A 105420-nucleotide genomic window follows, 5' to 3' on the forward strand; every position below is an offset into this window, starting at 1 on the left:
ATGATCCAGATGAAGTGCTGTCTACCATTTCACTCGATGATGCTGAATCCCGGCAAATCGCTGCTATTATCGGCGGTATGGTGTATAAACCGCAGGCACTAGAAACCATTGAAATGGCATTCAATGACTTGATCATTGAATGGTTTAAGGTGGAAAAAGGTGCAAAAGCGGTGGGACATACACTCGGTGATTTAGATGTGAGACAAAATTATGAAGTCACCGTGATTGCGATCATTAAACATACAAATGAAAAATTACTCAACCCTGGTGCCGATTCGATTATTCAAGCAAATGATACGATGGTCATTTCGGGCGAAAGAAAACACTTGAAGCGATTGGTACGTGATTTTCTTTCTAGAGGGGGAGAGTGATGAATGGATCATTTAGTCTTTGAAGTTGGGACGGCGCTTATTCTTATCGCCATTGCCAGCTTAATCGCCAATAAAATTAAATTTTCTATCATCCCTTTTCTCATTGTCCTCGGAATGATTGTTGGGCCGCATGCTCCAACTATCGGGATTATTGATTTAAAATTTATCGAAAGCACCGAGATTATTTCGTTTTTTGGCAGAATGGGCGTCCTGTTCCTGCTTTTCTATCTTGGACTTGAGTTCTCTGTCGGAAAACTCATTAAATCGGGTAAATCCATTGCAGTCGGCGGATCTATTTATATTTTGATCAACTTCAGCTTAGGACTGCTCTACGGTTTTATCACAGGGTTTGGATTCCTTGAGGTTCTCATTATGGCAGGGGTTATCACCATTTCATCCAGCGCCATTGTAGCCAAAGTCCTTGTCGATTTGAAACGGACGGCAAATCCTGAAACAGAGTTAATTCTAGGGATTATTATGTTTGAGGATATTTTCCTTGCTGTTTATTTATCCGTCGTATCAGGTCTTGTCCTAGGAGATGCCACTACTGTTGGCGGTGCCTTATTATCTATTTTAATTGCTTTTGGTTATATGATGCTTTTCTTTATTATTGCGCGAAAGCTGCCAAAACTATTAAACAAGTTGTTTGATATCCGTTCGAACGAAGTGTTCATCATTGTGATATTTGCGGCTTTGTTCTTTGTCGCTGGTTTCTCAGAAACGATTCATGTAGCAGAGGCTATTGGGGCTCTCTTACTTGGTCTTGTTTTCTCAGAAACAGAGCACTCTGACCGCATCGAGCATCTCGTGGTTCCGTTTAGAGATTTCTTTGGAGCAATGTTCTTTTTCAGCTTTGGTCTCAGTATTGATCCATTTACATTGGGTGATGCCTTCTGGCTTGCGATCGGCGCTGTGATGCTTACCCTAATTGGAAACTTCACTGCCGGAATGTTTGCTGGACGGAGAGCTGGATTTTCTCATAAAGCCTCTTCTAATATTGGATTAACCATCGTATCGAGAGGAGAGTTTTCAATCATTGTTGCCGAGCTTGGCATTGCGGGCGGACTTGCCGCTACTTTGAAGCCCTTCGCTGCATTGTATGTCTTAATTCTTGCGATTTTAGGACCGCTCGTAACGAAAGAATCTAAGAAAATCTATCAAATCCTCAACAAAATCTTCAAATGGAAACCTGAAAAACCAAAAGTAAAAAAAGAAACGACGATCTAATAAAAAAGGGCCCTATGCTTGGGCCCTTTTTTATGTCTTATTCAAATTGCTGAAATGCAGTTTTTTGCTTGACTGGCGCTTCCTCGCCCCCACGAATGGTTTGAATCACTTTCTGGTTGCGGTAAATCGATAGTTTTAAATTGGTCGCCGCTGTTCCATGAGAATGATCAAGATTCGTGAATGTAAAGAAATGATTTGAGCGCTTGTCTTTGAACACAAGCCTGAAGTCGTCTGTCACTTTAAAATGCGCATCACTTTCCCATTCAATCAAAGGTTCATATGCGTCAAACCATTTAGGGATATTCGGTGTGTACCCTGTAGCTAATACGGCATGTTCTGCTGTTATGCTTTTTTCTTTCTTCAGCTGCCACTGTCTGAGGTGCAGCTCTAAGGGCTGCTGCTTTCCTATTTGAATCGCTTCAAGCTCGGTCATTGGCTGAATGATCACAGATGGCTCTTCACCTGAAACAGAGCGATGATACAATTCCTGATAAATGCGCGAAAGCGTCGATGCATCGATGCCATTTCTTAATCCTGTCAGCCTAGGCAATGTGTTCATACGTTCTTCATAAGGAAGCGAATGAAAATACTCGACATACTTTGGTGTAAAAAGCTCTTGGCCAAGCTCAGCCGTCTCCAGCTCTCTAAATTCACTAGAACGCGTAAACCACGAAAGCTGCTGGCCTTTCTTTTGATGCTGAAGCAGGTCTAAGAAAATTTCGGCTGCACTCTGCCCTGAACCGATCACCGCCACCGACTCAGCTTCGTGAAGTGATTTCTGCTGTTCTAAATAACGGCTGCTATGGGTCACATATGGGTATGCTGCTTCAGGCACATCGACCGGAATCATCGGTTTACTTCCTGTTCCAAGCACGACATGCTTTGCACGATACTCAGATAGTGAACCATCTTTCAATCGTCTGACTTTCACAAGGTAGCCTTCTTGGCAGTCCGTCACTTCTTCTACCTTCATCCCAAACTGACAGCTATCTAACTCTCCTGCAACCCATGATAAATACTCATTGAATTCTCTCCGCGGGATATCAAACTGTTCAAATGTATAGAAGCGGTGAAGTCTATTTGATTCATGTAAATAATTTAAAAAGGTATACCTGCTCCTTGGATTCGCCATTGTGACAAGGTCTGCTAAAAAGGAAACTTGTAAATCCGTTCCTTTGATCAGCATACCGGGATGCCAAGCAAACTCAGACTCCTGTTCAAAAAAACAGCATGAGACATCCTCATACTCCTCTAACAAAGCGGCCATTCCTAAATTGGCAGGCCCAATCCCAATTCCGATCACATCTATCATATGTACACCTGCTTTAACTTTTTATCACTTATATACCCTTTTACAAATGAAAAAAACACTGCGTCATCGCAGTGTTTAAACGTGAGAAACAAATAATGATTCAAGGAATTGAATTTTCTCTTCTGTATAGTGTTCATAGCGGTCATTATACGATTTTGGATCTTTTGGATTGGCATACTGCGTAATTTTCCCTGACCGTGGATCAATGAATTTACTTGCTGCACCGCACCCAATGCCAATGATTGTCTGTACTTCTTCCATGATGATGATATTATACAAGCTTTCCTGTCCATCTAATGAATACCCGACATTTTCGAGATTTCCCAAAATATTTTTTTGTCTATATAAATAATATGGGTGATAATGATGTGCTTTCGTCCAAGTGACTGCTTCATCCATCATACGTGTGATTTCTTCTCGGTCTGCTACTTGGTATTTCTCCTTATTGCGCGTCATTTCAGATGCTCTTTTAAAGGAAAGTGTATGCACAGTTAAAGATTCAGGCTTGAGTTCCTCAGTCTGCTGCAAGGAGTGCTGGAATTCTTTGAGCCCTTCTCCCGGCAATCCAATGATTAAGTCCATATTGATATTATTCATGCCGTACTGTCTTGATAAATGATACTTTTCAATCGTTTCTTCCACACTATGATGCCGGCCAATAGCCTTTAATGTTTCATTCTCATACGATTGCGGGTTGATACTAATCCGGTCAATATTGTAGCGGTTTAGCACCTCTAGCTTATCAGGGGAAATCGTATCCGGACGCCCTGCTTCGACAGTTACTTCCCGTATATGCTTCACATCAGGGAACGAGCGATACATTTCTTCATACAGCAAATCCATTTCTTCGGCTGTGATGCTCGTTGGCGTGCCTCCGCCAAAGTAAACGGTCGTCACTTTGATCCCATGTTCTTTTAGCCATTCGCCCATTTTTTGCATTTCATAATGCAGACCAAACAAAAACGTTCCCACTCTACCAGCTTGTCCTTTAATGGCGTAAGCAGGGAACGTACAATAAGCACATTTTGTGGGACAGAAAGGAATGCCAATATAAATACTCACTTCCTGCTGAAGGTCATACAGATCTGGAATGGCTTTAAGCTGACGGTCGACAATCTCCTGCATCAAATTGATTTTTTCATCATGAATCAAGTAATCACGCTTTAATGCCGCATGTGCATCTTCCTTTGACATGCCCTCTCTCAGCATCTTATGAAGCAATTTCGTAGGACGTATTCCTGTGAGAATCCCCCACTTTTGTGTCATTCCCGTGTGCTCCTGAAGCAAGTGTAAATAAACAGACAGCACTGTGTTTTTGATTTGCTTCCAGCGCTCCTTATCGTTCAAGTTCTTTGGGAGATCCCGTGAAAAACGACTGGTGATATCTGACCCATCGATATGGCCAGACGCTTCCACCATGCCATTTTCTTCCTTACAACTAAATTCAATGACCAAACCATCATCAAATTCACTTGTTTCAAATATCACTTCACTATCTTCTTCAAATAAATTGGCTATATTGACAAGCGGGCGATGAAATCGTTCATCTGACAGCCCTTTAATTAAAATTCGCATCATATCACCTTTATCTTCAAACTTGTTTCATTTTACAAAATTCATGTAGGAAAAGCAATGAAGGGAACAGACGAAGGCCCTGCCATTTCTTGATTGACAGGGCCTTCACTGTATTATCTTTTAATATCAAATTGATGTAAAAATCCTTCTCTTTGCTGCATTCTAAAGTATTCCTTGATCATATAAGCCACACCCTGTTCATCGTGCGAGCGGGTCACCCAATCGGCTTTGCGCTTGACATCGTTGGGGGCATTTCCCATAGCAACGCCTAAACCAGCCAATTCAAGCATTGGAATATCATCTATTCCATGTCCAATAACGACCGTATCTTCTAAAGTAAAACCGAGTGCAGAAGTTAAGAGAGAAAGTCCCGCTTCTTTCGAAACCCCTTTGCAGACAATATTCATTTTCTCATCACTGATCCTAATAAGATCAACAGATGGGAATGCTTGTTGAATGGTCCTGTGAATCTCAGGCTGAAGCTCCGCTGTCGAATATACTTCAATCACTGGTGTACTGACCGGTTCATCCATCAGCATATCACTTAACGATTCAACAAACTGAACGGGATAGAAAATTGGATCAGACGGATGAATGAGCGTCTTTCCCATCAGCTGAGACTGCGTTTTTTTCCGGTTGCCGATCGAGAATTTTTCATGCAGCAAGCGGACATTACAATCGAAGCTTTCAAGGATTTGCACAATATTAAATGTCTTTTCTTCCGTTAATTTTTTCACATGAAGCGGCTCATCGAGTTTATCCGCGATAAATGCACCACTATGCGTCACAAGGGTTGATGTTGGAATCTTCAACGCCTTGGCAATTTTTTGAGCGGAACGAAAATGCCGGTTGGTGACAATCGTCACGTAAACCCCTTTTTTCTTTACATATTCCACAGCTTCTTTTGTAGCGGAATGGATTTTACCATTGGAACGAAGTAACGTCCCATCTATATTGAGTGCAAGTAGTTTTTTTGACACTGAGGCATCCCCCTTCTTGATGACTGTACTTACGATGAGGATATGCCCTAGCTTGGCGCTTTAGAACATGCAGTTGAAAGAGCCCCAGGTTATGAATAGATGGATAAATAAAAAAAGCCTACCCCTAGGCTTTTTTTTATGTATGGTTTGGATGCGTTACAATGGAGTGATGAAGCTCCCCATGATCCCCTTATCTTTCACACACCAAAGCATTGCTTATATCAGATCCCCTTATGCTTTGCGTTTCTCCCAGAAGCGCTTCTCTCTCGTTTGGCTCACTGCCTTAAATCCCAAGTGAAACGCACCCAATTGTCCCTTGAGAGCGCCTTTTTGAAAGCACTTTCAATATAAGTATTATCGCAGAATTTATGTGCTTCGACAACCTTTTTTTAAAAGATATTGAGGAGAAAAGATAAAACAAAAAAGGGCGAATGACATCGCCCTTTCCATTAGTTTTCTTCTGGATTCCCATAAAGCTCTTCAAGTGGCTTCATGATAATTTTATTTAATTCACCGATAAGAACACTCACACGTTGTTCCGCTTCCATCAACTGAGAGATTTTGTCGTGCTGCTGAACAAGCGCAACTGTTTTTTGAGCTTGCTCCACTTCTTCTTGTGTGATCTCTTGACCAGTCATTTGTTTTTGTTGAAGGTTTACTTGAATGTCACGGAAGTTCTCAAACATTCTTTTAGAGGACTCATCCGCGTTTACCTCATCATAAAGATTTCTTAAAGTTGAATATTCTTCGCTATGACGCAATGCTTTTTCAAGGTCATATGCAACATCGTAAAGATTTACAGACATGTTATGTCTCCTTTCTATCCGTTATCACCGATATGATCGGCGGACACCACTCCACTATAACAAACTATGGCTTTCGTTTCACATATATACAATGAATTCATTAAAATTTCTCTAGCTTGTCTTAGAATAGAGCCACAAAAACAGCCTGGATAGCACCAATCATCCCGCCTAAAAGACCGCCTAGAAATGTAATCATTTTCAGCTCCTTATTGGAGATGCTGACTACTAGCTCTTCCATTTTTTCAAGCGGGAAAAGTTCAATTTGTTCACGAATGATATCTTCAAATTGCAGCTTAGCAAGCAGACCCTCTAAAGCATTTGAAGCCGCTCCGATCCCCTTATCAATCAACACTGGCGCAAAGTGTGTTTTAAGATCATCCGCGACAGCACTGACGTATATCCCAACAGGTTTGTCTAATATCAGCTTTGTAGAGAAATGAGAAAGCAATTGATTTTTCACACTAAAAATAAGTTCCTTCACATTCCATTTTTCATCAAGCTCATGAAGAGAAAATTGCTTCACCTTGTCCCATTCTTGAACAAGCAAATCTGATAAAAATCTTTTTGTTTCTGCGTTTCTTAAAAACTTGATGATTTCGGGATGTACACGATCAATTAAGCTTGAATTCCCTAGAAACATTTGGACCATACTGCCAAGCATTCCCCGTTCTTTTAAGAAATCATCAATCATATTGCCAAGCCTTGCTTTGCCTTCATCACTTTCAAAATAATGAATGCCTCTCTTTAAAATATAATCTGCTGCATCTGGAATTTTCGATGATATTTTGTTTTCCACTTCTACAGGGAGCAATTCAGATAAAGTTTGCTGGTTATATGTTTCAAGCAGTGATTTGAGCTTCTGATCAGACCACTGATGGAGCCATTTATCTGCTTTGACATCAGCCTCTGTCACGCCGAATCTTTCTAGCAGGGAGAATACGGTTATCTCCATATTTGCGCCTTTGTCAATATATCGATGGACTGTACGCAGGATCTCCTGCTTTGCCTCGGATGATTCAAATCGCTTTTGAATACCTTCTGGCGTGAGCAAATGCTCCATAACCATGACACCAACCTGCTTGGCTACTTCGTCTCTTCTTTTAGGGATAAGCCCTGGTGTAAATGGAAGCTGTTTTCCGAATAAGTAATATGGCTTATAAGGCCGAAAAAGCATTTTAATTGCAAGATGGTTTGTCGCTGCTCCTATGACTGCGCCGATAACAATCATAAAGATAAACGTTGTGAATATATTCAAAGTCGTCATCTACCTTTCAAACAACACCCGATGTTTATTGTTTTGATCTATACGTATTATAGTTGTTGTCAAGTTTCCAAGCAAATGAAGTATGCAGCGAGACATATGATCAAGCGATCTGTCGTAATGATAAAGGAGCGCAAGCTTTAAGTAAAATCATAAAAAAACGTTTTTGTGATGGTAAAAAAAGAAGTTGAAAAGAAGGTGTTTTTTAATGACAACATTAGGTATTGTAACCCTTTCTCCGCAGTATGAAGAGGCATTTACACGTCAGCTCGCCAAAGCTGCCTCTTCTTATCATTTAAAGGTTGTTCGTTTTACACCACTTGATTTAAAGCCGGCTTCAAATTTGATACAAGGTCAAACATATATGAATGACCAAGGGTTTGCCGACGCACAGTTTCCGATTCCCGATTTGATATACGATCGATGTCTTTACCGGCATGACGCACAATCTAAAAAAGCAAAACCCATCATGGAATGGCTAAAAAAGTATCCAAAAACAGATTTTTTGAATACCGGCATTTCAAATAAAATGGTGCTATTTGAACAGCTCCGCCTCCTCTCTGCTTTACAGCCATATTTACCTGGCTGCTCTTTATTAAAAGAGCCCTCAGATCTGATCAATATGGTAAGGGAGTGCGGGGCTGGCGGTTATTATAGAATGCAGCCTCTCTCCCAGCAGCATGCAGCATCTACTTACTTCATTTCCTTTGATGGCAAGTCAACATTCACCGTTCAGCTAAGTTCCAATCAAACCATTACATTTTCTCGGGCGTCAGAGATGGAGCGCTGGTGCAAAAAATATGCAGGCCGGTATTTCCTTCAATTTTTCAACACGAGTGATCAAAAAGAACCTTTATTTAATGAAATCAGGATTTTTCTTATGAAAGATTCACAAAATCAATGGAAACGCATGGGGATTCACACAAAATCACCTGCAGAAAATAGTCTTTTAAGTTATACACAAAAATCGGATCCTGTGATAGGCTTTGAACACTATCTACATACATTGCAGCCACACATCAAGGAGCTCCTTTTAGATGATATTGCATCCATTCAGGCATCAATTCCAGCTTATATAGATAAAACGTACTCTCCTTGCTTTGAATTCGCAGTAGACTTACTTCATACAAGTGAAGGCAGGCTGTTCATATCAAATGTCAGATCAAAGCCAGGACGGTCCGCTTTTTTAAAAGTTTACCCTGAAAAGGAACATCAATTGATTCGTACCATTCTTGAACATGCGCAATCGATGATGTCTCAACCGAAGGAGGTTTCTTATGAACAAAAATCGCTGCATCATCGCCCCACACCTCACAAGTGAAAAAACAATTCATCTTCCAGACCATTATAAACAGAAAGAGGCCATCTATTCTCTTGCTCTAGGGTCTCGTTTAGTTGATGGCTTCAACATTTCCTATCATCAGCATCCAAAGAAAATATTATTATCTGAAGATCTATACAGAGATTTACTGATTCCTTACCAATCAAAAGCTGATGTGATCATCATTGACCATACACTTTTTATAGGGCCGTTGATGGGCATTTTCACTGCAGGTTTTGAGCAAAGCACGCAGCCATTAGGAACAAGATCACAATTCTTTATCAAACTGCTGAATTCTTTCAGACAGCATGCTGGTTTTGCCTATCTTTTTGGGTCACATTCTATTGATTGGGAAAAAGGAATTGTAGAAGGATTGTTGTACCAGCAAGGTTCATGGGTTAAAAAACAGCTTCCCCTGCCGTCAGTCATTTATGACCGTCTTCCAAATAGAAAAGCTGCTCAGTCAGCACTCATTCAAGAAACGAAGCGAAAACTCACCCAAGACTATAATATCCCTTGGTTCAACCCTTACTTTTTTAATAAATGGGAGATTCATGAACAGCTATTAACAGATGAAAAAACATGGTCCTTTCTCCCACATTCTGTACAATTAGATCCCATGGACGCTCTAAGTAAAATTGAAACACTTCTCCACCTGCATCAAGTTATATACTTAAAACCGACGAATGGAAGTCATGGAGACGGTATTTATCGGTTAAAAAAGGAAAATCACGGAATCACTGTATGCTCAAATTTTGGAAGGGCTATTCCATATGATTCAATAGATCAGTTTGTTCAAAGGCTGCGAAAAGATCATGCAATTCATGATTTTATTGCACAACAAGGCATTGAGCTTCTTCAAATAGATAATCAGCCGATGGATTTCAGAGTTCATACGAATAAAAATAAAGACGGTGATTGGACAGTCACAGCAGCAGCAGCAAAAATTTCTGGAGATCACACCATCACAACTCACCAGTTACACGGCGGAACGGTGAAAACACTTTATGCTGTCTTTCCAGAAGAAAAGAAACGTTTGCAGATTTTACATCAGCTTTCTCATACTGCCATCACGCTTAGCCAAGTAATAGATAAAAAAATGACCGGGCATATTGGTGAAATCGGTTTTGACTTAGGCATTGATCAAACAGGCGCCATTTGGATGTTTGAGGCCAATTCTCGCCCTGGCCGAGAGATTTTCCAGCATGGCTCTTTGAAAAAATCAGAATGGCTGATTGGGAAAAGAATCATGGGTTACGCATCTTACCTTTCAGAAACGGCACTCACCACTTCAAATCACGCGAACGTCTACTGACTACATTTTTGCCACATGTCGTGCCCTTAAATTTATGCTTTTTCTATGCTCTTTTCATGAGATGAGATACAATAAAATCAAGTTCAAGGTTGTTTCCGTGTTGTCGTGTTTGTTTATTGTTTCATCAATAAAAGCAAGGAGGCAATGATGATATGATTTCTCATTTTCAATGGAAACCTCTTTTTAAGAAAGCACAATTGCCAGGCTGGAAAATATCCTTTTTCCACAATGGTGCGCATTATGAAGGCATCTACCACAAAACAGGTGACATTGAATGGGGCTCTCAGCTTCCGCCCCATGAAGTTGAACCAACCTTAAAAGAAGAAATCCACGAATTAATGCTATTCCATGTCTATGATTAAACTGTTTAAGGAGCCCCGCCATGTTAGAAAAATTAAAACTTGTTTACGGAGACCATATCATCAGTACACCTACTCATGACAAACAAATTCTTTGGTATCAAACAGACGAAGGCGAAATATTTGGAGTAGACAAATCGGAGATTACAGCAAGAGAAACACTACTTCTCAACTCTTTTCTTACACCGATTGATCTATTTCAAAAAGCGCATACCGAGGGTGAACAAAGATGGTTCAGCTATCTTTTTGAAAACAAACCACTAACTGTCCAACATCCCGTCCGTGTTTATTATTTTCAAATGATCCATCAAGAGGAACAAAGACAGCAAATAAAAGAGGCTGTGAATAACAGCCTCGAACATACTCATTTCATATGGACAGGCCCTGAAACAGCTATGCTGATTCAACCAAACGCTACATCAGAAAATAGTCAATTAGATCAATTAAATGATTTGTCTCTGGCCATTACAAGTGATTTTTTAACAGACTCAGTCTTTATACAAGGGCAGCTGCATTTGCCAAATGACCATTTACAGATGAGATTATTAAATGAACAACAGCTCTTTGTATGCCACATGCAGCGAGAAAAGCTTAGATCAGGGGTTGCCACATTTTATCAATGCCTACCATCGTTCATTTGTTATGATGCATCTGTCCTCTCTCATGCTATATCAGATGCTTTTAAAGAAGCGATTGTTGACCGAGATGTTTACCGCACTCTCATGACCTATATGCAATGTAATTTAAACGCATCCAAAGCAGCAAAAGCATTATATGTTCACAGAAACAGTCTTCAATATCGAATTGATAAATTTATTGAGCGCACTGGGCTAGATATACGACATTTTTCAGAAGCATCGGCTGCTTATTTAATGATGACTCTACTCGATCTTTCATAAAAAACGAAGGTATGAGCATCCTGCCCAAAAATGAAAATAGGATGTTGTGCACGTTGTCCATTTACAGACTCTTCCCCATTTTATACACTTTATTCAACAATAAAGCGCTTTCAAAAAAGAGAAACTGGGGAGGCTGACATCAAATGGCTGAAATAATGCTGAATCAAATTTATAAAGTGTATGATAACAAGGTAACAGCAGTAGACAACTTTAATCTACATATAGAAGATAAAGAATTTATTGTGTTTGTTGGTCCATCAGGCTGCGGAAAATCAACAACCCTTCGCATGATTGCAGGTCTAGAAGAAATTTCACAAGGAGACTTTCTGTTAGATGGAAAACGGATGAATGATGTAGCACCGAAAGACCGGGATATCGCAATGGTTTTCCAAAACTATGCATTATATCCTCATATGAATGTGTACGATAATATGGCTTTTGGATTAAAGCTTCGGAAGTTTCCGAAAGCAGAGATTGATGAGCGTGTTCGAAATGCGGCTAAAATATTGGGGCTTGAGCAATATTTAGACAGAAAACCAAAAGCACTGTCTGGCGGTCAAAGACAGCGTGTTGCCCTTGGCAGAGCGATTGTACGTGATGCAAAGGTTTTCCTTTTGGATGAGCCGCTTTCTAATTTAGATGCAAAACTCCGTGTTCAGATGCGTGCTGAAATTTCTAAACTTCATCAGCGTCTGCAAACGACATTTATCTATGTGACACATGATCAGACTGAAGCCATGACAATGGCAACCCGCCTTGTTGTGATGAAAGATGGTTTTATTCAGCAGGTTGGAGCACCGAAAGATGTATATGAAAACCCAGAGAATGTGTTTGTAGGTGGATTTATCGGCTCACCTGCAATGAACTTTTTTACAGGAAAGCTCTCTGACGGCGCCATCGCGGTTGGAAAAACTCACATTCGTGTACCAGAGGGAAAAATGAAAGTATTACGCAGCCAAGGCTATATTGGAAAGGATGTCATACTAGGCATCAGACCAGAAGATTTTCACGATGAACCAGTATTTATAGAGGCGTCTGAAGGCACAAAAATTAATGCTAACGTAGAGGTAGCTGAATTAATGGGAGCAGAAACGATGCTTTACTCTTCTATCGATGATCAATCGTTTATTGCACGTGTTGATTCTCGTACCGATGTACAGGCCGGACAGTCTATCCCTCTTGCGATTAATATGAACAAAGCCCATTTCTTTGATTCAGATACAGAGCTGCGCATCCGCTCTGCTGAATAAAAAGAGATATAAGCAGCGCCATCACTCATTATTGGGTGATGGTTTTTTGTATGTTCACACAACATTTACCATGTTCTTTTCTCGTATGTTTTTTTCGGAAATAACCATAATACTTAGTACAAAGCAGTTACTGCATTGGGTTTCGCCAAGTGGCAAATGACTTGATCATTTCGCTGGTGCGATTCCAGCAAACCCAACCAAAAAAATAAATCATATACAAAAAGGAGAATCACATCATGGCAAATTCTAATAGTTCAAACCAATTACTAGTTCCTGGAGCAGAGCAAGCGATCGATCAAATGAAATACGAAATCGCTTCTGAATTTGGTGTAAACCTTGGAGCAGAAACAACATCTCGTGCTAACGGTTCAGTTGGTGGAGAAATTACAAAACGTCTTGTGTCTTTCGCTCAACAAAACCTTGGCGGAACAAAAGCTTAATTTCATACCTGGATCATAGAAGGCACCTCTTATGGTGTCTTCTTTTTTTGTTTTTATCCCTCACCAAACTCCTTTCAGCTCATATCATGTAGTAGAAAGGGGCGGATCTTCATGGACATTATTTCCGGTATGAACTTTGAACTTCTACAATTTGTAGGGATCTCTCTATTATGTGAATATGGTCATAGTATTCGGTCCTTTCACCTTTATAAAAAAAGCATCACATAAAAGTTGTACCATTTTGGGTTCTTTTCACTTATAGTATGTAGTGGAGGGATCGAACAGATGAAAATAGCTCTTTTCGGTGCTCATGGACGTGTAGGACAAGCATTTCTTCGTTTCGTTCAAGTAGATGATCGTTACATGGTTCGTTCATTGATTCGGACAAACCGAGAAGAAATGCTTGCGGGTATGTTTCAAGTCACCGGCAATTCAAGAAATCGAGAAGATGTGCTTGAGACAATGAAAGGAGCAGATATTGTTGTGAGCTGTCTATCAACAGATGGTGATGATACATTATCTGTTTCAATGGAGCATATCGTACAAGCCATGAAGCAAACAAATACATCTAGAATTATTACAATTGGTACAGCAGGTATTTTAAAAGCAAGGCAGCAGCCGGAGCTTTACCGTTTTGAAACAAATGAATCAAAGCGGACTACTTCCCGAGCAGCTAAAGAGCATGCGAAAGCGTTTGAAATCCTTCAATCAACTGATCTAGATTGGACCATTATTTGTCCAACCTATTTACCAGATGGAGAAGTGACACGGTCATATCGCTATGAGAAAGATTTTCTCCCTATAGATGGAAAGAAAATTTCAGTTGAAGATACCGCACACTTTTTATATCAGCAGTTAAATTCGAAGGAATTTGTGCATCAACGCGTCGGCATCGCTTATTGATGTTGCAGCCTGTCCAAACGATATAACTTGTAAAAGTCGTCGACTTTTTCATGCAAAGGAAAAGAGCCTCATTCAATTTGAAGAGGCTCTTTTTTCTACTATTCATCAACTGTTTGCAACAGCGCCTTTTTGCAGTTCATACATTTGCGCATACAGCCCTTCTTGCTGCATGAGTTGTTCATGACTGCCACGCTCGACGATTTCACCTTTTTCTAACACCAAGATCATATCGGCTTTCTTAATCGTGGATAATCGGTGAGCAATCACAAAAGTCGTTCGTCCTTCTTTGACTACATCAAGCGCCCGCTGAATGATCGCTTCTGTTTCTGTATCAATGTTGGCGGTGGCTTCATCTAAAATTAAAATCGCTGGATCGTACGCTAATGCGCGCGCAAATGAAATCAACTGACGTTCCCCTGAGGAAAGGGTGCTTCCCTTTTCAACGACTGGTTCATCAAAGCCTTGCGGCAGATGCTTCAATAACTCTGCTGCGCCTACTTGCTTTAATGAGGATTCAATGGTTTCTCTTTTGATGTCTTCATTTCCTAAGCTGACATTGGAGGCAATCGTTCCCGAAAATAAATACGGATCTTGCAGCACAATGCCCATTTGTTTACGCAGCGTTTGACGCGACTGATCATAAATGCTTTCGCCATCTATGAGAATGTCTCCTTGCTGAATGTCATAAAAACGCAGCAGCAAGTTCATGATCGAGCTTTTCCCAGAACCAGTATGCCCCACAAGTGCAACCGTTTGACCTTTCTTAGCTTCAAACGTAATGTTCTTTAAGACATTTTTCCCTTCATTATAAGCAAAGGTGACATCTTTGAACTGAACGTGTCCCTCCAGCTTCTTCTGAACAGGTTCTTCCACCTCTGTACCGGGTTCATCTAATAATCGGAAAACCCTTTCCGATGAAACTCTTGCTAACTCCAACCTAGAGAATTGATTCACAATACCTGTGATCGGCTGAAACAATCGATTTAAATAATCGACAAACGCATAGAGCACACCAATGGACACAATGCCTGTCGCACTTAATGACGCACCGCCAAAATACCAAATGAGCGCCACATATGCTAAATTTCGCAGCAGGTTAACCAAGTTATGTGAAAGAAGTGAATTTAAATGCAGCATCTTTCGCTGATACCGAAAGTGATTGTTGTTCAGCTCATCAAATTCCTCTTTCGTCGCTTTTTCATGACGAAACGCTTGAATAATGGTCATCCCTTGAATGGCTTCATTTAACTTGGCATTGATTTCACTGATGATCGAACGAATTCGGTGATTGTACACGGATGCAAACTTTCTGTAAGTCATCGACCATAGGAATATAATCGGTACTGCTACCAAACAAATGAGTGCCAGCTTCACATTTAATAAAAACATGGCAATGTAAATCCCAATCATGTAAATGGCACTCGTCACAAAATTAGCAAGGACTGTGACATATAGGTCACGAATGGTTTCCGTGTCATTGGTGATTCTCGCGACAACCTTTCCAGCCGGTAAATTATCAAAATATCGGATCGGCAGCGTTTGGATGTGCTCAAAGACGTCTACCCTCATTTTTTGAATAATTCGATTTGCAATCCTCTGGAGCAAATAATGCTGCCCATACTGAAAGAAAATCGCAACGATGAGCAGCCCTAGATAAAATAGAACAAGCTGCACCAAACCACTGATTTCTGGCTGATAAAAAGCAAAAATCTCTTCTTTTGATAAGCGCTGTACCTCATAGGTCTCACGCTCGTTCCCATTATCAATGGTGAGCTGATCTCCCGATATCTTTCTGTTTCCATCAAAACGAATCGGCTCATTCACAAAGTAGTAACCGAACCCGACTTGCACCACATTGATTTGCTTTCCAGAATCCAGTCCATTGTTTAATCGATCGCTTCGTATATAGTTATTTCCCTGGTAATAAACGGTTTTGTCTGTCTTTTCATTGACCTCGACATACGGTTTTTCTACACCTAAAATATGATCATCAATCATTTTCTTCCCAATAAACGGTCCTGTCAGCTCAGCACCAACTGCAATCATTAGAAAGATTAAGGCAACAGACAGTACTTTCTTATATAGGAGTGCGTAGGCAAGGAGTCTTCGTCCTGTTGTCATGCCTCATCCCCTCCTTCCAGCTGATTTGTCAGCTGCTGACGCAAAAATTGTTCTTTATACCACCCATCCTGCTGGATGAGCTCGTTGTGAGTGCCCTTTTGGACAATGCGTCCTTCTTCCATGACAAGAATGAGATCCGCATGTTCAACAGCTGATAGGCGATGAGTCGTAATAAACGTCGTTTTGCCATGACGGTTTTGTCTTAGATTTTCTAGGATAGCGGTTTCTGTTTTTGCATCTACCGCAGACAATGAATCATCCAAAATTAAAATGTCTGGATCAATTAATAAAGCACGTGCAATGGATATTCGCTGTTTTTGTCCGCCTGACAGCGCAACACCTTTTTCCCCAACCATGGTCTCCAAACCCTCTGGCAGAAGACGTAGATCCTTTTCAAAGTAAGCATCTTTGATTGCTTGTGCTAACTCATCTTGTTTCGCGTCCCGATGACCAAAGCGCATATTCTGTTCGACACTTTTTGAGAAAAGAATATGATCCTGCGGTACGTATCCGATCCATTGAAATAACTGATCTAATTCAATGTCTTGGATTGGAACACCTGATAGCAATAGTTGCCCATCACCTGCCGGGTACTGGCGCAGAAGCTGTTTGACAATGGTCGTTTTGCCGCTTCCCGTTTTGCCTGTAATCCCAATCGTCTGCCCTTTTCGAACGTTAAAGGACACATCAATGAGATTATCTTTAGGTGAAGTTGGATACCTGAATGTCACGTGATCAAACTCAATATCTCCAGGCTCTTGTAACGTTTTCGGCTGAGCAGCGTCTGTTACGTCCGGCTTGTAGCTGAGTGTATGATTCAACCGGTCTAACGACGCATTTCCTCTTTGCATAATATTAATCAATTCGCCGATCGCAAACATTGGCCAGATCATCATGCCAAGATAGACGTTAAATGCAACAAGCTCCCCAATGGTTAAATCACTTTGAAATACGAGATAGGCTCCGTAGCCGATTCCGATTAAGTAGCTGATCCCCACAAGTAATTTCACTGTCGGTTCAAACAAGGAATCAATGATCGCCACTCGCATGTTTTTTTGGAATACATCATCTGTCATTTCGCGAAAGCGTTTGACGTCTTGTTTCTCCTGTACAAAAGACCGAATGACTCGAACGCCTGCCACTGATTCAAGAACACGATCGTTCATATCACCAAATGCATCCTGAGCGACAGTAAAGCGCTCATGGATTTTGCTGCCATAAAACGCAATTAAGAGCGCCATCAGCGGCATAGGGATAATCGCCATTAAGGTTAATTTCCAGCTAATTGTCAGACCCATCGTAAAGAAGATCATCAGCATATAAGCAGTGGAATCAACCAAGGTCAGAACGCCAAAGCCTGTCGTTAAGGCTACAGCATTTAAATCGTTTGTTCCTAATGCCATTAAGTTACCGGTTTTTTTCTTTTCATAAAAGGTCGGTGTCATCTTCAGCAAGTGGCGCATCAGTTTCCCGCGCATCACACGCTCCATGACATTTGCGCCGCCAAATAACTGATACATCCAAAAATATGTAAGTGTATAGACGACGACACCTAGTAAGCAAAAAATGGTCACATAAAACAAAATACTGGATGTTGTAAATTGACCAGAACGAATGTCATCCACTGCCTGGCCAAGGTATCTTGGCGGCAGCATTTCAAGCACATTCACAATGAGCAAAAGCGTAATAGCGATTGTATAACGCCTCCACTCTTGTTTAAAGAACCAGCCTAATTTCGCAAATACTGAAAACATGTTTGTCTCTCCTTTTCAAGCTAGCCGCTTTCTAAATTTTCCTGCAAGTCACCTTGTTTCGTTTTTTGGGCTTTTATCATTTGTCTTGATTTTGGCATGTTCACATGCTTTCACTCCTCTTCATTTACTTGTTGTTTTCCATCCCTTTATTTCGGAATGCGAAATGAATACAACAAAAAAAGAGGCCACCAGCTGGCTGGTACGCCTCTTTTCGTCATGTAAAAAGGCGCATGTTGACAAATACGCAACATACGCCTTGATTCATCCGATCAATTGGAACATACGAGTTCCTTTTCAATGACCAATGAAGGTGTAATTGTCACGTGAATCAACCCATTCATGCAGTTTGATTTCATTCTTCCAATGTTGCACATGACATTTCCTCCTTTTGGCTCTTGAATCTTTTTTTATCTTATAGTGGCTGTCACCATTTTGTCAATAAATATTTTTCAATAAATGAAATTTTCTAACAAAAATCAATCTCCCTTATGTGTATCTTTTTCTAATAACGGGTATACCATGAGTGTAAAGACTCCTTTTGAAAGGAATGAGGACATTGTTTCAAGCTGATCGGATGGTCGTTGCGTTTGATGGACATGAAGACAGTAAGAAAGCATTAAAAAAGGCAATCGCTTTAGCCAAAACCTTGCATGCCAAGCTGACCGTTGCCTATGCCCATGATGGTAAAACAGGCAGACAGGTGTTTGATGCACCGCGCCCAATGACTGGCGGAGCTTATATCGGCGGCGGTACGGCAGATCTTCAAACACCCCCTGTGTATGTGCCTCATGATGAACAGCAAAGTCCCTTGATTTTTGAAGACCATACAGAAGAGGTCGTCGCAGAAGCAAGAATGCTTTTAAATGAGGAGCAGTTTGAGGCTACCATTGAAATTGTGGAGGGAGAACCAGCAGAAGCGATTATCGAATATGCTGAGGAAATATCAGCAGACCTCATCGTCATGGGAGCACGTGACCAAAGCAGATTAAAAAAAATGCTATTTGGCAGTGTGAGTGAAAAGTTATCAGCAAAATCAGATATACCTGTGCTTATTGTGAAATAAATGCATCACAAAAGGCTGTAAACGAATGTTTACAGCCTTTTTTATTTATGAAGAGATCGATGCTTCACTTTCATGTTTAATTTTTTGCTGGAAGCCTTCCTGTACGCGCTTTGTCAGCTCGCCTGGAACGCCTTTCCCTACTGGCTCGCCATCTATTTCAACAATCGGAATGACTTCAGCCGTCGTCGAGCTGATGAAGATTTCCTGAGCGCGCAGCAGTTCTTCTTTGCTTATTCGATTTTCTTCAACAGTACATCCTTCTGCCTCACATACCTCCAGCAGCTTTCTACGGGTAATGCCGTTTAAAATGAGATTGTTTGCAGGGTGAGTGCGAATCACGCCATCAATCACGGCATATACATTCGAGGAGGTTCCCTCGGTCACAAAGCCGTCTCTTATCAGGATTGCTTCAAACGCACCAGCTTCAGATGCTTTCTGCTTTTCCATGATGTTATATAAAAGGTTTAAGCTTTTGATATCACATCTTAACCAGCGAAGATCCTCAGATAATATGGCCTTTGCACCAGCTGTCTGCTCTTGAACAGGCTTTTTCACCTGGAACGTATATGCCGTGATTTGAGGAGTGAGAGAATCGCTATATTGATGCTTACGAGGAGCGACTCCCCGCGTGACTTGAATATACACACCGCCATCTGTTAATTGATTGTGAGCGACGAGCTGTTTTAACTTTTCTTCCATATCAGATACTGTACCTTGCAGATGAATACCAATTTCCTTTGCACTCTTGAACAGACGCTCTGTATGCTCCTTTAACGTAAACAAAGTACCATTGTATACTCGGATGACCTCATAGACTCCGTCACCAAATTGATAGCCTCTGTCCTCAATATCAACATGTGCATCTTTTTTTTCAATGAAATCTCCATTGTACAATACTTTCATATGGAATCTCCCCTTCGCTTTGCAATAATGGTTGAATCTGATGCTATCTTAGCGGATAAATGAGTACGTTTCAATGATTATTCAGAATTATTTCACATCATATGAAATGGATAACTTTCTATTGTAACAAATATAGATTCATAACCAAAAAGATTCCAATTTTTTAGCATCTTCTATATTCATAGGCTCTTTTTTCCTGTATACTGACACCATATAAACATGACAAAAAACAGCGGAAAAAGACAGAATCTACTACATGATTCGACACAAATTTTTGATTTATTGGAGCGATTGTAATGCAACGGGTTAAAAAAAAACAGACACCTTCAAACACAATGCTGCTCTCAAAGGCGATTGGTTTTGTCATTCTAACACTGATCCTCTTTTTTATTTGGGATATGTCCAAAACCAATATGCAGGCAGCAGATCAGCCGGCGAAATTGTCTGCGAGCAGTCAATTTAGGGACACAAGCACTAGTATGAAAGCAAAAGATGCTTCTAGGAAAACATTAGATGCACATTTTAAGATCGATTCTAATAAACATGTAACGGATCAAACAATCTTTTTAACCTTTGATGATGGTCCATCAGCGACTTCAAATCAGCTGTTAGATGTGCTAAAAGCGCAAAAAGTGAAGGCTACATTCTTTATGCTCGGGCCGCAGATTAAAGAACACCCGGCAGCTGTGAAAAGACTCCATCAAGAAGGACATCAATTAGGGCTTCATGGTATTACCCATGATGTGAAACGCTTTTATCAAAAAAGTGATTCTCCTGTTAACGAGATGAAGGAAGATCAGCGCATTTTGGCTTCTGTCACAGGTGAGTATACCCATCTTGTAAGAACACCTTATGGCAGCACCCCCAATTTAACCGATCAGCAAAAAGCACGTTTAAAACAAAAAGGCTTTGTCTACTGGGACTGGACCATTGACAGTCTGGACTGGAAATATAAAAGCTCAAAATATGTACCAGAGGTATTAAATCAGCTACAAGTGCTGGAAACAAAATATCCAAAAGAACCAAAAATCATCTTAATGCATGATCAGCCGGCAACAGCAAAATACTTAAGCAGCTTAATCACGCAGCTAAAGGCAAAGGGCTATACATTTGAAGTTCTTGATGAAACAATGAAGCCGCTGCAGCAATAAAGAAAAACCCGCACCTTTAGGTTGCGGGTTTTTTAATGATTTATAAAGCTTTCACGAGATCGCCAATTCGCTCATGAAAGACAAGATCAAAAAGCGGATCGAATTCTGTTTCACTCAAATTCATCATCACCATGAAGATGGAAGGATCATGAGCTGCGTCTTCTGGAATATATCTTGCTGGCGCTACTTCTAGGGAAGTCCCCATGACAAGGAGCATGTCCGTTTTCTGAAGTGATGCCTCCACTTGGTCTAAATGTTTGACCATATCTCCAAAAAGAACAACATCTGTTTTTAGCACACGTCCGCACGTACTGCCATCAGAGGAAACCCTTTGACAGACAGGCACCTCTTCTTTTAACAAATAAGGCAAATCATATACCGCCTGGCAGGATGGACAAGTAGCCGTTTGAATGGAACCATGGAGTTCATATACGTGCTGGCTTCCCGCCTTTTTATGAAGACCATCAATATTTTGGGTAAAAATATCCACACGCTTCCCTTGTTGCTCAAGGCTGGCTAAAAAGATGTGCCCGCTATTTGGCTCGTATTCCCCGCTCATTTTCATCTGAAACAATTCCTTAAATTTCGGCCAAAATTGATGAGGATTTGATAAAAAGTAGGACCGGCTCATCGCCTCCATGCGAGAAGTATCTTCCGTCCACAATCCACCCGTTGATCTAAAATCAGGAATACCCGATTCTGTACTCATACCTGCACCTGAGAGTACTGTGATATGTGAAGCCTGCGATATTCTCTCTCTTAGCGCTTCCACCTTTTTTTGATCCACGTACCATTCCTCCTTTATTCACCCAGCTGTTTCTCGCCTTTTTGTTTCATATAAATGGTCTGTCCAGGGAAAGCAAATTCTACACCTTCTTCGTGGAAAATATCTATGATGCGATAGTTAATGTCCTGCTTAATATCAAGGTTTTCAGACCAAGCTGTCGTGTTTGTATAAAAGTTGAAAAACAAGTTCAAATAGCTGTCTGCCAGTACATCGAGATTCACCATAATCGTCTCCTTATGCACACCATCATGCTCGTGAAGCATCTGTTTGAGACGCTTAATACACTGATCAATGTTTTCCTTTGGTGTATTGTAGGAAACGCGAACAGAAAACGTAATCTGACGTTTATTCATTCTCGTCCAGTTTGTGATCGGCTCCTTAGAAAGCGTAGAATTCGGAACGGTCACAACGGCTTCAGCAGGTGTTCGAAACTTTGTGCTTCGAAATGTAATATCTTCAACAGTCCCAAGAACACTTGGTGTCTCCACAAAGTCGCCCATCGTAAAAGGCTTCTCTGTAATGATGACAATCCCTCCAAAAAAGTTAGCCACTGTATCCTGCGCAGCCAGCGCAAAGGCTAGACCACCTAAACCAAGACCTGCCACAAGTCCATTGACATCATAATTAAATTCTTGTGCAATGATACTAATACTTAGTGCGATAATAATGAAACGAAGTACCTTTGATAAAAACGGTGCTAAAATATCATCCATTTCTAATTCAAATTTCGAATTGACCTTTTGAAATAAGAAGGAAGATGCTGCGGTTAAATTACAAAGTCCCCACGTCAGCATCAAAATAATGGAGGATCTATACAATTTAATGATGACATCCATATGATGCTCAAAGTATGGCGCCTGTCTTAACGCAAAATATAAACCAAGTGCCACGAAAAACAGCCTGGCTGGTTTTTCAAATGCCACAACAATTTGGTTAATGACCTCCGTCTTCGACCGATTTGTCAGCCTAAACAGAAGTTGAAATAAATACTTCGTAAATACTTTCCGAAGCAATAAAAACAGCAATAAAATACAAAGGCTGATTCCAATTTGGATCGCAATATCTACTGTAAAATATGTATCCATCCATTTTTGTGTAAACATGTCTGTCTCTCTCCTTTAAAACAATCCTCTCTAGTTTATAATATAACCTTCGTTCATGTCCTCTCTTAAATGTCTGACCTCTACATAAAAAGCCTCGGGAATAATCCCGAGGCATGATGTTCAAATATGAAATTTTGGCTAGAGACATATCGACGGGCAGCAAACTACTTTTTCTTCTGAGCCTGATCAAGGAGAGTCGCTTTAAACATTTCAGCATCCGTTTCGGCCTTAATACGTTCTTCCACTCTAATTCTCCCTTTACCCAATCATCTCGCCTCCTTTTCATCATTATAAAACATCAGAATTTTCAGTCAACATGACGAAAGCACTAATATTTTGACGAACGCTGACGATTTGGACAAAATTGATCGAAGAAAAAATGATGTAGTTCAGATTTACTCAATAAGAGCTTGGGATATTCCTGCAACTTTTCACCTTTTATACACGATGCTTTCTCACCACAAGCCATGTTCCATTACATACAGCTCTCCCTCGTTCCATATAGTAAAGAAGGAAAAACAGCAAAAATTTGATATGATAAGACCAGAACTTATGTCAGGAGCTGGAGCATGTGTATATTATCTCACATAGAGGGTCATCAAGCGCTGCCCCAGAAAATACAATCGCCGCATTTGATTTAGCTGTTCAGCAGGGTGCGGATTATATTGAGTTAGACGTCCAGCTGACAATGGATCAGCACGTAGCCGTTATCCATGATGATACCGTTGATCGAACGAGTAACGGAAGCGGATTAGTGAAAAGTTATACACTTGATCGGCTGAAGAAACTGGATGCAGGAAGCTGGTTTGATTCTCAGTACGCCAACGAACGAATTCCCACCTTACAGGAAATCCTTCAAAGGTACAGTCAGCGTGTCGGGATACTGATTGAGATCAAGCATCCAAAACGGCAGATTGGGATTGAAAAAGCAGTTGTCGACATCATCAACCGGTTTGCCTATTCCCGTCACATCATGGTTCAATCTTTTGATGCCAATGCTCTTCAAAGAGTCAAAGCTTACGCCCCTTCTCTTCGAACGGCTTTTATTATAAAACCCTCTGCCTTCAAACTGACGAAAAGGAAATTAGCGGAGTACAGCTCCTTTGCGGATTGCCTTAATATGAAGAAAACGCTGATCAACAGATGGTGGATTGATCGCATCCACTCATTTGGAATGGATGTCTTTGTATGGACAGTGAATGACCAAAAAACAGCCGACAGGATCAAAACATATCCCATTGATGGAGTGGTGACGGATCACCCGCCATTTTTTCTAAAGGAGAAATGATGTAAATGAAAGCATATCTCGCCGTATTTATCGGTGGACTGGTTGGTACCCTTTGTAGATATGAACTTAGCCAGTCCGTTGTCAGCCACACATTCCCCTATGCAACGCTGATTGAAAACATTATAGGCAGTCTGCTTCTTGGCTTTTCAACAGGGTATTTTATGTTTCGGAAGGGAAAAAAATATCTTGCTGCTTTAATCGGAACAGGATTTTGTGGTGGTTTTACGACAATGTCCACTTTTTCTAAAGAAACAGTTCTCTTATTACAGGATGGACTGTTCACATCAAGTGTCATGTACATTCTACTCTCAGTGATTGCTGGAGTGGGCGCTGCCTTATGTGGACTGATCACCGCTCAGCACCTCTTTCAACAAAATGAGCAGCCGAAAGGAAGCAGATAAATGATTGTATTGTATACAGCTGTTGCTGGCGGGATAGGCAGTGCCTTTCGTTTTTTCCTCAGTCAATCGATTCAGAAAACCAAGTTTCATACTCGTTTTCCGTTTAGTATTATTCTCATCAACTTACTCGGCGCAGCCGGTTTAGGTTTACTGACAGGTGCAGTGACTAACAATGATCCGCTGCTTATGATCATTGGGACTGGTTTTTTCGGTGGTTTTACAACATTCTCTACATTTAGTGTAGAGGCTGCGTCCATGCTGCATGAGCGGCAAATTGGACAGCTTGCTGTCTACTTATTGGTCACCATCATCGGGTCTTTATGTCTGTTTGCTGCATTTTATCAAATAGGACAGCATCTTTTTTAAATATTGGTGATGGCGGCTAAGCTGATGAGCAACTGATCCATGAGCTGGCGCTTCATCAAAAAGAGTGTTTTTTCACTATAGCCGATTTCCATTGCACATTTTGCCATCCGCCAATCTCGAAAATATTTATAATCGATGAGCTGCTGCTCTATTTCATCCAACTCTTTTAATGCCGTTTCAATACAAGCAACGATGAGTTCATATTGACCTTTTTGCTCTTCTAACTTTTTCCGTGTCATGTGGTCGAGATGATGCGGGCTTCTTTTTTCAAGCTGCCTTTCGATATTTAAGATCGCTGCTTGATAATTTTTGAAATTCTTTAAATGAAACTCAATTCGTTTCATTGAGGTTTTTTTCTCCGTGATACTTGCTGTTTCGTACCAAAGCATGTCCATCCCCCTTAATCGAACGTTTGTTCTTATTATATACCGAACGTATATTTGTTTAAAAGAGACTAAATACCTAAAAAAACCTTGAGCTTATTTTTCGCTCAAGGTCATTTCGTTTACTAGCAGCGGCTCCTTTATATCAAGCCCAGTGCGTGCACTGCCTTTTTCTGCCGATGTGACGCCTTTTTTCAAATCAATCTTTTTAACGTAACGTCCATCCATTTCCAGCACTTTCATTCGAATATCATCAAGATAGATGGATTGTCCTTCTCTAATATCAATATTCTCTTTTAAGATGAGCCCGCCGATTGTATCAATTTCCTCATCATGATATGAAATCTCGATCAAATCTTGAACTTCATCCAATCTCACTTTGCCATCTAAAACATAATGATGATCGGCTCTTTTTTGAATAACTGGCTGCTCATCTTCATCGAATTCATCTCGAATATCTCCGACAATCTCTTCTAAAATATCTTCCGTTGTGACAAGCCCAGACGTTCCACCATATTCGTCAGTTAAGATCGCCATATGCATTCGATCACGCTGCATCTTGACGAGAAGCTCTTGAATAGGAATCGTGTCGATGACCTCAATCACTGGATATATATAATCTTGAATTTTCAGTTGATCTTTTTCCCCTTGATACACAAGATCTGCAAAGAGCTGCTTTTTGTTCAGCATGCCGATAACATGGTCTTTATCTCCTGAAAACACAGGGAAACGTGTATACTTTTCCTGCGTCATGATGGCGAGGATATCATCTAACGGCATATCTTCTGGAATCGCACAAATTTCTCTGCGCGGTATCATGATCTCTCTGGCAATTCGATTATCGAAATCGAAAATCTTGTTCATATAATTATATTCTGATGGGTTGATTTCCCCATTTTTTAAGCTCTCAGATAATAAAATCTTCAATTCCTCTTCAGAATGGGAATGTTCTTTTTCAGACCCCATATCGATGCCCATCATTTTAGTTAACAAACGGGCTGACCCGTTTAACACATAAATGAAAGGGAACATAAGGATATAAAATGCATGCAGCGGGCCTGACAGCCATAGCGTCATTTTTTCCGCCTTTTGAATGGCAAGCGTTTTTGGTGCAAGCTCACCTACAACTACATGCAAAAAGGTAATAATAGAGAACGCAAGTGTTGCTGAGATCAGGCTGATTGCTGAATCAGGAATGTTTGTCAAACCAAAACCTCGAACCAAAAGTTCTTTCACAGCCGGCTTACCAATCCACCCTAAACCAAGGGATGTCACTGTAATACCGAGCTGACAGGCTGACAAATATTCATCTAGCCTTGATGTCACCTTTTTCGCCATGATGGCCTTTTTGGACCCTTCGGCAACAAGCTGATTAATTCTTGAACTTCTCACCTTTACTATGGCAAATTCAGATGCAACAAAGAAAGCTGTTAAAGCAATCAAAACACCGACTATACTCAGATTAACAATATCGTCCATTTAACCTTGCTCTTTCTTTGAAGAACAAGGAGTCACCTCCTGATTGATGATGTTATGTTTTGCAAAACGGTTAACTGATTAAATAAGACGACTTTGAGGGCCCCACTTAACCACCTCCGGTTCACGTAAAATTCCGCCTCTCTACATATATATGAAACGGTATTCATTTTATCTTACCATAAATAATCTGAAAATTCCTGTATCATCATGCTGTTTTTGACATGACTGACTAAATTGAGGGAAATCCTCCTCTGTTTCTTCTTATTGGCAGGAAATATGAACAATTAACTTGTGTTTCAGACTAGAATTATATTAAACTATTTTCATAAACTATAACGTGACGGTTAGGAGGAGATGTTCAGATGGGGCTGAGAAAAAGTATCGTATTGGTGAACTAGCACAGATTGCACAGGTAACGAAACGAACTGTAGATTATTATACAAATCTAGGTTTGCTTGCGCCTGTTAGATCTTGCTCAAATTATCGTTATTACGATGAATATGCTTTAAAACGATTACAATTAATCGTTCTTTGCAAACAGCAGAGATTGGCTCTTTCTGACATCAAATCCAGATTAGATGAACAATTTCCTTCTCAAAAGGAAGATCAAGATGAACTTGTCCATTTAACCTCTGATATCGATCGGATGAATGAGCATATGGACCGCATTTTGGCACGTTGTAAGCAGCTTCAGCCAGAACAACGTGAAAAACTAAAAGAACAGCTTACTCCTGAAAAAATGACGGCTGTCCAATCATTTTTACTGCTGTTAAGTTAAAATTTTTACTAAACAGGAGGTGTTACCTTCGTTCTCAAAGTCAGAACGAAGGCCTTAATTGGACATAGTTAATTTACTCATAGTTGCTTTACTTATAGCTTTAACCGCGTTTTTCGTTGCATCAGAGTTTGCGATCATTCGCTTAAGAAGCTCAAGAATTGATCAGTTAATCGCAGAAGGTAATAAAACAGCAGTTGCTGTCAAGCATGTAACGACTCACCTTGATGAGTACCTATCAGCCTGTCAGCTTGGTATTACCATTACCGCCCTTGGTATTGGTTGGTTAGGGGAAGAAACAATTGCACATATGCTTGCTCCACTATTTGTAGAGCTGTCCATTCCTCAATCAGCTAGTTCTATTGTCACTTTTATTATTGCGTTTAGTATCATGACGTTTTTACACGTTGTCGTTGGAGAGCTTGCACCAAAAACGCTTGCCATTCAAAAGGCGGAGCAAGTATCCCTTCTATTTGCTAGACCACTGATGATCTTTTACAAAGTGATGTTCCCGTTCATTTGGGTATTAAATGGTTCTGCTCGTTTGTTAACAAAAGCGTTTGGTCTTCAGCAAGTATCTGAGCATGACATGGCGCACTCTGAAGAAGAATTGCGGATTATTTTATCAGAGAGCTATAAGAGCGGCGAGATTAACCAGTCTGAATTCAAATATGTAAATAAAATTTTCGAATTTGATGACCGTCTGGCGAAAGAAATTATGATTCCTCGTACTGAAGTTGTCAGCTTCCCTCATGATATTACCATTGAGGAAATGTTGAAGGTAACAAAGGTAGAAAAATATACACGTTATCCAATTGAAGATGGCGACAAAGACAACATTATCGGTGTTCTAAATATTAAAGAGGTTCTCACTGCCTGCATTAGCGGTGAGTGTTCTACAAGTGATACGATCGAAAAGTTTGTGAATCCGATTATTCATGTGATTGAAACGGTTCCTGTTCATGATTTATTGCTCAAAATGCAGCGTGAACGTGTACACATGGCCATTTTATCTGATGAATATGGCGGTACAGCAGGTCTTGTCACTGTTGAAGACATTCTTGAAGAAATCGTCGGTGAAATTCGTGATGAGTTCGACATTGATGAAATCAACGAAGTGCGTAAACTTGGAGAAGACCATTACATCTTTGATGGCAAGGTCCTTGTTGATCAAGTCAACCTGCTATTAGGTATACAGCTTGATAATGAAGAGGTCGACACAATCGGCGGCTGGTTCCTTACTCAGAAATATGAAGTAGAGAAAAATGACGCCATTCGTGAACAAGGCTATGAATTTATCATTAATGAAGTCGATGGACACCATGTGGCATACATCGAAGTAAAAAAGTTAAATGAACAATTATTAGAAGCAGCTGAAGAAGGCGCTTCTTAATAAAAAAACGACCCTTGCCTAAGCAAGCGGTCGTTTTTCTTATGACTTTTCAATTAATTGAGCTTCTAGCTCTTTGATTCTCGTGTTTAATACTTCCGTCATGGCACCTAATCTTTCTTTTGGCGGGAGATGGTCAAATTCAGACAGTTCAATCGGTTCACCGATGATTAAGCGCATTTTCCCTTTTTTGAAAAGACTTTTCGCATTTGAAGGTCCTTTATATGCAGCTGGAACAATTGGCGCTTTACCGAGCTGCGCAATGGTCACTGCCCCTCTTTTTAAAGGAACATCCTCTGTTGTACGTGTTCCGCTTGGAAAAATCCCAACGATCTTTCCCTCTTTTAATAATTTAATGGGCGTTTTAATACTGCTTGGCCCAGGGTTCTCTCGATCAACTGGAAAGGCATGAATCTTTTTTAAAAATCCACCGATCCATTTATTCGCAAACAATTCTTTTTTCGCCATGTAATGGATCTCAAACGGAAGAATTCCTGCGCCTAATGCAAGAACATCCACAAAACCCTCATGTGTACAAGCAATGACAAACCCCCGATCAGTTGGCAGATTCTCTTTTTGATATACTTTGATTCCACCTCGGAGACCAAATATTAATTTGACGGTATAGCCTGAAAATTTATACATAGTGCACTTCCTTTGTTTGAAAAATGAAGGATTTGTCTCTATTATAACAAATTTTTTATTACCTGGTACTAAAAATTTATGAGCAGCCCAATCCTCCCTGTCTTTTTCGTTTAAAATGAACGTTCTGACTGTATTCAAGCACATGGTTTTAGGGGAGAATAGAATAGGAATTGTGTCCAATTTTGTCGTTTTTCGATGTTTTTTCCTGATTTGTTCTATTGAAAATACTTTATAAATGATGCAAATTTCGCTATGATAAGGAGAAATGATTTTGATTCGGCGAAAGAAATGAGTAATGTACGGTAATGAGAAGTTTCGTGCAACTTTATGCCTTTCTTATGCGTGTATAACATAGAGGGGAGAAAAATCAGTGACGATCGATGAAATTTATCAAATGTATATGAACGATGTTTACAGGTTTCTGCTCTCCATGACAAAAGACAAACATTTGGCAGAGGACTTATTGCAGGAAACCTTTATGCGTGCTTATATACATATTCATTCCTACGACCATAGCAAAGTGAAACCTTGGTTATTTCAGGTGGCACGAAATGCTTTTATTGATTATGTCAGGAAACATAAAAAAGAAGTGACCATATCGGATGACCTTATTGGCGGTCTTTTACAAACGTCTGTACAAAGCCCTGCTGAACAGGTTGAAATAAAGGAAGTACTCACCATGTATTTGGAGCAGCTTCCAGATAACTACAAGGAAGCGTTGACATTGTATTATTTAAAAGAACTAAATTACAAGGAAGCATCCAAGGTCATGAATATTACTGAAGCAAATTTTAAAAGTGTTTTATTTCGTGCAAGGCAGCGCCTAAAAGCACTTTACAACAGAGGTGTTAATGATGAATGAAGAGTTTAACAAGCGATGGGAAAAATATAATAATGGTGAGATGAATGAGGAAGAAATGATAGCGTTTGAGGAAGAGCTTGAAGAAAACGAAAAACGCTTAAGCCAGGAACTGAACGACTCGGATTGGACAGATTTTTCCATCAGTCCTGAGAAGCAAAAAGCCATTTTACAATACGGAAAAAGAAAGTCATATTTACGTATTTCCGTACTTGCTGTCATATCAACACTCATTATTTTACCGCTTTGTACATTAGGAAGTTATCTATACTACGGCGTTGGCGGAGCCGAGAGCAAAGGCAATCACTTCATGGAAACAGCCGCTGTCACCGTCGCTTTGACCAAACCAAACGTGGCTATAGATATGAAGGATTTAAAAGGTCAGGTCAAACTTTTTGGGATGAACACCGAATTGAAGCTGCAAAAACAAATTGGCAATAAAACAGAAGCCATTGGCAGTGAACAAATCGAGATGTTTTTCGATAAATTAAAGCAGCCTACTATCTCTTATTATGGTGACAGTGCACGCGAAACAGAAGGTTTCTTTACTCATCCTTCGGCGCAGGCAGATGCCTCAAAAAAACAAACACTCACTACGTTAGACAAGCTTCCTGAAGGAACAGTAAGTGAAGTGTATGTATCCTATGACAAAGCTTACACACCAAAGGACGTTTATTCCTTTGCTAAAAAATACGATATGAAAGTGCTGTGGAATGCGATTAAAACAGAGGATTCATTAAGTGGAAATCAGCGGCCAATCGGCTTTCCTGGGAAAGACTCTGAATTTTTAAAAGAGCTTCAGCACACATCCAAAACTGAGGTAGATCAATTCAAAGATGCCCTTGCTTATGTCAATCAGCACCCGACCTGGGCAACAACGATCTCCGGCAGACCTGATCTTGACCTGTCTAATCGTATACGCTATATCGATCAAAATGGCGTCACGGTTTATGGCTCTGTGGTCACTGGACCTTCTAAAGAAATTGAGAAATTTGTGAAGACAAAACGTATTAAAACGGCAAAAGTGAGCGAGGTGGAATTATGGAATTGGTAAGAATCTTTAAAGAGCATAATGTATTTGGCTGGATTTCTGTCGGCACAGCAATATTATCCCTGCTCATGCTAAACCTCGCCATTATCAGCAACGTGACATTTTATTCTTTTCAAATGCTTCCTTTTGCAATGGCCGCAGTTCCATTTGGTATTATTGAACTGATCATTAAAAAAGGCCGTACGGGTCCAGGTTTCCTCGGTGTCGTACTGAATATCTTTGTCATTGTTTGTGTCTATGCCATCGTATCAATCGATGTCGATCTTCAGTTAGGTTTTTAGTCAGCAATCAAAAGCAAAAGCCCGTGTTACTTGACTGCACCAAGAAGCACGGGCTTTTTTAAGTTATTTTTTATTCAATTCTGAGTGCTTTCTTGAATATAAGAAATACACAACCAGCCCAATGGCAAGCCAGATTAAGAAACGAACAAAGGTGATTGCACCAAGCTTATAAATGAGCAATCCGCAAGATAGAATAGCCAAGATCGGAATAAGCGGAACTGCTGGGCATCTGAATGCTCTCGGTAAGTCCGGCTGCGTTTTTCTCATCACAATGACCGCCACTGAAATCAAAATGAATGCTGAAAGTGTCCCGATGTTCACTAGGCTTGCCAGCTCATCAAGTGGAATAAATCCACCCATTAATGCTGACAATGTACCGAAGAACAGTGTATTGATGTAAGGTGTTTTATGCTTTGGATGAACCTTTGATAGAACCTTCGGCACCAAACCATCACGAGACATAGCAAACATCACGCGTGTCTGGCCGTACAGCATGACAAGCATCACGGTTGTCATCCCTAGGATCGCACCGACATCCACAATACCCGCCACCCAGTTTTGTCCGGCTACTTGTAAAACGAGAGACACTGGATGTGATACTCCCTCAAAATTCATGAAAGGAACGATGCCCGTCATAATCGCACTAACAACAACATAAAGCAGCGTACAAATCAATAAGGAAGTTATAATCCCTCTAGGCAGGTTGCGTGATGGATTTTTTGTCTCCTCTGCCGCAGAAGCTACTGCATCAAACCCGATAAATGCAAAGAATACTAGGGCTGCTGCACTTAAGACCCCTGATGTCCCAAATGGAACGAATGGTGTCCAGTTTTCAGGTTTTACATATTTCACAGCGACTAAAATAAAGAGCAGAATCACAGCAATTTTCATAATAACCATGATGTTATTTACTCGTTTTGATTCTTTAATACCAAAGTACAACAGGAAAGTGATGACCATTAAAATAATAAATGCTGGAAGATTAAAATATGTCACTTGCCCCTTTAAACCACCTGGTGCTGCTGTTAATTCAACTGGTATATGAATCCCTATCCCATTTAAAAATGACACAAAATAGCCTGACCAGCCCGCTGAAACGGCACTAGCGGCCAGCATATATTCTAATATTAAATCCCAGCCAATGATAAACGCTAGAAATTCCCCCATTGATGCGTACGTAAATGTATACACAGACCCTGATACAGGCACTGTGGAAGCAAATTCCGCATATGACAGTGCTGCAAACAAACAAGCAAGACCTGCGATGACAAATGATAGAACAAGTCCTGGCCCTGCTGTGACGGCTCCTGTACCTGTCAGAACAAATATCCCTGTCCCGATTATGGCTCCAATGCCAAGCATGGTTAAATCAAATGAACCCAATTCCTTTTTTAATGCTTTTTCCCCTTGTGTTGCCGCAATGAGCTCTGAAATGCTCTTTTTTCTAAACAACGAATTGCTCATACCATCACTCCCAAAACTTAGTATCAGTCTAAAGACGCCACATTCATATAATTCACAATATTTTCTGAATATTTAGATTAAATTTAGCGCAATAAATTGGTGGCGTAAAATTATTATATATGAAAATTAAAAAATGAAAACACTTTTTTTAAAAATAGAGTGAAAATTCTTATATATCAACTAAATGTTTGTCAATAAGTGGGTTAGATTTTCTCCATTCCTTATTCAATTGATAGCTTGTCTTTCTCTATTTATTATACAACATAGAAGATTATATTTTTTTAGAATACTTATTATGCAACAAAAATTAGACCTTTTTTAAAAAGCGGGTCCACAATTATGTTATTTTAAAGCCTTTAGACTGATAGTGATCTATGAGAAAAGACCAGTTTCGCGGCACAAATGATATATGAAAAAAGAGACTGCTTCATAGCAGTCTCTTAAAATGAATTAGTTTACAAATGTTTTCGCTCCAAGATAAATCGGCTTCCAATAGCTTGATGTCATATCACTGATCGTTACTCCGTCAGAAGCAGCATGGATAAACTTGTTGTTCCCAAGGTAGACACCCATGTGAGATGGACCCGATTTATACGTTGTAAAGAAGACAAAATCTCCAACTTTTGGTTTGGATACACTTTTCATCGATCCCCAGAAGCCTTCAGTGGTTTGTCTTGAAATCTTTTTTTGTTTGTTAATGATATACCACATAAATCCGCTGCAATCAAAGCCCTTCGGTGTCGTTCCACCCCATCTATATGGTGTACCGTTCTGCGCTTTAGCATCTGCTATGAGCTTAGACGTGTTTAAGGAAGAAGTAGAGACTGTTTTTTCTTTTACAGGTTTCGTCTTTACTTTAGACGTCTTTTTCACCTTTAGCTTTTGTCCGATTTTGATGAGGTCTGTTTTAAGCTTATTTAACGATTTCAGCTCTTTCACAGTCATCCCGTATTTTTTGCCAATCTTCGATAATGTATCGCCTTTGACAACTTTATGAGTGGCAGTTGCTGAAGCCGTTTTTACTTTTGTTGTTGTTTTTGATGTTTTCACTGCTTTTTTCAAAGAAGTGCCATTCACTTTTAAGGTTTGTCCAACATAAATTACGTTAGATTTCAGCTTATTGTCTGATTTAATTTTGCTCACGCTTGTTTTGTATCTTTTCGCTAGAACAGAAAGAGAGTCACCTTTTTGAACTTTTACTGATTGTGCTGAGGCAGCTCCGGCAAATAATGTCGTCCCAAGTAGAACTGCACTTGCAGCTGTGATCAATTGTTTTTTCATTTGTTCCTCCTGTATGTATCTATCTGATCCGATTTTTTATCTACTCCCTATTATAAGGATCAAATACCAGAAGAAATAGTCTTGACTTCCTACGACATTATGCTTATTAATTCGGCAAAATTTATTTTTTTTTAGGGTTCTTTTTATTTCATTTTCATTACACAATCATGACAAAATAATCGCATCTTGTCATGGATAAATGATACATTCATTTCTCTTTTTGGTTCATTCTATGTAAAGTGGACCTTTACAATTTTAAAGTGAACTTTACGATGCTGTAAAAAGGAATCCACACTTCTGCTCTACCATTGTAAACGTAAGAGCGATACATAAACAATGAGGAGGCAAAATGAATGAGTGTGTTGAAAAACTCGAAAACGAAAATCGCTGCAGTGGCAGCAGCATCTGTGCTATCGATTGGCATTTTTTCAGGGATTGAATTTGGACAAGCTGACAAAGCTGAGGCTAAAAAGAAGCCGAAAAATGATGTGCAAAATGTGATCGTGCTGATTGGAGATGGCATGGGAACACCTTATCTTTCAACTTACCGCTCATTTAAACACAACGGTGACCTTTCAAAGCAAACAGCGTTTGACCCTTACCTCACTGGCATGCATAAAACATACCCTGACGACTCTAAAAGTAACATTACCGATTCAGCAGCGGCTGGTACAGCCATGGCCACTGGTAAAAAGACATACAACAATGCCATTGGTGTAAATAAAAACGGCAAAAAATTAAAAACCGTTTTAGAAGAAGCCAAACGCAAAGGAAAGTCAACGGGTCTTGTCGTGACATCTGAATTAACGAATGCCACGCCTGCTGCGTATGCCACTCACGATGTGTCTAGGAAAAACACAGCAGCCATCGCTGATGATTTCTTCGATGAGAAAATCGGTAAACAGCATACAGTCGACGTCATGCTTGGCGGTGGACTTGTCGATTTTGTGCGAAAGGATCGTGATCTGACGAAAGAATTCAAACAAGCCGGTTATGATTATGTCACCAATAAAGCCGCCTTACAAAAAAACAAAAATGAAAAAGTGTTAGGCATTTTTGCTGATGGAGGTCTAGATAAAGCCATCGATCGTGATAAAACGACTCCTTCCCTGCAAGATATGACATCCTCAGCCATCAAACAGCTGTCTAAAAACAAAAAAGGATTTTTCCTTATGGTTGAAGGCAGTCAAATTGACTGGGCTGGACACGATCATGATATTGTCAGTGCGATGAGCGAAATGAAGGATTTTGAGAAAGCATTTGAAGAAGCGATTCGTTTTGCGAAAAAGGATAAAAACACGTTAGTCATCACGACAGCAGATCATTCAACTGGCGGACTTTCCTTTGGAGCAGACGGTTCGGGCAGCTGGGATTACAAGCCTGTCAAAGCAGCGAAAAAGACGCCTGACTTTATCGCAAACAAAATTGTCAGCGGCATGCCTGTTGAGTCAGCGCTGAAACAATATATCAATCTTGATTTCACAAAAGAGGAAACAGCCGCCATTCAAAAGGCAGCTGAAACAAAGGATGCTGTTAAAATTGATGATGCGATTGAAGAAGTGATCAACACGAGATCACATACAGGCTGGACCACATCAGGTCATACCGGTGATGAAGTTCCATTCTATGCATATGGTCCAACAAGTGAGCAGCTAAAAGGTCTGATGGAAAACACCGATCAAGCAAAGCACATTTTCAAACTGCTGAAAAACCAATAAAACGAGCAAAAAAGATGTCTGCTAAGAGACATCTTTTTTCGTCTTTTTTATGCGAGATATTTCCTATGAACCCCTTTTCCATCATAAGAAAACATGACTTCTTTTCCTTCAAGAACGGACTCGATATGCACACTTCTTCCCCATAGCTGATATAAATACGGCAGGACTTTTTCTAAGTATTTCAGATCAAGTTCAATGCCTTCATACCAATGCTTGATATAAAGTTCATTATTTTTTAAATAGTCGCCATCAATCACGGTCAAATACGGAAAGCCGCCATTGACTCTCATGCTAACTAACTGATCACGTACCGCCTTCCATTCTTTATCAATGACTTTATAATCTCTCCCCTGCTTTTGAAACAAGTACAAGTCTTCTCTCATCACAAGGTCTTTCGTTAAGTAGTTTCGAATAAAGGAAATATCCGATTCAATTTCCCTGACTTCAAACATTTTGCTGCGGCCAGATCCTTCTGTGACCCCAGCTTTTTTTAATTCTTCACATGGATTGTCATAGCGCTCTTCGATATCTTCAAAAATCTTCAGCCCTAAATAGTAAGGATTGATGCCTGTTTTAGATGGCTGCACCACACCTGCATTTAATTTTGCGAACTCTATCGATTCACTTGAATCCAAATCAAGCTCCCGCATTATCCGTTGGTGCCAATACGATGCCCAGCCTTCATTCATAATCTTTGTTTCCAGCTGCGGCCAAAAATAGAGCATTTCTTCTCTCAGCATAGTAAGAACATCCCGCTGCCATGGCTCCAGTTCCCGGGAATGCGCTTCAATAAAGAGTAAAAGATCCTTTTCCGGCTTCGGCGGAAATTGCTTGACGGTTTTCTTTTTCTCACGCGTCTTCGGCTCATCCATTCCCCACAAATCATCATAAGGCGTTTGACGTTTTGGTTTATCATCTTCATCTTCTTCTTCATCGTCCATACTCCAGCTTAATTTTGATCGAACAAGAGACGGATCAATATGCTCTTGGATAGCCAATACCGCGTCTAAAAAGGATTCGACTTCTTTTGTCCCGTGAATATGCTCATATTCTTTGATCCGCTCTGCCGCTGCTGACATGCTTTCGACCATATCTCGTTTTGTGTTTTGGAAACGGCAATTATTTTTGAAGAAATCACAGTGTGCCAGTACATGAGCCACAATTAATTTATTTTGAACAAGCGTATTGTTATCAAGTAGAAAGGCGTAGCAAGGATTTGAATTGATCACCAGCTCATAAATTTTACTTAACCCTAAATCATAATGAAGCTTCATTTTATGAAATTGCTTCCCAAAGCTCCAGTGGCTGAATCGTGTTGGCATTCCGTATGCACCGAACGTATAAATAATTTCCGCGGGACAGATTTCATATCTCATCGGATAAAAATCTAGACCAAATCCTTCTGCAATTTCTGTAATTTCATCAATCGCTCTTTGTAAAAGACGTTTTTCAGATACGCTCAAGGAAACCATCCCTCCTCATCGGACTTATCCCTACTATATGAGCGTATGTAAAAAAACATGATGTTCCGCCAACCGTTTAGACGACTTCCATTTCTTTCGTGGATTGCCCGCCGAATGCTTCGAAATGAATATGGTCTGCTGGAATTCCCAGCTCTTTTAAAATATGAATGATCTCCTGTGTAAACACCGGGGAACCGCATAGATAAAATTGGCCTTTCCCTTCTCCGATCACCGATTGAAGAAATGGACGATCAATGCGGGAAGCTGCTTTCTCAACAAGCTCACCCTTTACAGACTGCGCAAATTGTTCATTACATAGAATGATGCGCCCATGGGCAACTGAAGCTAAAACGCGTTCAAACTCATTTTCAAAAGCGGTGACATCCTCTAATCGATCAGCATGAATCATCGTAAATGTCTGGCTGTTTTGTGCTGCAGTTTTCACTAAACCAATCATTGGTGTGACACCAGATCCAGCACTGATAAAATAAACAGGCTCATTTATGTCATCTTGCAAGCAGAACATTCCCTGCGGCATACTCACTTGAAGAACGTCCCCTTCTTCCATTTCATCATGCAAAAATGTGGACACATGACCATCACGCTTCACTGTAATACGGTAATAAGATGGATGATGCCCGTCTGATAAGCTGTATTGTCTGCTGCACATATAGGCTTCTCCTGGCATATCTGTCTGAACCGTAATGTATTGGCCTGTTTTATACATTGGCAGCTCTGATTCATCTTCTGGTACTAAATAAAAGGAGATAAGCGACGGAGATTCTTGCTTCTTTTTCTTTATCACAAACGGCTTCACATCTGCCCATCCGCCTGTTTGCTTCACATTTTCATCCATCATTTCTGCTTCAATGGTAATGAAAATATTCGCAATGATGTCATATGCAGCTTTCCACGCTAATAAAGTGTCATCTTCTTCTCTTAAACCAAACACATCTTTCATCGCTTCAATCAGGTGATATCCGACAATTGGGTACTGCTCTTTTTTGACCATGACACTGACATGCTTATGGGCAATTTGTTTGACCGCAGGAAGTAATTCCTCTAATCGATCAATGTGCAGTGCAGCCTGATATAATGTCGCAGCAAGTGCCTCTGGCTGACTTCCGTTCATAAGATTTGTTTTATTAAATTGATTGAGCAGCTCCGGGTGCTGGCGAATCATATTTTGATAAAAAACAGTGACAAGTTTGGTTCCCTCGGCTTTTAGTAGAGGAGCTGATTGCTTTATTGCATTCATTTGATCTGTAGATAACATCGTCATTCCTTCTTTCAAAAGAAGTATTTTAAATACATCTTTATCGTAATGGATGACAGTCTCTAAAAGCAATATTTATAATACATGTTTTAAATGTTGTCACATTTCTCACTTTCTCGAACAGTTTTTGTCTAAAATGTGTTACGATGATACAAAACTCTATTAGGTTTAGAGGTCGTCAAAATGAAACTTACGAATTACACAGATTTCTCATTAAGGGTACTCATTTATTTAGCATCAAGAGAAAACAATGAACTGTCAAATATTCAGCAGATTGCCGATGTTTATGGCATTTCTAAAAATCATCTGACGAAGGTGATTTATCATCTTGGAAAACGCGGGTATGTAGACACGATTCGCGGAAGAAATGGCGGGATCAGGCTTGGAAAAAGCCCAGAAAGCATTAACATTGGAGAGGTTGTCCGTTATACAGAGGATGATTTAGTCATGGTTGAATGCTTTGATCCAAAGAAAAATGGCTGCATCATCTCCCCGATTTGTTCATTAAAGCATGTACTTCATGAAGCACTCACTGCTTATTTAAGCGTTCTTGACCGATACACACTAAAAGATTTAACACAAAACAAAGATGCTCTCAGGGAGCTCCTGCTTTAAGGCGAAAGAATTTTATTCTTTCGTCTTTTTCTTTACCTTCTTGTAATAATAATTTATTTAAAATTATTATAAATAAATATTGACTATCATGTTTGATTCAATATAATTAGGGTATATAGATTGCTAGAAAACACTTTTTTGTTTACAGGAGGAGAAAAGAATGACAAATTCAAATCATAAAAATTTGACAACGAACCAAGGCGTTCCTGTTGGCGATAACCAAAACTCAAGAACAGCTGGTCACCGCGGACCTACCTTTCTTGATGATTACCATTTGATTGAAAAACTCGCACACTTTGATCGTGAACGTATTCCAGAACGTGTCGTTCATGCTAGAGGCGCCGGCGCTTACGGTGTGTTTGAAGTAGAAAACAGCATGGAGAAACATACAAAAGCAGCCTTCTTAAGTGAAGAAGGAAAACAAACAGACGTTTTCGTTCGCTTCTCTACCGTTATTCATCCAAAAGGTTCACCTGAAACCTTACGTGACCCGCGCGGCTTTGCTGTCAAATTTTATACAGAAGAAGGCAACTATGATCTCGTTGGTAACAACTTGCCGATCTTCTTTATTCGTGATGCATTGAAATTCCCTGATATGGTTCACTCTCTCAAGCCAGATCCTGTAACCAATATTCAAGATCCTGACCGTTATTGGGATTTTATGACCTTAACACCTGAATCCACTCATATGCTCACATGGCTCTTCTCTGACGAAGGAATCCCTGCAAGCTACGCTGAAATGCGCGGTTCTGGTGTGCATACATTTAGATGGGTGAACAAATACGGTGAAGCAAAATATGTGAAATATCACTGGAGACCTTCTGAAGGTATTCACAACTTATCTATGGAAGAAGCAGCAGAAATTCAAGCGAACGACTTCCAGCATGCGACAAGAGATTTATATGACCGCATTGAAAAAGGCAACTTCCCAGCATGGGACTTATATGTTCAGCTTATGCCGCTTAGCGATTATGATGAACTTGATTATGATCCATGTGACCCAACAAAAACGTGGAGCGAGGAAGATTACCCACTTCAAAAAGTTGGACGCATGACACTCAACCGCAATCCTGAAAACTTCTTTGCTGAAACAGAACAGTCTGCTTTCACGCCAAGTGCATTTGTTCCAGGAATTGAGGCATCTGAAGATAAACTGCTTCAAGGCCGTCTGTTCTCATATCCTGATACGCAGCGTCACCGTCTTGGTGCGAACTACATGCGCATTCCGGTTAACTGCCCTTATGCACCTGTACACAATAACCAGCAGGATGGCTTTATGACAACGACTCGTCCAAGCGGTCATATTAACTATGAACCAAACCGTTATGACGATCAGCCAAAAGAAAACCCTCACTACAAAGAAAGTGAGCCAGTTCTTCACGGTGACCGTATGGTGAGACAAAAAATTGAAAAACCGAACGATTTCAAACAAGCTGGGGAAAGATATAGAAGCTACTCTGAGGAAGAGAAACAAGCATTGATTAAAAACCTAACGGCTGATTTGAAAGATGTAAATGACAAAACAAAATTACTTGCAATCTGCAATTTCTATCGTGCCGATGAAGATTACGGCCAGCGATTAGCAGATTCACTTGGTGTGGATATTCGCGCTTATCTTCAAGGAAGCATGAAGTAAATCCATCTCGAAATAAATTGTTGGACAAAGGGCTAAAATGATCTTTATTTTAGCCCTTTGTCTTTTTTTGAGCGTGCTAGTAAAGGCAGTTATTGAGGGTTTGTCAGAACGCCTCGAGCACCTTTTACAAAAAATGTGCTTCTTTATAGTCGAAACACGTTAATACTAATCAAATGACCGGTCACCGGATGAAAATAAATTTCTGCATGTGCTGCAAAGCGAGTTGTGCCTTCCTTAACAGTTACGCGAAACACATCTTTTGTCTGCTCATCATTTACTTCTGTCCGGCCAATGTAATGATAATCGTTTAAAGCGGCACCTTTATATTCATCTTTCAACGCTGTGTACGCGAGTCTTTCCCAATTTTCAAACGGCTGCACCGCTGCTTTTGATGCAGGATGAATCATCAAACTGCCAAGCAAAACGATTCCTGCTGCAATAAGCATCCACCATTTCGGCTGCATGATATCATTGATCTCACTTTCATATATGTTTTGTTTAGGTTTAGCAGGCTGGTCCTTTTTCATACATGAAGCATTTATTCAGCCTATAATTCCCGGTACGCAATTCATGCGGACACCAACTTTTCCCCTGAAAAAGTCGATATGATCCGAGCAAACTAATGAGGACTTCTCAAGGGAAAGGAGAAGGTTTAATGAATGTGGCGGATTATGATAAAGCACTTTATTATACGCATCGCTCGCAATGGGATAATTTACTTATTCTTATGGTACGTACGCAAGATGATTTGCTCTCGAAACGTATTGAGCATTTCTTACATGCGTATCAATTTAACCGGAACGATGCAGATGTTGAAAAATGTTTATATGGGCTCCTGCAGTACATTGACCACGCTTCAGAGGCTGCTGCTTCTGAAGTTTATTCACAACCGATGTACACATAAAGAAAAAGGGCTAAAATGAAGTTTATTTTAGCCCTCCCTTTTACATACAATTAGCAGTGCGCTGTGATGGGAAACATAAAGTGGCCTTTTGCCCAGTGTTCCTTTGTGTAAATAAACAATGCATCCTCGTCATTTGGCTTTGTAACCGCGTGTAAACCTTCAATTGTCGTATCAGGCGTGAAATAAAAGATCACTTTTTCCGTTGTTTCCTTCACAATGCTTTCTACAACTTCTTGTACATTTGGCGTTTGAAGCGAGATGATATCAAACATATGCATCGTTTCATTTTCTTCATTCATCAGCACAATGGTATCTAATGCTTCAATATAAAAAATGTCATCCGGCCATACTAATGTAAAATAAAACATCAATAAGCTGCTGTGATGCTGAGCATCCAGCTTCATTGAGTGAGTTTGCCGCTTTTCTGCGAAACGTTCAAGTAATGAGAGGTCTTGCTCCAATGTCAGCTTTTTAACATCTACACCTTTTTTTATTTGAATAGCGCTTTTATTGATATTTAAGCTAAATTCACTTTCGTGATGACGGGTAAAACCAAATCTCGGATAAAAATCTAACACAGTTTCATTAGCAAAAAGAAAGATGACATCACACTCATTTTTGTATTCATCCATGATATGCTGCATTAACTTTGCCGCTAATCCTTTACGCTGATAGGCTTGATCTGTCATAACAGTGCCGATTTGAACTGCTCGATACGTTTGCCCATCAATGATCACTGACATAAGATAGACAGAAGCGTTAGAGATTACCTTCCCGTTATGTACAAAGGAATAAGGTATATATTTTTCATCCCAATAGCCTCTTTCGTACCAGTCACTAAAATCCAAATCAAATGTATCGATCGCAAGCTTATTAAAGCTCTCTTTTAATTTGACATCATGGCGATAATCACTTACTAATTCATATTTTCCCACTTTGATTCCCTCCCATTTTAAATTCACCTGTGATTGACCAGTTCATCACCTCCTATAAAATAAAAAAAGACTTGATGAGCATCCACTCGTCAAGTCTTTTACGTTTTTCTATTAGAAATTAGACTATACATGCCTCTCTTTTTACACAAAAGCGCACATCAAATAACCAACATCTGTGCTCTTTTTTATTCAATTCATTGAATTGAATGTGCGCTTAAAAGTTTTAGCATAACGACTAAGATCCTTTCTGTCATAGCAGCTCTTTTGGCTGATTTTTTTGATAATCCACTGCATACAGAGCCGCCTGGGTTCGATCTGCCAGCTCTAGCTTTGATAATACATGAGATACGTGCGTTTTGACAGTCTTTTCAGAAATAAACAGAGATGAGGCAATTTCTTTGTTGCTTTTGCCCTTTGCAATCTCAAATAAAACATCTCGCTCTCTATTGGTCAGCTCTTTCATCAATGCCCATTTCTGCTCTTTTGGCTCTGTCAGATGCTGCACAAGAAAGGTCGTGATATGACCATCTAACTGATAGGTGCCATTTTGTACTTCAATCATGGTCGAAAGCAGCTTTTCTGGTGCTACATCCTTTAATTGATAGGCTTTCGCCCCTGCTTGAATAGCGGGAATCACATAATCTTTATCCGCATAGCTTGTCAGGATCACAATGCGGGTGTCCGGCATTTCCAGCATCATTTGTTTCGTTGCCTCAATGCCATTCATGACAGGCATAGACAAATCCATTAAGACAATGTCAGGCTGAGTATCTCTGACAACCTCTAATGCCTCTTGCCCATTGGACGCCTCACCAACGATGTCCACATCAGGCTGTGTCTGTAAGAAAAACACCAGGCCTTTTCTCACAATATGATGATCATCTGCAATGACAACTCTCATGACGATCCCTTCCTTTCTTGTGAAAATGGCACTTTTACATGAATCGTTGTTCCTTTCCCTAACTCTGAATGGATACAAAATGTACCACCTGCTCTTCGGATGCGGTCGGACATCCCTTTCAGCCCAAGTGAAGGAAGGCTCATCTGCTCGTCATATTGAAAACCTTTTCCGAGGTCAATGATTTTCATCTCAAACGTGTCTTTTGATTGCTCAAGTTTGACCTCGACTTCTTCTACTTCCGCATGTTTTTGACAGTTATTCAGCGCTTCTTGACATACCCGAAACAAAGTTTCATTGTGAGAATGATCCATTTCTATACAGCCTGATAAAGATAAATTGCAGCGTAATCCTAAAAGCTGAGCATACTCTTCAATTGCTGTCGTAAACCCTTTTTCAAGGCCTCTTGGTCTCAGCTGCCAAATGAGTGACCGCATTTCAATCAGAGCGTCTTGTGACAAATGCTGAATAAAATCAATCATTTCCCCTAGATTCTGATCGCTTGTCATTTGCCGTGCAGCCTTAGCAGTCAGACTCACAGAGAATAGCATTTGGTTGACAGAATCATGTAAATCCTGTGCCAGCCGGTTTCTTTCTTGTAAAAGGGCGTGCTGCTGTTCATTTTGCACAAGCTTCATCCGCTGAATCGCTGTACCAATTTGAAGCGCAATGCTTTCAAGCAAATTCAGCTCTTCTTGTGTAAATGTGACTTTTCCCTTTGCCGCCACATTTAATAAGCCGAACGTACGCTTACATGCTTGTAGAGGCACCGTCGCATGATGTGTAATCCCCTCTGTATCCCCAAGCTTTTGTTCAATCGCCGTTTCAATCCGTTTGCAGTTCATAATATTGGTGGCTGATTGCAGTGAGCCTTTTGTGTATCGGTTGATGCAATAACAATCATTTTGACACATGAGCTGTTTTTGATGCTTTGCGAGTGCTTCAGGTAAAGAAACCTCTGCCATCAGCTCATATGACCCGTCTTTTTCTATAAAATAAATCCATGCTGAATGAAAGCCTGTGACATCCATCAGCATATGGAGCACTTCATGGAGCGTTTCTTTCATTTCCATGCCTTCATTTAGCTTTTCAGCAATTTCTTTTAACGTTTTTAATGTTTCAACCTTCTCTTGGTATTCTCCCATACTGTTTACCCCCGGCATTTGCAGCCTTCACTTATCATTACGCTCATTATACCATGAGTCCCCACGCGGATCTTTCTCCAAAAGAATGATTTTTTCTCATCCTTTTGACTGAGAAAAAAGCCATCATGCATTCATACATGATGGCCTTGTCTTTCGTTATTTCGCTGTTTCTTCCACAATATCATAAACGACTTTCATCACTTCTTCTGACAGATGCTTTAGCTTTTCTTCACTATCTGTTAAAGATGTGCCTTTGACTGCAATATAAAATTTCACTTTAGGCTCAGTGCCGGAAGGTCTTAAGCAGAACCACGAACCATCCTCAAGGAAATATTTCAGCACGTTTGATGCTGGCAGATGAATGGTTTCCTCTTTCTTTTCAGCCACAAGATGTCTTTGACTTGATTGGTAATCCTCGATCACTGTGATGCGCTGCCCTGCGATGGCAGCTGGCGGATTTGTTCTAAAGGTATGAAGGATCGCTGAAATCTGCTCTGCTCCCTCTTTTCCTTTTAAGGTTAATGACTTTAATCCTTCACGGTAAAATCCAAACTGCTTGAAAATATCGACAAGCGCGTCGTACAAGGACTTGCCCTGTTTTTTATAGAAGGCAGCGACTTCAACGGCTAATAGTGCCGCTTGCACCGCATCTTTATCCCGGGCAAAGTCACCGATCAAATAGCCATAGCTCTCTTCATAACCGAATTGAAACGTGTATTCTCCGCTCTTTTCAAACTGCTTAATTTTTTCTCCAATAAATTTAAAGCCTGTAAGTGTGTCTATCGTGTCGGCACCAAAAGCTGATGCTACAGCACGCCCAAGCTCACTTGTGACAATGGTTTTCATCACAACAGGACGAGGCGGCAGCTGACCCAGCTTTTGTTTTTCAGACAATAAATAATGGAGCAGCAGGGCGCCTGTTTGGTTGCCTGTTAAGACGGTAAATTCTCCTTCGTGATCTCTGACTGCAATGCCTAACCTGTCAGCATCTGGGTCTGTTGCAATGAGGATATCGGCATTTTGTTTTTCGCCAAGCTTGATGGCATACTCAAATGCTGCATGCTCCTCTGGGTTCGGCGAGGTTACTGTTGAGAACTGTGGATCTGGTTTTTCCTGTTCAGGCACAACCGTTACATGCTGATAACCTAGAGTCTGAAGTCCGTTTCTGACAGGGTGATTGGCTGTCCCATGAAGCGGAGTAAACACGACTTTGACATCGACCTCATGTGCCAGCTCAGGGTGCACACTTATGGTTTTTAATTTTTCAATATAAGCCTGGTCGATTTCTTCTCCGATCATTTTGATCAGCCCTTGCTGTTTCAACGTTTCTTCAGAATCAACTGAAATCGACAGTTCATTTTCAATTGCATCTACTTCTTGAATGACTTGATCTGCTTCAAATGGAGGCAGCTGCCCGCCATCTTCACCATACACTTTATAGCCATTATATTCTGGTGGATTATGACTTGCTGTCACAACGATTCCAGCAAATGCATGCAGCTCACGAACCGCAAAGGAGAGCTCTGGTGTCGGACGCAATTCATCGAATACGTACGTTTGAATGCCTTGTGAAGCAAGTGTTTTGGCTGCTTCCATCGCAAATTCAGGCGATTTATGACGTGAATCATATGCAATGGCGACGCCTCTTTTTTTTGCATCCTCTCCATGTTTCGCAATATACGCAGCAAGACCTGCTGAAGCTTTACGAACAGTATACACATTCATTCGGTTCGTGCCTGCACCAATCTCACCGCGCATTCCTCCAGTGCCGAACTCAAGGTTTTTGTAGAAACAGTCTTCAAGTGCTTGATGATCATCTTGATGCGTCTCCAGCCATTCCCTTAGTTCAGTATCCAGGTGCTTCTCATTGATCCATCGCTCATAACTCGTCTTCCAACTCATGGTCGTCCTCCCCAGCTCTTATCATCAATATAATAACATCTACAGTTATTTTATATGGAATCATCCTTTATGTCATGCTATATCATTGGCAGTTGGAAAAAATGCAGAATAAATAAAAAAAGCCGATACATGATCGGCTTTTCCTTTTATTCAGCATCAAGCGGTACGACTGCTTCATGGAATAATTGATCTAATTCTGTTTGATGTTTCTGTTTTGCTGCTTCATCCCAGCCAAAACGCTCTGCCATGTAATCAACAACAGGCTGTGCGTATTTTTTTGCCCAATTGATATTAAATAATAGGCTTCCTGTTCTTCTTAAAAAGAAATCGACAGGTGTTACAGCTAATTCTTCTTCGATCGCATAGACAAGCTCTGCCAGCACATATGCTGGAATGTTTCGTTTGTCTGCTTCCCCTTGAAGCTGCTCTACTCGTTTGTAGACACTGCTGACGTTTGAACCATATTTTTCAGCTAATTTTTGTGCAATCGGTTCTGTTAAACCAACAGATGCTCCTTCTGCTGTTTTCGCTTGAACAAAAGCTGCCATGTTTTTAGATCCGCCTACATGACCGCCTGAGATTGGCATATGTTTTGTTTTACATGGACCATAATCTTTGCCAGTCTCTTGTTTCAATCCATCACGTACGAGATCGACAATATGCTCAGCCATTTTGCGATAGCCTGTTAATTTACCACCAGCAATGGTGATTAAGCCTGAAGATGATGTCCACACTTCATCCTTACGAGAAATTTCTGAAGGATCTTTGCCCTCTTCATGAATAAGCGGACGAAGACCGGCCCAGTTGGACTCCACATCTTTTTCTGTAATATTGAGATCAGGGAACATGTACTGAATCGCTTGAATGACATAGTCACGATCGGCTTTTGTCATACGCGGATGCTCCAGCTGTTTTTTGTACACTGTATCTGTTGTTCCAACGTACGTTTTGCCTTCTCTTGGAATGGCAAAGACCATACGTTTATCAGGTGTGTCAAAGTAGATTGCTTGTTTTAATGGGAAGACCGATTGGTCGAATACTAAGTGAATTCCTTTTGTGTGCTGTAAGTGTTTTCCTTCTTTTGAGTGGTCCTTGTCTCTAAGCTGATCTACCCATGGACCTGTCGCATTGACGATCTTCTTCGCATACACATCGTATGTTTTCTTCGTCATAACATCTTCAATGACAACACCAACCACTTTGCCTTTATCATAAATAAATTCTTTTACTTTCGCATAGTTGACCGCTTCCGCTCCGAATTTCACAGCCTCTTTCATCACTTCGATTGTGAGGCGTGCATCATCTGTACGATATTCAACATAGTAGCCGCCGCCTTTTAAGCCGTCCTTTTTGACAAGCGGTTCTTTTGCAAGCGTTTCTTTCGCACTTAGCATGCTTCTGCGTTCGCTATGCTTTACGCCAGCTAAAAAATCATACACTCTAAGTCCAATAGAGGTTGAAAACTTCCCAAATGTCCCGCCTTTATGCATCGGAAGAAGCATCCATTCTGGCGTCGTGACATGAGGACCATTTTCGTATACGATGGCACGCTCTTTACCGACCTCTGCGACCATTTTCACTTCAAATTGTTTTAAATAACGAAGTCCGCCGTGCACTAGTTTCGTTGAGCGGCTAGACGTACCTGCTGCGAAATCCTGCATTTCTGCAAGACCGACACGCATTCCGCGTGAAGCCGCGTCAAGTGCTGTACCAGCGCCTGTAATACCCCCACCAATGATAAACACATCATATGGTTTTTTTGTCATTTCCTGCAGCATTTGTTCTCTTTCTAAGCTAGAAAAAGTCATCTCTTGTTCCTCCCATGTTGTACGGTAAAGAAAAAGAGACCGCAAACACCCAAAGCGTATTTCTACACTTCGGTGCCTGCGGTCTCTCCAGTTCTCCAACCGTTCTATTAACTTACTTGAAGTATACCATACTTTTGGTTTATTTGAAAGCTTGAGCTGCTTTTACAGCCTTTTTCCACCCGCTGTATAACGAGTCACGGCTGTCCTCTTCCATTTTAGGGTCAAAGCGCTTGTCAAGATTCCATTGTTTTGCAATGTCTGAACGGTCGTTCCAGAAGCCAACTGCTATTCCCGCAAGATAGGCCGCACCGAGTGCCGTCGTTTCATTAATTTCTGGACGCTCTACTGGTACATCCAGCAAATCACTTTGGAAGCCCATTAAGAAATCATTCTTTACAGCTCCGCCATCTACACGCAAAGTTTTTAATGAGATGTTTGAATCCTTTTCCATCGCATCTAAAACATCCTTCGTTTGATAAGCAAGTGATTCTAACGTTGCACGGACAAAGTGCTCCTTAGAAGTACCGCGTGTTAATCCGAATACAGCGCCTCTGACATCACTGTCCCAGTATGGTGTGCCTAGACCAACGAATGCTGGAACGACATATACGCCCTCTGTTGACTCAACGCGCTCCGCATAGGCTTCGCTGTCTTTTGAGTCTTTAAACATTCTCAGCCCGTCGCGCAGCCACTGAATTGCTGAACCAGCTACGAAAATACTTCCTTCTAAAGCATATTCAACTTTACCGTCAATGCCCCATGCAATTGTCGTTAATAAACCATGATCCGACTTAATTGCTTTTTCCCCTGTATTCATCAACATGAAACATCCTGTACCATACGTGTTCTTTGCCATTCCTTCTTCAAAGCAAGCCTGACCGAATAGTGCAGACTGCTGGTCTCCCGCCGCTCCTGCAATCGGGATATTTCTGCCGAAGAAGTGATAGTCTGTTGTTTCACCATAGATGTGTGAAGATGGTTTTACCTCCGGAAGCATAGAAGCAGGTACGCCAAGGATATCAAGTAGTTCTTCATCCCATTTCAGATCGTAAATGTTGAACATTAACGTTCTTGACGCGTTGGAGTAATCTGTGACGTGTGATTGACCGCCTGTCATCTTCCAAATGAGCCATGTATCGATTGTGCCAAACAGCAAGTCGCCATTTTCTGCTTTCTCACGAGCACCTTCTACATTGTCTAAAATCCATTTTACTTTTGTCCCTGAGAAATAAGCATCAATGAGAAGACCTGTTTTATTTCTAAACGTTTCATTGTGTCCTTGCGCTTTTAGCTCTTCACAAATGCCTGACGTTTGTCTAGACTGCCAAACAATTGCATTATAAACAGGTGCGCCTGTATGTTTATCCCAAACAACAGCTGTCTCACGCTGGTTCGTAATGCCGATACCGGCGATTTGATCTGCTTCAATGCCTGATTCAATTAAAGCAGTTGAAATGACGGATAGAACAGAGCTCCAAATTTCATTTGCGTTATGTTCTACCCAGCCTGGGTTCGGAAAATATTGATTAAATTCCTTCTGAGCTGTATGTGCAATTTTGCCTTCTTGATCAAATAAGATCGCCCTTGAGCTTGTTGTCCCTTGATCTAAAGCGAGAATATATTTTTCTTTTGCCATGGTGTTTTCCTCCCCTTACATACTTTCATTTACAGCATTTGTTTGATTTTTCGTAGAGACATAGAGTCCTAACAATACCACAACTAAAATAACGCTTACAATCCAAAAGGCTGGAGTGATGTTCGCTTTAAAGGCTGCATTGTAGAAAACACCGCCAAATGCGCCGCCTAAAATTGGACCAACGACTGGCACCCAAGCATACTTCCAATTCGATGGACCTTTACCTGGAATCGGTAGAATCGCATGAGCAATTCTCGGACCTAAATCACGTGCAGGATTGATTGCATAACCAGTTGTTCCGCCTAATGAAAGACCAATTGCGACAATTAAGAAACCAACAATCAGCGGATTGATTCCGTCTGCGAATTTATTTGCACCAATCGCTAAGATTCCTAGAACCAATACAAATGTACCGATGACTTCACTAAGTACGTTTGCAAAAGTATGCGGAATCGCAGGACCAGTTGAGAATACACCCAGCTTTGCACCTGGATCGTCTGTTGCTTTCCAGTGCGGTAAGTAATGTAAAAAGACAATAATAGCTCCTAATAATGCGCCAAGCATTTGACCGGCAATATACATTGGTACATCAGCCCAAGGAAAACTTCCTTCTAACGCAAGCCCGATTGTCAGTGCAGGATTCAAATGCGCTCCGCTGATTCCACCTGTTGCATAAGCTGCTATGGCTACTGCAAATCCCCATCCGAAAGCGATTACAATCCAGCCGGACTGATATGCGAGCGATTTCTTTAAATTGACTGCCGCACATACACCGCCTCCAAAAATAATAAGCAGCATTGTACCTACGACTTCACCCCAAAATGGTGTCATGAAAATTCCTCCTCTGGTTCAGTTGCCATCCCCTATGAATGTGTAAAAAAGATAAAGAAAAAAGATCCACAACAAACATACTTTACATCAGGGTCATTTGTCACCTAGTAAAGCGCTGTTGTGGATCTCCGTTTCTCCATCACATGATATTAACTTAGTGCTATAGTATCAGAGGATGAAAACGTTGTCAATCAATTTTCACATTTTATCTTTTTCACTTTTGGAACGCTTTCCAAAGGGCTGTATTCGATGTTGTCACAGCTGTAGCACCTGCTTCAAGCGCTCTTTCTACATCTTCTTTTGTACGGATAAACCCGCCTGCAAATATTGGAATCCCAGCTCGCTCGCGCACTTCTGTAATGAGATCCGGCACGACCCCTGGCAATACTTCAATAAAATCTGGGCGATGTTTCCCTACGAACTCCATGCTTTTTTCCATGGCACTTGTATCAAGTAAAAACATTCGCTGAATGGCATATACCTTTTTTTGCTTGGCTTTTACTATGACAGAAGACCTAGTAGAAATAATTCCTGCCGGCTTCATTTCCTGACAAATAAATTCCGTTCCATACTCATCATGTTTGATCCCATGAATGAGATCGACATGGACAAACATTTTTTTATGATGGGCATTTGCCTCATTCATGATGCCCTTTAGCCGGCCTAAATGGACATCAAGTAAGACCCCATATGTAAATGGACTTTTTAAAAATTCCTCAAATTGCTTCATATTGCGAACAGCAGGTAGAATGGGTTGATCATGAAAACTCATATGCCGTCTCCTTCAAAGTGTATTGGTTCAGTCACCTCCTAACAGTAATAGAATCTCTTCTATTTTTCAATACACCTAGTGTATCCAATGCCGATTTTACTTAGCAGCGTATGTGCTTTTTCCATAGAAAAAAGCAGAGAAATCTCTCTGCTCAGATTGTTGACAAAGGGCTAAAATGATGTTGATTTTAGCCCTTTGTCTTCTTTTCAGCGTGATAGAAAACCTTTGCAGTCTAGGAAGGACGAGCACCGGAGCGGAGCGAATTTGACATTCGTGAGCACCGGAGCGCAGACCTGCGGGCGAATGCGAGGGTTTGTCTACACGCTGAGCAGAGAAATCTCTCTGCTATAACTGTGCCATGCTTTCTTTAAGCGTGTTTATAATAAATGAGGCGTCTTCGTCTGTTATATTGAGCGGCGGTGCAAGCTGGGCAACGTTATTATAGCCGGCAACCGTATCACCATTTTTCCCAATGATCAGTCCGCGTTTTTTACATTCTGCAATCAATTGAGCGACAACCTGTGGATCAGCTGGTTTTTTGGACTGTTGATCCTGGACAAGCTCAATTCCAAACAGCAGGCCTTTTCCTCTGACATCACCGACAAATGGATGCTCTTTTAACTCTTGCAAACGTTCAAGCATGTCTTGCCCAAGCGTATCAGACCGTTCTACTAATTTCTCGTTTTCCATGATCTCTAGGTTCGCAAGGGCAACCGCACAGGAAGCAGGGTGACCGCCAAATGTATTCACATGGCGCAGTCTGTCATACGTATCTTCCCCTACGTAAGCTTCATAGATTTCTCGTTTCACGCACGTTGCAGAAAGAGGTAAATAGCCGCTTGTGATCCCTTTTGCCATTGTGATGATGTCCGGCTTTACATCTTCATGCATAAAACCAAACCGCTTCCCTGTCCGGCCAAAGCCGCAGATGACTTCATCCACAATGAGAAGCGCCCCATGAGCCTCACAGATGTCTTTAACCTTCTTCAAATACCCTTTTGGCGGCATTAAGATACCGCCGCCTGTAATGATCGGCTCCATAATAACTCCAGCAATGGTCTCACTTAGTTCCCACGTCATGGCTTGATCGATTGCCGCTGCACTTGCCAAAGTTTCTTGATCCTCAGGATGACGATACATATCAGGCGGTGCGACATGGATAAAGCCTTGACCTAATGGTTCATATTTATATTTACGCTGCGCCTGCCCCGTTGCGGCAAGGGCAGCTGCTGTATTGCCGTGATACGACCGATACCTGGAGATGAACTTTGTTCTTGTGCTCTCTCCTTTTTGCGCATGATATTGTTTGGCGATCTTAAATGCGGCTTCATTGGCTTCAGAACCGCTGTTAGAAAAGAAGATGACATAGTCCCCTCCAAGCCATTCATTTAGCTTTTCAGCCAATTGAATCGCTGGCACATGACTTTGCGTCAGCGGATAATAAGGCATTGTATTTAGTTGCTTATATGCCGCTTCTGCAAGCTCTTTTCTGCCATAACCGGCATTTACACACCAAAGACCTGACATCCCGTCTAAATAACGATTCCCATGAATATCTGTCACCCATGCGCCTTCTGCCTCGTGAATAACCATGCTTTCATTTTCCTTGTTTGTCCCTTTCATATGATGCCAGATCAACTGATCATCTTTCGCCTGAAGATTTTGAGCCTGCTCATGTATTTTCATCTTCCCGCCCCCATGTATCCGTTTTCATCACTAAAGAAGCTTAGACCGGTTCAGCAGCACATTGCCTCTCCATTCATTATATGGATGAAAAGGGAGGCATATGAAACTGAAACTAGGCCGCCTGTAAGAGAGAACCAACCGTTACTTTCATTATAAAAAAGGGGCCGGGCTGATTACATTAGACAGATCGTCAACTGATTGAAAAGAACGATAAGACATTCTACTCGGGTGCCTTAGCAAATCTAACAAACCTCGTTAACGGCGATTTCCTTGCAGGAATTCATATGCAAGAATCGCAAATTCAAGCGCCTGTCGTTTCGGGGCCTGCATCATATCCTCGCCAAGCAATGCATGCAGTTTATCTAGTCTATGATAAAGGGTCTGCCTGACAATAAAGAGCTGGCTTGCAGTTTCCTTTTTAGATCCGTTTGTCTGTAAAAAGATATTCAGCGTTTGATAGAGTCTTCCGCTATTTTGCTTATCATATAAAAGCACAGGCTCCAAATACTCTTTCACCATACATTCAAGCAGTCCGCTTTCCTGCATGACAGGCATGAGACGGAGCATATGCAAATCTTGATAAAATGGGCTTTCCACCCGCTGGGGCATCACTTTCTTTAAATGCAGCACTTCTTTGGCTGCTTGAAAGCTTTTTCTCATATGCTGAAACTGCTCACAATATGGACCGATGCCATAATTGATCACGGTTCCGCGTGGCTGCTCCCGATCATACAATTGTTTGATGTCGCTTGCAGCCTTCTCTGCACGCTCTTTCCAGTCCTCCTTCTTTCTCGTGTTCAATAAAATAAACAAGCTTTGTCCTTGATGCTCATACGGAATCAAATGGAAACCCGCACGCTGAAAGATGGAGCGGCACGATACGAGAAAATATAGATTTCCTGCGATTTCTTCGATTTGATGATGCTTTTGAAAGAGCATCACGACACAGCCGGTTGGCTTTTTCAATCCTTCTGTTTCTTCAAGATGCTCTAATATATCTCTTTCTGTATGCTCTTCTTGGAACCATTTTTGCAGCCATTCGTTCTCTTTAGTCTTCTTCAATTCTTCTGTATAAAGCTCTCTTAGCGTTTGCTGGGCCAGAGCATTTGCTCCTTTATCCATTACGAGCAGTTCAAATTCTGAGAGTGTGTTTGTTTGATGAATGAGCACAAGGTCTGCAAATGTCTGCTTGAGTGCAAGCACTTCTTTTTTGGTCACTTCGTATCCTTTTGGCAAGGAAGCAAACTGTAAATAATTCATGACCATCTCTTCGGTTTGTTTGGAGGAATCACATAAAATAATCGGCTCCCCCTGAACAGGAATGAGTAAAAGAATGCCCCTTACGTGCTGATACACCTGGTCCAAAATATCCATCTGCGGATGGGGAGTCAGCAAAAGCTCATTCAGCTTTGATGATAGTGCTTCTAGATCAGCCATCATTTGATACTGGCGTTCAATCATCATCGTATGGAGATGCTGTGTGATGTTGACGAATTTCACTTCTTTTGTAAACAGAATGAGCGGAAAATCTCTTTCTTCTGCATACTCAATCAGTTCTTCCGGCACATCGAATCTGAGCGGAACAAATTCAATACACAAGCCTGCCGCACCAGAATCGATCAGCTGTTTTAAAAATGCTTGAAACACATCCAATTGATCATGGAAGCCTGCGGCTGTTGTTAGTATGAGCTCTCCCCCATTTAACAAATCTTCTACAGCAGGCACTTCTAACACATGGACCCATCTGACCTGCCGAAACAATCCCTTTTCTCCTGCTAACACTTTCGCATGGGCAAAATACTTTGTTTTCAACACATCACTCACTTGAAAATGAACATCTACATTCATTGATATGTCCCCCTTTGTTTTGCCGCCTATCCCCTATCCCAGAGGGTGCATAGATAAAATCCATAATAAAACTGGTAATGTCACGATGCTTAAAACGGTACTGAGAAATGTCGTGCTTGAGACAAACTCAGGCTTCGTTCGAAATTGTACAGCCATGAGCGTAGTATTTGCCGCTGTCGGCATCGCTGCAACTAAGATCATAATTTGTTTCACTAGATCATCTACCGGTAAAATGAGTGTAAAGCCAAATGCGATGAGTGGTGAGATAAACAGCTTCAGCAATACAGCATAAGAAATGTTGCGATAATCCACTTGCTTAAAAGAAATGACGGCGAGCTGCATACCTAAAATAAGCATAATCGTCGGTATGGCGGCATCTCCCACAAGCTGGACACCCGTCATCACCTCTTTAGGTAGTGAAAAATCCATCAGCTGAAATAATAGACCGAGGAGTGCCCCATATGCAACCGGCATACGCAGCACTTTTTTCAGCACGACCTTTCCATCCCCTGCATCCTCTCCGCCCTTTGCTGCATAATACATACCGATCGTACTCATGACAAGCTGCTGCAGCACCATTAAAACGATAGCAATATCTAAACCAGCTGCTCCGAAGACAAGCAGGACAACAGGCGTGCCGTAATTCCCATTGTTCATAAATGCTGACGACAGAATCATGGCACAATACATTTCCTTCGAATAACCATAGATACGAGATAAAATAAAGACACATAAAACAAGTGAAAGACAAAGTCCGACGACAAAAATAGATAAGTACACATAGTCCATCGACACTTTGTTTTGATAAAAGGTTTCAAACGCAAGAAATGGTGACATTAAATATAAAGACATTGATGAGAGCGTATGTATGTCAAAACCAATGGCCTTCTGCCCAATATACCCGATAAGGAAAATACCGAACACTGGCAGTAAGACAAGTAAAAACTCCATGCTGCACCTACTTTTCTCTAGATGAATTCCTATTTTTTGTTTCCTCATAATCATACCACTGTTAAACAATAAAAAAGAAGCACCCTTATGAAGGTAGCTTCTAATTATTGACAAAGGGCTAAAATGTTCTTTATTTTAGCCCTTTGTCTTCTTTTCAGCGTGATTGAAAACCTTTGCAGTCTAGAAAGGACGAGTACCGAAGCGGAGCGAATTTGACATTCGTGAGCATCGGAGCGCAGGCCTGACACCGAATGCGAGGGTTTGTCTACAAGCTGAAGCGCCCTTATGAAAGGCCGCTTCTCTCCTCATCCAAATAGAACACTTCCCACAAATGACCATCAAGATCCTGAAAGCTCCAACCGTACATGAACCCATGATCCTGCTTTTCCTTAAACGGTGACCCGCCTGCTGCCATCGCCTGCTCCACCAGCTCATCGACCTCTTTTCGTGAATCAACCCGCATAGAGACAATGACCTCGGATCCCTGCCTTGCATCCACCAATTGCTTCTCTGAGATGGTTTGAAAATGCTTATGGGTTAACAGCATAACCGTAATGGTGTCACCAATGACCAAACAAGCTGCCTGATCATTCGTCAGCTGCTCTTGAAAATCAAAACCCAGCTGCTCAAAAAAAGCCTTTGATTCCTTGACATGCTTTACCGGTAAATTGATATACAAATGTTTAGCTTGTCGCCCCATTTTCCTCTCCTTTTTGAACACATGATCTCGTTTCAGTATATTCAGATTTTTCTCGAGCATCCCTTTATCACATGAAAAAATAAGCTTTCCTCCTTCTTTAGCTTATGTTTACAATACTTATGATGAATCTTGAACAGGTGGCTACGAAAGCCTTAGCTCGTCCAGCTGCTATGTCATTTTAAAAAATGTCATCAAAAAGAAGCGCCTTGTGGTAGGCGCTTCCTTTCATTATTTCTTATATTCAATATGGTACACATCTCTTCTTCGGTCTTTGAGCTGACGTACCGTTCCATCTTGCCGCTGTCTTCTTAAAATTTCTAAATCGACATCGCCAACGACAACCATTTCTATATTCGGATTACATTCTCCTACAATCCCATCTCTTGCAAATTCAAAGTCAGATGGGGCAAAAATCGCTGATTGTGCATATTGGACATCCATATTTTCGGTTTGCGGAAGGTTTCCGACAGTTCCAGAGATGACGGTATAAATCTGATTTTCAACCGCTCTAGCCTGTGCACAATAACGCACTCTTAAATAGCCTTGACGGTCTTCTGTACAGAACGGAGTAAAAATAATTTTTGCTCCTTTATCAGCTGCAATCCGAGCCAGTTCAGGAAATTCAATATCGTAGCAAATTTGGATCGCAATTTTACCACAGTCCGTATCAAATACCCGAACCTGATCACCTGCTGAAATCCCCCACCATTTTCTTTCATTCGGTGTGATATGGAGCTTATATTGCTTTTCAATCGTTCCATCACGTCTAAATAAATACGCGATATTGTAGATTTTCCCTTCCTCTTCAACGAAATGGGATCCACCAATGATATTAATGTTGTACTTCACAGAAAGGTCTGTGAACAAATTAATGTAGTCCTCGGTATATTCCGTGATACGCTGCACTGCAAGACTTGGGGAGCGCTCCTCTAAATAAGACATGAGCTGCGTTGTAAAAATTTCTGGGAATACGGCAAAGTCAGCTGACGCATCTGATGCGACATCAACATAATACTCCACCTGATTCATAAATTCCTCAAAGGAATGAATTTGTTTCATCGCATATTGAATGACGCAAATACGTACTGGGAACGCCGATTTATAATATCTTTTTGATTGCGGACGATAATCGACGTTGTTCCACTCCATTAGCGTCGCATATGTGCTGGATGCCTTATCATCCGGCAAATAATTCGGATTAATCCGCATCAGGCTGAATTCATTTAACAGCTGAAAAGATAAAACAGGATCATAAATTTGATGAAGCATGACCTGCTCGACATATTGACGAGGCGTCATTTCCTCTTGGTATTTATGATAATTCGGGATGCGTCCCCCAATAATGATACTTTTCAAATTTAATCTTCTTGCTAAGTCTTTTCTTGCTTCATATAAACGATGGCCAATTTTCATGCGGCGGTACTCAGGACTAACCATAACCTCAATTCCGTACATATTCATCCCATCTGGATTATGGTTTGTAATGTACCCATCATCTGTGATGTCCTGCCAAGTATGACGGTCATCGTATTCATCAAAGTTAATTAATAAACTTGAACAAGAGCCAATGATTTCTCCCTCAAATTCAGCACAAAACTGCCCTTCTGGGAAATGTTCAAGATGGCTTTCAAGATGCTCCCGTTTCCAAGGGTCCATGCCCGGAAAGCATACCTCTTGTAAGGCAATGATTCGGTCAATATCTTCTTCCCGGATATTACGGATCACCATTCTTTTTTCAAACCGCGTTAAATCGAGTTTTTCTGCCATGATGTTTTTGCCCCCTTACTGATCCTCTTTTTCAAGCTGATGGAATAGCTGGAGCAATTCGATTTCAGCCATGGATTCTAATCTCACATCGTATTCTTCAAATTGCAGCGTGCTCGTCACTTTATTTGGGACGATGACGCATTTCATGCCTGCCCGTTTGGCAGCCACTGATCCATTCACTGAATCCTCAAAAGCGACACAATCCTTTGGCTCTACACCTAAGCAGCTTGCGGTTTGCAAATAAAGCTCTGGATGAGGTTTGACTTCTTCCACATCATCTGACGTACGGATACATTCAAAGTAATCAAAAAGACCAATTTGCTTCAGGTGATCAGACACCCATTTATAGTCTGAGCTGGAAGCAAGTCCAATCTTGATCCCAAGCTCCTTCGCTGCCTGTAAATAAGCTTCTACGCCAGGTCGTGCTGATTCATCCTTCATTCTCTTTTGAAAACGAGAACGCCGGTCCGCTGTGAGTGCCTCATGATCGAGCGTCTTTCCTAGCTGCTTTTCCAAGTATTCAAACGGCTTAAAGCCTGCCTGCGTCCCGATGACGTTGCCCCATACGGAAAGAGGCAGCTCCGACTCATGCTCCGCAAACATTTCTTGTAAAACTTCATATTCATGTGTTTCTGTATCTAAAATTAATCCGTCAAAATCAAATATAATCGCCTTTACCAACGAGGCCACTCCTTTTTTTTACGAAAGTCTTTAATATGATACTCAATGCTATCATATCGTGAATAAAATTGACTTTCAAAGATGAATGTCTGCTAAAATAATTATGTATAAAAGGAGCCTGTACCATTTTGTCAGGCTCCTACCCGTGTTCGGTTCATTCTGCAAGAGGTCCAAGCGCTCCGATTCGTGGAGAAATAGGCAATGTTGAAAAAGAGCGGGTTTGGTATTACAGATCTAAAGGTTTCTCCGTTCCCTTAAAAATAGTATGTGCGGCAGCCGTGTAAGTTAACAAGGAAGTTCACACCAACTTTTACGCATTTTGAAGGCGTCGGCTGGCAAAATCGTCTAAATCAAACGGAAAAGAAAAGCCGCATGCATTGACCTGCTCACGGTTTCGCTCGAATAGCTCACGATCACACTTTGTAATATGGCGTTTAGGTTTTACAATAATGGTATGTAATAGCTGAAGTCCCGATAAAATACGAAAAGCATCGTCCATCGTTCCGTTATAAACCCCTTCAACAAAGGTTAGCGGGCGTTCTTTTTGAGGCGCAGCTGGGTCTTCGCCGACAGCATGGGATAGAAGATCTTCAACATCCTTTGATATTTCTTCAATTGCCTGCTCTTGCAGGTCTGTAGCAGCTTTCATTATTCTCACGTGACATCTACCTCTCTGTCGTTATTTCTCCATTCAGAATAGCACAGAAAAAAAGGCGTTCGCCAAGGTAAGTGTTTCCTATATATACCCAAAGAGAGGAACGGATATCATGAACATTCAAGGACACACGCTCTCGCTAAAAGTAGGTGAGCAGCATCAAGATACTTCACTGAGTCAGTTTTTAAAAACAGCCGTGTCGGCTTCAAAGCCGATTATCCATTTTTGGATGGAGCAGCAAAAAGTACGTTTAAATCAAAAGCCTGCCCATCACGCGGCAAAAGTCAGTGCAGGTGATCACATACTGATCGATTTATTTGAAACGGAAGAAAGTGATGTGACGCCAGAATATGGTGAATTAGAGGTGCTATTTGAGGACGAGCACTTATTGATTGTACAAAAACCCGCTGGACGACCGACGCACCCGAATGAAAAGGGACAAACGGGCACACTGGCAAACCTTGTGGCCTTTCATTTTCAAGCAAATGGCGAGGAAAAGCGAGTGAGACATATTCACAGACTCGATCAAGACACAAGCGGCACGGTCATTTTTGCTAAACACAGATTAGCTCATGCTGTGCTTGATCAAATGCTTTCTAAAAAAACGATCAGCCGAACCTACATCGCCATCGCAGAAGGACTTTTCAAGAAAAAGAAAGGCACTATTGATGCAGCGATTGGCCGTGACAAGCATCATGCCGTCAGACGAAGAATCTCTCCTACTGGTCAAAGTGCTGTCACTCACTTTCAGGTCATGGACAGTAATAAACGTCTGCAAATGACAGCCGTCAAGCTGCAACTAGAGACTGGAAGAACACATCAAATTCGAGTCCATCTTAGCAGTCTCGGGCACCCTTTAGCCGGAGATACACTTTATGGCGGAGCTCGTCATCATATCAACAGATGCGCTCTCCATGCCAAACAAGTAGACATGACACATCCTTTTACAGGTGAGCACCTGAGCATAGAAGCACCGCTTCCTCTAGATATGTCTCAGCTCATGGACGAAATCATCCATTAAAAAAAGAGCCTGCTGATCAAATGCAGGCTCTTTTTATTTAGACAGATGCTCTTTTTGCATAAATAATGTACCGCTCTGGTGCATTGCCGACGAAATGAAATGGATAGCATGTCGTTAACACCAGCTCTTCCTTTTTATTCTGCAAAGTAATAATGGAAGTATCATGCTGATCCACGATTTTCGTATGTGTGATTTCATAAACAAACTCACCATACGGCACAGTGATTTTCAGCTGATCCCCAATATTCAGTTCACCTGTTCGGCGAAACACCGTGTCACGATGGCCAGATAGGACGATTTGTCCCTTCTGATCTGGGTAATAACTGCCTTTGTAATGCCCGACTCCTTTGGCAAGATCATCCGCATCTGTCCCTTCGACAATGGGAAGGTCTGCTTTTAATTTCGGAATCGTCAGGATGCCAGAGGCTTTCCCCACATCAGGAGAAAACTGCTTCTTTGACATCCCTTGATCGTCCGCTACCGCTTTCTTTGCATCTTCTAATGATTGTGCCGTTTGAAGGTGCGTAGAGGCGATTTGCCAAATTCCCCAGCCGAGCAAGACAATTCCTGCTGTCATCACAGTAAGTGCAAGCCACTTTTTCATGCTTAAACTCCTTTACCTGTTACATTTCTCTTAGATGATACGGTCATTAGCTTGCTGCTTTTTCTTCTTGTTTTGCTTTTTGAATGCGTCCCTCTTTTTGATACACAATGGAAGCTCCTTCAAAGCTCTTCACAAAAGCGACAGTGGCTTCTAAATCCTCTGGACCTGTTTCAGGATTTTTCCCCAGCCGTCCTATCGGTGCATATTTACTGCCAGTTGCAGTTGCCATAAAATTATTCACCGTGAGTGTATACGTTTGATCGAGCGCAACGGCTGAACCATCTGGAAGCTTTAAGTCGACTACTTTATATGTTACCGGATCATAGGAATATGAAAAGCCTGAAATGCTATAATCTGGTCCAAATTGAGGAGAAATTTGCGCTTCAATGATCTCAGCCAAGTCTTTCCCCTTAATCTCAAGTTTAACTAAAACGTTGCCAAAGGGCTGAATATTAAACAGATCTCCCCACGTAATCGGCCCTTTTTCAAGGTTTTGCCTGATCCCGCCGCCATTCATCATGGCAAAATCACTTTTCATAGAATATCTCATACCATCGGCAATCAAATTACCGAGCGGCGTGTCTCCATCATTTGAATAGCCGCCTTCCATTTTGACACCCGCTTCTCCAACTACCTCACTAATAATCGGCTCAACTTCTTTCCCGTAATGAGCCAAGATGCCGGCTGCTTCCTTGTCCTTTTCAATACCAGACTGGTCTACATACTGAATATTTGCACTCTTTTTGACAATATTCTTTGTTTTGCGGTCAAGTGTTACATTGACTTCGCCAATGGCCTTCCCATATTCAAAGGCTTGAACAATTAATTTCCCATTGACCTCTCCGTTTACGACTTCGTGATTATGCCCTGCAAAGATGACATCAATTTCATCATCGCCTTCTTTGGCAAGCTTCGCACTCTCTCCAGTGATGGTATCTCCATTTTGCGAGGCTGTCATATGAGCTAAAACCGCAATGGCCCTGATCCCTTTTTCTTTTAATTCCTTCGCAGCTTCATTTACCGCTTTAACTTCATCTGTAAACTGAATGTCTTTAATCCCTTCTGGCATGACCATTCCTGCGGCTGACTTTGTCACAACACCGATAAATGCTACAGGGATTCCTTCGACATCCATGATTTCATAAGCAGGTAAAAGTGGCTTACCTGTATCCTTGTATTCACAATTTGCACAAACGAGCGGAAAATTCTGTCCGTCATATCCCTTTGTGCCTTTAGGATGTTCTCCGCCATTTATGATCCGTAATAGCTCGTCCACCCCTTCATCAAATTCATGGTTGCCGACCGTGCCAACATCAAAGCCAATGTTCTCCATGAGTTCAACTGTTGGTTCATCTTGCAGAAGAGAAGATATTGGAGAGCTGCCGCCAATCATATCTCCAGCATGGACTGTGATCGTATTTTTGTTTGCTGCTTGTTTTTGTTTCATATAAGCCGCCACATAATCCATCCGTCCGTACGTTCCTTTATTGCCATCACCTTTCAGATCCAGTTCGTATTGTTGATCAATTTTCCCGTGTAAATCATTCATGCTTAAAATGGTTAATGGGACTTCCCCAGTTCCTTCTGCCGGCTGATAGCCAGCCTGTTCTGCTTCTTCTTTTGAAGCAAAAAAGATGCGTTTATCTACAGAAATTTCTTTCCAGCTGTCAGGCGATACGTACGTTTTCGCTGATGAATCACCGACGTAGCGTGTCAGTCCTTTTTTCTGTTCACGTGCTCTAAATTCAAACGGCTGTTCCAGCAGCGGATCTGCTTCATTCCAAATGCCAAGCCCTTTTTCTTTCGCCTCTTTGACAGCTTTTTGGAACGTCTGATAGTCCTTTTCATCTCCAACCGGCCAGATGAAATACGTAGGAGCATATCCTTTTTTCACAAGCTCTAAATTCGTATTGACCCCTTTTTTGGTTTTCACTTGAGCTAAAAGACGTCCATAGCCGTCCTTCGCTTCTGGACCAATCTTTAATGTGACTTTATCTCCGCTTGAAAGAAGTGTGTTTAAATAGTCCGCCGCCTTCTGTCCAAAACGCAGCTGATTTTGATCTAATTCATTTTTGGGCTTATGGTACGTTTCCGGCGTGTCCATATTCACAAAGCGCACCTTTGTTGTACCAAGCACAGGCTTCTTTAAATGAATCGTATCTCCATCCACCACCCGGTCAACCGTTGCCTCGTATTCTTTCTTGATTTTTGGCGGCTTTGGCTGGCGTTTCAGCAGGCTGACATCACCCTTGTGTCGTGGAAGCACCTGCAGCGTATCATACCTGCTTAACACTCCTGTAAACTCATACCACTTCCCTGTCTTCACTTCATCAATGGCACTTGTATCCACCATCACTCTAAGGGTGGTGCTGTGATATTTTTTATCAATGATCACCACATTGTATCCACCGCCAGCCGGCTGCTCTGGTTTTGATTCAACATAGCCCTTGACCTTCACAAGTTTTCCTTCATGTTTACGTGCCTGATCCATTTCTAGTTGTTTCACGGAGACTCGCTTCGGCTTTGGCAAGGCTTGATTCACACCATCGATCTTCAGGCGGTCTCGATCCGGCACAATTTCAATCAGTCCTTTATAAGACGTGATCTTCCCCGATACTGTCACCTTCATGCCCGCTTTTAGTTCTGGGAAGTTGTCAGGCTGTGCTGAATATATATTGATTCCAGCTGATTTGTCTTGAATGTACGTTGACAGTTTCCCATTGCCTATAGCAGATTGATCTGCTGTCACAATTCCGCTCACTGTCACTGTCTCTCCGATTAGCTGACGGGCTTTCTTGATTTTCATTGGCTTCTTTTGGTTCCATACCGTTTCCTTCTTTTCAGACGCACTGGCTTGTTCTGCTGTGATCATGCCAGGCAGTAAAGTTTGCAGACTAAAGATCACCAAAACCAAACAGCAGATCATTCGAATGGATCGAACACGTTTCATTAAACCTCTCCCCTTCCGAGCTTTATCTCTCATAGTGTACTAAGTAAATATTGATGGTAGATGGATTTCTTGTAAATCTTATGTCTGCTAGCTCATTGGAAACGTAATAATCACCCGTGTCCCCTCGAAGCTTTTGCTTTCAAAACGAATGCTGCCGCCATGGCTTTCAATGATTTTAATCGTCATCATTAAACCAAGGCCAGTCCCTTTTTCTTTCGTTGTATAAAAAGGTTCACCCAGTTTCCCTATTTCGTCTTCTGGTATGCCCTTACCTTGGTCTTCAAAGATCAGCATCATCTGATTATGTTCCAATACGGATGTGACCTGAATAACACCTGTCACACCATCCATCGCTTCAATACCGTTTTTAAGAATGTTTAAGAAGACTTGTTTCAGTTCATTCGGTATACCTTGAATGTTTGGCAGCGACGGAGACAAATTCTTTTGAATAGACACGCCTTTTAAAACCGCTTGTGATTCAACGACCATGATCACTTCTTCGAGCAGAAGATTGACTTGTACCGGCTCAAATTTCACCGATTTGCTTCTAGAGAGCACAAGGAATTCATTAATAATGGCTTCAAGCCGATTAAATTCAGACATCATCACATCTGCATAATCCTTCTGATATTTCTTACTTTGAATCATCAGCTGTAAAAATCCCTTTAACGACGTCAGCGGGTTCCTTATCTCATGGGCGATGCCGGCTGCAAGCTGACCTACTGCGGACAGCATCTCTGACTTCATCAGCATCTTCTCTGACTGCTTTTGATTCGTAATATCCTCTGAAATCCGCATCACGGTAGACTGCATTTTGTCAGGATCATCAATTCGATGTAAAGAGACCCTCTCCCATCGTTCACGACCTGATAAATCCTGAAAGTACAGCTCACCTGTCCAGCTGCCTTCTTTTAAACAAACGTCCCATTGCTTTTCTAAATCATCACATTGACACAGAGAATGGTAGACAGAAAAGATATCTTTGCCGATCAGGTCATATTCATGCTGCTGCACAAACTGGCAAAAACGCTGATTCACGCATTGGATGACCCCTTCCTCAGTTGCAACAACAATATGGATATGGCTATTATCCAGTGCTGTTACCGCTAGATGAAGTGACTGTTTGATTTTTGTCATTTCCGTCATTTTAATCCACGTCATCACCGCTCCCTCATGATCTTGGTCAAGGATAGGTGTGATGTGAACGGTGAATTGTTCTCCTTCATTCGTTTCAATTTCTCGTTCGATGACGCGCTTATCCGAGATAACGGATTGTATGTCATGATAGAGCGTTTCCTGCGTAAGTTTCTTAGCCATCGACTGAAAGGATTGCTGGTGCCTTATTTGAGCTGAAGTAAATAAAGAGGCAGCTGTAGGAGTGTAGTAGCGAATATTCATGTCTCGGTCCACAAACAACGTCGTAAGCTCCGGCTTGACAGAAGGTCTATACAGTTCTTCCCTTGTTACCCTTAAGTTGTTTATGATATTAATAAAATGATCGTGTTTTTTCTCAAGCTCCGCTATTTGCGTGTTTTTCGCTTTTAATTGAGCCCTTGCCTCCTGCTCTTTTTGTTTGACTTCATTTAGTTCATTTTCTAAGTCGACAATACGCTGTTGATAGACTGAATTCTGATCTGACATCCCATTTTCCCTGCTGTTCTTTTGATTTTTTCCTCTCTCATTCATTCGAATAAGAATGACGTATACTCCTTTAAAACGGCGATCAAAACTCTTTACAGTAAAATCCGCATACTGCTTTTTTCCTTTTTCCGAAATGAGAACATGCTGAAACACAACCTCTGTCTCGTCAGTCCATACCTTTTGAAAGGTTTGACTTAACATCTCTTTCAAATATTTAGGTGTCACATATTCGCATGATTGATCTGACACTTCTACATGGTCTAAGAAAGAATAGGCCCCATTTGACATTGCCAGGATCTTGTTACAATCATTAATGACTATACATGCATCATAATCCTCGCTTACATCCTTCATATATTGTGCAGCTCGTTTTTTCAACTCGACATCACGAGCGTCATGTACCCAAGGGACACTAGGTGCAGGAACGTTGGAATGGGTGTAAATGTTCCACTTCTCATTGAACAATTGAAACAATCGAGGGATATTGGGGACAGTTTCATTTGGCCCTAAAATCAACACCCCTTGATCTTTTAAAGCATATTGGAATCGGGATAATACTCGTTTTTGCACTTCTGGCTCAAAGTACATCAGAACATTTCGGCAACTGATAAAATCGAGGTGGATAAAAGGTGAATCAATCAATAAATTGTGAGGAGCAAAAACAATATGTTTCCTAAGCGACTGCTTCACAATAAAAGCGTCACCTTTCTTTTCGAAATATCGCGCCCGCCATTTTTCCGGTATGCTTGCCATAGATTCTCTCGAATAAAGACCTTTACTAGCTATTTGAATGGCTTTTCGGTTGATATCTGTCGCAAAGACTTGAAGTTCAATGGACACATCTCTTCGCTTCATTTCTTCTAAAAATAAAATTGTAAAAGAATAAGCTTCTTCCCCTGTCGAACATCCCGCAACCCAAATTCGGCATCGAGATTTCCCGTTGTTCATCGAATGGTCAATGATTGACGGTATTACCTTCTGTTCACATACTCGAAAAGCCTCCATATCTCTAAAGAAAGTAGTCGTGCCGCTTAGGAGCTGAGCGTGCAGGCGGTCAAGCTCATCTGGTTCTCTTTCTAATAAACGATCGTACTCTGATAATAATGACATCGGCTCGTTTGCAGTGCGCATACGCTTTTGAATGACAGAAAGCAGCCTTTTCTTTTCATAGGCTGAAAAGGCAATCCCTTTATACATTTCAAGACGTTCAATGATTCTTAGTAAAGCTGGATCCATCTCATCAGCATGCGGAACATTGATGATATTGGCCATATATGCCGCAAGAGTGGATGGATTTTTGAATGTGTGATGATACATACTGTCAAAACCACTCTCTACCTCACTGCACGATAAGGCTGTTCCGCCTTGCTCAACCAACTGAAGCAACCCACTCCCCACACAATGACCTTTTTGAAAAAAGATCGCAAACGCCTCTTCCTTTTGAACACTGGCAAGTGACTTAAAAAGCGAGTTGACAGAGCATGCCTTGTTTGTTGGCAGCTGCTCAGATACATGAAGCCGGTGATCTTCCGTTAACGTCACAGCTGCATGCTGCGGACAAAAATAGATCGTCTTTTTCATGACTTTCTCACCATGTTTAATCGTTTTTGCCCGGTAGCCAATCGGTAAAACAAGTGCTTCCAAATCTGTTATACAATCGCCTGTCACATGATTTTGCACAACAATAAAAGAGGCATTTAAATCATGTGGTAATGATTGAAAAAAAGCCTCAAGATGATGCTGTTCAAACGGCGAAACACCGATGCCGATCACTGGTGTCTGCACATGTTCGTCTTCTATCAAACGATTAATGATTTTGTCCTGCATCTGGTACCCCCATGTTCATTCGTCTGATACTTTTTTTCGACAAAAAGAAAGAAAACCCTCTAATTGTAAATAATGTTTTTTGCATGAAAACGTGAAAACATCCTCACATTAAAACAGAGTGTATAAACAGAAGGAGGAATCTCAATGCAAAACGATCAGCAGCCAATGTTTCAAGGAAGCGCTCAGCAGCCTGAGCTCAACCATGGCGGGCATGAGTTATTCGATTTACATGAAATTTTAGCCGGCACGATTAATATTTTGGATCAATATATGATCTTGCGGCAATTTATTCAAGATCCTGCATTATCCGACATCCTGGATCGACAATATCAATTCGTTTTATCCCAGTACAATGTCACTGTAGATTGTTTTTCTACAGGCCAAAAGCCTAGTGAAGAAACCGCTACTTATATGATGAAAGAACACACTCAAGTGACATACGGAATCAAACCTTCTCAGCCGAAGAAGCCGAACCAGTCACTACAGGATGTAAAAGACTTAGGCATCACAGGACACATGCTCAGCCTAGTCAAATCACACGCCGGGTTACTTTCAATGTCAGCATTAGAAGTAACAAACCCTGTTGTCAGACGTGTGCTTGCTGCGCAGATTCCGAACTTTATCGAAATGGCGTATGAAATTTTCTTGTATCAAAATAAGCATGGCTACTATCAAGTTCCTCAGCTTTCCAAACAAGACATGACCGCCATGACGTCAGCTTTTGCACCGCTTCAGGGGCAGGTTCAAATGCCTCCTAGTAAGGCCGATCAACAAAAGCCTCTTCATTAAGAAAAACGGCTGACCCCCTTCTTTGGTCAGCCGTTTTTTCTTTGGTACATGACTTTAAACTGATCTTCAAAATCTGTGAGCCTCTTCCCCGTCGCCTGTTCAAAGCCGCTAGCAAATTGGCCCGTTTTCGCAGTTTCCTCTATGATTTCATGTATGACGCCTCGTCCGCAAAGCTGCAACAGCTCATAGATCATATAATAGCTTTGTAAATATACATCTGTCTCATACGTCACCCGGGAATTCTGCCAGTCTTGATCAGAATGAAGAGATTGAAAAGGAATCACGTCGAAGCGTTCAGACGTAGCATTTAACACGTCATAGGCCGTCCATTCTGCTGTTCCTTCGTGGAACCAAAGCGGAAACATTCCTGGAGACACTTCATATGAATGGACCTTTTCATAGAAAACAAAATGAGCATACTCATGAATAAACAACGTATTGAAAAAGTATAAAGGCAGTGTCTCTTTCTTCAATAATGCTTCCCGTTTATCTGGATATAACCCAATCATTTGATCATGATCAGAGTAAAATCCAGTAATATGCTTGATCCCTGCCATTTGTTCGATCGACTCTTTATCATCAAAATAAATAACGTCTAAAGGTCTGTCAGCTTCAAATTGAAACACTGACGCTGTCCTCTTCTCTGCCTGTTTCAAAGCCTCTATTGTCAGATCAACAAAAGCTTCCTCTTCCTCTGCATAGTAGATTCGAATATGTTCATAGACTTGCTTATTGAGTCCCTCCGTTATAATCGTTTTAGGAGAAGACTGCTGCTCTAAATATTGTCCTGTCAGCTGAAACGCAACATAAATCAAGTACGCGGTGAAAGCATAAAAAATCAGACCTGCTGCAATCATTCCGCCTACAAGTTTTTTATGAATCAATGACGGCTTGGCTTTCATTTGCTCCCCACCCGAATTCATCCTGCACCCTCTTTCTCTTTCTATGAAGAAACAAAGATCAACAAGAGGTGATATATTTTTTACTTTATGCAGTCAGGTACGCGAGGTGCGGTTCCAAACAAAAAAGCCGCATATGACATACGGCTTTTGTCGTAGCTATTTTGATTCAGGGAAGACACGTCTAACCGTTTCAGTAAATTCATCGAAGAATCCTGAAATTGGCTCTCCGCTTTTAATACGTTTTCCGTAACCTTGCATACGATCGACAAAGTCTGGATTAGCAGATACATACACGTTGTCGATTTGTTGATCCGTTGATTTGACTTTGTCTGAAATTTTCTTTTTCAGATCGTCCGTCACATCACCGCTTTTATTGCCTTCAAGCACAACGGCTACAAATGCATTTTTTCCAGTGACAAGCACGTTCGCTGTTTTCACTTCAGACATATTCGCTACAAGCTCTGACGCCTTATCTGCCACTTTGACCTTCTGAGGTGTTTGAACATCTGGCTGATCCTGTCTCATGTTGTCATTCTTATATGTGACATTTTCATATTGCCTTTTCATTGTTCCTCTACGCTCATCGCCTTGATTGTTCATTCCACACCCAGCGGTGATTAATGTTGGCACGAGCAGTAAAGATAGCATCCATTTCTTATTCATCAATTATTCCCTCCTTTTGCTCATAGGTTTTTCATCCAGCCGGCTTTTTATGCACACATCCTCTGTTTTCGTAAAATGAATTCATAATTCAGCTGGGTTTGGTCATCCTAAACATGATGAAGAATCATCACGACCAAATGGAGGGATTCGTTTGTTTAAAAAAAGAAAAGGTATGAGCACTGGCGCAATGATCGCAGTATCAACAGCTATCATTGCATTATTCTCCCCAGTTTTACGAAGAAGGCTGAAAAGCATGACACAAATGAATATGTCTTCAATGAATAAAGGCACAAACCATCAGCACCAAAACTCATCTCGCCATGAGTCCCACTCACATAAAGAATCAAAAGGAACAGGTGAAGTTGGACAAATGATCAAGCAAGCATTCACAGCTGTCCAGCCAAATCAAACAAACCAGCACCAATCACCAACAAGAACCCATCAGCCAAGAGAGTCTTATGCGCAATCTCTTCACATTGATGAAAATGTGATGAATGTGATGGATGATGAATCAATCCAGCAAGTCATCAATGACATCGAGCACAAATAATAAAACAGGAGCCTTCATAAAAAGAGGCTCCTGTTTATTCTCCAGAAAAATGTTCTTTGACCATGAGACAAAAGGAAGGTGAAAATGAGATTTCGATTGTTGTGAGGAAGTCGTCATGATGCTCTAATATCAGCAAAAGCTCCTTTTCTTCCTTCCGATCTTTTTTTATCTCTACATGCTGCACTGTTTTAAAATCATATATGCCTAAAACGGATTCGGTCTTTTTTCGAACGACCTTTAAGGTAAATTCCCGCATAGCAAGCGACATGCCCACAACAAATCGCTCCTCCTGATTCTCGAACCGAAACGTCAAATCTTGATATTCAACCGGCATTTCTTTTTCAAATCCGGCATCTGGCATTTTTTCAAAAAAAGAAAGCCAGTCCGTTTGATCTGGAAAGCGTTTTCCTCGCATTTTCTTCAATTCCTCTTCATTAAAATTTTTATTAATTATCCTTTTTACCCTTTTCTTTTGCAACAAATTTTAGTAATTTTAAAAAGGTGATTCTATTTTGCTAAGAGACCTCTTTATTAATTTAACAATTCTTGTTACTTTCCATTATTTATTTATGCTTGTGTTTAAAGAGAATTTTCTAAAAAAAGAAGATACCTTGCTCAGACAAATATGCAAAGGCATGCTTTCTGGGTTACTCGGTGTCCTTTTAATGTTCTTCTCTATTAAAACAGGACCAGCGATCATCGATTTAAGACATATTCCCCTTATTTTAACGGCCTTTTATGGAGGCATCGCCCAAACAATGATTGCAGCCTTTGTTGTCGTCATTGGCCGATTATTAATTGAAGCCAACATCGCTTCTTCCATCAATATTTTTTCCATGATGTTTATCGCAGCCTCTTCTTTTTTGATTGCAGAGCGTCATATGAATCATGTTGTGAAAATGCTGTTATCCATTACGATTGGTAATGTGATGGCCACAAGCCTGTTTATCATGGTCGTGCATGAGACATCATTTCAACTGCATTCTACTTATTGGATTTTCTCATATATTGCTGGATTGTTTAATTTTTATGTCATTGAGCATCAAACAAAAGCATATCAGCTGTTAAATTTGTATAAATTCCAAGCTCATTATGACTTTTTAACAGGTGTTTTAAATAAACGGAAGTTCGATGAGGTATTAAGTGATGCTTTTACTAAGAAGTTGAAGCAGCCTATCCATCAAATGTCCCTTATTTACCTAGACATCGATTACTTCAAAACCATTAATGATCAATATGGGCATCATGAGGGAGATATCGTTTTAAAAGAAATTGGTACAAGGCTGATTAAAAACACAAGAAGCTCTGATTATATTGGGCGGATTGGCGGTGAAGAATTCGCTGTCCTTCTTCCAAACTGTACAATTGAAAAAACATGGCAGATTGCAGAACGCTTACGAAAAAAAATAGCAGATCAGCCGATTTATTTAAAAAACGGTCTGTCCATTCATACTACAGTATCAATCGGATGTGCTTATTCTCATGGAACTAGTGCAGACATTAAGCAATTACCGATTATAGCTGATCAGGAGCTCTATAAAGCGAAGGAGTCCGGCCGAAATCAAGTGAGCTTTTCAGAGAGAAAAAAAGACCATTTGACATAGGCATTTTCCTCAATTTGTTAGCGCTAATTATTTTTAAAAAAGTTTTCGTATAACAGTTGTTTTTTCCCGCAAACACTGGTAAAGTAAAGGTAATTATTTTTGTTCGTATCATCTTTAAGAAGAAAGTTTTGTAAGAGTTTTCGTCTTTGAAGTTTGTGTAAGAGCAAGAATAGTGAATTTAAGCGTTAAGATCGCTTTAGGAGGAAATTTCATGTTAGAAGGTAAAGTAAAATGGTTCAACTCTGAAAAAGGTTTCGGATTCATCGAAGTAGAAGGTCAAGACGATGTATTCGTTCACTTCTCTGCTATCCAAGGCGAAGGCTTCAAAACTTTAGAAGAAGGTCAATCAGTTTCTTTCGAAATCGTTGAAGGTAACCGTGGACCACAAGCTGCTAACGTTAACAAAGCGTAATTTAAGAGCATCTGCTCTTTTAGCACTTTATAGAGTGAAGGAAAACCGCCCGGCTTTTGCCGGCGGTTTTTTTGTTGCATAAAAAAGAGAACCTGATGAGAGGTTCTCTTTTTTATTTGTCCTTCTGCTTTAGCTTTTGCAAAGCAGAACGATACATATCATCATTCATTTTAGTTTCTGGTTCTTCTTCTTTGACAGGTGGTTCTGGCTGTTTAAACTTTTGAAGCGCCTGTCTATAGAAATCGTCGCCAGCCGCAGCATCATCTGTTTGAGAAGGCTCTGACGCTTTTTTTTCAACTTCAGGCTCTACAGGTCTCGCAACAGCTTCTGGCTCGCTATGCGGCACGTCAGGCTGATTGGAGACATCTTCTTTGATCTCTTCCTTATCGGCCGATGCGTGTCTGACATTGAACGCTACTAATCCAATAATGACTAGAACAGCAGCTACTAACGCTACAATAATCGTCGCCAAAAGAACCCTCTCCTTATCGCTTAAATGATGCAGTGACTGATGCTACACGTCTTCCTAGTGCTTTTCCGAGTTCAAAGCCTTCAGTCGAAATCAATTCATCAGAATCGATCGGACATGTCACACCAGCTCCATAGTAAGAGCCGTATAAAGCATTCTCAGGAACATTTCCAGGAAGGCCGACAACAAGCATTCCTTGGTGGAACATTGGGGTAATCAAATTATGCATTGTCATTTCTAAACCGCCGTGTGTTGTAGCAGTTGTACAGAAAACAGCACCGACTTTATCGATTAGTTTTCCTTCTGCCCATAAGTAGCCAAGACGGTCAATCCATGTCTTTAACCCAGAACTAATGGTACCAAAGTGACCAGGGCAGCCCCAAATGATCGCATCCATTTGATCAAGCTTGCGAATGTCTGCATCTTTCACGTGATCAATGAATACTTCAGCTTGCTCTGTTTCACCTGCGCCTGCTGCAATCGCTTCTGCAAGTGCTTTTGTATGGTCACCTTCACTATCGTATACAACATAAATTTTCATGTACGGTCCCTCCACACTTATCTTGCATCTTGGTTTGCTTCCTTAGGTGCTGGAAGCAATGATATTTCTTGTTTCTTATGCTGCTGTTCTTTTCGCTTTTTATCCTTACGAACATCTCGCAGGAACAAGCTGAGAATGACACCAGCCGCACAGAATAATGTCACCCACATGTAAGCATCATTGATACCCATCACGTTTGAATCGATCTGTGCTTTCGTAAAGAGCTGGGTGGATACATATTTTTGAGCAGCTTCTGCTGTCATGCCCATATGATGCATCACATTCGATACAGCCGCCTGGAATGAATTCATAAAGAGCGGGTCGGCTGTATTTGTTTGATCCGCCATATTGGAATAATGGAATGTCGTCCGATTCGTATAAATCGTTGTGATCAAACTCGTACCGATGGAACCGCTAATTTGTCTCAATGTATTAGACATCGCTGTACCATGGCTGTTTAAGTGCTGTGGTAATTGGTTCATCCCTGCTGTCATAACCGGCATCATAAGAAGTGACATACCAAATGCACGTACTGCATACATGAGCACAATGTGACTATAAGAAGTATCAATGGTCAGCTTTGTAAACTCATATGTCGTGACAACGGTAATGAGCATCCCCACAATCGCAAGCGGACGAGGTCCAAATTTATCAAACAAGATCCCTGAAATCGGGGACATAATGAGCATCGCAAGTGCCCCTGGAAGCATTAATAGCCCAGATTGCAATGCCGTAAACCCAACGAGGTTTTGCAGATAAATCGGAAGTAAGAACATCCCTGTATATAAGGCAACCGTAATAATGATGTTAATAACACTTGATAATGAGAAAATGCTGTATTTAAATACGCGGAAATCAAGCATCGGATTATCAACTTTCAACTGTTGGAAAATAAAGAGAATAATCGCAATCGCACCAATAATAATCGTAGATAAGACGATCGGATCTGTCCAACCATCACTTCCTGCTTCACTCACTCCGTAAAGAAGGGAAGCAAAACCAACGATTGAAAGAATCGCACCAAGACTGTCCAGCTTGATTTTTTTAGGCTCTACAATATTTTTAAACATAAAGAAAGCCGCGATAATGACAATCGCACCGATTGGCACAAGTCCGTAAAACATAATACGCCAAGAATAATGTTCAATAATGTAGCCAGATAATGTTGGTCCTACTGCAGGAGCAAACATCATCGCAAGACCGAAAATCCCCATTCCTTTCCCTCTGTTTTCCGGAGGGAAAATAAAAAGGATTGTTGTCATGACGAGCGGCTGTAAAATACCGCCGCCGACAGCCTGAATCAAACGGCCGATGAGCATGGTTGAAAAGTTTGGCGCAATACCGCAAATAAATGTACCTAGTGTAAATGAGATCATGGCCACTAGGAATAAGCTACGCTGTCCAAAACGTGTGATTAAAAACGCAGACAACGGAATCAGCACACCGTTGACAAGCATGTAGCCTGTTGTCAGCCACTGAATCGTCGTTGCACTCACATTAAATTCTGTCATTAAATGGGGCATAGCTACGTTCAAAAGCGTTTGGTTTAAAATCGCTACGAACAAACCGGCCATTAAAATGATCAGTAAAGACAAGGAGCCTGCTCCCTGTTTTGTCGCTGCAGGTTGATTTGCCATCTCAGACAACCTCCTTTCATTTTTTGATATCAATCATCATTAAGATGAAATTTTGACAGAAGCATTCATACCTGGAAGTACTTTGTCTGATGGATTTTTAATTGAAATTTTCACTGCTACTTTTTGCGTTACTTTTGTATAGTTACCACTTGAATTTGTTGCTGGCAGCATATTGAATGTTGAGTTTGTCGCATAACCAATTTGTTCAACAGTTCCTTCAAATGTTGTATCAGGATCTCCATCTACAACGATGTCGACTTTATCGCCTTTTTCAATGTTTTTAATATCTGTTTCTTTAATATTTGCTGTGATGTAAAGCTTGCTTAAATCGATTGTTTCACCAAGAACTGTACCAGGCTGCACTTGTTGGTTGTTTTGGATTTCTTTTTTGACTAATGTGCCATCAGCCACTGCTTTAATGTTTGTTTTTGTTTGTCCTTCAACTTTTGCAACTGTGCTGTCTTTTTCCACTTCGTCACCTTCGTTGATATCCCAGCCTTTGATTTGTCCAGCTGCTGGTGCTGTGATTTGATACATGTCACCTGTCACTTTAGCCTCATCTGTTTTGACAAAGTTTGTGCTTTCGTAGTAGTAATAAGCACCTCCGGCAATAATGGCAAGAATTACAATAAGGCCAATAATGTTCGTTAGCAATAAACGCCCTCTGTTCATGTTTTGTTTCTCCTTTCATGTATAAAAATATAGTGTCATCTGCTTTAGCAAACTTAGAATGCCCATCATCTGACAGAATATGAAACAAGCTCAACAATCTGTCTTTTTCCCTTGATCTACCCCCGCCCGAAACATGGTGTGCAGCCCATTTATATTTATTGTTCAATTATGAGCAAGGAGCAGAAAAAGAAGAAAAGACGATCGGCATCTTTTTTGAAAAACTTATATTTAACAAGATTAAATATTAATAAATGAAAATTGAAATGTCAAAGAGAAAGTTTTACTTTTTTTCTGGTGATCCCTTCCTTCTCCACACAAAAAACCTTTCAGCCCTTATGCTGAAAGGTTTTTTCAAATGTGCTCGTTATGAATGAACTTCTTCCTGCTGAAAAAATTTTTTTAGTGCGAGAAAAACGTCTGATTTTTGCTTCAGAATATAATGCTTAAATTTCTCATCCTGAATATGCTTGTATGCTGACATTAACGTAGAATGCCGGTTGTATTGATTCACTTCACCATAGCAAAATAAATTGGCTTTTTTCATGATCTCAGAAACAAGTTTCACACACCGGGCGTTATCTGATGTCAAATTGTCACCATCAGAAAAATGAAAAGGATAAATATTATACCGCGACGGCGGGTATCGTTCGTCTATGAGCTCTAGTGCCTTTCGATAGACAGACGAGCAAATGGTCCCCCCGCTCTCACCCCGCGAGAAGAAATGTTCTTCGTCTACCACCTTCGCCTCTGTATGGTGAGCAATGAATTCAATATCAACTGTCTCATACTTTGTCCGTAAGAAACGTGTCATCCAAAAGAAAAAACTTCTCGCCATATATTTTTCCCAAAGACCCATACTTCCGCTCGTATCCATCATCGCCAAAACGACGGCTTTCGACTCTGGTTTGGTCACTTCATTCCACGTTTTATACTTGATATCCTCCGGGTAGATGGGATAAAAGGAAGGACTGCCTGTCATCGCATTTCGTTTAAATGCCGACAGCATCGTTCGTTTTTTGTGGATATTTCCTGTTAACCCGGTTTTGCGAATATCATTAAACTCAATTTGTTCGACAATGATGTCGTCAAGCTCCTTTTGCTTGAGGTTTGGCAGCTCCAGTTCACGAAACAGTGCTTCCTCGAGATCCATTAATGAGACTTCTGCTTCGTAATAATCCTCACCAGCTTGATCTCCAGCGCCCTGCCCCTTTCCTTGACCCTGCTTACTGTCTGAGCCGTCACGCGCAACAACATCGCCAACCTCGCTGTCTCCATCCCCTTGACCCACATGCTTATTTTTGTCGTAGTTATACCGAATTTTATATTCATCTAATGAACGAATCGGAATTTTAACAACATCTTTTCCATTCGACATGATGATGCTTTCTTCTGTGACAAGATCCGGCAAATTGTTTTTAATCGCCTCTTTGACTTTTTTCTGATGACGCTGCTGGTCGTCATAACCTTTTCGATGGAGGGACCAGTCTTCCTGAGACACAATAAACTGACTTTTTTCTTGCCGGGACATCCATCCCCCTCCTCACCTTTTTCCACAATTCTTCCTTTATCCTATGCTGCTCGTCATCCAAGTTGACGATCATTTCTAAAAAAGACATTACCGGTGCTGATGCGCCAATAATGCCTCCTTCATTTATTAACGATTCAGAAGACTGCCTACATATTTTAAAAGTTCATTTGCACTTGTTGAATTATAGCCATGCTCATCAATCAATCTAGCCACTACTTCGTTGACCTTCTTCAGCTGCTGTTCATCCGGTGTCTTCGTCGATGTCGTAATTTTCACCACATCTTTTAGATCGGCAAACAACTTCTTCTGAATGGCCTCTCGCAATCTCTCATGAGAATTATAATCAAAGCGTTTTCCCTTTCTCGCATAAGCCGAAATACGAATCAGAATTTCTTCTCTAAATGCTTTTTTGGCGTTTTCAGAAATGCCAATCTGCTCCTCAATTGAACGCATGAGCTTTTCATCAGGATTCATTTCTTCACCCGTTAACGGATCACGCAGCTTGTTTTTATTGCAATAAGCCTCAACATTATCCAAGTAATTATCCATCAGCGTTTTCGCAGACTCCTCATAGGAATACACAAATGCCTTTTGCACTTCCTTCTTCGCAATATCATCATACTCTTTTCGCGCGACTGAGATGAAATTCAAATAACGTTCCCGGTCCTCGCTGGAGATAGATGGATGCTGATCAAGCCCTTCTTTTAAGGAGCGCAGGACATCCAGTGCATTGATCGATTCCATATTCTTTCGAATGATGGTAGATGAAATTCGGTTGATTACATAACGCGGGTCAATTCCGCTCATCCCTTCATCATGAAATTCCTTTTTCATCTCATCAATGTCGACTGACTGGAAGCCTTCGACACTTTCTCCGTCATACAGACGCATTTTTTTCACCAAATCAATATCAGAACGCTTCGGCTCTTTCAATCTCGTCAAAATGGAGAACATTGCTGCTACCTTCAGCGTATGCGGGGCAATATGCACATCTGAGACATCACTTTCTGAAATCATTTTATGATAAATGCGTTCTTCTTCTGTGACCTTTAAATTATAAGGAATTGGCATCACAATAATTCTTGAATGCAAAGCCTCATTCTTTTTATTTGAAATAAATGACCGGTACTCGGTTTCATTCGTATGGGCGACGATCAATTCATCTGCACTAATCAAGGCAAATCTCCCTGCCTTAAAATTTCCTTCCTGCGTTAATGACAAGAGGTGCCATAGAAATTTCTCATCACACTTTAACATCTCCTGAAACTCCATCATCCCTCGGTTTGCTTTATTGAGTTCTCCATCAAAGCGGTACGCACGGGGATCTGACTCTGATCCAAATTCGGCAATGGTTGAAAAATCGATGCTTCCTGTTAAATCGGCAATGTCCTGAGATTTCGGATCAGACGGACTAAAGGTACCAATGCCGGTCCGTTTATCCTCTGAGAAAAAGATCCGCTCGACCCTTACATCCTCAATTCTGCCGCCATATTCCTCTTCCAGTCTCATCATGTTCAGAGGCGACAAATTCCCCTGCACACGAATCCCATATTCTCTATAGAAATCCTCCCGCAAATTTTGCGGAATAAGATGAAGCGGATCTTCATGCATAGGGCAGCCTTTGATCGCATAAACTGCGCCATGATCTGTCAGTGAATATTCTTCAAGTCCTCTTTTCAATCTAGTGACAAGCGTCGATTTCCCTCCGCTTACTGGTCCCATCAGTAATAAAATACGCTTCCTGACATCCAGCCGCTTTGCGGCAGGGTGAAAATATTCCTCCACTAATCTTTCGAGTGATTCCTCTAACCCAAACAGCTCCTGATCAAAAAATTTGTAGGTTCTGACCCCATTCTCCTCTTCAATCCCGCTGTCTTTAATCATATGATAAACGCGAGAATGAGCAGATTGAGCGACAAGTGGATTTTCCTTAATAATGTCTAAATAATCGCTGAATGTGCCTTCCCATTTGAGACGCTGCTCTTCTTCTCTGTGCTGTTCGATTTTCTTTAAAATATCCATATGAACCTCCTCTTTCAAGATTGAAGCTAGAAATCAGATACTGTTTTACAATCTATGCGGAGGCGTCCTATTACATGCTTTCGTTCTTCAAAATGACGAATTGGCAAACTGAATTGACAACCATCCGCAAGACCCTTCATAATAAAGGAAAAATAGGAGAAAAATGATTTTCTTCTCCTGCTTTTCAAGGTGAACTTCACATCATATGAAACAGGCAGCGAACGGAACAAAGGGATAAGGGGGAGCTTATATGAGAACGGTCATTATGATGGGCGTCATCATTACGTTTTTAGTATCCATTTTCACTGCTGGCTACGAAGGCAAGCCTGGGAAATGAAAAAAAGGATGTTCCATTTGCGGAACATCCTTTTTTCATTTAGTTCGTTGTTTTCAGCACTTGCATATTCACTGTATTCCCTGACACCTGAACCTTCGTAAAGTCTTGCGTATCGACCACAGGTGTGACGGCACGATTATCTAATGTGATGTCAGTAAAACGAGTAGAGAAGTTCGCACGGATGTCTTTTCGATAAATATCGTCAGTTACTGCTACCGTCGACAGTAGTTTCCACTTAGTCACAGCGCCAATGTTTGAGTTTTGAATTTCTGTAATAATGCGGCCGGTATAGCCAACATTATTTGTACCCCAGAACGTCGCTCTAGTATGCCCATTCAAATTTTTATAAATCGTCATTTGAACAGTACTTCCAGGTTTAAATCCCTTTGTATACGTAAAGTCATTTTTCCCTTCGATATATGTCTCTTGATTATTTGCTCCTACTTTCATCGTAGGTTTCCACACATTATAGGTTGGACTGTATTGAAGCCCAATATCCGCTTCCTTTGAACCTGTGAATCCAGAATAAATATAAGCTGTACCATTTGACACACTCATTGCGGGAGGGAGCTGAATTTTTGTGACCAATATGGATCCGTTACTATTGATATAAGTGCGCCCGCCAATCCCTTTTGATAGCTGCGCTGCTTCTATCTCCTGCGTCTGAGAGAGTCCTGGAATACTGACTGGAATCGTCCCCATTAAAATTGCTGAGCTGATGGCACTAGTGATCAGTAGCTTTTTCATCTCATTACTCCTCCTAATGGATTCATCATTTTTTAAAAACGTCATCACAATCTATCATACTACCTATTTTTTAACATGTCAAAAAAGTATAATTAAGTCATATTTTTCATCTGTCTGTATCTTATCTCACATAAAAAAGCCGAGATCAGTATCTCGGCTCTTATCATGATCTTATATGAGATCGCGATATTGCTGCTGGCGAAGTGCCTCATATACAAGAATGGCTGCCGTATTCGACAGATTCAGAGAACGAACATGCTCTGTCATCGGTAAACGAAGACAACGGTCCATATTCTGTTCAATCAAATCTTTTGGCAATCCACTTGTCTCTCTGCCAAAGACGAAGAAATAGTCTTCATCCAGCTGAGAGTAATCAAATGTCGTATGCGGCTTTTGGCCAAATTTTGTGATATAGAAAAATTGCCCCTTCGGATGAGCCTCAAACAATTCATCAAGTGAATCATGATAGACCACATTGGCATATTTCCAATAATCGAGTCCTGCACGCTTCAGCATTTTGTCATCTGTCGAAAAACCAAGCGGACGAATCAGATGAAGGGTTGTATTTGTTGCTGCACATGTACGCGCAATATTTCCAGTATTAGCTGGAATTTCTGGTTGATATAAAACGACATGAAGTCCCAAAAAAGTTCACCTCTAATTTTCTTTTCCGCTCAACATTATACCACTAACTACCTTTCGCGGCATCGTCCAAAATGTGAAAAAACATATATCGAATAGCAGGTGTATAGGCGGTCGAATCCTCGTATGACCAATAACGCATGCGGCAGTCATACGTCTGTGCATTCACAAGAGGCATTCCGCCTTTGTCATGATCAACAACAATGGTTGTATGATTATACCTTCCATCACCTTCAAAATCGTAGCAAATGACATCTCCAATTTGAAGCTCGCGTGGTTCTTTGAGTTTCTTTGCTCTCAAACCCGCTTTCGAATTCGCTAAATAATTTTTCATCGCATGAGCCACCGTCCAGCTATAGCTCCACGTATGCGGACGCACCCACCAGCCAGACCCGCGGTTCGGATATCCTCTTGTTGGCGCATTCCCTGCTTTCAAACATTGTGAAATAAAATTTGTACAGTTATCTTCAAAATTTTTATAGGCTGGATTCCGCTTATTCCAGTAAGTCTCCGCATACTGCACGGCTGCCCGCCGGTCATAGTGAAAAGCTCTACCGAATTGTTCTTCGGTCTGAAAGCGCTCATCCATAAGCTCTTCCCCTTGCCGCTCTTCTAGCATCATCCGATCTTTGACAAGCATGTCGTTATAAAGAAATGCTTCTCTTTTTTCCACCTGTTCCTCTAAATAAAAAGAATCGTCTACATCCTTGCAGACATATGTGAGATGAGCAAGGTACTGCACATGCTGAGCTCCATCATCTTGAATGGCTGAATCGAGAAGTTTTGTTTTTGCTTTCGCCTTCACAATTTCAACCTGTCTTCTAGCAAAAAGCTCTTTTTTCCGCTCTACTGCTTCCACATCAGACATAAGCTGCGGCTGCTTGATTGCACGGTCATTGATTAAATACGCCAGCCTGTCTTCTAAAGTTTTCTCTAATAATTGTTTCACACACAGACACCACCAAACATTTTTTAAAATCTCTGTTTGGTTCATTCTATGTTCACAGGGATGTTATTTAGTATTTAAAGGTGTCTGCAGGAGCTCAATCCCTTTCACAATCTCCGCTTTCGCTTCTTCATCACTTTCCCGCTCAAGAGCCTTTTCCAGCTCTGGGAGCTGCTGATCATCGCCAATTTTCCCAATTGCCCAAGCAGCTGTTCCCCGAATGACCGGTCTTGGGTCCTTGTGCATCAGCTCAATTAACACTGGTAAGGCAGATGTATCTTTAAAATGAGCGAGTGCCAAAATTGCATTCCGCTGAATGGGCTTTTTCCCCCGCCATGAACCTGAAACATGACCGTATTTTTCCTTAAACTCACGATTGCTGATCGTCAGAAGCGGCTTTAACAGCGGCTTTGCAATTTCAGGATCCGGTTCCATTTCAGGATGCAGATGAAAATCTTTTCCTTTATTGATCGGGCAGACAGTTTGACACGTATCACACCCGTACAATCGATTTCCTATTTTCGAACGAAATTCGTCAGGTAAAAACCCTTTTGTCTGCGTTAAAAATGAAATGCACCGCTGAGAATTCAGCTGTCCAGGATTCACAAGCGCACCTGTTGGACACGAATCCACACATTTATTGCATGTTCCGCACTGGTCTTCAATTTTCTCATCCGGCTCAAACGGGACATTTGTGATCATTTCAGCCAAATACACATAAGATCCAAACTCTGGCGTGATAATCATACAGTTCTTTGCACTAAAACCAATGCCAGCACGTTCTGCTACAGCACGATCAGACAATTCTCCTGTATCCACCATTGATTTTGTCCGTATATCGACATGCTTGCTCCGCAAAAATTCTTCGAGCATATCAAGCTTTTCTTTCAGCACGACATGATAATCTGTTCCCCATGAAGCCCGGCAAAAGATCCCCCTTCTCGCATCCTTTGTACTTCGTGGAGCATCTTTCATTTTGGAAGGGTACGCGAGCGCTATCGCAACAATTGATTTGGCCTTCGGAAGCAGCAAAGAAGGGTTTGTTCGTTTTTCAATATCAGGCTCTTCAAAACCTGACAAATACCCTAACGATTCATGTAAGATGAGGCGGTCCTTTAATGAATCAAATGTATCGGCACTTGCAAATCGAATTTTATCGACACCAATTTCTTTCGCATATTGAATCAATTCTTCTTTTAATTCTCCAACATGAATCACCTTGCAAACCTCCTTTCTTTGTTTCTTCTGTTGTTTTCAGTATAATACGAGTGTATCATGACCGATTGGAGTGAGTCACTGTGAAGATACATATGGAAATTTCTCATCCTCAAAACCCGTCTATCCATGTTGGGCAGATTGAATATTCGCATATTGAAGTTGGCACATCACCTCAAATGTTAAAAGGCCGCTTACGCCTGTTTCAAGAATCTTTATTTTTTGAATACGAAGATAAAGTCTTAGAAGAAGTACCAGCCATCAAAGAATGGACGGATCTTTTAAAAGATGTTCCTTTCCTTTCACTTCTTTCTGATATCCAAAAGGAACAATTTATTGACTCGACCAATTCCGTACAGGATTTGTCGATATTTTTCTCACTAAAATATTTCTTACCCATCCTGACATTAGATGCCGATCGCATCAAAGGACCGCTTTCACTGACAAAACATGAGGCTGGTCACATCGAATGGCAGGACGGCGCAGGACTGAATGGATTATTTTCTCAAGCAAGTACAGCACATATTTCTCCAGACACAAAGAACATTCTTCAAATCATCCTTTTCCCTCCATCTATTTCCCGGGAAAAGAGTGAAGCTCTTATTCAATCCTTGACGAAGATGTTTGTACAAATACATGGCGGAGAAAGCAAATATGAACTCATTGAAAAAGCACTGTAGCCTGACAGTGCTTTTTCACATTATACTGACATAATAAAAAACGCAACACTTCGTTTATCTATGAAACGAAATACTGCGTTATAAACAAAATTATGTATTGGAGCGGGTGATGAGAATCGAACTCACGACATCAGCTTGGAAGGCTGAGGTTTTACCACTAAACTACACCCGCATCAATTTTTTAAAAGCAACGTCATCGCGTTGACTTTTATTATGTTACAACTTTCTTAACAATTCGTCAAGAGAATATGAAGATTTTTCGTCAAAAAAATTCATATTCTCCGTATATATTACGATAGTTATTTATCTAGCTGGATATAAAATAAGTATGCATGTGACTTATTTTTCAGCGCTTGCTTTGGATTCTTCTCAATCTCTTCAAATATAGTTGAACCCCCGTCTTTCCCCATCGCCGCTGTATACGCAATCAGAGCCTTTTCTCCAGAAGCAACTTTGATAGTTTCAGGTTGTGCAGAAAATACATAGTCACTTACTTTGAACGGAAAGCTTGATGTCGCTTTCGTCATCCCATCATTCTTTTTATCTGACCAAATACTAAATTGTGATTCATATGTATCTTTCTCATGATGTAATTGAAGAAGCACATTCACCGTTTGGTCGGTTCCATTCTGGTGTAAAGTAAAGGTAGCAGATGATGCTTCCTTATTCACTAATCGGCCATTTTTGTAATGGCTCCCGATAAACGTAATACTCTTGTTCTTCTTCGTTAATCCTTTCAGTGTCAGAGCCACCTTTTCATTAGTCGTTGCTGCTTCTAGTAAGTTTTTTTCTTTTTTTGAGAGTTTCATTTGTTCGATGGTTACTTGTTTTTTAGTAGCAGGCTCTGTTTTTATTGTCGAAACCGTCTTTTCGGTTGTCGTTGTTTCCGCAGCCTTCTCGCCGCATCCTGCTAATAGAAAAACTGTGAATAAAAGAATGCTCCATTTTTTAAACATTGTGATCCCCTTTGATGTTTTTTATTTCTTATTATACTAAAATTTGGTTTGTCATACAAAAAAAGATTAGGAGAATTCTCCTAACCTTTCGCTCTTTTCTGCTTTATTGCTGATAGGCATGCCACAATGAGAAAACTCGCAGCAAAAATCACAATCATATAAATAAAAAAGTTTGGCTTGATCTGAAAAGTAAATGCGGACGAGCCTTCCATTTCAAAAGCGAGACTGTTAAATAATAAAGCATCATTCGTTTTTGATTGAAATAAATGATAGAACAATACGCCGATTGTCAGCATCGGAAAGCCTAAGAACCCTAGAAAACCACCAACTATTGCGCCTTGTTTCATCGCCTGTACGTTCATGATCGTTGTCCTCCCATTCCCCCAAGCAATAGCTGCTTCATAATGGATTTACCATCCCCCATAAACGGAAGAAGATAGAGTAATTGAATAAAATACGAGATTGAAAAAATGAAAAAACCTGTCGAAACCGGATTTTCTTTTAGAAATAAAATGGTCACTATGATGCCTGCTGCGCCAATCACACCGGGAACGAGCGGTCCAAGCAGCGTAATCCATACCTGCTTTTTCTGAAACGGATCTAATACGGGTCTTACAAACTTCACTGACATCATATCACTCGCAAAAAAGCCTTGAGGACCATCTCGCCCTGCAAATTTCCGATGCGCATAGCCATGTGCCGCCTCATGTAAGGCAGTTCCGGTAATTAACCCGAAATAAATAATCGTAAAATAAATCGCAATGGCTGCAATCGATGGATCAGGAATGAATAAAAAAGCGAGCCCTGCCATGACCATGAAAAGCATCCAGAAAAAGATGATTTTACGCGTCACCATGAGCAAAGCCGTTCCAAAAATGTGAAGGAACGAGTGACCAGTACAATCAAATCGTTCCTTCATTTTGACTTGATACTGCTTGAAAAATTGACAGCAGGCTGTCACAATCCGATACGGTGAATGATAATGAATGGACAGCAAGTGATGCTGATTCAATCCCGTCATCAGCTGATAAAAGTCACGAGCAATCACCGACTCATCGACCTGAAATAAATCGGCGAGCTCTGCTGTAATACTCGCTTCTGTCCTTTTACCGTCCACTTTCGTTAACATATGATAGGCACTTTCATTGATCGGGAGTGTGCTTCCATACTGCGTATCCGTGAGATGCCTCTTTTGTAAGGTCACATACGGAGCTAGTTCCGGTACCCGCTCAATCTTTAGTTTATTGTTAAGAAGTTGAATCATGTGAATACCTCCATGAAAAACCTTTGTATATGGCAAAGATGAGCAGACCCTCAAATGCAGCGACAAGCAGCCATTGAAGCGTTTGACTCGATGCCCCTATGACATAGTTTCCAATAAAAACAATCGGAATCATGAGTAAAATAAGCGCTCCAAATGAAAATATGCCTGTGTAGGGATTGTTTCGATCAAGAGGAAGTAAAATACCTACTATATAAAAGAGCGCAGTGGCATTGCATAAGACAGCGGCACCAATCAACGCGTGCCAAAATTGATCAGGAAGCGTCAGCGTTGTCAGCATGAATAAAACAATTTGCAGTACACCAACAAGCAGAAGGCCGATAAACTTATACAAAGCCACTTCCCATGATCTCAGGCCAAATGTTTTATACATCCCCAGCATTCGTTTATCATTGCCAAACGAATTGAAGGCTGTTAATCCAGCAAGAGCACATAGAACAAAAAACGCTTCTTGTTCAAAGCGGAATCCAAATTGATAACGAACGAATAAGATCACAATGAGAAGAATAAGAAAGTTTAAAATGTTTTCTTCATTCCGTACCTGTGACTTCATTTCCTTCACAATAAGTGACCACTTTTTTGAAGAAGAGAATGGCAGCTTGTGTAAAAAGGTTAACGCTTTTTTCTCTGCCATAATCGGCATCATCGCAAGAGAAAGAAATGCGCCGCCTGCCGATAAAAGGATGAACAGAATCAAGATGGCATAATTCACCCCTTCAGGAGACATTCCTTGTGCCGCTAAGAAAAACGGTGCTGTAAAATACATCAAATGATAATCAAACTGTAGATATGATTGCTGAATTTGGCTAATATCAAAATGCGTCAATCCATACGCAACAACGAGTGCCAATAAAACAAATATCGCTGCAAATTTTTGCAACGGTAATTTTAATTTCAAAACGAGTAAATAAGTGATATTGTAAATAAACTGCAGGAGCATTAAGACAAAGAGCGACTGCAAAAGCACCATCAAAAAGAAAGTAAAGATAAAGAAAATACCTATTCCCTGGGCAATAAAATTAGGTAAAAGCAGAATACCGATAAAAAATAAAACAAGTCCTGTCACCACTGTCACCATCGGAATGAAGTATCCAAAACTTTTCTGAAAGGTAGAGAGCGGAAACCAGCTGAGCTGCATAGAAAACCGGTCTTGTTCAGGTGTTCTGACCTTGATCAAAACGAATAACAAGCTTGTAAAAATAGAAGCATTGATTGCCATTGAGACAACGAGTAATCCAAGTGACCGTTCATCTCCATTTAAGAAAGCCTTCATAAAGACACCTGTAAAGCTATATCCGATAATGGCCCCCATTGTGACGGCAAACAAAAAGAATAAGACCACAATGATCCGCTTCGTTTGAGAATCAAAGAGCTTATACATCTCCTGCTGCCACATTTTAAGCATCATTTTAGAAATGATTAATGATTTCATCAAAATGTGCACCCCTATCACTTAACATTGAAGCTTTCAGAAACACCTGTTCCAGTGTGCTTGATTGATACTTCTCCTTTAAGGCTGAGACTGTTCCTTCATCCATTTTATTTCCCTTAGAAATAATGGCGATTTTCTGGCACAGCTCTTCCGCTGAAAGCATATCATGCGTTGAAAGCAAGATTGCACCATGATGCTCGGCATACCGCTTCATCAGTTTCTTTGTGTTTATAACCGCTTCAATATCAAGTCCTCTAAAGGGCTCATCCATGATCACCAATTGACTATCAAGCATAAATGCAGCAATCAGCTGTGTCTTTTTTTTCATCCCATGTGAATAGGTTTCGATCGGTCTTGATAAAGCCGAGTCCATATCAAACAGTTCAATTAGTTGATTTCTTCTGTGAATTGTTTTACATTCATACATAGAAGAAACAAACTCTAAATATTCAGCACCAGTCAATGCTTCAGGGAGCAGCAGGTCATCTGGAACATAGGCTACTTGTTTTTTAAAGGATGGTTCATCATTAGTGACGCCCTGCAAATGAATTTTTCCTTCTGTATGCTTAATGATGCCAAGTATACAGTTAATCATCGTTGTTTTACCCGAACCATTCGGTCCAGCAACAGCAACGATTTGATGAGGGTCGATCTTTAAATGAAAATCATTGACAGCAGTCACGTTATTTTTATACGTTTTGGTTAAATTCTCGATCGTAAACATATAACCTCCAAGTGTCTGCATATTCTTTAAAAACAGATCAGGCTAAACCGCCCGCCACAGACGGTTTAGCCCTGGTGTCTTATCTAAGAAGTAAAAAGATGAATCCTAAGTATAGCTACTTACATTCAATTTGGACTTTTAAGCCACTTTCCCACTGAACGGCTCCTGTAAAGCTACCCTTGCCGTTTGCGATACACCAAACTGCTGCTCCTAGAACGACTGTTGCTCCCAATCCAAGAAGGACAGCAACAAATACTAAGAACCAAGCTTGGTCCATAATAGCAGGTTCCATAGTGGAATAGTCAACTTGCGGCGCTGCATAAGTCATACTTTTCACCTCCCAGCTTATGATGATCGTATCATAGGCGTCACACGCCAAACATCTACAGAACATCCCATTTTTGACCGAACATACATTTGATTAAAATGTGACTTTTTATTCAATTATTCACCTTCATCTGTTTAAACCCTCTCTTATTTACTAGATTTTAACACCTCTTAAGAACCACAAAACCCATTTAATGTCATTTGCACCATCTTTTTTCTTCTCTTTTTCAAATAGTCCATATTTATCATCTATCATTTTTATTCTTTCTTTTTTGTGAGATAGAAAGAATTCCCCCGATATATCAGATATAAAAGTCCTGATTATATGTCGCAATAACATCAATTATGAAATATTTACTGATCATTCCGATAAAAGAGTGAGTATATTTTCCTTCTTCTCTTGACTCTGAAAATATGTATATACAAGAAAATCGATTGGGAAAAAAGCCCTTACCTTGTTCAGCAGTACACAACATATGACTCGCTCCTATTCTATGAAAAAAAGCAAAGCAGCCATCGCAGACTGCTTTGCTTTTTCATATTTATGAGGAACTAGCAGCAGAGGCTGCATCTGGAAAATGATTGTTCCCAATGATTTCACCAGCTGGCACAGAGAGTCCTGTATCCCCCGATCTCTTGAATGGAAGGAGCGGGAAAACAAGCTCTGCTAAATAATAAGCTTCTTCTAGGTGCGGGTAACCAGAAAATATAAATGTATCAATGCCTAGAGACTGGTATTCTATGATACGATCTGCTACTGTTTGCGGATCTCCGACGAGTGCTGTTCCTGCACCGCCGCGTACTAAGCCAATGCCTGCCCAAAGATTTGGGCTGATTTCAAGTTTGTCTTTCCTCCCTTGATGCAATTCCACCATTCGTCTTTGACCTACTGAGTCCATCCCCTGTAAAACTTTTTGCGCCTCCTCAATTGTTTTCTGATCTAAATGACGAATCAGATGTTCCGCTGCCTGCCATGCCTCCTCTTCGGTATCTCTCACGATCACATGAAGACGAATGCCAAACTTCACCGTTCTTCCTTCCTTTTCAGCCTGTTTCTTCACTTGTGCAATTTTCTCTTTTACTTGTGCAGGCGGTTCGCCCCAAGTTAAATAGACATCTGTATGCTTGGCAGCCGCTTGAATTCCTGCTGATGATGATCCGCCAAAAAAGACTGGTGGATGGGGGGTTTGAGCTGGTGGGAATAACAGCCGGCCATTTTCCGCTTGTAGATGTTTGCCATGAAATTGAACATTTTCTCCTTTCAATAACCGCTTCCAAATCGTCAAAAACTCTTCTGTTGCCTCATAGCGTTCATCATGAGAAATGAACAGTCCATCTCCTTCAAGCTCCTCTTTACTTCCCCCTGCTACCACATTAATCAGCAGCCTTCCGCCTGAAAGACGATCTAATGTAGACGTCATTCTAGCAGCAACAGACGGCTGCATAAGCCCTGGTCTAAGAGCCACGAGAAACTTTAAATGAGTGGTTTCAGCAGCTAAAGCAGCTGCCGTCAGCCATGGATCTTCACATGATCTCCCAGTCGGCAGCAAGACCCCTGTATAACCAAGCTGATCAGCTGCTTGAGCAATCTGTTTAAAATATGGATAGTCTGCCTGTCTTGCCCCTTTTGCTGATCCTAAATAACGGCCGTCTCCATGTGTTGGAATAAACCATAAAATATTCATGACATCGCCCCCTGTTATTATTCACCTTGATAACTAGTGCGCCACTTGAGCAGACGCTTTTCTAACAGACGTACAAATGAATCTGTCAGCTTACCTACTACTGCAAAGATGATAATTCCGACAAACACTTTATCCGTTTGAGAGAACTGCCTTGCATCCATAATCATATAGCCGACGCCGCTGCTTGAACCCATTAACTCAGCTACCACTAAACCTAGCCAAGCAATTCCTAATGACAGCCTCACGCCCAGAAGAATATGCGGAAGAGCAGCCGGTAAAATCAGCTTTGTGATGCTTTGATACAGATTAAACTCTAAGGCGCGGGCCACATCAAACAGCTTATTATCTACACTGCGAATACCAAGAAAAGTATTAATATAAATCGGAAAAAAAGCCCCAAGTGCAATCAATAAAATTTTCGCCGTTTCATCAAAGCCAAACCAGAGGATGAATAAAGGGGTGACCGCTAAATGGGGAACGGTTCTCAGCATTTGCAAGGTCGGATCTACATACTGCTCTGTTTTTTTAGAAAACCCTACGCATACGCCCAGCATAAGACCTAAGCCTCCCCCAAGTAAAAATCCACATATTGCTCGATAAAGACTGATGTAAAGATGGCCAAACAGCTCACCAGAACGTATCAACTCTCGAAAGGATTCAGCAATCAAAACGGGCGAAGGCAATACAGTGGAAGAAACAATTTGAGAACCAGCTATAATCTGCCAAACCGCAATAAGTAGAACAGGTAATACCAGTCCCTTTAACTTATATAAAGAAGACGCTTTTCTCCTTTTTCTCTTTGACCGCTCAATTTTAGATGCTAAAGCCGGGTTCGAAATAGCTTTCATTCATCCATCTCCTCTTTCAGCATTTTTTCAATAAACGAATTATCTACAACCTGATTGACATCAATTTTCCGCTGGATCGCCTTTGTTTTATATTGAAAATCAGCGGTATGCTGCTGAGCATTGATGATCTTCTTCGAAATGGGCTTATTGAGTGGTTCCGTATTGTTTAATACTTGTGTGACGACCTTCTTATCTAAATTTTTTAAACGCGCATATAGAGTAACAGCCTCTTCTGGATGTGATTTCTGCCACTTCACCGCATGGTCATATACCTTTAAAAATTTCACCACTAGTTCAGGATGCTGATCAGCAAACTGAGTGCGAACAAGTGTGAAACCTGGAGAATATAAATCAGTCGCTTCCCCATTCACCAGCAGCTTTGCTCCTTTCTTGATCGTTTCAAGTGATAAGAACGGCTCCCAGATCGACCAAGCATCAACGGATCCATTTTCAAATGCTGATATCGCTTCATCTGGCTGTAGCTGAATGATCTGAACATCCTTCGCAGATAAACCTGCCTGATCTAATACTTTGTATAAAAAATCAAAGCCACTGCTCCCTTTAGCGACAGCAATTTTTTTCCCTTTTAAATCTTCTACTTTTTGAATCTCACTGTTCTTATTCACTAAAATACCGTTCGCTTTCAGCCCATCCTGAGATAAACCAATTTCCTTAAAATCAATACCCGCTGCCTGACCTGCTATGACAGGTGAGTTTCCAACTTGCGAGAAATCTAATTGATTTGCAGCAAGTCCTTCAAATTGGGGAGGACCACTTTGAAACTCCACCCACTTTACCTTCACTCCTTCTTTTTCAAATGATTGTTCAAACCACCCTTTTTCCTTTGCTAAAAGCAGCGGGCTCAAACTTTGCTGAATCCCAATCCGAATTTCTTTCACCTTGTTTTCTGAGCCGTCTGCTGCTTGACCACACCCTGCTAAAACAAGGAGAAGACTCAAAAAAATCACGATCATTTGTATCTTTTTCATGCGATTTCCCCTCCCTAAATCCCTGATCCATCAGTTAGTAACAATTCATCTGTTTTCTCAAATTCTGAAAGCACCTTTTGTCTTAAATGTTGAAAAGAGGTTGATGTTCTATCACGCGGAAAAGGCAGATTCACAGGAAGAATTTTATGGATTCGGCCAGGTCTCGCTTGTAAGAGCACAATTTCATTTCCTAAATAAATCGATTCATCAATATCATGAGTAACGAGCATCATCGTTGTTTTTTTCTCCTGCCAAATGTCCAGCAGCACATCCTGCAAGTGTTTTCGTGTGAATGCATCCAGCGCACCAAATGGTTCATCAAGCAATAAGATCTCCGGATCACGAAGGAGTGCTCTCGCAATGGCAACCCGTTGCGACATTCCTCCTGAAAGCTCATGTGGATAAGCATGTTCAAATCCTTTTAATCGAACAATTTCAATCAATTCATCCACTTTGCGGCGTACATCCTGTTGTTTTAAATTGAAATTGGCTGCTATATTTTCTTCGACTGACAGCCATGGAAATAGGCGGTGTTCCTGAAAGATAAAGCCCTGTTTCATTCCAGGTTCTGTGATCCGTCTGTCTCCTATCAAAATTTGCCCATCATACGCTGTATCGAGCCCGCCTATGATTTTTAGCAACGTACTTTTTCCGCATCCACTTGGACCTATCACTGTTACAAATTCCCCGGGAATGATGTTCAATCTTAAGTCTTCAAGTACCCGAATGGTCTGTTTGTCTTTCCAAAAGGATTTATCCGCAATATCAATTGAAATCGTCATTGAAACCCTCCACTCCTCTTGCCATCAGATACATACACAGAAAGGCCCTTATCCCCAAAAAAGAGATAAGAGCCTTCGTGTTGTCCGATCAGCTAATCATATTGATTTGTTAGCACCATCCTAAATCATATTAATCCCATAAATCAACTCAAATTTATAAAATGGTTATTTTGTCCTTGTATGCTTTTCATCAATCCGATCGTAAATCGCTTCTATTCGTTCCTTGCTGCTGTAAATCTCATATTTGTTCCGCTCAATTAAGATGTCTAGTGTGATATCCATGTGTTTTCTGTATTTTTTTCGTTTTTTCTTTTTTTCCATCTTCATCATCCTTTCTCATTCAAATAAAAAAAGGCTCTTCACTCATGCTTGAGTGATAGAGCCTTCGGTTGACCGATCAGCCATTCTTGTTCGCGTTTTCAGTATGCTCATGTTAATACACACTATTCCTACCTGTCAACTATATTTATTGTTTTTTCAGATTTATCTAAAAAATGATTGACCGAGCAGTGAACAAGATTTATAGTCTTATTAAATATTTCTTATCAAAACAGTTGGTTTTATCTAACAAAAGGAGGATACACACATGTCAGAAAAACGTTCATTTCGTTTAGAAACAAAAGCCATTCACGCGGGTCAGGAGCTTGATTCAGCGACCTATTCAAGAGCCGTGCCTATTTACCAAACAAGCTCCTTTGGTTTTAGAGATAGTGATCATGCAGCGAATTTATTCGGTCTTCAGGAACCGGGAAATATTTATTCACGTATTATGAACCCGACAAATGACGTATTTGAAAAGCGTATCGCAGAGCTTGAAGGTGGAATTGGTGCACTTGCTGTTTCTTCTGGGCAAGCAGCGACGACTTATTCTATTTTAAACATTGCAGGAGCCGGGGATGAAATCGTTTCCTCAAGCAGTCTTTATGGCGGCACCTACAATTTATTTGCCCATACACTCAAAAAACTCGGCATTACAGTAAAATTCGTCGACTCATCCAACCTTGAAGAACTTGAAGCAGCGATCACAGACAAAACAAAGGCAGTGTATGCAGAGAGCATTGGGAATCCAAAAGGTGACATTTTACATATTGAAGCCATCTCAGCCATTGCACACAAGCATCATATCCCGCTTATTGTGGACAATACACTCGCCAGCCCTTATTTATTAAGACCTATTGAGTTCGGTGCAGACATTGTCGTCCATTCAGCGACAAAATTTATTGGCGGTCATGGTACATCAATTGGCGGCGTCATCGTTGATAGCGGCCGATTCCCTTGGGCTGACAGCGATAAGTTCAAAGGGCTGACTGAACCAGATCCAAGTTATCACGGTCTGACATATACAGAAGCGATTGGAGAAGCGGCTTATATCACAAAAGCACGAGTACAGCTCTTACGTGATTTAGGGGCAGCTCTGTCGCCATTCAACTCATTTTTACTTCTGCAAGGCTTAGAAACATTACACCTTCGTCTTGAGCGGCATAGTGAAAATGCGTTGAAAACAGCACAGTTCTTACAGGATCATCCTCTTGTCGATTGGGTAAGCTATCCGGGCCTTGAAAGTCACGAATCCTATGAACTTGCTCAAACCTATTTACCAAAAGGACAAGGCGCGATCCTCACATTCGGAATCAAAGGTGGGCGCGAAGCAGGTAAAAAGCTCATTGATTCTGTGCAGCTTTTCTCCCATCTCGCAAACGTGGGCGATTCTAAATCTCTCATCATTCATCCTGCCAGCACAACGCATCAACAATTAAGCGAGGCAGAACAAAAAGCGACAGGTGTCACACCAGAGCTCATTCGTTTATCTGTTGGAACAGAAGCGATTGAAGATATTCTTGCAGATCTTGAACAGGCGATTACAAAAAGTCAATCTGAATGACATAGAAAAAAGCACACGGCTGTGTGCTTTTTTCTTGTTTATTAATGATTGAGTAAGCGAATGTCTTGGAAAGGATAAAATACAAATGAGGTAGTTCCTTGAATATCGCGCTTTGTAAAAAGACCTAAGCCGTTGCGGCTGTCCATTGAATTTTGGCGATTGTCCCCCATGACAAAGTACTTTCCTTTTGGAACAGTCAGAGGGCCAAAATCAGGTGTCAGCAAAGTACCATCTGCCGCTGCTTTCTTTTTGTTTGACGCTAAGTAAGGCTCTGCCACTTTTTTCCCATTAACAAATAGCTGATCATTTTTCATTTCAATTTTATCACCAGGTAAACCAATCAATCGTTTGACATAATGAGTGCTGCGATCTTCCCCATCAAGAACAATGATCTGTCCCCGTTTATAATCACCGAAATAATCAACCGTTTTATTCACAAACACCCGCTCTGTGTTATGCAGTGTTGGGTCCATAGAAGTCCCTTTCACAATGTACGGTGCGAATAAAAAGTTCCGAATGATAAAAACAGCAATAAATGCGATTAAGATGGCTTTGATCCAGCCCCATAATTCTGATTTCTTTTTTTGTGTTTTTGTATTTGTTGTCATAAGCTCCTCCTGAATTCCCCAAGGACGAAATGTGTGTCACCAGCTGCCAGCCGGCGTCACGCTTGTTTCTCCCTAAATATAAACATATTTTGCCAACAAATCAAGCAAAGAGAGAGAAAAAGGCAAGCACCTTTCTGTGCTTGCCCAAAACTCAGTTAGTTAGCAGAAGAATCCGCTTCTTTTTCTTTGTTTGCTTTACCATAGAAATAATCCGATGGATTCACTGGTTTGAAATCAGATAACTTATGGAATCGAAGAAGATCCCTATAGAGCACTTTATCTGAAAGACTTAACTGATTATCAACACGGGCTTTAATCGCCTCTGTCTTTTTATTTTGTTTCACCACTTTACCCGTTTTCGTATCATAAACGGTATTATCGACAAGTGTGTATTTCGGTGTCACATAGTTTCCATTACGGAAGGCAACAGTCTCATCATGCTTTTTAGAGAATAAGTCTGTTCCAAAATTCACGAATTCATTTGAATCGATACCTTGTAAGTGAAGAAGTGTTGGCATCACGTCGACTTCACCACCATACGTATGATTCACGCCGCCCTTCTTACCAGGAATACGAATCATGAGCGGAACCCGCTGGTTTTGTGCATTTTGATAAGGAGTGATTTCTTTCCCTTGAATTTCACTCATTGCACGGTTATGGTTCTCAGAAATACCGTTATGGTCACCATACAATAAAATGACTGAGTCTTTATACATACCTGATTTTTTCAAGTCTTTGAAGAATTGCTCTAATGACTCATCTAAATATCTTGCTGTTTGGAAATAGTTATCGACTGTTTTATCGCCCGTTGTTGCCTTAGCGATTGTCGCATCTTTTTCATCTAAATTAAATGGATAGTGATTTGTCAGTGTCATTAAATGTGCATAAAATGGCTTTTTCATTGATTCTAGCATTGGGATTGATTCTTTGAAGAACGGTTTATCCTTCAGACCCATATTCACAAGGTTTTCTTCATCCATGTTGTAATAGGAAGCATCAAAGAATTGATCAATTCCCATATGTTTATAAATCGTGTCACGGTTCCAGAAAGATTTATAGTCCCCGTGAAGCACTGCACTCGTATAGCCTGCTTTTTGATCTAGGATGGCAGGTAGTGATTGGAAGGTATTTTCACCCTTTGTCACAAATGCTGCTCCCTCTGGCAAACCAAACATACTATTATCCATCATGAGCTCAGCATCAGATGTCTTCCCTTGCCCAGTCTGATGGAAGAAGTTATCGAAATACGTAAAGTCATCTTTCCCATGAGCCAGTTTGTTTAAAAATGGAGTCACTTCTTCTCCATTTAATTTGTAGTCAATTAAGAAAGACTGGAAGCTTTCTAAATGAATTTTAATAATGTTTTTACCTTTTGCTTTTCCAAAATACTCTGCATTTGGCTTCGCATAGTGAGAAGACGTATAGTTCACAACATCCGTTAAATCTTCACTGCTTGCATTTGCAACCTGCGTTGCGTTTTGTGCTGCTTGTACCCCGTCATAAATCGTATAATTGTAAACACCTAAGTATTTGACAACATACTTATGATCAAAGGTTCTCGTTAATAATTCTGGACGATCCTTTTCAGCCAAATGAAGGTTTACAAAGAACAGTCCAATACCTGCAGCTACAATCAGCAGTGCAAACGTCTTTTTCATTTGGAACTTCTTCACTTCCGGTCTCCAAATGACAATCGCAATCAAGATGATGATATCAAGGAAGTATAAAAGGTCATGCGGCTTAATGCTTGCTAACACACCGCCAGTCATGCCTCCCCCAAGATTTCCTGCCTGCTTCATTGTTGAGAAAGTCAAAAAGTCATCAAAGAAACGGTAATACGCTACATTTGCATATAAAAGTGCGGTCATAATAAAATCAATAACAATTAAAACAATGGCAGATTTACGCCCCTTTAAAAAGAGAGCAAGTCCAAAAAACACAATGGCTGAACTAAATGGATTCAATAAGAGAAGCCCCTCTTGAAAAGAACCTTTCACTCCTAAATTAAAGTCCATTTTGTAGGCTGTGTATGATTTAGCCCAGAATAATAGGACAGCCAAAACAAAAAAGCTATATTTGTTCGCAAATATTTTTTTCATAAAACCTCTTCTTTCTTATCATCGTTCTGATATAAATGAAATCATAAAAAATTTACATTCATTTTGCAAATGTAAATCTTCTTCGTCAAGCATTCCGATGCTCTGTCTCCGCCGGATACATGCGCTCCTTTAATATAACGAACGAGAGGCATCATAAGTTTCAAAAAAATACGAGTAAATAAAAGGAAAAATATCCATTTACATTAAATTTACGCACACTTCATGTTTTAGTGGATGAAGAAGGTTTTGTAAATCACTCAGTATTACTTTACTTTTTTCATCTATTCGTGTCAAAGTAATTATAAAGAAAAGGAAGAATCACCTAGGCTTTTCGACTTACTTACCCAAATTTATACAAAATTCGATCCATGCTTCTTTTATTGTGACTCAACCTTCATTAATCCATGTACCTCCTAAAAAAACAGTTTTAAACAAAAAAAGCTTGATTTCCCCTACTAATGTGCGGTGTGATTAAGAGGTAGATTTTGATCATATCATCCTTATGTTCATGACAAAAAAATCGAGCTGGAGGACATCACATGAAGATTAACAAACAAATCAACACTTTTGAAGGAAGATTTTCAGAAGATATAGTCACTATCATTGCTGTTACAGGACCTTCTGGTGTAGGGGCAGGAAAAGCAGGACAGGCACCTCTTTGGACCGCTTCTATTCCACTAATTGCCTGGAAGGAAAACGGCCATATCACAAACGAAAATGTAAGACTTTGCTGGTTAACAGATGACGAAGGATTAAGGGAAAAGCAGGCACAATTACATAAAGAATCAATCGTTACACTCCAGGTCCGAAAGGGCGAAGGTGAATTCATGCTTGTATCTTTGATCAATACAGATACAAAGGATCAAGCACTTCAAGAAATTTTAGAACAAGCCCAAAAGCCTGTGTTTTATCATGATGACATACTTGGAACCTTTGAGTTAGTGAAAGGACTAGACTTATTTGAAAAGACGATCCAATGGAGCAATGAAGAGTGCCTTCTCTACTTCAACCTCGAAGAAGATGAAAAAATAAATGACTCTCTTTCTACAGCAAAACAACTCATACAAGAACAAGTTAAATGGGATTCTTCTATTAAATCATTTGCCGCGAATCAGCTGATAGATCTAGCAAAGGATTGGCAGGAACAAGACGAATCAGTTGAAAAGCAAGAAGAACTCACACTGAATCAATTTATGAGCCGCATTTCACTTGAAAGCCTGCATGTTTACCCTGAGGGAGAGTTTGAAGTCTACTATCATGACGGTGATTTATTTTGGGGACATGTCATTATTATCACAGGAAATATAAATGGCACATTTCATGATGCACACATTGCAGGCTAACAGCTGGAGGGACATTAGATGGAGATCAAAGCTTTTCAAGAATTAAATCTAATTGGGAAAACGCCAGCCATTGCCAAAATAGGCGGGTTCCGTCCTGATCCAGCTGTACACAGCTGGTTTGCAGGCCATTTTTTCATCGATCCTCATCAGGGCTGGCCGACAGATCAAGATGGTGCCATGATTCCGATCTTACAAATTTATTTACCAGAAGTGCCAGGAGGAATGAACGGCTTCAATGAGTGTAAGCTGATTCAAATTTTCCTCAACCAGAAAGCACTTCCGATTGATATCACCAAAAACGGCGAAGGCTGGAAGCTCATTGAATATGCATCAATCGAAGGTTTAGAAGTAGCTGAGACTCCTGAAGAAGTGAGAGGACTCAAACCCTTTCAAATCCAATGGAACAAAAGTGAGCAAAGGGATTTCCCTTGCTGGGAAGAAGCATGGTCATATGTGGATCTAACAGAAGTAAACGAAAGTGAAGAAGCGACAGACCACTTTTTTAATCAATACACAAATTATTCGTTCACAAAAATCGGTGGATATGGGGCGTATATTCAATCCCCACCCCATCAACAACAAGGCGAATTCATGCTACAAATCGCCTCAGAAGAAAAACCTCGTTTCATGATTGGTGATAACGGCACGATGTATTTCTATTATGACAAAGAATCAAAAGAATGGTTTATGCACTGGGATTGTTTTTAACGTTTATTGAATGAAACCTTGCCTTCTCCTAAGCGTAATGAATAATATGAAAGGAGGAAGCAAAATGGGATTCATTTTAGACATCTTTTCACTTGCTGTGTATATCCCTTTTTTAAAAGTGGATGAAGAGGAGATCTCGAGGAACGCAGCACATCTCAAAAAATATAGCTGGTTTCAGGCACTATTACATGATCAAACTTGCAGGGAGCTCATCATTTATGATCCCGGTGTCCGGCGTGTCATAGGCAGGTTTAAAACGGAGAAACTCCATAAGAAGCGATACAACTTAAGATGCGAACGTAAATTACTACAAGCATTACAACACGCAATGTAAACTGAAACAACAAGAGCCGCACTTTCCTGTGGCTCTTTTTTTAGCAATTGAATCGTTCCTTTATAAGAAAACATTTGACGCCTGGACAACTCTCCCCGTATATTATGTATAAATCCATCTTTTTCAAAGAAAAGGGGGCCTCACATGCACTTGTTTAAGAACTGGAGAAAAAAGCAGCCTGCACAGCAAGTCGCTTCAGAAAAACAAGAAGACAGCATCCAAATCAACTTCTCCACACTTCCCTTTGGCACAGACACCGTCGATGATTTTTTGTTCAACCTAGACCTGACCTCCAAGCTCACAGATCCCTATAAAGAAACAGATACGAACAAGCTTACCTAGCTCTTCGCAAATCCTCATCCAATACTGGATGATTTTTTTATACTCAATGAAAGGTGTATCCAATGAAAACATATTATATCGTCAGACACTGCCAAGCAGTTGGACAATCTAAAGATGCAGCTTTAACACCACAAGGCATCACTCAATCTCACGAACTGTCACAGTTTTTTTCCAGCATTCATCTTAATCAGATTATCTCAAGTCCTTATAAACGAGCGATCCAAACTACTGAGCCCCTTGCTCATGCAAAACAGCTCGAGATAAAAATCGATCAGCGCCTCTCTGAACGTGTATTAAGCAGCAAGCCCATAGACAATTGGTATGAGAAGCTAAAGCTCAGTTTTACAGACTTACATATGACCTGTGAAGGCGGAGAATCGAGCCAAGAAGCCATGAATCGTATTGTAGAAGCGCTCCACGAACAAATAAAATTAGAAAAAGATCATACCCTATTCATCACACATGGTAATATCATGAGCCTGCTTCTTAAACACGCCGATCCAACGATTGGATTCGAGAAGTGGGAAAAATTAAGCAATCCAGATGTCTATATCCTGAAATATTTCAAACCAGATCATGTAGAAATAGAACGAATATGGCATAAATAAACGGCAGAATGAATTCTGCCGTTTCCTCATCTATTGTTGATAATAAAAAGCCTCTACCCACTCATACGGCTTCTTACGCTCCGCACACCATTTCATGAAGCCTCTTGTCTCCGTTTGCTGAAATTTCTTCCAATCCGATAAAAGCTGATCATAATAGGCTGCTTGTTTTTCAACATTAGTACGAATCCTCTTATCTTCAATCAGCATCATGACATCTTCAATACCTTGAATTCGCTCTTGGTCTTTCTCATAGGTGCTTAAATAAAGATCTTCATGTATATGATGAAACGAATACCATAAAGCCGATAAATAGGTTTCGCAAATTTGAACAATGACACGCTGCTCACTGCTGCCTCCAAACTCTAGCGCTTTCAATAAATAGGGCAGCCCTTCTCCCTGATGTACAAACAAGCCCTGCCAGCGATATGGTCTCACATCCATTGGGTCAACCTTCTCCCACTCTTGCAGAACAGGCTGAATCACCCCAATTATCAATGGATACACAAGCAAATGATGACCATCCTCAAACCGTTCAATCTTCTCAAACAGCCAAGCAACAAATAAACGCTGTACTTCAAAATCGTTCTCTTTCATCTCTTCAATAAAGGCCTGAAGAACTTTTAGCGCATCTTTACGCAGGCCCTGTTCTTTTCTCACACAGTACTGTCTAAAAAGAGGATAATCATTTACTCCCTCGTCTTGAATGATAGCCTTTAATATCGTCTTCGTTTGCAATAACAACGCCGCCTCTTTATATTCATTCTTTTCTCTTTTGACTTCTTATTTAAAGGTAAGTAGTTTTACATCCAATCTTTTCTATGCTCATGAATGAATTGAATGTCTTTTTGATAATGTTCAAGATGTCCTTCATGGATCATGTCTTGAAAAGCGATATCACCCTCACTCGCTTTTCGTTTCATGTACTGACATAACCCTTTTAAACGCAGCAGCACCATATCCAAATAATCTTCTGCTATTTCCTCCCCATAAGATTCAAAAAACAGTTTCACTCTATGCTTTATATAGTCTGCATGGTCTAATGATGAATATTTCACGACCTCCCCTGTTTCAGTGCGAAAAAATCTACTAAGAGGCACACATGTATATAGGGTATATGCGATATCCCATAGCCTCGGACCAGGAGCAGCTACATCAAAATCAATAATCCCTACTGGTTTTTTATCCTTGAAAATAATGTTATACATAGCAAAATCATTGTGGCAAACAACCTCTATGTTGTTAGGCGTATTGTCCATTCGTTCCCAATCGTCTGAAATGGGAAAATCACAAACAGCATCATGATACAGTCTAAGCATTCTCGCTAATTCTTTTAAGGCATGGTGAGAGCACATGTATTCTTTTAAGGGATCATGACCAGCTACGCCTTCAATGAAAGACAAGATCTCTCTACCTTTTTCATCAACCCCTAAAAACTTTGGAGCATAGGAAAAATTCTTTTTTTCTAAATGCTTTAGCAGCTTTCGTATATTGATATTGTCTGACTTTACTTCTCGACGAACCGTATCTCCCGAACGATATACGTTCGAGACATTGCCACCTGTCAATAACTCTTCATGGTCACTTTGTTTTTTCATAAATTCTCCCCTAAAATTGGGTCACAATGATGATGTCAGCTAAAGATGTGTATTTCCCCAAATATTTTTAGTTACACAAAGGTAGTACACTGTTTTGTGTGAATGTGCTGCCCCATTTTGTTTCCTTACATGGTTAAATGTATCTTATCAAATGTTGCAAATCATCTAAAGATTATTCTGCTAAAAAAGTACATGCTCATTATTTTCTAATAGTTTTCTATTTTTAATAACTCATTTAAACCACAAAAAAACGTTTACCACAAGGGTGAAACGTTAGGTTCACGGTAAAAACCAATCATGAAACTTTTAATAGATACTGATGGCAAGGGTTGAACCGGCACCCGTGATAAATTATTCCTAAAAGGCAAGGTATACCCTCTTAAAGTAAAGTACTCGTTTATAAAATAAGAATCAAAGTTCTTCTTGATATATTTCTGATTTTATCGGCTTTAAACTCAAAGGTATTTTAAACTCATGAATACTTTCAATATGATTAAAAAAATGATCGATATCGTCATAATCCATTGACCATTCTTCTACCACTTTTAAATTTTTTAACTCGCTTGTTGGTTTAAATAAAAATTCACAGTGTAGTTGTTCCATGTGAGAATAATCATCTTCTTCATAAACTGTAAACTGACGTACAAGGTCAAAATGAAATAGTTCCTCTCCTGTAAAGTCATAGACACCACACTGAAATAAAATTTCTTTATCTTCTTCGCCCTCAACTGCCTCCTTTGAAAAAGCCTTAAATGTTTCCCAAACCTTTTTTATATCATCGATATCTTCACCAATGCTATCTTTAAGATAACTTTCAGCATTTTTAACCGTAATCATGACAACACCTCTCCTATGTACAATTTATCTCATCCTTCTTCAATTATCCTGCCCTTTTAGTTTAATAATAAGGTAACCATCAATAAAGTAAAAGATAATCTCCTCCTCTGTCATATTGTAAGGCTTTAATTCAGCAAAATTTATTTCTTGTACTGTTAGAGAATTAAGAAACCCCTCAAATTTATTCATTTAATACTGAATAGAATGTGGTCTCAAATATTTTAATGTCTTGCCATTTAGCTAATTCCCCTTTCACCAGTGAACAGAACACGATTTGAAGTAATTTTGTTGTGTGAAAAACCAGTTAAAAAACAAATAAAAAACGCCCTCCTACAATTTGTAGAAAGACGTTTTAAACGTTGATATTCCTTAATTCTTCTGTAATGAATGATAATAAAGAATATCTAAAACTAGATACCGGTGGCCGGGGTCGAACCGGCACTCCGTGAGGAACACGATTTTGAGTCGTGCGCGTCTGCCAATTCCGCCACACCGGCATGATCATTAAAGAGCGCATCTTATATTAAAAACAATGGTGCCGAGGGCCGGACTTGAACCGGCACGGTAGTCACCTACCGCAGGATTTTAAGTCCTGTGTGTCTGCCAATTCCACCACCCCGGCAGTCTTTTCAAAAAAGGCGACACCCGGATTTGAACCGGGGATAAAGGTTTTGCAGACCTCTGCCTTACCACTTGGCTATGCCGCCATTATTGGAGCGGAAGACGGGATTCGAACCCGCGACCCCCACCTTGGCAAGGTGGTGTTCTACCACTGAACTACTTCCGCACATCAACTGGGCTAGCTGGATTCGAACCAACGCATGACGGAGTCAAAGTCCGTTGCCTTACCGCTTGGCTATAGCCCAATAATAAAATGGGGCGATTGATGGGAATCGAACCCACGAGTGCCAGAGCCACAATCTGGTGCGTTAACCACTTCGCCACAACCGCCATAGATGTAATGAATTATAAAGTATAATTGGCAGGGGCAGTAGGAATCGAACCCACACCGGAGGTTTTGGAGACCTCTGTTCTACCGTTAAACTATGCCCCTATGAAAATAAAAAATGGTGGAGGGGGGCGGATTCGAACCGCCGAACCCGGAGGGAGCGGATTTACAGTCCGCCGCGTTTAGCCACTTCGCTACCCCTCCACTTTTGAAAAACAGTGCCGGCAAGAGGACTTGAACCCCCAACCTACTGATTACAAGTCAGTTGCTCTACCAATTGAGCTACACCGGCAAATAGTG

General features: G+C 40.8%; 101 protein-coding genes and 10 tRNA genes (1 of these 111 cut by a window edge). 35 read left to right on the forward strand and 76 right to left on the reverse strand.

Annotated features, from left to right (window positions below; all coding sequences use genetic code 11):
• Together AC20OE_RS11760 and AC20OE_RS11765 are read left to right on the forward strand one after the other, a co-directional pair.
• On the forward strand, window positions 1-371 hold the 3' portion of the coding sequence (locus AC20OE_RS11760; RefSeq protein WP_024425442.1) for a cation:proton antiporter regulatory subunit. It extends 127 nt beyond the left edge of the window; only the last 371 of its 498 coding nucleotides appear in the window; its start codon lies beyond the left edge, outside the window; the stop codon is at window positions 369-371.
• Between the two features lie 3 nt (window positions 372-374).
• A complete protein-coding gene (locus AC20OE_RS11765) occupies window positions 375-1598 on the forward strand; it encodes a cation:proton antiporter (protein ID WP_039177552.1) in 1224 nt (407 codons plus the stop codon).
• Window positions 1599-1635: 37 nt separating this feature from the next.
• On the opposite strand, the gene AC20OE_RS11770 is transcribed toward AC20OE_RS11765, so the two are convergent.
• The 5 genes from AC20OE_RS11770 to AC20OE_RS11790 form a co-directional block, all read right to left on the reverse strand.
• A complete protein-coding gene (locus AC20OE_RS11770; protein ID WP_487268875.1) occupies window positions 1636-2910 on the reverse strand; it encodes a lysine N(6)-hydroxylase/L-ornithine N(5)-oxygenase family protein in 1275 nt (424 codons plus the stop codon).
• A 75-nt stretch (window positions 2911-2985) separates the two neighbouring features.
• The gene (locus AC20OE_RS11775) at window positions 2986-4485 is read right to left on the reverse strand and encodes a coproporphyrinogen III oxidase (RefSeq protein WP_047202896.1); all 1500 of its coding nucleotides are present in this window, start codon (window positions 4483-4485) and stop codon (window positions 2986-2988) included.
• Window positions 4486-4598: 113 nt separating this feature from the next.
• A complete protein-coding gene (locus AC20OE_RS11780; RefSeq protein ID WP_487268876.1) occupies window positions 4599-5465 on the reverse strand; it encodes a Cof-type HAD-IIB family hydrolase in 867 nt (288 codons plus the stop codon).
• Window positions 5466-5914: 449 nt separating this feature from the next.
• Window positions 5915-6271 (reverse strand): YlbF/YmcA family competence regulator, encoded by a 357-nt coding sequence (locus AC20OE_RS11785; RefSeq protein ID WP_024425750.1) that lies wholly within the window; start codon window positions 6269-6271, stop codon window positions 5915-5917.
• A gap of 121 nt (window positions 6272-6392) precedes the next feature.
• Window positions 6393-7526, reverse strand: a complete 1134-nt coding sequence (locus AC20OE_RS11790) for a DUF445 domain-containing protein (protein ID WP_041089636.1) — start codon at window positions 7524-7526, stop codon at window positions 6393-6395.
• Window positions 7527-7740: 214 nt separating this feature from the next.
• On the opposite strand from AC20OE_RS11790, the gene AC20OE_RS11795 reads away from it, so the two are divergent.
• The 7 genes from AC20OE_RS11795 (at window position 7741) to AC20OE_RS11825 (ending at window position 14019) form a co-directional block, all read left to right on the forward strand.
• Window positions 7741-8853: a YheC/YheD family protein gene (locus AC20OE_RS11795; RefSeq protein ID WP_039177539.1), complete on the forward strand. Its 1113-nt coding sequence runs from the start codon at window positions 7741-7743 to the stop codon at window positions 8851-8853.
• Window positions 8810-10168, forward strand: a complete 1359-nt coding sequence (locus tag AC20OE_RS11800; protein ID WP_487268877.1) for a YheC/YheD family endospore coat-associated protein — start codon at window positions 8810-8812, stop codon at window positions 10166-10168. The genes AC20OE_RS11795 and AC20OE_RS11800 overlap by 44 nt, the downstream gene beginning before the upstream one ends.
• 152 nt (window positions 10169-10320) lie before the next feature.
• Window positions 10321-10530 (forward strand): YheE family protein, encoded by a 210-nt coding sequence (locus AC20OE_RS11805; protein WP_003211787.1) that lies wholly within the window; start codon window positions 10321-10323, stop codon window positions 10528-10530.
• Window positions 10531-10550: 20 nt separating this feature from the next.
• Entirely contained in the window at window positions 10551-11426 is an 876-nt protein-coding gene (locus AC20OE_RS11810) for a helix-turn-helix domain-containing protein (protein ID WP_039177533.1), read from the forward strand.
• Between the two features lie 143 nt (window positions 11427-11569).
• Window positions 11570-12676, forward strand: a complete 1107-nt coding sequence (locus AC20OE_RS11815) for an ABC transporter ATP-binding protein (protein WP_064498251.1) — start codon at window positions 11570-11572, stop codon at window positions 12674-12676.
• A gap of 236 nt (window positions 12677-12912) precedes the next feature.
• On the forward strand, window positions 12913-13116 hold the full coding sequence (locus AC20OE_RS11820; RefSeq protein WP_024425744.1) for an alpha/beta-type small acid-soluble spore protein: 204 nt from the start codon (window positions 12913-12915) through the stop codon (window positions 13114-13116).
• Between the two features lie 285 nt (window positions 13117-13401).
• Window positions 13402-14019 (forward strand): NAD(P)-dependent oxidoreductase, encoded by a 618-nt coding sequence (locus AC20OE_RS11825; protein ID WP_039177527.1) that lies wholly within the window; start codon window positions 13402-13404, stop codon window positions 14017-14019.
• 105 nt (window positions 14020-14124) lie between these two features.
• Here AC20OE_RS11825 and AC20OE_RS11830 read toward each other — a convergent pair whose 3' ends face one another.
• Window positions 14125-16140, reverse strand: a complete 2016-nt coding sequence (locus tag AC20OE_RS11830) for an ABC transporter ATP-binding protein (protein ID WP_064498250.1) — start codon at window positions 16138-16140, stop codon at window positions 14125-14127.
• Entirely contained in the window at window positions 16137-17894 is a 1758-nt protein-coding gene (gene bmrC, locus AC20OE_RS11835; RefSeq protein WP_064498249.1) for a multidrug ABC transporter ATP-binding protein BmrC, read from the reverse strand. Before bmrC ends, AC20OE_RS11830 begins: the two co-directional genes overlap by 4 nt.
• 556 nt (window positions 17895-18450) lie before the next feature.
• Here bmrC and AC20OE_RS11840 point away from each other — a divergent pair.
• Complete coding sequence (locus AC20OE_RS11840) at window positions 18451-18957, forward strand: universal stress protein (protein ID WP_064498248.1); 507 nt, start codon at window positions 18451-18453, stop codon at window positions 18955-18957.
• Between the two features lie 45 nt (window positions 18958-19002).
• Here AC20OE_RS11840 and dat read toward each other — a convergent pair whose 3' ends face one another.
• Window positions 19003-19860: a D-amino-acid transaminase gene (gene dat / locus AC20OE_RS11845; protein ID WP_059375309.1), complete on the reverse strand. Its 858-nt coding sequence runs from the start codon at window positions 19858-19860 to the stop codon at window positions 19003-19005.
• A 296-nt stretch (window positions 19861-20156) separates the two neighbouring features.
• Between dat and AC20OE_RS11850 the strand changes: the two genes are divergently transcribed.
• Complete coding sequence (locus AC20OE_RS11850; RefSeq protein ID WP_039177516.1) at window positions 20157-21011, forward strand: polysaccharide deacetylase family protein; 855 nt, start codon at window positions 20157-20159, stop codon at window positions 21009-21011.
• A 40-nt stretch (window positions 21012-21051) separates the two neighbouring features.
• Here AC20OE_RS11850 and AC20OE_RS11855 read toward each other — a convergent pair whose 3' ends face one another.
• The 3 genes from AC20OE_RS11855 to AC20OE_RS11865 form a co-directional block, all read right to left on the reverse strand.
• Window positions 21052-21783, reverse strand: a complete 732-nt coding sequence (locus AC20OE_RS11855; protein ID WP_064498568.1) for an NAD-dependent protein deacylase — start codon at window positions 21781-21783, stop codon at window positions 21052-21054.
• 29 nt (window positions 21784-21812) lie between these two features.
• Window positions 21813-22901 (reverse strand): mechanosensitive ion channel family protein, encoded by a 1089-nt coding sequence (locus AC20OE_RS11860; RefSeq protein WP_039177507.1) that lies wholly within the window; start codon window positions 22899-22901, stop codon window positions 21813-21815.
• Window positions 22902-23065: 164 nt separating this feature from the next.
• The gene (locus AC20OE_RS11865; RefSeq protein ID WP_017360338.1) at window positions 23066-23167 is read right to left on the reverse strand and encodes a YhdX family protein; all 102 of its coding nucleotides are present in this window, start codon (window positions 23165-23167) and stop codon (window positions 23066-23068) included.
• 305 nt (window positions 23168-23472) lie between these two features.
• On the opposite strand from AC20OE_RS11865, the gene AC20OE_RS11870 reads away from it, so the two are divergent.
• The 3 genes from AC20OE_RS11870 to crcB (AC20OE_RS11880) are packed head-to-tail and all read left to right on the forward strand — an operon-like array spanning window position 23473 to window position 24956.
• The gene (locus tag AC20OE_RS11870) at window positions 23473-24189 is read left to right on the forward strand and encodes a glycerophosphodiester phosphodiesterase (protein WP_487268878.1); all 717 of its coding nucleotides are present in this window, start codon (window positions 23473-23475) and stop codon (window positions 24187-24189) included.
• 5 nt (window positions 24190-24194) lie between these two features.
• Window positions 24195-24590: a fluoride efflux transporter CrcB gene (crcB, locus tag AC20OE_RS11875; RefSeq protein WP_039177502.1), complete on the forward strand. Its 396-nt coding sequence runs from the start codon at window positions 24195-24197 to the stop codon at window positions 24588-24590.
• On the forward strand, window positions 24591-24956 hold the full coding sequence (crcB, locus tag AC20OE_RS11880) for a fluoride efflux transporter CrcB (RefSeq protein WP_487268879.1): 366 nt from the start codon (window positions 24591-24593) through the stop codon (window positions 24954-24956).
• Here the strand turns inward: crcB (AC20OE_RS11880) and AC20OE_RS11885 are convergent.
• A complete protein-coding gene (locus AC20OE_RS11885; protein ID WP_487268880.1) occupies window positions 24953-25345 on the reverse strand; it encodes a transcriptional regulator in 393 nt (130 codons plus the stop codon). The genes crcB (AC20OE_RS11880) and AC20OE_RS11885 overlap by 4 nt on opposite strands.
• 90 nt (window positions 25346-25435) lie before the next feature.
• Window positions 25436-26818, reverse strand: a complete 1383-nt coding sequence (locus tag AC20OE_RS11890; RefSeq protein ID WP_039177497.1) for a hemolysin family protein — start codon at window positions 26816-26818, stop codon at window positions 25436-25438.
• Between the two features lie 337 nt (window positions 26819-27155).
• Here AC20OE_RS11890 and AC20OE_RS11895 point away from each other — a divergent pair, with 337 nt between their 5' ends.
• Window positions 27156-27596 carry a MerR family transcriptional regulator gene (locus AC20OE_RS11895; RefSeq protein WP_075622707.1) on the forward strand — a complete coding sequence of 147 codons (441 nt, stop codon included), beginning with the start codon at window positions 27156-27158 and terminating at the stop codon, window positions 27594-27596.
• 58 nt (window positions 27597-27654) lie between these two features.
• A complete protein-coding gene (locus AC20OE_RS11900; RefSeq protein ID WP_039177491.1) occupies window positions 27655-28986 on the forward strand; it encodes a hemolysin family protein in 1332 nt (443 codons plus the stop codon).
• Window positions 28987-29025: 39 nt separating this feature from the next.
• Here the strand turns inward: AC20OE_RS11900 and AC20OE_RS11905 are convergent, their stop codons facing one another.
• Window positions 29026-29628: a lysophospholipid acyltransferase family protein gene (locus AC20OE_RS11905; RefSeq protein WP_039177489.1), complete on the reverse strand. Its 603-nt coding sequence runs from the start codon at window positions 29626-29628 to the stop codon at window positions 29026-29028.
• Between the two features lie 370 nt (window positions 29629-29998).
• Between AC20OE_RS11905 and AC20OE_RS11910 the strand changes: the two genes are divergently transcribed.
• Genes AC20OE_RS11910 through AC20OE_RS11920 form a run of 3 tightly spaced genes read left to right on the forward strand, consistent with a single transcriptional unit; the run spans window position 29999 to window position 31819 of the window.
• Entirely contained in the window at window positions 29999-30490 is a 492-nt protein-coding gene (locus AC20OE_RS11910) for a sigma-70 family RNA polymerase sigma factor (protein ID WP_024425287.1), read from the forward strand.
• On the forward strand, window positions 30483-31541 hold the full coding sequence (locus AC20OE_RS11915) for an anti-sigma factor (RefSeq protein ID WP_041089604.1): 1059 nt from the start codon (window positions 30483-30485) through the stop codon (window positions 31539-31541). The genes AC20OE_RS11910 and AC20OE_RS11915 overlap by 8 nt, the downstream gene beginning before the upstream one ends.
• Window positions 31529-31819 carry an anti-sigma factor gene (locus AC20OE_RS11920; protein WP_353856265.1) on the forward strand — a complete coding sequence of 97 codons (291 nt, stop codon included), beginning with the start codon at window positions 31529-31531 and terminating at the stop codon, window positions 31817-31819. The genes AC20OE_RS11915 and AC20OE_RS11920 overlap by 13 nt, the downstream gene beginning before the upstream one ends.
• Window positions 31820-31882: 63 nt before the next feature.
• On the opposite strand, the gene bcaP is transcribed toward AC20OE_RS11920, so the two are convergent.
• Together bcaP and AC20OE_RS11930 are read right to left on the reverse strand one after the other, a co-directional pair.
• Window positions 31883-33283: a branched-chain amino acid transporter BcaP gene (gene bcaP, locus AC20OE_RS11925; RefSeq protein WP_024425289.1), complete on the reverse strand. Its 1401-nt coding sequence runs from the start codon at window positions 33281-33283 to the stop codon at window positions 31883-31885.
• A 450-nt stretch (window positions 33284-33733) separates the two neighbouring features.
• Window positions 33734-34564 carry a C40 family peptidase gene (locus AC20OE_RS11930; protein ID WP_048238358.1) on the reverse strand — a complete coding sequence of 277 codons (831 nt, stop codon included), beginning with the start codon at window positions 34562-34564 and terminating at the stop codon, window positions 33734-33736.
• Window positions 34565-34917: 353 nt separating this feature from the next.
• Between AC20OE_RS11930 and AC20OE_RS11935 the strand changes: the two genes are divergently transcribed.
• Complete coding sequence (locus AC20OE_RS11935) at window positions 34918-36282, forward strand: alkaline phosphatase (protein WP_058838777.1); 1365 nt, start codon at window positions 34918-34920, stop codon at window positions 36280-36282.
• 47 nt (window positions 36283-36329) lie between these two features.
• Here AC20OE_RS11935 and AC20OE_RS11940 read toward each other — a convergent pair whose 3' ends face one another.
• Both AC20OE_RS11940 and AC20OE_RS11945 read right to left on the reverse strand, forming a co-directional pair.
• On the reverse strand, window positions 36330-37754 hold the full coding sequence (locus AC20OE_RS11940) for a SpoVR family protein (protein WP_371412178.1): 1425 nt from the start codon (window positions 37752-37754) through the stop codon (window positions 36330-36332).
• A 67-nt stretch (window positions 37755-37821) separates the two neighbouring features.
• A complete protein-coding gene (locus tag AC20OE_RS11945; protein ID WP_487268881.1) occupies window positions 37822-39021 on the reverse strand; it encodes a globin domain-containing protein in 1200 nt (399 codons plus the stop codon).
• A gap of 183 nt (window positions 39022-39204) precedes the next feature.
• Here AC20OE_RS11945 and AC20OE_RS11950 point away from each other — a divergent pair, with 183 nt between their 5' ends.
• Complete coding sequence (locus AC20OE_RS11950) at window positions 39205-39636, forward strand: Rrf2 family transcriptional regulator (RefSeq protein ID WP_039177468.1); 432 nt, start codon at window positions 39205-39207, stop codon at window positions 39634-39636.
• A gap of 160 nt (window positions 39637-39796) precedes the next feature.
• Window positions 39797-41272 carry a catalase gene (locus AC20OE_RS11955; protein WP_039177466.1) on the forward strand — a complete coding sequence of 492 codons (1476 nt, stop codon included), beginning with the start codon at window positions 39797-39799 and terminating at the stop codon, window positions 41270-41272.
• A 143-nt stretch (window positions 41273-41415) separates the two neighbouring features.
• Here the strand turns inward: AC20OE_RS11955 and AC20OE_RS11960 are convergent, their stop codons facing one another.
• The gene (locus AC20OE_RS11960; protein ID WP_371412180.1) at window positions 41416-41736 is read right to left on the reverse strand and encodes a YqzG/YhdC family protein; all 321 of its coding nucleotides are present in this window, start codon (window positions 41734-41736) and stop codon (window positions 41416-41418) included.
• A gap of 191 nt (window positions 41737-41927) precedes the next feature.
• On the opposite strand from AC20OE_RS11960, the gene AC20OE_RS11965 reads away from it, so the two are divergent.
• Complete coding sequence (locus tag AC20OE_RS11965; RefSeq protein ID WP_024426598.1) at window positions 41928-42176, forward strand: YhdB family protein; 249 nt, start codon at window positions 41928-41930, stop codon at window positions 42174-42176.
• Window positions 42177-42226: 50 nt separating this feature from the next.
• Here AC20OE_RS11965 and AC20OE_RS11970 read toward each other — a convergent pair whose 3' ends face one another.
• From AC20OE_RS11970 to AC20OE_RS12040, 15 genes are all read right to left on the reverse strand, one after another.
• Window positions 42227-43111: a GNAT family N-acetyltransferase gene (locus tag AC20OE_RS11970; protein WP_059375363.1), complete on the reverse strand. Its 885-nt coding sequence runs from the start codon at window positions 43109-43111 to the stop codon at window positions 42227-42229.
• Between the two features lie 250 nt (window positions 43112-43361).
• Window positions 43362-44012, reverse strand: a complete 651-nt coding sequence (locus AC20OE_RS11975) for a response regulator (protein WP_059375321.1) — start codon at window positions 44010-44012, stop codon at window positions 43362-43364.
• Window positions 44009-45154 (reverse strand): GAF domain-containing sensor histidine kinase, encoded by a 1146-nt coding sequence (locus AC20OE_RS11980; protein WP_059375324.1) that lies wholly within the window; start codon window positions 45152-45154, stop codon window positions 44009-44011. The genes AC20OE_RS11975 and AC20OE_RS11980 overlap by 4 nt, the downstream gene beginning before the upstream one ends.
• A 156-nt stretch (window positions 45155-45310) precedes the next feature.
• Entirely contained in the window at window positions 45311-47056 is a 1746-nt protein-coding gene (locus AC20OE_RS11985; protein WP_059375326.1) for a phospho-sugar mutase, read from the reverse strand.
• A gap of 146 nt (window positions 47057-47202) precedes the next feature.
• The gene (glpD, locus tag AC20OE_RS11990) at window positions 47203-48864 is read right to left on the reverse strand and encodes a glycerol-3-phosphate dehydrogenase (RefSeq protein ID WP_047202870.1); all 1662 of its coding nucleotides are present in this window, start codon (window positions 48862-48864) and stop codon (window positions 47203-47205) included.
• Window positions 48865-49003: 139 nt separating this feature from the next.
• Complete coding sequence (gene glpK, locus AC20OE_RS11995; RefSeq protein ID WP_039177444.1) at window positions 49004-50500, reverse strand: glycerol kinase GlpK; 1497 nt, start codon at window positions 50498-50500, stop codon at window positions 49004-49006.
• A 15-nt stretch (window positions 50501-50515) separates the two neighbouring features.
• Window positions 50516-51331, reverse strand: coding sequence for an MIP/aquaporin family protein (locus AC20OE_RS12000; protein WP_039177442.1), 816 nt, complete (start codon window positions 51329-51331; stop codon window positions 50516-50518).
• 214 nt (window positions 51332-51545) lie between these two features.
• The gene (locus tag AC20OE_RS12005; protein ID WP_024425304.1) at window positions 51546-52103 is read right to left on the reverse strand and encodes a glycerol-3-phosphate responsive antiterminator; all 558 of its coding nucleotides are present in this window, start codon (window positions 52101-52103) and stop codon (window positions 51546-51548) included.
• A 345-nt stretch (window positions 52104-52448) separates the two neighbouring features.
• On the reverse strand, window positions 52449-53789 hold the full coding sequence (locus tag AC20OE_RS12010) for an aminotransferase (protein ID WP_487268882.1): 1341 nt from the start codon (window positions 53787-53789) through the stop codon (window positions 52449-52451).
• Between the two features lie 255 nt (window positions 53790-54044).
• Window positions 54045-55637 (reverse strand): PucR family transcriptional regulator, encoded by a 1593-nt coding sequence (locus AC20OE_RS12015; RefSeq protein WP_458208033.1) that lies wholly within the window; start codon window positions 55635-55637, stop codon window positions 54045-54047.
• A gap of 33 nt (window positions 55638-55670) precedes the next feature.
• Window positions 55671-56588, reverse strand: coding sequence for an AEC family transporter (locus AC20OE_RS12020; RefSeq protein ID WP_106025337.1), 918 nt, complete (start codon window positions 56586-56588; stop codon window positions 55671-55673).
• 283 nt (window positions 56589-56871) lie between these two features.
• On the reverse strand, window positions 56872-57288 hold the full coding sequence (locus tag AC20OE_RS12025) for a VOC family protein (RefSeq protein WP_024425308.1): 417 nt from the start codon (window positions 57286-57288) through the stop codon (window positions 56872-56874).
• Window positions 57289-57516: 228 nt separating this feature from the next.
• On the reverse strand, window positions 57517-59055 hold the full coding sequence (locus tag AC20OE_RS12030; protein ID WP_012009394.1) for a bifunctional GNAT family N-acetyltransferase/carbon-nitrogen hydrolase family protein: 1539 nt from the start codon (window positions 59053-59055) through the stop codon (window positions 57517-57519).
• A 15-nt stretch (window positions 59056-59070) separates the two neighbouring features.
• On the reverse strand, window positions 59071-59736 hold the full coding sequence (locus tag AC20OE_RS12035) for an HAD family hydrolase (RefSeq protein WP_041089572.1): 666 nt from the start codon (window positions 59734-59736) through the stop codon (window positions 59071-59073).
• Window positions 59737-60046: 310 nt separating this feature from the next.
• Window positions 60047-60394: a DUF5365 family protein gene (locus AC20OE_RS12040; protein WP_099663086.1), complete on the reverse strand. Its 348-nt coding sequence runs from the start codon at window positions 60392-60394 to the stop codon at window positions 60047-60049.
• Between the two features lie 109 nt (window positions 60395-60503).
• On the opposite strand from AC20OE_RS12040, the gene AC20OE_RS12045 reads away from it, so the two are divergent.
• A complete protein-coding gene (locus AC20OE_RS12045) occupies window positions 60504-61412 on the forward strand; it encodes an RluA family pseudouridine synthase (RefSeq protein ID WP_487268883.1) in 909 nt (302 codons plus the stop codon).
• A gap of 37 nt (window positions 61413-61449) precedes the next feature.
• Here the strand turns inward: AC20OE_RS12045 and AC20OE_RS12050 are convergent, their stop codons facing one another.
• From AC20OE_RS12050 to AC20OE_RS12060, 3 genes are all read right to left on the reverse strand, one after another.
• On the reverse strand, window positions 61450-62016 hold the full coding sequence (locus AC20OE_RS12050) for a class D sortase (RefSeq protein WP_041089565.1): 567 nt from the start codon (window positions 62014-62016) through the stop codon (window positions 61450-61452).
• Between the two features lie 46 nt (window positions 62017-62062).
• On the reverse strand, window positions 62063-64966 hold the full coding sequence (locus AC20OE_RS12055; protein ID WP_487268884.1) for a 5'-nucleotidase C-terminal domain-containing protein: 2904 nt from the start codon (window positions 64964-64966) through the stop codon (window positions 62063-62065).
• Window positions 64967-65053: 87 nt separating this feature from the next.
• Window positions 65054-68434: a CheR family methyltransferase gene (locus AC20OE_RS12060; protein ID WP_212043258.1), complete on the reverse strand. Its 3381-nt coding sequence runs from the start codon at window positions 68432-68434 to the stop codon at window positions 65054-65056.
• A 144-nt stretch (window positions 68435-68578) separates the two neighbouring features.
• Here AC20OE_RS12060 and AC20OE_RS12065 point away from each other — a divergent pair, with 144 nt between their 5' ends.
• Window positions 68579-69223 carry a spore coat protein gene (locus AC20OE_RS12065; protein WP_041089559.1) on the forward strand — a complete coding sequence of 215 codons (645 nt, stop codon included), beginning with the start codon at window positions 68579-68581 and terminating at the stop codon, window positions 69221-69223.
• A 26-nt stretch (window positions 69224-69249) separates the two neighbouring features.
• Here AC20OE_RS12065 and AC20OE_RS12070 read toward each other — a convergent pair whose 3' ends face one another.
• Both AC20OE_RS12070 and AC20OE_RS12075 read right to left on the reverse strand, forming a co-directional pair.
• Complete coding sequence (locus AC20OE_RS12070) at window positions 69250-70125, reverse strand: hypothetical protein (RefSeq protein WP_487268885.1); 876 nt, start codon at window positions 70123-70125, stop codon at window positions 69250-69252.
• 156 nt (window positions 70126-70281) lie between these two features.
• Window positions 70282-70788, reverse strand: coding sequence for a YhcN/YlaJ family sporulation lipoprotein (locus AC20OE_RS12075; RefSeq protein WP_034282294.1), 507 nt, complete (start codon window positions 70786-70788; stop codon window positions 70282-70284).
• A 151-nt stretch (window positions 70789-70939) separates the two neighbouring features.
• On the opposite strand from AC20OE_RS12075, the gene AC20OE_RS12080 reads away from it, so the two are divergent.
• Entirely contained in the window at window positions 70940-71338 is a 399-nt protein-coding gene (locus AC20OE_RS12080) for a spore coat protein (RefSeq protein ID WP_099663082.1), read from the forward strand.
• Between the two features lie 34 nt (window positions 71339-71372).
• Here AC20OE_RS12080 and AC20OE_RS12085 read toward each other — a convergent pair whose 3' ends face one another.
• On the reverse strand, window positions 71373-71753 hold the full coding sequence (locus tag AC20OE_RS12085; RefSeq protein WP_099663081.1) for a hypothetical protein: 381 nt from the start codon (window positions 71751-71753) through the stop codon (window positions 71373-71375).
• 97 nt (window positions 71754-71850) lie between these two features.
• On the opposite strand from AC20OE_RS12085, the gene AC20OE_RS12090 reads away from it, so the two are divergent.
• The gene (locus AC20OE_RS12090) at window positions 71851-72942 is read left to right on the forward strand and encodes a diguanylate cyclase (protein WP_058838762.1); all 1092 of its coding nucleotides are present in this window, start codon (window positions 71851-71853) and stop codon (window positions 72940-72942) included.
• A gap of 211 nt (window positions 72943-73153) precedes the next feature.
• Window positions 73154-73354: a cold shock-like protein CspB gene (gene cspB / locus AC20OE_RS12095; protein ID WP_008349061.1), complete on the forward strand. Its 201-nt coding sequence runs from the start codon at window positions 73154-73156 to the stop codon at window positions 73352-73354.
• A gap of 112 nt (window positions 73355-73466) precedes the next feature.
• On the opposite strand, the gene AC20OE_RS12100 is transcribed toward cspB, so the two are convergent.
• The 10 genes from AC20OE_RS12100 to queG all read right to left on the reverse strand — a co-directional run bounded on the left by AC20OE_RS12100 (window position 73467) and on the right by queG (window position 84110).
• Window positions 73467-73826 carry a hypothetical protein gene (locus tag AC20OE_RS12100; protein WP_058838761.1) on the reverse strand — a complete coding sequence of 120 codons (360 nt, stop codon included), beginning with the start codon at window positions 73824-73826 and terminating at the stop codon, window positions 73467-73469.
• A 13-nt stretch (window positions 73827-73839) separates the two neighbouring features.
• Window positions 73840-74364 (reverse strand): NAD(P)H-dependent oxidoreductase, encoded by a 525-nt coding sequence (locus AC20OE_RS12105; protein WP_099663080.1) that lies wholly within the window; start codon window positions 74362-74364, stop codon window positions 73840-73842.
• Between the two features lie 17 nt (window positions 74365-74381).
• On the reverse strand, window positions 74382-76001 hold the full coding sequence (locus AC20OE_RS12110; protein WP_039177398.1) for a DHA2 family efflux MFS transporter permease subunit: 1620 nt from the start codon (window positions 75999-76001) through the stop codon (window positions 74382-74384).
• Between the two features lie 39 nt (window positions 76002-76040).
• Window positions 76041-76673, reverse strand: coding sequence for a biotin/lipoyl-containing protein (locus AC20OE_RS12115; protein WP_039177397.1), 633 nt, complete (start codon window positions 76671-76673; stop codon window positions 76041-76043).
• A gap of 364 nt (window positions 76674-77037) precedes the next feature.
• A complete protein-coding gene (gene yhbH, locus AC20OE_RS12120; RefSeq protein WP_034282299.1) occupies window positions 77038-78201 on the reverse strand; it encodes a sporulation protein YhbH in 1164 nt (387 codons plus the stop codon).
• A 126-nt stretch (window positions 78202-78327) separates the two neighbouring features.
• Window positions 78328-80223: a PrkA family serine protein kinase gene (locus AC20OE_RS12125; protein ID WP_024425326.1), complete on the reverse strand. Its 1896-nt coding sequence runs from the start codon at window positions 80221-80223 to the stop codon at window positions 78328-78330.
• A gap of 376 nt (window positions 80224-80599) precedes the next feature.
• Window positions 80600-81307, reverse strand: a complete 708-nt coding sequence (locus tag AC20OE_RS12130) for a YrpD family protein (RefSeq protein WP_039177393.1) — start codon at window positions 81305-81307, stop codon at window positions 80600-80602.
• 171 nt (window positions 81308-81478) lie between these two features.
• Window positions 81479-81952 (reverse strand): tRNA (uridine(34)/cytosine(34)/5-carboxymethylaminomethyluridine(34)-2'-O)-methyltransferase TrmL, encoded by a 474-nt coding sequence (gene trmL, locus AC20OE_RS12135; protein WP_034282301.1) that lies wholly within the window; start codon window positions 81950-81952, stop codon window positions 81479-81481.
• 43 nt (window positions 81953-81995) lie between these two features.
• Entirely contained in the window at window positions 81996-82898 is a 903-nt protein-coding gene (locus tag AC20OE_RS12140; protein ID WP_099663079.1) for an amidase domain-containing protein, read from the reverse strand.
• A gap of 63 nt (window positions 82899-82961) precedes the next feature.
• Complete coding sequence (queG, locus tag AC20OE_RS12145; protein ID WP_099663113.1) at window positions 82962-84110, reverse strand: tRNA epoxyqueuosine(34) reductase QueG; 1149 nt, start codon at window positions 84108-84110, stop codon at window positions 82962-82964.
• Window positions 84111-84193: 83 nt separating this feature from the next.
• On the opposite strand from queG, the gene AC20OE_RS12150 reads away from it, so the two are divergent.
• Window positions 84194-84790 carry a hypothetical protein gene (locus AC20OE_RS12150; protein WP_224927855.1) on the forward strand — a complete coding sequence of 199 codons (597 nt, stop codon included), beginning with the start codon at window positions 84194-84196 and terminating at the stop codon, window positions 84788-84790.
• 98 nt (window positions 84791-84888) lie between these two features.
• On the opposite strand, the gene AC20OE_RS12155 is transcribed toward AC20OE_RS12150, so the two are convergent.
• The 12 genes from AC20OE_RS12155 to AC20OE_RS12210 form a co-directional block, all read right to left on the reverse strand.
• Window positions 84889-84962 (reverse strand) — tRNA-Gly (locus AC20OE_RS12155).
• Between the two features lie 127 nt (window positions 84963-85089).
• Window positions 85090-85746: a hypothetical protein gene (locus tag AC20OE_RS12160; RefSeq protein ID WP_099663078.1), complete on the reverse strand. Its 657-nt coding sequence runs from the start codon at window positions 85744-85746 to the stop codon at window positions 85090-85092.
• An 80-nt stretch (window positions 85747-85826) separates the two neighbouring features.
• Window positions 85827-86108 (reverse strand): hypothetical protein, encoded by a 282-nt coding sequence (locus AC20OE_RS12165; RefSeq protein ID WP_041089539.1) that lies wholly within the window; start codon window positions 86106-86108, stop codon window positions 85827-85829.
• The gene (locus AC20OE_RS12170) at window positions 86105-87010 is read right to left on the reverse strand and encodes a PqqD family protein (RefSeq protein ID WP_099663077.1); all 906 of its coding nucleotides are present in this window, start codon (window positions 87008-87010) and stop codon (window positions 86105-86107) included. The genes AC20OE_RS12165 and AC20OE_RS12170 overlap by 4 nt, the downstream gene beginning before the upstream one ends.
• On the reverse strand, window positions 86994-88460 hold the full coding sequence (locus AC20OE_RS12175; RefSeq protein ID WP_099663076.1) for a hypothetical protein: 1467 nt from the start codon (window positions 88458-88460) through the stop codon (window positions 86994-86996). The genes AC20OE_RS12170 and AC20OE_RS12175 overlap by 17 nt, the downstream gene beginning before the upstream one ends.
• On the reverse strand, window positions 88438-89184 hold the full coding sequence (locus AC20OE_RS12180; protein ID WP_059377550.1) for an ABC transporter ATP-binding protein: 747 nt from the start codon (window positions 89182-89184) through the stop codon (window positions 88438-88440). Before AC20OE_RS12180 ends, AC20OE_RS12175 begins: the two co-directional genes overlap by 23 nt.
• Window positions 89185-89299: 115 nt before the next feature.
• The gene (locus AC20OE_RS12185) at window positions 89300-89512 is read right to left on the reverse strand and encodes a hypothetical protein (protein ID WP_012009371.1); all 213 of its coding nucleotides are present in this window, start codon (window positions 89510-89512) and stop codon (window positions 89300-89302) included.
• 541 nt (window positions 89513-90053) lie between these two features.
• Window positions 90054-91196, reverse strand: a complete 1143-nt coding sequence (ssuD, locus tag AC20OE_RS12190; RefSeq protein WP_064498226.1) for an FMNH2-dependent alkanesulfonate monooxygenase — start codon at window positions 91194-91196, stop codon at window positions 90054-90056.
• A 17-nt stretch (window positions 91197-91213) separates the two neighbouring features.
• Window positions 91214-92044, reverse strand: coding sequence for an ABC transporter permease (locus AC20OE_RS12195; RefSeq protein WP_039177367.1), 831 nt, complete (start codon window positions 92042-92044; stop codon window positions 91214-91216).
• Complete coding sequence (locus AC20OE_RS12200) at window positions 92041-93018, reverse strand: aliphatic sulfonate ABC transporter substrate-binding protein (protein ID WP_371412179.1); 978 nt, start codon at window positions 93016-93018, stop codon at window positions 92041-92043. The genes AC20OE_RS12195 and AC20OE_RS12200 overlap by 4 nt, the downstream gene beginning before the upstream one ends.
• Window positions 93019-93047: 29 nt before the next feature.
• The gene (locus tag AC20OE_RS12205; protein ID WP_059377544.1) at window positions 93048-93815 is read right to left on the reverse strand and encodes an ABC transporter ATP-binding protein; all 768 of its coding nucleotides are present in this window, start codon (window positions 93813-93815) and stop codon (window positions 93048-93050) included.
• A 165-nt stretch (window positions 93816-93980) separates the two neighbouring features.
• Window positions 93981-94136, reverse strand: a complete 156-nt coding sequence (locus AC20OE_RS12210) for an FbpB family small basic protein (protein ID WP_039177358.1) — start codon at window positions 94134-94136, stop codon at window positions 93981-93983.
• 265 nt (window positions 94137-94401) lie between these two features.
• Between AC20OE_RS12210 and AC20OE_RS12215 the strand changes: the two genes are divergently transcribed.
• A complete protein-coding gene (locus tag AC20OE_RS12215) occupies window positions 94402-95697 on the forward strand; it encodes a homocysteine synthase (RefSeq protein WP_059377541.1) in 1296 nt (431 codons plus the stop codon).
• A 41-nt stretch (window positions 95698-95738) separates the two neighbouring features.
• Here the strand turns inward: AC20OE_RS12215 and lepB are convergent, their stop codons facing one another.
• Complete coding sequence (gene lepB / locus AC20OE_RS12220; RefSeq protein WP_047202849.1) at window positions 95739-96305, reverse strand: signal peptidase I; 567 nt, start codon at window positions 96303-96305, stop codon at window positions 95739-95741.
• Window positions 96306-96460: 155 nt separating this feature from the next.
• Window positions 96461-98404, reverse strand: coding sequence for a lipoteichoic acid synthase (gene ltaS / locus AC20OE_RS12225; RefSeq protein WP_024427404.1), 1944 nt, complete (start codon window positions 98402-98404; stop codon window positions 96461-96463).
• A gap of 539 nt (window positions 98405-98943) precedes the next feature.
• Here ltaS and AC20OE_RS12230 point away from each other — a divergent pair.
• The 5 genes from AC20OE_RS12230 to AC20OE_RS12250 all read left to right on the forward strand — a co-directional run bounded on the left by AC20OE_RS12230 (window position 98944) and on the right by AC20OE_RS12250 (window position 101739).
• Window positions 98944-99747: a DUF2262 domain-containing protein gene (locus AC20OE_RS12230; protein WP_059377539.1), complete on the forward strand. Its 804-nt coding sequence runs from the start codon at window positions 98944-98946 to the stop codon at window positions 99745-99747.
• An 18-nt stretch (window positions 99748-99765) separates the two neighbouring features.
• Window positions 99766-100455 (forward strand): DUF1963 domain-containing protein, encoded by a 690-nt coding sequence (locus AC20OE_RS12235; RefSeq protein ID WP_059377536.1) that lies wholly within the window; start codon window positions 99766-99768, stop codon window positions 100453-100455.
• A 64-nt stretch (window positions 100456-100519) separates the two neighbouring features.
• Window positions 100520-100789, forward strand: a complete 270-nt coding sequence (locus AC20OE_RS12240; RefSeq protein ID WP_059377533.1) for a hypothetical protein — start codon at window positions 100520-100522, stop codon at window positions 100787-100789.
• A 144-nt stretch (window positions 100790-100933) separates the two neighbouring features.
• Window positions 100934-101131 carry a hypothetical protein gene (locus AC20OE_RS12245; RefSeq protein WP_059377531.1) on the forward strand — a complete coding sequence of 66 codons (198 nt, stop codon included), beginning with the start codon at window positions 100934-100936 and terminating at the stop codon, window positions 101129-101131.
• Window positions 101132-101193: 62 nt separating this feature from the next.
• Window positions 101194-101739: a histidine phosphatase family protein gene (locus tag AC20OE_RS12250; protein WP_099663074.1), complete on the forward strand. Its 546-nt coding sequence runs from the start codon at window positions 101194-101196 to the stop codon at window positions 101737-101739.
• A 30-nt stretch (window positions 101740-101769) separates the two neighbouring features.
• Here the strand turns inward: AC20OE_RS12250 and AC20OE_RS12255 are convergent, their stop codons facing one another.
• The 12 genes from AC20OE_RS12255 to AC20OE_RS12310 form a co-directional block, all read right to left on the reverse strand.
• Complete coding sequence (locus AC20OE_RS12255) at window positions 101770-102474, reverse strand: hypothetical protein (protein ID WP_099663073.1); 705 nt, start codon at window positions 102472-102474, stop codon at window positions 101770-101772.
• A gap of 65 nt (window positions 102475-102539) precedes the next feature.
• Complete coding sequence (locus AC20OE_RS12260) at window positions 102540-103334, reverse strand: phosphotransferase (protein WP_099663072.1); 795 nt, start codon at window positions 103332-103334, stop codon at window positions 102540-102542.
• Window positions 103335-103745: 411 nt separating this feature from the next.
• Entirely contained in the window at window positions 103746-104171 is a 426-nt protein-coding gene (locus AC20OE_RS12265) for a hypothetical protein (RefSeq protein ID WP_059377521.1), read from the reverse strand.
• Between the two features lie 415 nt (window positions 104172-104586).
• A tRNA-Leu gene (locus tag AC20OE_RS12270) sits at window positions 104587-104668 on the reverse strand.
• Between the two features lie 36 nt (window positions 104669-104704).
• Window positions 104705-104793, reverse strand: a tRNA-Leu gene (locus tag AC20OE_RS12275).
• Window positions 104794-104807: 14 nt separating this feature from the next.
• Window positions 104808-104878: transfer RNA gene (locus tag AC20OE_RS12280), tRNA-Cys, on the reverse strand.
• A gap of 5 nt (window positions 104879-104883) precedes the next feature.
• Window positions 104884-104958 (reverse strand) — tRNA-Gly (locus AC20OE_RS12285).
• Window positions 104959-104965: 7 nt separating this feature from the next.
• Window positions 104966-105037, reverse strand: a tRNA-Gln gene (locus tag AC20OE_RS12290).
• A 9-nt stretch (window positions 105038-105046) separates the two neighbouring features.
• Window positions 105047-105122 (reverse strand) — tRNA-His (locus tag AC20OE_RS12295).
• Between the two features lie 29 nt (window positions 105123-105151).
• Window positions 105152-105225: transfer RNA gene (locus AC20OE_RS12300), tRNA-Trp, on the reverse strand.
• 14 nt (window positions 105226-105239) lie between these two features.
• Window positions 105240-105324, reverse strand: a tRNA-Tyr gene (locus AC20OE_RS12305).
• A gap of 15 nt (window positions 105325-105339) precedes the next feature.
• Window positions 105340-105412 (reverse strand) — tRNA-Thr (locus AC20OE_RS12310).
• Window positions 105413-105420 lie beyond the last annotated feature (8 nt).

Source organism: Bacillus sp. SRI_025, assembly GCF_057592095.1.

Coding starts and splice junctions, on each gene's coding strand:
- AC20OE_RS11765 (WP_039177552.1), top strand. CDS start 375: ATGGATCATTTAGTCTTTGAAGTTGGGACGGCGCTTATTCTTATCGCC.
- AC20OE_RS11770 (WP_487268875.1), bottom strand. CDS start 2,910: ATGATAGATGTGATCGGAATTGGGATTGGGCCTGCCAATTTAGGAATG.
- AC20OE_RS11775 (WP_047202896.1), bottom strand. CDS start 4,485: ATGCGAATTTTAATTAAAGGGCTGTCAGATGAACGATTTCATCGCCCG.
- AC20OE_RS11785 (WP_024425750.1), bottom strand. CDS start 6,271: ATGTCTGTAAATCTTTACGATGTTGCATATGACCTTGAAAAAGCATTG.
- AC20OE_RS11795 (WP_039177539.1), top strand. CDS start 7,741: ATGACAACATTAGGTATTGTAACCCTTTCTCCGCAGTATGAAGAGGCA.
- AC20OE_RS11800 (WP_487268877.1), top strand. CDS start 8,810: ATGAACAAAAATCGCTGCATCATCGCCCCACACCTCACAAGTGAAAAA.
- AC20OE_RS11805 (WP_003211787.1), top strand. CDS start 10,321: ATGATTTCTCATTTTCAATGGAAACCTCTTTTTAAGAAAGCACAATTG.
- AC20OE_RS11810 (WP_039177533.1), top strand. CDS start 10,551: ATGTTAGAAAAATTAAAACTTGTTTACGGAGACCATATCATCAGTACA.
- AC20OE_RS11815 (WP_064498251.1), top strand. CDS start 11,570: ATGGCTGAAATAATGCTGAATCAAATTTATAAAGTGTATGATAACAAG.
- AC20OE_RS11820 (WP_024425744.1), top strand. CDS start 12,913: ATGGCAAATTCTAATAGTTCAAACCAATTACTAGTTCCTGGAGCAGAG.
- AC20OE_RS11825 (WP_039177527.1), top strand. CDS start 13,402: ATGAAAATAGCTCTTTTCGGTGCTCATGGACGTGTAGGACAAGCATTT.
- AC20OE_RS11830 (WP_064498250.1), bottom strand. CDS start 16,140: ATGACAACAGGACGAAGACTCCTTGCCTACGCACTCCTATATAAGAAA.
- bmrC (WP_064498249.1), bottom strand. CDS start 17,894: ATGTTTTCAGTATTTGCGAAATTAGGCTGGTTCTTTAAACAAGAGTGG.
- dat (WP_059375309.1), bottom strand. CDS start 19,860: ATGAAAGTATTGTACAATGGAGATTTCATTGAAAAAAAAGATGCACAT.
- AC20OE_RS11850 (WP_039177516.1), top strand. CDS start 20,157: ATGCAACGGGTTAAAAAAAAACAGACACCTTCAAACACAATGCTGCTC.
- AC20OE_RS11860 (WP_039177507.1), bottom strand. CDS start 22,901: ATGTTTACACAAAAATGGATGGATACATATTTTACAGTAGATATTGCG.
- crcB (WP_039177502.1), top strand. CDS start 24,195: ATGAAAGCATATCTCGCCGTATTTATCGGTGGACTGGTTGGTACCCTT.
- crcB (WP_487268879.1), top strand. CDS start 24,591: ATGATTGTATTGTATACAGCTGTTGCTGGCGGGATAGGCAGTGCCTTT.
- AC20OE_RS11885 (WP_487268880.1), bottom strand. CDS start 25,345: ATGCTTTGGTACGAAACAGCAAGTATCACGGAGAAAAAAACCTCAATG.
- AC20OE_RS11890 (WP_039177497.1), bottom strand. CDS start 26,818: ATGGACGATATTGTTAATCTGAGTATAGTCGGTGTTTTGATTGCTTTA.
- AC20OE_RS11905 (WP_039177489.1), bottom strand. CDS start 29,628: ATGTATAAATTTTCAGGCTATACCGTCAAATTAATATTTGGTCTCCGA.
- AC20OE_RS11915 (WP_041089604.1), top strand. CDS start 30,483: ATGAATGAAGAGTTTAACAAGCGATGGGAAAAATATAATAATGGTGAG.
- AC20OE_RS11920 (WP_353856265.1), top strand. CDS start 31,529: ATGGAATTGGTAAGAATCTTTAAAGAGCATAATGTATTTGGCTGGATT.
- bcaP (WP_024425289.1), bottom strand. CDS start 33,283: ATGAGCAATTCGTTGTTTAGAAAAAAGAGCATTTCAGAGCTCATTGCG.
- AC20OE_RS11930 (WP_048238358.1), bottom strand. CDS start 34,564: ATGAAAAAACAATTGATCACAGCTGCAAGTGCAGTTCTACTTGGGACG.
- AC20OE_RS11935 (WP_058838777.1), top strand. CDS start 34,918: ATGAGTGTGTTGAAAAACTCGAAAACGAAAATCGCTGCAGTGGCAGCA.
- AC20OE_RS11940 (WP_371412178.1), bottom strand. CDS start 37,754: ATGGTTTCCTTGAGCGTATCTGAAAAACGTCTTTTACAAAGAGCGATT.
- AC20OE_RS11945 (WP_487268881.1), bottom strand. CDS start 39,021: ATGTTATCTACAGATCAAATGAATGCAATAAAGCAATCAGCTCCTCTA.
- AC20OE_RS11950 (WP_039177468.1), top strand. CDS start 39,205: ATGAAACTTACGAATTACACAGATTTCTCATTAAGGGTACTCATTTAT.
- AC20OE_RS11955 (WP_039177466.1), top strand. CDS start 39,797: ATGACAAATTCAAATCATAAAAATTTGACAACGAACCAAGGCGTTCCT.
- AC20OE_RS11960 (WP_371412180.1), bottom strand. CDS start 41,736: ATGCAGCCGAAATGGTGGATGCTTATTGCAGCAGGAATCGTTTTGCTT.
- AC20OE_RS11965 (WP_024426598.1), top strand. CDS start 41,928: ATGAATGTGGCGGATTATGATAAAGCACTTTATTATACGCATCGCTCG.
- AC20OE_RS11975 (WP_059375321.1), bottom strand. CDS start 44,012: ATGAGAGTTGTCATTGCAGATGATCATCATATTGTGAGAAAAGGCCTG.
- AC20OE_RS11980 (WP_059375324.1), bottom strand. CDS start 45,154: ATGGGAGAATACCAAGAGAAGGTTGAAACATTAAAAACGTTAAAAGAA.
- AC20OE_RS11985 (WP_059375326.1), bottom strand. CDS start 47,056: ATGAGTTGGAAGACGAGTTATGAGCGATGGATCAATGAGAAGCACCTG.
- glpD (WP_047202870.1), bottom strand. CDS start 48,864: ATGACTTTTTCTAGCTTAGAAAGAGAACAAATGCTGCAGGAAATGACA.
- glpK (WP_039177444.1), bottom strand. CDS start 50,500: ATGGCAAAAGAAAAATATATTCTCGCTTTAGATCAAGGGACAACAAGC.
- AC20OE_RS12000 (WP_039177442.1), bottom strand. CDS start 51,331: ATGACACCATTTTGGGGTGAAGTCGTAGGTACAATGCTGCTTATTATT.
- AC20OE_RS12005 (WP_024425304.1), bottom strand. CDS start 52,103: ATGAGTTTTCATGATCAACCCATTCTACCTGCTGTTCGCAATATGAAG.
- AC20OE_RS12010 (WP_487268882.1), bottom strand. CDS start 53,789: ATGAAAATACATGAGCAGGCTCAAAATCTTCAGGCGAAAGATGATCAG.
- AC20OE_RS12015 (WP_458208033.1), bottom strand. CDS start 55,637: ATGAATGTAGATGTTCATTTTCAAGTGAGTGATGTGTTGAAAACAAAG.
- AC20OE_RS12020 (WP_106025337.1), bottom strand. CDS start 56,588: ATGGAGTTTTTACTTGTCTTACTGCCAGTGTTCGGTATTTTCCTTATC.
- AC20OE_RS12025 (WP_024425308.1), bottom strand. CDS start 57,288: ATGGGGCGACAAGCTAAACATTTGTATATCAATTTACCGGTAAAGCAT.
- AC20OE_RS12030 (WP_012009394.1), bottom strand. CDS start 59,055: ATGGCAGAAAAACTCGATTTAACGCGGTTTGAAAAAAGAATGGTGATC.
- AC20OE_RS12045 (WP_487268883.1), top strand. CDS start 60,504: ATGAACATTCAAGGACACACGCTCTCGCTAAAAGTAGGTGAGCAGCAT.
- AC20OE_RS12050 (WP_041089565.1), bottom strand. CDS start 62,016: ATGAAAAAGTGGCTTGCACTTACTGTGATGACAGCAGGAATTGTCTTG.
- AC20OE_RS12055 (WP_487268884.1), bottom strand. CDS start 64,966: ATGAAACGTGTTCGATCCATTCGAATGATCTGCTGTTTGGTTTTGGTG.
- AC20OE_RS12060 (WP_212043258.1), bottom strand. CDS start 68,434: ATGCAGGACAAAATCATTAATCGTTTGATAGAAGACGAACATGTGCAG.
- AC20OE_RS12065 (WP_041089559.1), top strand. CDS start 68,579: ATGCAAAACGATCAGCAGCCAATGTTTCAAGGAAGCGCTCAGCAGCCT.
- AC20OE_RS12070 (WP_487268885.1), bottom strand. CDS start 70,125: ATGAAAGCCAAGCCGTCATTGATTCATAAAAAACTTGTAGGCGGAATG.
- AC20OE_RS12075 (WP_034282294.1), bottom strand. CDS start 70,788: ATGAATAAGAAATGGATGCTATCTTTACTGCTCGTGCCAACATTAATC.
- AC20OE_RS12085 (WP_099663081.1), bottom strand. CDS start 71,753: ATGCGAGGAAAACGCTTTCCAGATCAAACGGACTGGCTTTCTTTTTTT.
- cspB (WP_008349061.1), top strand. CDS start 73,154: ATGTTAGAAGGTAAAGTAAAATGGTTCAACTCTGAAAAAGGTTTCGGA.
- AC20OE_RS12105 (WP_099663080.1), bottom strand. CDS start 74,364: ATGAAAATTTATGTTGTATACGATAGTGAAGGTGACCATACAAAAGCA.
- AC20OE_RS12110 (WP_039177398.1), bottom strand. CDS start 76,001: ATGGCAAATCAACCTGCAGCGACAAAACAGGGAGCAGGCTCCTTGTCT.
- AC20OE_RS12115 (WP_039177397.1), bottom strand. CDS start 76,673: ATGAACAGAGGGCGTTTATTGCTAACGAACATTATTGGCCTTATTGTA.
- yhbH (WP_034282299.1), bottom strand. CDS start 78,201: ATGTCCCGGCAAGAAAAAAGTCAGTTTATTGTGTCTCAGGAAGACTGG.
- AC20OE_RS12125 (WP_024425326.1), bottom strand. CDS start 80,223: ATGGATATTTTAAAGAAAATCGAACAGCACAGAGAAGAAGAGCAGCGT.
- AC20OE_RS12130 (WP_039177393.1), bottom strand. CDS start 81,307: ATGAAAAAGCTACTGATCACTAGTGCCATCAGCTCAGCAATTTTAATG.
- AC20OE_RS12160 (WP_099663078.1), bottom strand. CDS start 85,746: ATGTTTAAAAAATGGAGCATTCTTTTATTCACAGTTTTTCTATTAGCA.
- AC20OE_RS12165 (WP_041089539.1), bottom strand. CDS start 86,108: ATGAACGTACAGGCGATGAAACAAGGCGCAATAGTTGGTGGTTTTCTA.
- AC20OE_RS12170 (WP_099663077.1), bottom strand. CDS start 87,010: ATGATTCAACTTCTTAACAATAAACTAAAGATTGAGCGGGTACCGGAA.
- AC20OE_RS12175 (WP_099663076.1), bottom strand. CDS start 88,460: ATGAAATCATTAATCATTTCTAAAATGATGCTTAAAATGTGGCAGCAG.
- AC20OE_RS12180 (WP_059377550.1), bottom strand. CDS start 89,184: ATGTTTACGATCGAGAATTTAACCAAAACGTATAAAAATAACGTGACT.
- AC20OE_RS12185 (WP_012009371.1), bottom strand. CDS start 89,512: ATGACTTATGCAGCGCCGCAAGTTGACTATTCCACTATGGAACCTGCT.
- ssuD (WP_064498226.1), bottom strand. CDS start 91,196: ATGAATATTTTATGGTTTATTCCAACACATGGAGACGGCCGTTATTTA.
- AC20OE_RS12195 (WP_039177367.1), bottom strand. CDS start 92,044: ATGAAAGCTATTTCGAACCCGGCTTTAGCATCTAAAATTGAGCGGTCA.
- AC20OE_RS12200 (WP_371412179.1), bottom strand. CDS start 93,018: ATGATCGTGATTTTTTTGAGTCTTCTCCTTGTTTTAGCAGGGTGTGGT.
- AC20OE_RS12205 (WP_059377544.1), bottom strand. CDS start 93,815: ATGACGATTTCAATTGATATTGCGGATAAATCCTTTTGGAAAGACAAA.
- AC20OE_RS12210 (WP_039177358.1), bottom strand. CDS start 94,136: ATGGAAAAAAAGAAAAAACGAAAAAAATACAGAAAACACATGGATATC.
- AC20OE_RS12215 (WP_059377541.1), top strand. CDS start 94,402: ATGTCAGAAAAACGTTCATTTCGTTTAGAAACAAAAGCCATTCACGCG.
- lepB (WP_047202849.1), bottom strand. CDS start 96,305: ATGACAACAAATACAAAAACACAAAAAAAGAAATCAGAATTATGGGGC.
- ltaS (WP_024427404.1), bottom strand. CDS start 98,404: ATGAAAAAAATATTTGCGAACAAATATAGCTTTTTTGTTTTGGCTGTC.
- AC20OE_RS12230 (WP_059377539.1), top strand. CDS start 98,944: ATGAAGATTAACAAACAAATCAACACTTTTGAAGGAAGATTTTCAGAA.
- AC20OE_RS12235 (WP_059377536.1), top strand. CDS start 99,766: ATGGAGATCAAAGCTTTTCAAGAATTAAATCTAATTGGGAAAACGCCA.
- AC20OE_RS12240 (WP_059377533.1), top strand. CDS start 100,520: ATGGGATTCATTTTAGACATCTTTTCACTTGCTGTGTATATCCCTTTT.
- AC20OE_RS12245 (WP_059377531.1), top strand. CDS start 100,934: ATGCACTTGTTTAAGAACTGGAGAAAAAAGCAGCCTGCACAGCAAGTC.
- AC20OE_RS12250 (WP_099663074.1), top strand. CDS start 101,194: ATGAAAACATATTATATCGTCAGACACTGCCAAGCAGTTGGACAATCT.
- AC20OE_RS12260 (WP_099663072.1), bottom strand. CDS start 103,334: ATGAAAAAACAAAGTGACCATGAAGAGTTATTGACAGGTGGCAATGTC.
- AC20OE_RS12265 (WP_059377521.1), bottom strand. CDS start 104,171: ATGATTACGGTTAAAAATGCTGAAAGTTATCTTAAAGATAGCATTGGT.